The 82,263-nt window shown below is 59.8% G+C and carries 71 protein-coding genes and 4 pseudogenes (1 of these 75 cut by a window edge); 35 read left to right on the top strand and 40 right to left on the bottom strand.

What is annotated here, in order from left to right; translation table 11 throughout:
- Positions 1-324: 324 nt before the first annotated feature.
- From KGA82_RS01870 to KGA82_RS01850, 5 genes are all read right to left on the bottom strand, one after another.
- On the bottom strand, positions 325-1,728 hold the full coding sequence (locus tag KGA82_RS01870; protein WP_223449468.1) for a heavy metal sensor histidine kinase: 1,404 nt from the start codon (positions 1,726-1,728) through the stop codon (positions 325-327).
- A complete protein-coding gene (locus KGA82_RS01865) occupies positions 1,725-2,396 on the bottom strand; it encodes a heavy metal response regulator transcription factor (protein ID WP_008043704.1) in 672 nt (223 codons plus the stop codon). The genes KGA82_RS01870 and KGA82_RS01865 overlap by 4 nt, the downstream gene beginning before the upstream one ends.
- Positions 2,397-2,436: 40 nt before the next feature.
- Positions 2,437-2,694, bottom strand: a complete 258-nt coding sequence (locus tag KGA82_RS01860) for a DUF2790 domain-containing protein (RefSeq protein WP_223449467.1) — start codon at positions 2,692-2,694, stop codon at positions 2,437-2,439.
- Positions 2,695-2,817: 123 nt separating this feature from the next.
- The gene (locus KGA82_RS01855; RefSeq protein ID WP_008043703.1) at positions 2,818-3,588 is read right to left on the bottom strand and encodes an alpha/beta hydrolase; all 771 of its coding nucleotides are present in this window, start codon (positions 3,586-3,588) and stop codon (positions 2,818-2,820) included.
- Positions 3,589-3,819: 231 nt separating this feature from the next.
- Positions 3,820-4,722, bottom strand: coding sequence for a LysR family transcriptional regulator (locus KGA82_RS01850; RefSeq protein WP_223449466.1), 903 nt, complete (start codon positions 4,720-4,722; stop codon positions 3,820-3,822).
- Between the two features lie 143 nt (positions 4,723-4,865).
- Between KGA82_RS01850 and KGA82_RS01845 the strand changes: the two genes are divergently transcribed.
- From KGA82_RS01845 to KGA82_RS01820, 6 genes are all read left to right on the top strand, one after another.
- The gene (locus tag KGA82_RS01845; RefSeq protein ID WP_223449465.1) at positions 4,866-6,167 is read left to right on the top strand and encodes an NAD(P)/FAD-dependent oxidoreductase; all 1,302 of its coding nucleotides are present in this window, start codon (positions 4,866-4,868) and stop codon (positions 6,165-6,167) included.
- A 51-nt stretch (positions 6,168-6,218) separates the two neighbouring features.
- Positions 6,219-7,307 carry a polyamine ABC transporter substrate-binding protein gene (locus tag KGA82_RS01840; RefSeq protein ID WP_223449464.1) on the top strand — a complete coding sequence of 363 codons (1,089 nt, stop codon included), beginning with the start codon at positions 6,219-6,221 and terminating at the stop codon, positions 7,305-7,307.
- A 315-nt stretch (positions 7,308-7,622) separates the two neighbouring features.
- Positions 7,623-8,594 carry a Bug family tripartite tricarboxylate transporter substrate binding protein gene (locus KGA82_RS01835; protein ID WP_223449463.1) on the top strand — a complete coding sequence of 324 codons (972 nt, stop codon included), beginning with the start codon at positions 7,623-7,625 and terminating at the stop codon, positions 8,592-8,594.
- Entirely contained in the window at positions 8,591-9,085 is a 495-nt protein-coding gene (locus tag KGA82_RS01830; protein WP_223449462.1) for a tripartite tricarboxylate transporter TctB family protein, read from the top strand. The genes KGA82_RS01835 and KGA82_RS01830 overlap by 4 nt, the downstream gene beginning before the upstream one ends.
- A 24-nt stretch (positions 9,086-9,109) precedes the next feature.
- Positions 9,110-10,618 (top strand): tripartite tricarboxylate transporter permease, encoded by a 1,509-nt coding sequence (locus KGA82_RS01825; protein ID WP_008032438.1) that lies wholly within the window; start codon positions 9,110-9,112, stop codon positions 10,616-10,618.
- 336 nt (positions 10,619-10,954) lie between these two features.
- Positions 10,955-11,953, top strand: coding sequence for a bile acid:sodium symporter family protein (locus tag KGA82_RS01820; protein ID WP_008032437.1), 999 nt, complete (start codon positions 10,955-10,957; stop codon positions 11,951-11,953).
- 19 nt (positions 11,954-11,972) lie between these two features.
- Here the strand turns inward: KGA82_RS01820 and KGA82_RS01815 are convergent, their stop codons facing one another.
- Together KGA82_RS01815 and KGA82_RS01810 are read right to left on the bottom strand one after the other, a co-directional pair.
- The gene (locus KGA82_RS01815; protein ID WP_223449469.1) at positions 11,973-13,538 is read right to left on the bottom strand and encodes an aldehyde dehydrogenase (NADP(+)); all 1,566 of its coding nucleotides are present in this window, start codon (positions 13,536-13,538) and stop codon (positions 11,973-11,975) included.
- A gap of 6 nt (positions 13,539-13,544) precedes the next feature.
- On the bottom strand, positions 13,545-14,174 hold the full coding sequence (locus KGA82_RS01810; RefSeq protein WP_223414151.1) for an isochorismatase family cysteine hydrolase: 630 nt from the start codon (positions 14,172-14,174) through the stop codon (positions 13,545-13,547).
- A gap of 100 nt (positions 14,175-14,274) precedes the next feature.
- On the opposite strand from KGA82_RS01810, the gene KGA82_RS01805 reads away from it, so the two are divergent.
- Positions 14,275-14,781 carry a winged helix-turn-helix transcriptional regulator gene (locus KGA82_RS01805; protein ID WP_223449461.1) on the top strand — a complete coding sequence of 169 codons (507 nt, stop codon included), beginning with the start codon at positions 14,275-14,277 and terminating at the stop codon, positions 14,779-14,781.
- 47 nt (positions 14,782-14,828) lie between these two features.
- On the opposite strand, the gene KGA82_RS01800 is transcribed toward KGA82_RS01805, so the two are convergent.
- The 6 genes from KGA82_RS01800 to KGA82_RS01775 all read right to left on the bottom strand — a co-directional run bounded on the left by KGA82_RS01800 (position 14,829) and on the right by KGA82_RS01775 (position 20,493).
- On the bottom strand, positions 14,829-15,998 hold the full coding sequence (locus KGA82_RS01800; protein ID WP_223449460.1) for a M20 aminoacylase family protein: 1,170 nt from the start codon (positions 15,996-15,998) through the stop codon (positions 14,829-14,831).
- A 25-nt stretch (positions 15,999-16,023) separates the two neighbouring features.
- The gene (locus KGA82_RS01795; protein ID WP_223449459.1) at positions 16,024-17,256 is read right to left on the bottom strand and encodes a diaminopropionate ammonia-lyase; all 1,233 of its coding nucleotides are present in this window, start codon (positions 17,254-17,256) and stop codon (positions 16,024-16,026) included.
- A 59-nt stretch (positions 17,257-17,315) separates the two neighbouring features.
- Complete coding sequence (locus KGA82_RS01790; protein ID WP_008032422.1) at positions 17,316-18,092, bottom strand: amino acid ABC transporter ATP-binding protein; 777 nt, start codon at positions 18,090-18,092, stop codon at positions 17,316-17,318.
- The gene (locus tag KGA82_RS01785; RefSeq protein WP_192229076.1) at positions 18,085-18,750 is read right to left on the bottom strand and encodes an amino acid ABC transporter permease; all 666 of its coding nucleotides are present in this window, start codon (positions 18,748-18,750) and stop codon (positions 18,085-18,087) included. Before KGA82_RS01785 ends, KGA82_RS01790 begins: the two co-directional genes overlap by 8 nt.
- An 8-nt stretch (positions 18,751-18,758) precedes the next feature.
- On the bottom strand, positions 18,759-19,400 hold the full coding sequence (locus KGA82_RS01780) for an amino acid ABC transporter permease (RefSeq protein ID WP_207286397.1): 642 nt from the start codon (positions 19,398-19,400) through the stop codon (positions 18,759-18,761).
- Positions 19,401-19,515: 115 nt separating this feature from the next.
- The gene (locus KGA82_RS01775; protein ID WP_223414155.1) at positions 19,516-20,493 is read right to left on the bottom strand and encodes a transporter substrate-binding domain-containing protein; all 978 of its coding nucleotides are present in this window, start codon (positions 20,491-20,493) and stop codon (positions 19,516-19,518) included.
- Between the two features lie 261 nt (positions 20,494-20,754).
- On the opposite strand from KGA82_RS01775, the gene KGA82_RS01770 reads away from it, so the two are divergent.
- Positions 20,755-21,219 carry an Lrp/AsnC family transcriptional regulator gene (locus tag KGA82_RS01770; protein WP_008032416.1) on the top strand — a complete coding sequence of 155 codons (465 nt, stop codon included), beginning with the start codon at positions 20,755-20,757 and terminating at the stop codon, positions 21,217-21,219.
- Positions 21,220-21,282: 63 nt separating this feature from the next.
- Here the strand turns inward: KGA82_RS01770 and KGA82_RS01765 are convergent, their stop codons facing one another.
- The 6 genes from KGA82_RS01765 to KGA82_RS01740 form a co-directional block, all read right to left on the bottom strand.
- On the bottom strand, positions 21,283-23,718 hold the full coding sequence (locus KGA82_RS01765; RefSeq protein WP_223449458.1) for a TonB-dependent siderophore receptor: 2,436 nt from the start codon (positions 23,716-23,718) through the stop codon (positions 21,283-21,285).
- A 93-nt stretch (positions 23,719-23,811) separates the two neighbouring features.
- Complete coding sequence (locus KGA82_RS01760) at positions 23,812-24,789, bottom strand: FecR domain-containing protein (protein WP_223449457.1); 978 nt, start codon at positions 24,787-24,789, stop codon at positions 23,812-23,814.
- Complete coding sequence (locus tag KGA82_RS01755) at positions 24,786-25,292, bottom strand: sigma-70 family RNA polymerase sigma factor (RefSeq protein WP_192229080.1); 507 nt, start codon at positions 25,290-25,292, stop codon at positions 24,786-24,788. Before KGA82_RS01755 ends, KGA82_RS01760 begins: the two co-directional genes overlap by 4 nt.
- Before the next feature lie 171 nt (positions 25,293-25,463).
- The gene (locus tag KGA82_RS01750) at positions 25,464-26,138 is read right to left on the bottom strand and encodes a helix-turn-helix transcriptional regulator (protein WP_192229081.1); all 675 of its coding nucleotides are present in this window, start codon (positions 26,136-26,138) and stop codon (positions 25,464-25,466) included.
- 19 nt (positions 26,139-26,157) lie between these two features.
- Positions 26,158-26,787 carry a hypothetical protein gene (locus tag KGA82_RS01745; protein WP_008032407.1) on the bottom strand — a complete coding sequence of 210 codons (630 nt, stop codon included), beginning with the start codon at positions 26,785-26,787 and terminating at the stop codon, positions 26,158-26,160.
- A 208-nt stretch (positions 26,788-26,995) separates the two neighbouring features.
- Positions 26,996-27,427: a nuclear transport factor 2 family protein gene (locus KGA82_RS01740; RefSeq protein ID WP_008032405.1), complete on the bottom strand. Its 432-nt coding sequence runs from the start codon at positions 27,425-27,427 to the stop codon at positions 26,996-26,998.
- Positions 27,428-27,660: 233 nt separating this feature from the next.
- Here KGA82_RS01740 and KGA82_RS01735 point away from each other — a divergent pair.
- Positions 27,661-27,882: pseudogene (locus KGA82_RS01735) on the top strand (hypothetical protein); the annotation flags it as partial.
- 163 nt (positions 27,883-28,045) lie between these two features.
- On the opposite strand, the gene ilvD reads toward KGA82_RS01735, so the two are convergent.
- Positions 28,046-29,728 carry a dihydroxy-acid dehydratase gene (ilvD, locus tag KGA82_RS01730; RefSeq protein ID WP_008042755.1) on the bottom strand — a complete coding sequence of 561 codons (1,683 nt, stop codon included), beginning with the start codon at positions 29,726-29,728 and terminating at the stop codon, positions 28,046-28,048.
- A 385-nt stretch (positions 29,729-30,113) separates the two neighbouring features.
- On the opposite strand from ilvD, the gene mqo reads away from it, so the two are divergent.
- Positions 30,114-31,760: a malate dehydrogenase (quinone) gene (mqo, locus tag KGA82_RS01725; protein WP_207286405.1), complete on the top strand. Its 1,647-nt coding sequence runs from the start codon at positions 30,114-30,116 to the stop codon at positions 31,758-31,760.
- Between the two features lie 169 nt (positions 31,761-31,929).
- Positions 31,930-32,745, top strand: a complete 816-nt coding sequence (gene dapF, locus KGA82_RS01720) for a diaminopimelate epimerase (RefSeq protein WP_223449456.1) — start codon at positions 31,930-31,932, stop codon at positions 32,743-32,745.
- A 65-nt stretch (positions 32,746-32,810) separates the two neighbouring features.
- Here the strand turns inward: dapF and KGA82_RS01715 are convergent, their stop codons facing one another.
- The 3 genes from KGA82_RS01715 to KGA82_RS01705 all read right to left on the bottom strand — a co-directional run bounded on the left by KGA82_RS01715 (position 32,811) and on the right by KGA82_RS01705 (position 35,260).
- Entirely contained in the window at positions 32,811-33,434 is a 624-nt protein-coding gene (locus KGA82_RS01715) for a hypothetical protein (protein WP_223449455.1), read from the bottom strand.
- A gap of 523 nt (positions 33,435-33,957) precedes the next feature.
- Positions 33,958-34,353: a hypothetical protein gene (locus KGA82_RS01710; protein ID WP_223449454.1), complete on the bottom strand. Its 396-nt coding sequence runs from the start codon at positions 34,351-34,353 to the stop codon at positions 33,958-33,960.
- Between the two features lie 4 nt (positions 34,354-34,357).
- Entirely contained in the window at positions 34,358-35,260 is a 903-nt protein-coding gene (locus KGA82_RS01705; RefSeq protein ID WP_223449453.1) for a hypothetical protein, read from the bottom strand.
- Positions 35,261-35,764: 504 nt separating this feature from the next.
- Between KGA82_RS01705 and KGA82_RS01700 the strand changes: the two genes are divergently transcribed.
- From KGA82_RS01700 to msrA, 3 genes are all read left to right on the top strand, one after another.
- On the top strand, positions 35,765-36,055 hold the full coding sequence (locus tag KGA82_RS01700; RefSeq protein ID WP_207286411.1) for a DUF6124 family protein: 291 nt from the start codon (positions 35,765-35,767) through the stop codon (positions 36,053-36,055).
- A 194-nt stretch (positions 36,056-36,249) separates the two neighbouring features.
- Entirely contained in the window at positions 36,250-36,615 is a 366-nt protein-coding gene (locus KGA82_RS01695; protein WP_223449452.1) for a hypothetical protein, read from the top strand.
- Between the two features lie 114 nt (positions 36,616-36,729).
- A complete protein-coding gene (msrA, locus tag KGA82_RS01690; RefSeq protein WP_008042771.1) occupies positions 36,730-37,236 on the top strand; it encodes a peptide-methionine (S)-S-oxide reductase MsrA in 507 nt (168 codons plus the stop codon).
- A gap of 56 nt (positions 37,237-37,292) precedes the next feature.
- On the opposite strand, the pseudogene KGA82_RS01685 reads toward msrA, so the two are convergent.
- Positions 37,293-38,684: pseudogene (locus KGA82_RS01685) on the bottom strand (DHA2 family efflux MFS transporter permease subunit).
- Positions 38,685-38,808: 124 nt separating this feature from the next.
- Positions 38,809-39,657 carry a type 1 glutamine amidotransferase domain-containing protein gene (locus KGA82_RS01680; RefSeq protein WP_223449451.1) on the bottom strand — a complete coding sequence of 283 codons (849 nt, stop codon included), beginning with the start codon at positions 39,655-39,657 and terminating at the stop codon, positions 38,809-38,811.
- A gap of 121 nt (positions 39,658-39,778) precedes the next feature.
- Here KGA82_RS01680 and KGA82_RS01675 point away from each other — a divergent pair, with 121 nt between their 5' ends.
- A complete protein-coding gene (locus KGA82_RS01675) occupies positions 39,779-40,705 on the top strand; it encodes a LysR family transcriptional regulator (protein ID WP_223449450.1) in 927 nt (308 codons plus the stop codon).
- A gap of 1,091 nt (positions 40,706-41,796) precedes the next feature.
- Here KGA82_RS01675 and katG read toward each other — a convergent pair.
- Entirely contained in the window at positions 41,797-44,049 is a 2,253-nt protein-coding gene (katG, locus tag KGA82_RS01670) for a catalase/peroxidase HPI (protein ID WP_223449449.1), read from the bottom strand.
- Positions 44,050-44,471: 422 nt separating this feature from the next.
- On the opposite strand from katG, the gene KGA82_RS01665 reads away from it, so the two are divergent.
- From KGA82_RS01665 to KGA82_RS01655, 4 genes and pseudogenes are all read left to right on the top strand, one after another.
- Entirely contained in the window at positions 44,472-45,599 is a 1,128-nt protein-coding gene (locus tag KGA82_RS01665) for a sensor domain-containing diguanylate cyclase (protein WP_008042064.1), read from the top strand.
- A 159-nt stretch (positions 45,600-45,758) separates the two neighbouring features.
- Positions 45,759-46,886 (top strand): annotated as a pseudogene (locus KGA82_RS29420) (cache domain-containing protein); the annotation flags it as partial.
- Between the two features lie 324 nt (positions 46,887-47,210).
- Positions 47,211-47,747, top strand: a pseudogene (locus KGA82_RS29415) (methyl-accepting chemotaxis protein); the annotation flags it as partial.
- 187 nt (positions 47,748-47,934) lie between these two features.
- A complete protein-coding gene (locus KGA82_RS01655) occupies positions 47,935-49,422 on the top strand; it encodes a xylulokinase (RefSeq protein ID WP_317851267.1) in 1,488 nt (495 codons plus the stop codon).
- Here KGA82_RS01655 and KGA82_RS01650 read toward each other — a convergent pair.
- Entirely contained in the window at positions 49,379-50,362 is a 984-nt protein-coding gene (locus KGA82_RS01650; RefSeq protein WP_263290607.1) for a LysR family transcriptional regulator, read from the bottom strand. The two genes, KGA82_RS01655 and KGA82_RS01650, sit on opposite strands and share 44 nt — an antisense overlap.
- 289 nt (positions 50,363-50,651) lie before the next feature.
- On the opposite strand from KGA82_RS01650, the gene KGA82_RS01645 reads away from it, so the two are divergent.
- The 8 genes from KGA82_RS01645 to KGA82_RS01610 all read left to right on the top strand — a co-directional run bounded on the left by KGA82_RS01645 (position 50,652) and on the right by KGA82_RS01610 (position 58,797).
- Positions 50,652-51,167: a flavin reductase family protein gene (locus KGA82_RS01645; protein ID WP_223437779.1), complete on the top strand. Its 516-nt coding sequence runs from the start codon at positions 50,652-50,654 to the stop codon at positions 51,165-51,167.
- 56 nt (positions 51,168-51,223) lie between these two features.
- The gene (locus KGA82_RS01640; RefSeq protein ID WP_008033226.1) at positions 51,224-52,210 is read left to right on the top strand and encodes an ABC transporter permease; all 987 of its coding nucleotides are present in this window, start codon (positions 51,224-51,226) and stop codon (positions 52,208-52,210) included.
- A gap of 46 nt (positions 52,211-52,256) precedes the next feature.
- A complete protein-coding gene (locus tag KGA82_RS01635) occupies positions 52,257-53,207 on the top strand; it encodes a sugar ABC transporter substrate-binding protein (RefSeq protein WP_192228388.1) in 951 nt (316 codons plus the stop codon).
- A gap of 22 nt (positions 53,208-53,229) precedes the next feature.
- Entirely contained in the window at positions 53,230-54,729 is a 1,500-nt protein-coding gene (locus KGA82_RS01630; RefSeq protein ID WP_008033229.1) for a sugar ABC transporter ATP-binding protein, read from the top strand.
- Between the two features lie 28 nt (positions 54,730-54,757).
- Positions 54,758-55,555, top strand: coding sequence for an SDR family NAD(P)-dependent oxidoreductase (locus KGA82_RS01625; protein ID WP_192228386.1), 798 nt, complete (start codon positions 54,758-54,760; stop codon positions 55,553-55,555).
- 184 nt (positions 55,556-55,739) lie between these two features.
- Positions 55,740-56,843, top strand: a complete 1,104-nt coding sequence (locus KGA82_RS01620) for an LLM class flavin-dependent oxidoreductase (RefSeq protein ID WP_223449446.1) — start codon at positions 55,740-55,742, stop codon at positions 56,841-56,843.
- Between the two features lie 82 nt (positions 56,844-56,925).
- Positions 56,926-57,813: a transketolase gene (locus KGA82_RS01615; RefSeq protein WP_008042088.1), complete on the top strand. Its 888-nt coding sequence runs from the start codon at positions 56,926-56,928 to the stop codon at positions 57,811-57,813.
- 3 nt (positions 57,814-57,816) lie between these two features.
- Positions 57,817-58,797 (top strand): transketolase family protein, encoded by a 981-nt coding sequence (locus KGA82_RS01610; RefSeq protein WP_192228383.1) that lies wholly within the window; start codon positions 57,817-57,819, stop codon positions 58,795-58,797.
- A 1,304-nt stretch (positions 58,798-60,101) separates the two neighbouring features.
- Here the strand turns inward: KGA82_RS01610 and KGA82_RS01605 are convergent.
- Complete coding sequence (locus tag KGA82_RS01605; RefSeq protein WP_008035828.1) at positions 60,102-61,007, bottom strand: NAD-dependent epimerase/dehydratase family protein; 906 nt, start codon at positions 61,005-61,007, stop codon at positions 60,102-60,104.
- Positions 61,008-61,157: 150 nt separating this feature from the next.
- Between KGA82_RS01605 and KGA82_RS01600 the strand changes: the two genes are divergently transcribed.
- Together KGA82_RS01600 and KGA82_RS01595 are read left to right on the top strand one after the other, a co-directional pair.
- Positions 61,158-62,081, top strand: a complete 924-nt coding sequence (locus KGA82_RS01600; protein WP_008043103.1) for a LysR family transcriptional regulator — start codon at positions 61,158-61,160, stop codon at positions 62,079-62,081.
- A 117-nt stretch (positions 62,082-62,198) separates the two neighbouring features.
- Positions 62,199-62,981 (top strand): SDR family NAD(P)-dependent oxidoreductase, encoded by a 783-nt coding sequence (locus KGA82_RS01595; RefSeq protein ID WP_008043101.1) that lies wholly within the window; start codon positions 62,199-62,201, stop codon positions 62,979-62,981.
- Positions 62,982-63,010: 29 nt separating this feature from the next.
- Here KGA82_RS01595 and KGA82_RS01590 read toward each other — a convergent pair whose 3' ends face one another.
- From KGA82_RS01590 to KGA82_RS01540, 11 genes are all read right to left on the bottom strand, one after another.
- Positions 63,011-64,318: an OprD family porin gene (locus KGA82_RS01590; protein ID WP_223449445.1), complete on the bottom strand. Its 1,308-nt coding sequence runs from the start codon at positions 64,316-64,318 to the stop codon at positions 63,011-63,013.
- Positions 64,319-64,398: 80 nt separating this feature from the next.
- A complete protein-coding gene (locus tag KGA82_RS01585; RefSeq protein WP_223449444.1) occupies positions 64,399-64,971 on the bottom strand; it encodes a PPC domain-containing DNA-binding protein in 573 nt (190 codons plus the stop codon).
- Positions 64,972-65,096: 125 nt separating this feature from the next.
- Positions 65,097-66,674, bottom strand: coding sequence for an aldehyde dehydrogenase (NADP(+)) (locus KGA82_RS01580; RefSeq protein ID WP_223449443.1), 1,578 nt, complete (start codon positions 66,672-66,674; stop codon positions 65,097-65,099).
- Positions 66,675-66,705: 31 nt separating this feature from the next.
- On the bottom strand, positions 66,706-67,665 hold the full coding sequence (locus KGA82_RS01575) for an amidohydrolase family protein (protein WP_223449442.1): 960 nt from the start codon (positions 67,663-67,665) through the stop codon (positions 66,706-66,708).
- The gene (locus KGA82_RS01570) at positions 67,658-68,617 is read right to left on the bottom strand and encodes an amidohydrolase family protein (RefSeq protein WP_192228377.1); all 960 of its coding nucleotides are present in this window, start codon (positions 68,615-68,617) and stop codon (positions 67,658-67,660) included. Before KGA82_RS01570 ends, KGA82_RS01575 begins: the two co-directional genes overlap by 8 nt.
- A gap of 15 nt (positions 68,618-68,632) precedes the next feature.
- The gene (locus KGA82_RS01565; protein WP_008033805.1) at positions 68,633-69,091 is read right to left on the bottom strand and encodes a thioesterase family protein; all 459 of its coding nucleotides are present in this window, start codon (positions 69,089-69,091) and stop codon (positions 68,633-68,635) included.
- Between the two features lie 40 nt (positions 69,092-69,131).
- Positions 69,132-71,030, bottom strand: coding sequence for a TRAP transporter large permease subunit (locus KGA82_RS01560; RefSeq protein WP_008033807.1), 1,899 nt, complete (start codon positions 71,028-71,030; stop codon positions 69,132-69,134).
- Positions 71,031-71,045: 15 nt separating this feature from the next.
- Complete coding sequence (locus KGA82_RS01555) at positions 71,046-72,089, bottom strand: TRAP transporter substrate-binding protein (protein ID WP_008033809.1); 1,044 nt, start codon at positions 72,087-72,089, stop codon at positions 71,046-71,048.
- Positions 72,090-72,258: 169 nt separating this feature from the next.
- A complete protein-coding gene (locus KGA82_RS01550; RefSeq protein ID WP_008033811.1) occupies positions 72,259-73,467 on the bottom strand; it encodes a CaiB/BaiF CoA transferase family protein in 1,209 nt (402 codons plus the stop codon).
- 1 nt (position 73,468) lies between these two features.
- Positions 73,469-74,248 (bottom strand): enoyl-CoA hydratase-related protein, encoded by a 780-nt coding sequence (locus KGA82_RS01545; RefSeq protein WP_207284619.1) that lies wholly within the window; start codon positions 74,246-74,248, stop codon positions 73,469-73,471.
- 84 nt (positions 74,249-74,332) lie between these two features.
- A complete protein-coding gene (locus tag KGA82_RS01540; RefSeq protein ID WP_223449441.1) occupies positions 74,333-75,472 on the bottom strand; it encodes an iron-containing alcohol dehydrogenase in 1,140 nt (379 codons plus the stop codon).
- Between the two features lie 175 nt (positions 75,473-75,647).
- Here KGA82_RS01540 and KGA82_RS01535 point away from each other — a divergent pair, with 175 nt between their 5' ends.
- Positions 75,648-76,571, top strand: coding sequence for a LysR family transcriptional regulator (locus KGA82_RS01535; RefSeq protein ID WP_008033815.1), 924 nt, complete (start codon positions 75,648-75,650; stop codon positions 76,569-76,571).
- 247 nt (positions 76,572-76,818) lie between these two features.
- Complete coding sequence (locus KGA82_RS01530; protein ID WP_223449440.1) at positions 76,819-78,165, top strand: PQQ-dependent sugar dehydrogenase; 1,347 nt, start codon at positions 76,819-76,821, stop codon at positions 78,163-78,165.
- Between the two features lie 50 nt (positions 78,166-78,215).
- Here KGA82_RS01530 and KGA82_RS01525 read toward each other — a convergent pair whose 3' ends face one another.
- Entirely contained in the window at positions 78,216-78,725 is a 510-nt protein-coding gene (locus KGA82_RS01525; protein ID WP_223449439.1) for an Lrp/AsnC family transcriptional regulator, read from the bottom strand.
- A 200-nt stretch (positions 78,726-78,925) separates the two neighbouring features.
- Between KGA82_RS01525 and KGA82_RS01520 the strand changes: the two genes are divergently transcribed.
- From KGA82_RS01520 to mdeB, 4 genes are all read left to right on the top strand, one after another.
- A complete protein-coding gene (locus KGA82_RS01520; protein ID WP_008045265.1) occupies positions 78,926-79,942 on the top strand; it encodes a 1-aminocyclopropane-1-carboxylate deaminase in 1,017 nt (338 codons plus the stop codon).
- 384 nt (positions 79,943-80,326) lie between these two features.
- On the top strand, positions 80,327-80,776 hold the full coding sequence (locus KGA82_RS01515; RefSeq protein WP_223449438.1) for a transketolase: 450 nt from the start codon (positions 80,327-80,329) through the stop codon (positions 80,774-80,776).
- A gap of 52 nt (positions 80,777-80,828) precedes the next feature.
- Positions 80,829-81,248: a hypothetical protein gene (locus KGA82_RS01510; RefSeq protein ID WP_223449437.1), complete on the top strand. Its 420-nt coding sequence runs from the start codon at positions 80,829-80,831 to the stop codon at positions 81,246-81,248.
- A protein-coding gene (mdeB, locus tag KGA82_RS01505) for an alpha-ketoglutarate dehydrogenase (RefSeq protein ID WP_223449436.1) crosses the window boundary here: on the top strand, positions 81,245-82,263 show its 5' portion. Its footprint extends 1,681 nt past the window's final position; the window shows 1,019 of its 2,700 coding nt (coding positions 1-1,019); the start codon lies at positions 81,245-81,247; its stop codon lies off the right edge, out of view. The genes KGA82_RS01510 and mdeB overlap by 4 nt, the downstream gene beginning before the upstream one ends.

Genomic DNA, 82,263 nt, shown 5'->3' with positions numbered 1-82,263 from the left:
TCACCACTCATCAGGCCGAGCGTTAGCTCGCCTTCCGCTTTTGATCTGAGCGCCCCCTCGAGAGGCCGAGTGGAGGTTCTGCGCAGTGGGCAACCCGGCATGGATGCCGGGTTAGCCGCCCCCGGCCATGGATGGCCGATGGCGGCGGGCCCACGGAGCAGGACCGGAGCGAGGGCATGCCGAGCCTTAGCGAGGCACCGAACGAAAGGGGCAAGAGCCCTTGGTTACTTGGGGCTCTTCCAAGTGACTCGCCGTAAGGGCGAAACCAATAGCCGCCGTTACCAAAAAAACGGATATTCACACCAACCGCGAAAACACCAAGCCTCACTCACCCACCCGCCGCCCCGGAAAAAACAACTCAAAACACGTCACCCCCTCACTGCTGCTGACACTGTAAGCCCCGTTATGCAACTGCATGATCGTCGCCACGATCGACAGCCCCAAGCCATTGGAATGAGCCGAACGCTCGCGGGATTCGTCAACCCGGTAAAAGCGCTCGAACAGCCGGGGCAGGTGCTCGGCAGGGATGGTCTGGCCAACGTTACGCACGACCACCCGGATCCCCTCAGCCGAAGGTATGGCGCGAATGACCAGCTCAGAATGCGCCGCGCCATATTTGATGGCATTGGCGCACAGGTTGGCCAACGCACGGCGCAGCAGCATCGGCTCAGCCCAGATCACGCCGCTGCCCTGGGCATCGATGCTGATCCCGACATCCGCCGCCAGCCCTTCAAAATAGTCGGCCATACGTTCCATTTCGTCAGCGGCATCCAGCTCCTGGCGTTGGCTCAGGGCACTGGCCGGGTCGGTACGCGCCAGAAACAGCATGTTGTCGAGCATCCGCGCCAGACGCTCAAGCTCTTCGACGTTGGAGGCGAGCAGTTGCTGATAGGCCTCGACGCTACGGTTCTGCTGCAACGCAACCTGGGTTTCGCCGAGCAGGTTGTTGATCGGCGTGCGCAATTCATGGGCCATGTCGGTCGAGACCTGACCCAGTTGCACGAAGCCCTTGCCCAAACGGTCGAGCATTGCATTGAGCGCGTCGATCATCGGCAGCAGCTCCCGTGGCGCGCCCTGACCATCGAGGCGCTCGGTGAGGTTGCCGACACCAATGCCGTGGGCATGCCGGGCCAGGCGTCGCACGGGCAGCAGGCCGCGATGCACCAGCAGATAGCCGGACAGCGCCAGCAGAATCGCCGCCACGCTGGCGAACAGGTACACGTTGAGGCGGTAGCGGGCGAGCACGGCGGTGCGCTCGGTCATCAGGCGTCCGGTGACCACCTGCAAGCTGCCCATATCGTCGGATTCGATGGTCGCCGCGACGGCCGCGAAAGGGACGCCGTCCACGCCGGGATAGTGCTGCACATCGGCCAGACTCAACGGATGGTCCATCGACACCGGTGCCAGCGATGGCAAGGCGAGGTTGCCGGGATTGACCACCAGCAGCGGTTTTTGTCCGGCGGCGCCAATGGTCAGCAGGGCTTCGCGATTGCCCAGCATGTTCTGGAACAGCGCCGGTTTGGTCCTGATCAGCTCCAGCGTATTGCTGTCGTTGAGGAAGGTGCGCAGTTGATCGATGCGGTTCACCAGGGCCGCGTCGTCGCGGCGGATCAGCTCGCGCTCCAGGTCGCGGTACAGCGCCACGCCCAACAGGGTCAGCGAGACAAACGCGAGCAGGGCAAACACCAGCGCCAAGCGCAGTGTCAGGGAATGGCGAAGGCGACTCATGCCTGGGTGTCGAAGCGGTAGCCGATACCGCGCACGCTGTGGATCAGCTTGAGCTGGAACGGGTCATCGATTTTCAGGCGCAAGCGACGCACGGCGACGTCGACGACGTTGGTGTCACTGTCGAAATTCATGTCCCAGACCCGTGACGCGATCATCGAGCGCGACAAGACCTGGCCTTGATGCGTGGCAAACAAATGCAGCAGGGCGAATTCCTTGTTGGTCAGGGTGATCTTCACGCCAGCGCGGGTGATGCGGCGCTTGAGCACGTCGATCTGCAGGTCGTCCACCTGCAGCTGTTCTTCTTCGCGGGTGGGACCACGGCGGGTCAGGGTGCGCAGGCGCGCCACCAGTTCGGCGAAGGAAAAAGGCTTGATCAGGTAATCGTCGGCGCCCAGTTCCAGGCCCTTGATGCGGTCGGCGATGTCATCCCGCGCGGTGAGAAACAACACCGGTGTGTCGGCTTCCTTGCGCAAGCGGCGCAGAACCTCCCAGCCATCCATTTTCGGCATCATCACGTCCAGCACGATGACATCGAAATCGTGCTCCAGAGCCAGGTGCAGGCCATCGATGCCGTCCCGCGCCAGACTGACGGAGTAACCGAGTTCCTGCAGGCCGTTGAGCAGGTAATTGCCTGCCTTGGGTTCGTCTTCGACTACCAGGATATTCATGGGGGTTGTGCCTCAGCCAATTGGCGCCAGTGTAGCCGGATCAATGATCGTTGGTGCAGCCCGTACCGTTGACCTGGTAATCGAGGACGTGCTCGCGACCCTGGTGGTCGAGGTAGTCGAGTCGCGCAGGGATCACGCCGCATTGTTGCGAGATGTCGGTACTGGCGAGGACTTTGGCGACGTCCATGTGCACGAAAAAACCGGTCTTGTCGTAGATCACCGGCGCAGTGGTCTGCGTATCGGCAAACGCCGAGCCGGTGGCGAGGAGGGCGGCGAAACCGAGGATTAACATTTTCATGAGGTGTCTCTCTATTCAGGTTGGCTGCCGGGAATGGCCTGACAGTGAGTTCAGGTTAACCAGGCGATCCGGACAGCCGACCAACAGTTCAATGACAAAGTTGTAATGAAACCGGGCCTGGCGTTATGGCTGGCGGCCGGAGGCTTCGAGGATCAGGTCGGCGATTTCTTTGGAGTGGGAAACCAGCGACAAATGGCTCGACGGCAGCTCGATGGTGGTCGCGCCCATGCGTTTGGCGAGGAAGCGTTCGAGGTCCGGGTTGATGGTCTGGTCGAGGCTGGAGACCGCGTACCACGACGGTTTGCTGTGCCAGGCGGCTGCGGTGGTGCGATCAGTGAACAGGGTTTTGGCAATCGGTTGCTGCACGGCGAACAGTTGCATCGCCTTGTCGTGGGGCACGTCGCTGGCGAAATATTTGAGGAAGGCATCCTGTTTCAGGCTGACGAAACCGTCGTGTTCTTCGGTGCCGGCACGCACGGGCATGGTCGGGTATTTGGCTGACAGGGCGACGAAATCTTCCCCGGCGTCCGGGGCGCGGGCCGCGACGTATACCAGCGAGCTGACCTTTGGGTTCACCCCGGCCTCACTGACCACGGTGCCGGCGTAGGAGTGGCCGACCAACACCGTCGGGCCGTCCTGTTGGTTGAGTACACGCTGGGTGGCGGCGACGTCATCGGCGACCGAGGTCAACGGGTTTTGAACGGCGGTGACGTGCAATCCGGCGGCCTGTAACCGCGAAATCACGTCCGCCCAACTTGAGCCATCAGCCCATGAGCCGTGTACCAGCACGACGTTGTCGGCCTTGACCGGCGCGATGTCGCCGGCCATGGCGGAGCCGGTGCCGAGCATCAGCAGGCTGGCGGCGATCAGGCAGAGTTTGTTCAATGGTTTCATGGTATCGACCCTTGTCATCATCAGTGGGAGGCGTCACCCGGTGTGGGTGACTGACGACGCCACTTTAGGAAGCGAGGGTGCTGGCTACGCTGACAACTCGATGACAAGTTTGTAATGCACGGCCATTGGGTTTTGCGGTGATCTTGCGGCCGCCATCGCCGGCAAGGATTCGGTACAAACGCCGCGAACCTGTAGGAACCGGCTTGCTGGCGATGGGGCCGGTGGGAGCACCTAACGCTGAAGGTCTTGCCTGTCCGCCTGCTGCGCAAACCATTGCAGAACCATCGCGCAAGCCGGATGAGCAACAGCTGAAGGTTGCAGATTCAACGCGTAAATTCCACGTGTTGCCAACGGCCGGCCAAACGGGATAACCAGCACCCCTCGCTCTATCGACTCTCCTGCCAGCGTCATATCCGTCATCGCCACCCCCAATCCTCGTGCCGCCGCGTCCAGCGCCAGTTCATCGAGGTTGAAGGGGATGTGCCGGTAATCATCCAGCGATTTACCGCCATTGGCTGACAACCACTGAGCCCAATCATTGCGGTCCGCCGAGCGATGCAACAGCGGGAAACTCACCAGGTCTTCCACCGCTGCCAATGGCCGCGTCGAGGTGCCCAGCCCGGGCGCGCACACCGGCACCAACGCTTCCTTGAACAGGGTCAGGCTATCCGGGTCAGCGGACGGCTCGGGCAGATAGAGAATGTACGCATCACTGTCGATGGCCGGCTCCACCACTTCTGTCGCCACGGTCTCGATCGACAGCGAAACCTGCGGATGACTTCGATAAAACTCGCTCAACTTCGGCAACAACCAGCGAACCGCCAGCGACACATGCATGCGAATGCGGAAGGGCCGTTCCTGTGGCGAGAGGCGGTCCTCCAGGGTTTTCAGTTGCGCCAGGATATTTCGTGCGGTTGCCAACACCTGTTCGCCTTCCGGCGTCAGTCGCACATGGCGGCTGTTCCGCGCAAACATCGGCACGCCGAAGTGGCTTTCCAATAGCTGAATCTTTCGGCTCACCGCACTTTGGGTCAGGCACAGCCTGGCGGCCGCTTGGGTGAAGCTGCCCGAGTCGGAGACTTCCACCAGCGCCTGCAAGGCCTGGAGCGAAGGAATGTGGCGAATTTTATCCATGCGTTTTCTGAATGGCTCGATGATTTTATAACGTTGGTTGTATCACTACAGGCCTTATAGATTCTAGCTCTGGCGAGCGTTTTCCGGAAACGTCCATGCGATTACAGCATGCGCTCGCAGAATGACAGTCAATGAGGTGAGGCATGACCAATGAATGTGGCTGGATTGCGCAGGCGGGAAGTTCAGCCGCTCGCGGTCCTCTCAAAGGCACGGTAAAAGCCGACTGGCTGATTATCGGTGCCGGTATCACCGGGCTGAGTGCCGCGCACTCGCTCGCGCAATTGCACCCTCAGGCGCGGATCGTGATCGTCGATCGGCAACGCGCGGCGCAGGGCGCTTCGGCGCGCAACTCAGGCTTCGTCGTAGGTCACGAACACCCGACCAGGGACGAGTTGATCGGCAACCACGGGTTCGCCGGTTATGAAGTGGACACCGCGATTTCACGGGCTGCCAGCGACGAAGTGCGCCAACGCATCGCCCGTCACGGTATCGAATGCGACTTCAGGGATTGCGGTTACTTCTTCGCGGTCAGCGACCCAGGCAAGTTGACCGATGTCGAAGGCAAACTGGCGACGCTACGCGCCGTCGGCGCTTCTGCTGAGTTTCTGCAAGGTGAGCAACTGAGCGAAAAACTCGGCACCCGGCACTACCAGGCCGCGATCTGGTGCGGTCAGGGCAACGCGCTGCTGCAACCGGCGAAATACGTGAAGGGCTTGCTGGATGCACTGCCGGACAACGTGACCGTGTTCGAGAACACCGACATCACCGGCCTGGAGCGTCTGGGCAAAGGGCGAATTCGCGCCAATGGCATCGCTGGCAGTATCGAGGCGCCGCAAGTCCTGGTGTGCCTGAACGCGTTCATTCCCCGGTCGGGCATAGAGGACAGCGGAACCTTCCCGATGGAACTCAGCGCCAGCCTTACCCGGCCGCTCAGCGATGAAGAGTTCCAGTCCATCGGCGCCGTCGAACCGTGGGGCGTGCTCTCCACCCGGCCGCTCGGCGCCACGGTGCGCCTGACCCCGGACCGTCGCGTGATGATCCGCAACACTGCGGAGTACCGCTCCCGTGACCTGACCGACAGCGAACTGCTGCATCGGCGCAAACACCATGTGCTCGGCTTGCAACGGCGTTTTCCGTTTTTGGGCGAGCAGGACATCCAGTACACCTGGACCGGACATTTGAGCGCCTCGCGCACCGGGCAACCCTATTTCGGCAAGGTCGAAGAGGGTGTGTTTGCGGTGGCCGGCTGCAATGGTTCGGGTGTCGCGCGCGGCACGCTGTGGGGGCGATTGCTCGCCGAAATGGCCTCGGGCACCTGCTCGCCGATCCTCGAATCGGTCATGCGCAGGGCGCAACCGGGCTGGCTGCCGCCAAAGCCCTTGCTCGATATCGGTGCCATGCTTCGCATGCGCGTGGAGGCGATCAGGGCCAGAACAGAAATCTAGAAACCCCGGCGATCAAAAAACAACAAAAGCTCATCAATAAGGTGATTGAACATGCGCGCGAACACAATTCCCCTGATGGTTGTACTGACCACGTTGTCGGCCGCCACGTACGCCGACGAAGTCGTCAATATTTCCAACTGGAACGGCTACATCGCCGACGACACCCTGACCAGCTTCACCCAGGCAACCGGGATCAAGGCGACTTACGATATCCACGACAGCAACGAAGTGCTGGAATCGAAGCTGATGACCGGCAACACCGGCTACGACGTAGTCAGCCCTTCGAACCATTTCCTGTCGCGCCTGATCAAGGCCGGGGCCATTCAGAAACTCGACCGGAGCCAACTGCCGAACTGGAAAAACCTGGACCCGGCGCTGATGAAAAAACTCGAAGTGAACGACCCGGGCAACCAGTACGGCTACCCATACATGTGGGGCACGGCGGGGATCGGTTACAACGTCGAGAAGATCAAGGCGATCTTCGGCAACACCGATGTCACCCATTCCTGGAAGCTGTTTTTTGAAGAAGAAAACATCAAGAAACTCAGCCAGTGCGGCGTGGCGATCATCGATAACCCGACGCAAATCCTGCCAATCACCCTGAATTACCTGGGCCTGCCGCCCCATAGCCACGAGCCGGCGGACTACAAGAAAGCCGAGCAGGCGCTGCTGAAAATCAGGCCGTACGTGCAGTACTTCCATGCGTCCAAGTACATCAGTGACCTGGCGAACGGCAATGTCTGCGCGGTGATCGGCTTCAACGGCGACATCGTTCAGGCGGCCGCCAGCGCCAAGGAAGCCAACAACGGCATCGACATCGCTTACTCGATTCCTGACGAAGGCTCGACTCTGTGGTTCGACATGGTGGTCATGCCCAAAAGCGCGCCGCACGAGAAAAACGGCTACGCCTACATGAACTACCTGCTGACGCCGCAAGTCATTGCCAACATCAGCAACAGCATCCACTACGCCAACCCCAACCTCACTGCGGATCAATATGTGACCCCGGCCGTGAAGCAGGACCTGGCGATCTACCCGCCGAAGAGCGTGCTGGACAAGCTGTTTACCGTCGAGGAACTGCCGGCGGCGATTGCGCGGTTGAGCACGCGTCTGTGGACCAAGCTGAAAACCAATACCTGAGGTTGATTGCCCCTTCCTTGACTGTGCGAGTCAGGGAAGGGGCGGTATCAGCGGGTCAATCCCGGTCAATGGCGCTCAAAAGTCATCCAGCAATCCTGCAACTGCTCCCACCGCGACGGCCACCATTTTGAGTCCGTGCAACGCGCCGCGCATCCATGCAGGCGTCTTCCTGAAATGAACTGATTCACTGTTGTATGCCGCCATTCCAACCATGGCCTACGCTTATCCCGAGATGGCTGTTCAACGATCCGGATTTATGTCCGGACCGACGTTCAGCCGGCGCCCCATAAAAACAAAAGTCCCGGGAGAAAACGCATGTTCGCATCGTTACGTCGATCCACCCTTTGCCTCGCGGTTGTCGTCACTGCCGCTGTGCTCACAACGCCTGCCTTTGCGCTGGAAACCGTCAAGTTCATGGCCCCAGGTTCGGTGGGTGGCGGTTATGACCAGACCGCACGCGTGCTGGGCAAAGCCTTGGTTGAAGCCAATGTGGCCAAATCCGTCACCTTCGAAAACAAGGGCGGCGCGGGGGGCACGCTGGGGCTGGCGCAGTTTGCCAACAGCACCAAGGGCGATCCGGATGCGCTGCTTGTGATGGGCGCGATCATGGTTGCTGGCATTGAGCAGAACAACCCGCAGATTACCTTGAAGGATGTGACGCCGATTGCCCGGCTGTTTACCGAATACAACGTGATTGCGGTGCGCAAGGAATCCGAATTCAAAACCCTGGACGACTTGCTGAAAGCCTTCAAGGAAAAACCGACCAGCATTGCCTGGGGCGGGGGTTCCAAGGGCTCGATCGATCACATCGGCATTGCGGAACTGGCCGCGAAAATGGGCGTCCCGGTCAACAAGGTCAATTACGTCGCTTTCGCCGGCGGAGGTGAAGTGGTTGCCCAGGCCTTGGGCGGGCAGATCAAAGTCATCACCGGCGGTTATGCCGAACTTGGCCAATACATCAGGAGCGATCAGTTCCGTGTACTCGCCATCGGCGCACCGGAGCGCGTTGCAGGCATCGACGCCCCGACGCTTAAAGAAAGCGGGTATGACGTGATCATCGGCAACTGGCGTGGTGTTTACGGTGCCGCGGGCCTCACGCCAGAGCAGCGCAAGGAAGTCACCGACGCCGTGGTGGCAGCCGCCAACAGCAAAGTCTGGAAAGACAACATCGAAACCAACAAATGGTCACCCAACATCCTCACCGGTGACGAGTTCGGCAAATTCGTCGATGCGGAGCACGTGCGGCTGCGGGCAATGCTGGTGGAAGTGGGGCTGGTCAAGCCATGAGTCAATCGCGTGCAATCGTGCCGGTGCAACTGGCGATTGGCATCGGTGTGCTCGCCATCAGCGCCATGCTGGGCTACGGCGCCTTTCTGTTTCCCGAGGAGATGGGGTTCGTCATCCTGGGGGCGTACGTCTATCCCTACGCCGTGGCGGTATTCCTCGCGGGCGTGGGGGTGGTTCTGTGCTTTCAAGCCGTCACCGGCGGTTTTCGCGAACTGGCCGATCACGATGACGAATCCGCCAAAGTGGTGCCTGGCGGCAAAGCGGGGGTGGCCTGGGTGACGGGGGGGCTGCTAGGCGTTGCCGTGCTTATCAATCTCATTGGCTTTGTCCTGTCGGCCGCGCTGTTGTTCGCCTGTTCGGCGCGGGGTTTCGGCAGTCGTCATCCGCTGCGCGATCTCGCCATCGGCATTGCCCTGACGCTCCCGATTTACTGGCTGTTCAATGCAGGGCTGGGGGTTTCCCTTCCGCCGCTTGTCAACGCCTGGATCTGATTCAGGCCGCAGGAGATCAACAGGGTGGATATTCTCGCAAGCCTGGCAATGGGGTTTTCCTCGGCCCTGACGCCGATCAATCTGATGTGGGGGTTCATTGGTTGCCTGCTCGGCACCGCCATCGGCGTCTTGCCGGGCATCGGGCCGGCGCTGACCGTGGCGCTGTTGCTGCCCATTACCGCGAAGGTCGATCCCACCGGCGCGCTGATCATGTTCGCCGGCATCTACTACGGCGCTCAGTTCGGCGGCTCCACGACCTCCATTTTGCTCAATACCCCAGGGGAATCGTCTTCCATGGTCACGGCCCTGGAAGGCAACCTCATGGCCCGCAATGGCCGAGCGGGCCCGGCCTTGGCCACGGCGGCCATCGGGTCCTTTGTGGCAGGCACTGTCGCCACGGTTCTGCTGACCTTGTTTGCGCCCATTGTGGCGAAACTGGCACTGAAGTTCGGGCCTGCGGAGTATTTCGCGATTCTGGTGCTGTCGTTCACGACGGTGTCTGCGGTGCTCGGGGCGTCAATGTTGCGCGGCTTTGCATCCCTGGGGATTGGCTTGACCATCGGTTTGATCGGGCTGGACTCGACCTCGGGTATCGCTCGTTACACCCTAGGCGTCCCGGAGCTGGTCGATGGCATCGAAGTCGTGCTGGTCGCGGTCGGGTTGTTTGCGGTGGGCGAGGCGCTGTACAGCTTGCTGTATCAGAAAGAAGAGGCCTCCGGTCGACACCGCATGTCCTCGTTGTGGATGACGCGCGCCGACTGGAAGCGCTCGGTTCCGGCCTGGCTGCGAGGGACACTGATCGGTTTTCCCTTCGGTTCGATTCCGGCCGGTGGTGCGGAGATCCCGACGTTCCTGTCCTATTCGACCGAGCGCAAACTCAGCAAGTATCCGAAAGAATTTGCCGCCAACAAAGGCGAGGGCGCCATCGAGGGCGTCGCCGGCCCTGAAGCGGCGAACAACGCAAGCGCCACCGGTTCGTTGGTGCCGTTGCTGACGCTTGGTATCCCGACTTCCGCCACGGCAGCCATCCTGTTGGCGGCGTTCCAGAACTACAACCTGCAACCGGGGCCGCTGCTGTTTGAAACCTCGGGTGCACTGGTCTGGACCCTGGTGGCCTCGCTGTACATCGGCAACGTCATCCTGCTGGTGCTGAACCTGCCGTTGGTGGGCCTCTGGGTCAAACTCCTGCAAATCCCCCGGCCTTATCTGAATGCCGGGATCCTGGTGTTCGCCACCATCGGCGTGTATGGCATGCGCCACTCATCTTTCGACCTGTTGCTGATGCTGGCGATCGGGTGGGGCGGGGTGTTGATGCGGCGGTTCGACTTCCCCGTCGCGCCGGTGATCGTGGGCATGCTGCTGGGGCCGATGGCAGAGAAACAGCTGCGTAACGCGTTGTCGATCAGCGAGGGCGACTGGACGGTGTTTCTGACACAGCCAATCTCAGCTGCGTTTCTGGCGTTGACGTTACTGGTGCTGGTGGTGCCGCATTTGCTGCATGCCAGGGGTATCAAGTTGCATGAGGATGATTGAGCGTGTGCGGTGGCGACCTGATTCTGCGGATGTACTCGTTCCCCTGTAGGAGCCGGCTTGCTGCGGGCGGCGTTCCGACGATGGCGGTGGGTCAGTCAACTATTTATTGACTGGACGGACGCCTTCGCCAGCAAGCCGGCTCCTACAGTTGATTTGTGTCATGGTCGAGTACCGCGTCCGCATGAAGTTACTCGCCCCCCGTTGTTTTTGCTGATGAATACATTCGCATCAACGTTATGTCCGTTAGGCGACATCTACTGGCTTGTTAGCGTTAGTCGGTAATCGGCAGGCGCGTTAGAGTCGACCCACGCCCCTCGCCACCACCGGATAATACCGATGACTCGCCCCCGTTTTTTACCCGACAACTTCACCCTGACCCTGATCGGCGTGGTGATTCTTGCCAGCCTGCTGCCCGCCAGCGGTCAGGTCGCGGTCGGTTTTGGCTGGCTGACCAACATCGCCATTGCCCTGCTGTTTTTCCTGCACGGCGCCAAACTGTCGCGTGAATCGATCATCGCCGGGGCTGGCCACTGGCGCCTGCATTTGCTGGTGTTCAGCCTGACGTTTGTCCTGTTCCCCTTGCTTGGGCTGGCGCTCAAACCCTTACTGTCGCCGATGATCGGCGCCGACCTGTACATGGGCATGCTTTACCTTTGTGCGTTGCCCGCTACGGTGCAGTCAGCGATTGCGTTCACGTCCCTGGCGCGCGGAAATATTCCGGCGGCGATTTGCAGTGCGGCGGCCTCCAGCCTGTTCGGGATTTTCCTCACGCCGTTGCTGGTGACCTTACTGCTGAATGTGCACGGCGAAGGCGGCTCGACGCTCGATGCAATTCTGAAGATCAGCGTGCAACTGCTGCTGCCGTTCATTGCCGGGCAGATCGCTCGACGCTGGATCGGCGCCTGGGTTGCGCGCAACAAGAGCTGGCTGAAATTCGTCGATCAGGGCTCAATCCTGTTGGTGGTTTACGGCGCGTTCAGCGAGGCGGTGATCGAAGGGATCTGGCATCAGATACCGCTCTGGGAACTGGCCGGACTGGTGGTCGCTTGCTGCATTTTGCTGGCGTTGGTCTTGCTGGCGTCCACCGTGCTGGGCAAGGCGTTCGGCTTCAATCAGGAAGACCGCATCACCATCCTGTTCTGTGGTTCGAAGAAGAGCCTGGCCACCGGCGTGCCGATGGCCCAGGTCCTGTTCGCCGGCAGCACCATGGGTGTGTTGATCCTGCCGTTGATGCTGTTCCACCAGATTCAACTGATGGTCTGCGCCGTGTTGGCGCAGCGCTATGCCAATCGCAAGGAAACCATCCCTGAACTCATGGCTCAGGTTGATCCTTGATCTCCGGTCTGGCTGACAACTATTGCCCGTCGACGAGGCGAGGCAGCCCCAACGGGTTGAAATCACGCAATACCTCAGGCAACAGCGCGTCCGGAAAACCCTGGTAAGCCACCGGCCGCAGGAAGCGTTCGATCGACGTCATGCCCACCGAGGTGAAGCGACTGTCCGAGGTCGCCGGAAACGGACCGCCGTGAACAGTGGCGTGCGTCACCTCTTGCGGATGGGCGAAGGCGTTGACGACGATGCGTCCGGTCCTGCGCTCCAGCACCGGCAACAAGCGCCGGGCCAGTGGCAAGTCAGTTGTTTCGAGGTGCAGGGCGGCGCTGAGTTGGCCTTTGAGCGAGCGGGCAATGGCGAGCAGTTCAGCCTCGTCCTCGACGGTCACCAGCAGCGCCGATGGTCCGAAGACTTCCTGCGACAGCGCGGCTTCCTCGAGGAAACGTTGGCCGGTGACCTCCAGCAACGCCGATTGGCCGTCAACGTCGGCGCTGGCGGCCGTGCCTTCGGCGATGCGCTGCGCACCGGCGTTTTCCATCGCGGTGAGACCGTTCAGGTAAGACGCATGGATCCCCGGCGTCAGCATCGTGCGGGCTGCAGCCTCACTGACGCGCTGCACCATGGCGGCGCGCAGCGCTTCGAGCCCAGCGCCTTTGATCGCGATCAGCAGAGCGGGCCTGAGGCAGGCTTGCCCGACATTGACCAGCATGCGCTCGATAAAGCCATCGCCGATCTGCGCGCCGCGCTCGGCCAGGGCAGCGGGCAGGATGAACGTGGGGTTGATGCTGGTCATTTCGGTAAACACCGGGATGGGATCGGGCCGCAGCTGCGCACGCCGATACAGCGCCATGCCGCCTTGTTCCGAACCGGTAAACGTCACGGCTTTAATCAAAGGATGATCGACCAGCGCTTCGCCGATGGTGTTGCCGCTGCCGCGTACCATCGAGAAGACCCCCTCGTGCAACCCGTGCTCCTGCACGGCCTTCTGGATGGCCCGTGCCTGGATTTCCGAAGCACCCGGATGGGCGTTGTGCGCTTTGAGGATGACGGTCGCGCCGGCGGCCAATGCTGAAGCGGTGTCGCCACCGGCCACGGAATAGGCGATCGGAAAGTTGCTCGCACCGAAAATGGCCACGGGGCCGATGGCCATTTTCTGCAGGCGATGGTCCATGCGCGGGCGAGGTTGACGATCAGGTTGTGCCGGATCGATGGCAAGTTGCAGGAAGCGGCCTTTGCGCACGACTTCCGCGAACTGACGGAACTGGACGGCGGCTCTGCTCGCTTCGCCCTCAAGCTGAGCTTCTGGCAGACCCGTTTCGAGCGCGGCCCGTGCCGCCAGCTCCTTGCGGGTGGCCTCAAGATTGTCGGCAATGCTCTCGAGAAACGCCGCGCGCCGAGCGAGCGACGTATGGCTGTAACTGTCGAACGCTTCGTCGGCGAGCGTTGCTGCCTGGTGGACTTGCGCGACGCCGCCGAGGGCAAAATCCGGTTCGATCAGCGTGTTGGTCGCGGGGTTGAGCGCTTTCATCGTTCCTTCGGTGGCCGCGACATCGTGGGTCCCGATGATCAGGTTTCCTGTCAGTTTCATCATCGGTTATTCCTGCCCTGCGAGGGCGGCGACGAGTTCGTCCGTGGTCACAATCGAATGGGCAAACGTGGGGCCGTTCAGCTCGTGGGCGGCGTGCATCATTTCCGGGCGGAAGGCGGCGGTCGCATCGCGCACCAGGGTGACGTGGTAACCCATTTCCGATGCATAACGAGCGGTCGCTTCGATGCAGGTGTTGGCCAGCAGACCGACGATGATCACGTGGGTGATGCCTTTTTGCTTGAGGCGAAAATCCAGGTCGGTGTTGGCGAAACCGCTCGAACCCCAATGCTCCTGCACGACGATGTCACCGTCCTTCGGCGCAAAATCCGGATGCCATTCGCCGCCCCATTCCCCGCGAGCAAAGTGGTGCATGTGCATGATCTTGCACTGGGTCGGCGTTGGATGGTCCCAGCCTTCGTAGTCACCGTGTTCCCAGCGATGGTGCGGTACGATGACGACCGGAATGTCGAGGGCGCGAACCGTGCGGTCTAGCGTGCGCAGGTTGTCGAGCAGGCCGACTTGCTCGGCGATCGGCTTGATCAGGGGAAAGACCTTGCCGCCTTCCGAGAGGAAGTCGTTGTACGGATCGACCAGCAGATAGGCGGTCCTGTTGAGCGGATAAAGGGCGTTCGACATGACGATGTTCTCCACAAAAGTTGAGTGACCGGTGCCGGGGACTTGCCTGGGCATCTTGTTGATATGATAATCATAGTTACAGCGAAAGAGGCAAGCCCGTATGTCGACCAACATTGCTGCTCCCGACACTCTATGCCCGATTGCGCGGGCCGAGACAGTCGTGGGCGACCGCTGGACCGTGCTGGTCCTGCGTGAGTTGTTCATGGGAAGTCATCGATATGACGAGATCCAGGCGCAGACCGGCGGCACTCCGCAAATGGTCGCTACACGCCTGAAAAACCTGGAAGCCGACGGCCTGGTAGAACGCCGTCTCTACAACGAACGGCCACCGCGCTACGAGTATCACCTCACCGCGAAAGGGCAGGCCTTCTACTCGGTGGTGTTGGCACTGCGCGCCTGGGGCGAAACCTGGTGCAAGTCGCCGGAAGAGGGTTTGGCGGTGGTGTACACCCACAAAAACTGTGGCGAGCCCGCCGGGTTAGGGCCGCTGTGCGCCCATTGCGGTGAGCTGTTGCGCCGCGAAGAGTTGATCAGTGAGCAGAGCGCGGCGTACCGCGCAGAGAGGCAGGCGCGGCGTGAGGCGTTCAAGGGCAGTCGAAGCGCGTAGCCACCCGACAGAAAAAGCAGCACGTTGTCGTGCTGCTCTATGGCGGGTTATCCCGCAGCGAGCGCTGTACGGGCAACTTCGGCGAAATAGTGCGCCCCCGTGGCCAGCACATTGTCGTTGAAGTCATACCTGGCATTGTGAAGCGGAGTCCCCCCTTCATCCGCTGTGTCGCCGTTGCCGATAAACACGAAATTGCCGGGTACGACCTGCAGGAACGCGCCGAAATCCTCTGAAATCATCATCGGCTGGATGTCCGCATTCACCCGGTCCGGGCCAACAATTCGGGTCGCCGCCGCGACAGCGATGGGGGTGCACTTTTCCCAGTTAACGGTGGGTGCGAATTCATGGGTGTATTCGAACTCGCACGATGCGCCGTGGAGCCTGCAAATGCCTTCGCAGATTTCTCGCATGCGCCTTTCCAGCATGGCCTGGACTTCGGGCGCGTAGCTGCGCGTGTCGCCCTTGATGACGACGTGGGTTGGAATCGCATTGCGGATGCCATCGGTGATGAACTCTGTGCAGGAAATCACGGCCGGAACGCTCGGGTCGAGGTTGCGGGAAATCACCGTTTGCAGGGCCAGCACCACCTCGGAAGCGATGACGATCGGGTCAACCCCCATGTGCGGTCGTGCCGCGTGCGTGCCTTGGCCCTTGATCCGGATAACGAAGTTGTCCTCACTGGCCATGATCCCTCCAGAGCGCGTCGCGATTGTGCCGGCGGGCAATCCCGGCATGTTATGAGCGCCGTAGATGGCATCCACCGGGAAGCGATCAAACAGGCCATCAGCGATCATCGCTTTGGCGCCACAGCCGTGTTCTTCGGCGGGCTGGAAAATGAAGCGTACCGTTCCGTTGAAATCACGAGTGGTGGTCAGCAGCCTGGCGGCGCCGAGGATCATGGACATGTGGCCGTCATGACCGCAGGCATGCATTTTTCCTGCGGTTACCGAGGCGTGATGCCGCCCCGGAGCATCTTCGTGAATGTGCAGTGCATCCATGTCGGCCCGAAGCCCCACCACCGCCGGACTGTCTCCGACCTTCAAACTGGCGACCAGGCCTGTGCCGCCAATGCCCCGATGCACCTCAAGGCCCATCGACGCGAGCGCATCAGCCACGTAGTCGGAGGTGTGGATTTCTTCGAAACCGACTTCTGGATGTTGATGGAGGTGGTGACGCCAGCTGACCAGCTGCGCTTGAAACTCGTGGTCGTCGATCACTGCATGGGCTCCTGCGTTCTGTTGATCACACATTTTTTTGTAGCTGCCATTGGTGTTGACGGGCAGTGATCGCTTCCGCGGATTCACCCACCAGACGCTCGTAGACCGACGGGGCCGTCGCACCCTCGGTACTGATGATGAGCACTCGGGAGTCTCGGTCGATGCCGACTGTTCTGGCTGTTGCCGAATCGCGTAGCAGGATTTGAAGCGCTGCCAGACCGGCCACCGCCGACTCACCGGCCACCACGGGAATGTCGGTCGGACTGCCGTGAGCCAGCTGCTGCATGGCAGACACGGCGTCGTCGTCGCTGATGGTCATAAAGAAATCTACGCACGGTTCGAGGAATCGCCAGGCGAGGGGAGAGGTTTCGCCGCAGGCCAGGCCCGCCATGACCGAGTCAACCGAGCCTGTTGCTTTGGCGGGCAAGCCCTGAATCGCACTTTGGTACAGGCAATCCGCTTGCCGGGGTTCGACCATGACGAAGACGGGACGCTGTTCCTGGTAAATTTCCCAGAGGTAACTGCTGATGCCCGCTGCCATTCCTCCCACCCCCCCTTGCAGGAACACGTGGGTGAAAGGGCAGGTCGCCTGGGCCTTGCCCGTGGTTTGCTCAATCAACTCGGCGGCGATGGTGCCGTAGCCTTGCATCACGTCGCGAGGGACGATCTCGTAGCCCTCATACGAGGTGTCCGACACCACGGGCCAACCGTTTTGCTCTGCCACGGTTGCGGTATGTTCCACCGACTCGTCGTAGTTACCTTCAACCCGGATGATGCGGGCGCCATACGCGGCAATGGCCGCCTCGCGCTCCGTGCTCACGTTGGCATGCAAAACAATGACGCATTGGCAGCCGACGGTTTGTGCCGCAGCCGCCAGGGCTCGCCCGTGATTGCCGTCAGTGGCACTGATGACCGTGAAATCATGCAGGCGCTGCCGATATTGGCCGGTGATGAGCCCTTTGGGATCAAAGGATTCATGGGGCATCAGCCGCAGAATCAGCCTGATCAGCGCGATCGGTGCGCCGAGTGCCTTGAAGCTGCCCAGGGGTGAACGTGTCGATTCGTCCTTGACCCAGAACCCGGCCACGCCGAGTTCTTCAGCCATGCCCGGAAGCTCCCACAGCGGTGTCGCCGTTTGGTTCAGGTGTTCCCAACTCGATAGCCAGTCTCGTGACTCATGGGCCGCGTCGACACTCATGATGTCCTGAAGGTGTTTTGGGTAGGTGCTGCGAGAGGCGCGTGGGTTAGCGAAAAACATAGCGGTTCCTTGTAACGCTGGAGAAAAGGCGTGCGCGTTTTGGCGAGTTTCAGGGGCAGTCATGCCGTGGTCGTTCTGTAACGCCCCAAAAATTGCCGAACGCGTTCACTGTCTGAGTTGGTAAAGAATTTTTCCGGTGCCGCTCTTTCAATGATCTGTCCTTTTTCAATGAACACGACCTCGTTGGAGACGGCGCGGGCAAATTCCATTTCATGGGTCACGATGACCATCGTGAAACCGTCTTCGGCCAGTGAACGCATCACCGCCAGGACTTCCCCGACCAGTTCTGGATCGAGCGCAGACGTTGGCTCATCGAACAAGATGACTTGCGGGTTCATCGCCAAGGCTCGCGCAATGGCAACCCGCTGCCGTTGGCCTCCTGACAGCGACCAGGGATAAGCATCGTGCTTGTGCGACAGGCCGACTTTCTCCAGCAGCGCAACCGCCTGATCATTGGCCTCTTTGCGACTGACACCCATGACGTGAATGGGCGCCTCGGTGACATTCTGAAGCACCGTCAGATGGGGCCAGAGATTGAAGCTCTGGAACACCATGGCGGTTCTTGCGCGCATCGCCGCCAGTTCGCGATTGGACATGGCTTTGCCGCCGCCACTTTTAACGCCCATGCGATCACCGCCGATGTAGATTTCACCGGTATCAGGCACTTCCAGCCAGTTGATGCAACGCAACATGGTGGATTTGCCTGAGCCGGAAGAGCCCAGAATGCTGACAGTCTGTCCTCGCTCGACCTTGAGGTTGATGCCGCGAAGCACCTCAATGCCGGCGAAGTGTTTATGCAGGTCGCGGATTTCAACGACCGGGGCGGACTTATTCATGGACCAATCCTCTTTTCTGCGCTCGGCGACCCAGGCGACGAAGTAATGCCTCAACCAACAGGGTGATGGACCAATACAGTGCGATCACGAATATGAAGGGCGGCAACGGAACAAAATATTTGGCTTGTACAGCAGAGGCCGCAGCCGTCAGATCCATCAAAGTGATGATCGACAGGAAGGCGGTGTCCTTCAGCAGGCAGACGAGTTGGTTGCCAAAGAGCGGCCCGGAACGCATCACCATTTGCGGGAGGAGAATCCTCCAGTACATGTTTGAGTTGACGAAGCCGTGGGCATAGGCCGCTTCCGCCTGGCCTGCGGGCAGCGCGGTTCTCGCCGCCCGCAGGATCTCGGCGAAATAGGCACCGTGATACGTAATCAGGGCAATGAAACCCGCCGACCATACATCCAGGCTGATACCCAGGTTGGGAAGCCCGTAGTAAAGGAGGTACAGGAAGATCAGGAAGGGCAGCATTCGCATCAGGTCCAGCGCCCAGCGAACAAGCCGTCGAAACAGGTTGTCCTGTCCTTCCAGCAGGAAAGCGATAACGCAGGCCAACATAAATGAGCAGGCAGACGACACGCCAAAGAGTATGAGTGTGTTCTGCAGCCCGGCCGCGAACACGTCCAGGTTGTCCCACAGCATTTCAATTCCGTTCATGGGAGCCCCTACATGGCCAGGCGCTTGGCGCGCGAGTCTGCAATTCTCTGGAAGCGGACAAGTCCACCGATGATCACGATGTAAAGCAGGCCCGCCGCGAGGATGGGAGGAAGCGGATCGTAAGTGACGGCAGCGATCCGATTCGTCACGCGCGTCAGGTCCACAATGCCGATCATGGCGATCGCGGGACTGCTTTTGACCAACAGGGACATTTCGTTCACAAGCCCGGGAAGGCTGGTGGTCAACATCTGCGGGAGCATGATGCGGCGAAGTGTCAGCCCCGTGGTCATGCCGGCGGCTTTTGCCGCTTCCAGTTGTTCGCGCGAGAAACTGGTCAGGGCGCTGCGCCAGATCTCGGCGTTGAACGCCGTGGTGTTGAGGGTCATGGCCGCAATGGCCACCACCCGGGCGTCGACTTCCCAGCCGATGGAGGGCGCAATCACAAACAGAAACAGCACCAGCGTGACCATCGGTGTTGCTCTGATCAAACTGACATAGACAGCGAGGGCCTGGCTCAAGACCGGGATTTTTGCCGCCCGCAACATGGCAACAACCAGCCCCAGAATGATGCCAAGCACGATAGAAATGCCGGACACCCAAATGGTCGTCCAGGCCGCGTACACAAGCGTGATCCAGTCACTGCTTTGCATTGAAAACATCCTTCGAACAAGTCTTTTGGCCGTCGGCTACCTGCCGGGTCAAAAGAACGATCTACTGACCTGACCATCGCTGACACTTCTTGCGCCAACGATGGCGGCTCTCAGGTTATTTCGCGGTCAGTTGAGTGAACTGTGGCGCAGAAGTAATCGGCTCGCGGGGCAGGTCATCGAACGATTGTCCGAGCCATTTTTTCTGCAGCTCGGCGAGCTTGCCGGTGTCACGCAAGTGGTTCACAAAACCACTCAGGTAATCGAGCAGTTCCTTGTTGCCCTTGGCCACTGGCCAGGCGATGTAGCCCATGCTTGAAGTGGCCTCGCCAACGGCAAACACCTGTGGACGTTCCTTCACCAGCATGTTGGCGGGCACGATCGAGTTCACAACGTAGTCGAGCCGGTGGTTCGCCAGGTCGGCATACGCCTCCGGGTAGGATTGGTACTGCACGATCTTGCCAATGGAACCGCCGGAGGCTTTGAGCTTTGCATCCAGCTGCGTCAATCGGGCCAGTTGCGCACCACCGGCCTGCACGCCGACGATCAACCCGGAAAGGTCCGAGACGCTTTTGATGCGGTCATCGTTTGCGCGCTTGATGTAATGCGAGACCTCAGGGGCGACCGGTGCCACGAAGTCAAAGGCGCCCAGGCGCTCCTCCGTAACACCTGCGCCAGTGATGGCGGCGTCGTACTTCCCGGAGGTGATACCCGCCAGCAGGCCGGTCCAGGGCATGATGTCCTGATTCACTTTGAATTGAGCGTACTTGCGCAGCTCCGCGATAACGTCCTTATGGAATCCTTCGGACTCACCGTCCTTTATAAATTCGAAAGGGTAATAACTGTCTTCGGTTGCAACGTTAAGTGTGCCGCGAGTGTTTATCTCTGCCAGGCTGGCTGCACTCGCTGCGCCGGTAATGCCGAGGCTGAAGATAAGACTGGCTGCGCCAACGATAAGAAAACGACCGGCCTTTGAAATGATACGGCGGTCAACTCGACTTTCTTGAGCACTGTTCATCGTGAAACTCCCATCGGTTAAGTGGTGGGGCAGTACCAAACTAAAAGCTGCGATTGGGGGTGAGATGGCGTTAGTCATGCTTTCTCCGTTTTTATTGTTTTCGGCGGGTGGGAGCGCAGCCCTTGCCTGACAAGCAGGTGGGATAAAACGATGCTAATGCTCAGGGGGCGCACGATTGCTCGAAAATCGCGGCGTCAAACGCACCATCGTTGCGTTTTCAGCATTTTGTTGCTCCGCGCTCAGGCCAGGTGCGTTGGTACAAGGGTTTGTGCGCAACGAATGAGCGTCCAGGTGCCTTTTCTGCTGTAATGGCTGGGCCCCAGGTGAAGGAGTTCCCCTATGCAGCTAGATGCCTATGACCGCAAAATTCTCAACTTCCTTCAGGAAAACAACCGGATTTCCCAGCGGGAACTGGCTGAGGGCGTGAACCTGTCTCCCTCGGCAGTCAATAGAAGAATCGCCGCCCTCGAAGCGGCGGGAGTGATCAGATATAACGTGAGTATTGTCGACCCGGCAGCGGTCGGCCGACCGATTACCGTTATCGTCGAAGTTAAACTAGAGAATGAAAGACTTGATTTGCTGGATGAGATAAAGCGGCGCTTTGTGAGTTGTCCGCAAGTTCAGCAGGTTTATTATGTGACGGGGGATTTTGACTTTTTGCTGGTGTTGAATGTACGAGACATGAGTGAGTACGAACAATTAACCAGGGAGTTGTTTTTCTTCGGAAACATCAAGCAGTTCAAAACGTTTGTCGCGATGCAGAATAATAAAAGAACGTTTGCGATACCCTTGGAAATTGAATGACCCTGAAACGGCCCTCCCTGCGACAGCAGTCGGAAGGAGGGCGTTGATGGTCGAACGGTGGTGTTAGAACTCCGGCGTGTATTTCACGCTGAACATCACGTTGCGTGGTTCACCGTAGTTGTTGTTGCCATTGATCTGGTTGTAGGCCGCCGTGTAGTAAGTCTTGTCGAACAGGTTGTTGGCGTTCATCGCCAGCTCGATCTCCGAGGAGAGCTGGTAGCCGACACGGGCATTCCAGACGGTGTAGCCCGGTACGTTGACGACGTGGTCGTAACCCAGCGTATGGCTTTGGGTCGTGAAGCCCAGGCCGGTACTCACACGGCTCCAGTCGCCACCCAACTGGTAGTTGCCCCAGACGCGCAGCATGTGTTTCGGCGTCCACCAGCTGAAGACTTTGCCTTCGTTGTCCGGGTCCTTGAGGTACTTGGTGGTGTTGTAGGTATAACCGGCAAACAGTTGCAGACCGTCCAGCACTTCGCCGCTGATTTCGGCGTCGAGCCCCTGGCTGCGTACTTTGCCGGATGCCTTCGAGCAGTACCAACCGTCGCAGTTTTGCCCACCCTCCATATCGAGCGTGGCGCGGTTTTCCTGGTCGTAACGGAACAACGCCAGGGACGTGTTGACCCGACCCTCCATCAGCTCGCCCTTGAGACCCAACTCGTAGTTCGTACCGATGATCGGTTTGACTACCGAGCCGCTTGTAGTGCGTTCGGTTTGCGGTGTGAACACGTTGGTGTAGCTGGTATAGATCGCCCATTCGCGGCTCAAGTCATAGACGATACCGGCGAAGGGGGTGACTTCACCGTTTTCGTTGCTGGTGCTTTCAGGATCGGCGGTAATGCTGGTCGCGTCCTGGCGCCACGCTTGATAGCTGTAGTCGTACCAACTGACCCGTGAGCCGAGCACGAGGGTCAGCGGATCAATCGGCTTGACCCGCCAGCTGCCGTAGAGGCCTTTTTGGCGGATGTCATATTTGCTCGGTGTCCCACGGCCACCGGGGCTATTGAGCAAACCGTCGTAGCTGATTTCGGGACGGTTGTGATCAATGTCGAAGATGGTGTCGGCGCTGTTATTGAAGGTTCGGGCGAATTTGTCGTCTGACGTGTATTTGGAATAGTTGCCGCCCACCATGATTTCCTGCTGCATGGACAAGGCTTCGAATTTGCCGTTGAGGTTCATGTCCAGAGCAACTTTGGTGGAGTCCATGTCCGTCACGAAGTCAGCGTACTGCACGCCGCTGCCATCGGCATTGATGCCGTTGCCACTGGATTGCACCCGTTGGTTTTTCGCTTTATTGGTTTCAGTCATGCGCACGGCGCCGACCTTGAAGGCCCAATCGTCGTTGAAACGGTGTTCCAGGTCGGTGTAGAGCGTGGTGACATCGATGTCCGAATGGTTCCACTTCGCCCCGGTGTACGTGCTGCGCGGCAGGTCGATGGGCTTACCGCCGGCGTAGCGGGGGAAGCCGCGCACGTTCGAGCGCGATTCGCCGTCGGACTGGCTGACTGCCAGGCCCAGGGTGGTGTCTTCACGCAGGTCGAAGTCCAGCGCGCCGTACAGCGAGGTGGTCTTGTACCATTCGGAATCGACGAACGAGTGGCTGTCGTCCTGGTCGGCAATGAAGCGCCCGCGCACGGTGCCGGCCTGGTTCAGCGGCCCGCCGGCGTCCAGTTGCAGACCGTAGTGGTCCCATGAGCCGGCCTTGCCGGTGAGGGTCACTATCGGTGCGGCCTGGCCGCGTTTGCGTACCAGGTTGACCGCGCCGCCAGGGCTGCCGGTGCCTTGCAGCAGGCCGGACGCGCCACGTAGCACTTCCATGCGATCGAAGAAAATCAGGTCCTGCGTGGCCCAGTTGCCCAGCGAGTAATAGTTGCGCGGAATCGGCACGCCGTCGTACTGCCAGTCATCGATCTGGAAACCGCGCGAGCTCAGGATCAGGCCTCTGCCGACGCCTTGGGCGCCGACCAGGCCGGTGGTCTTGTTGGCCGCGTCCTTGAGATCGACGATGTCCTGATCGTCCATTTGCTTGCGGGTCATCACCGTGACCGACTGCGGGATTTCCTTGAGGGTGTGGGTGCCTTTGCCGATGGTCACCGCCCGCGCAGCGTAGGAGCCTGAGCCTTCGGTGGTGGCGTCGGTGCTGCGTTCGACGATGTTGGTCACGCCCAACTGCAACGCTGCGCTGTTGTCCGGGGCTGGCTCTACGCTGAAGTTACCTTGCCCGGTCACTCGCAATTGCAGGCCGCTGCCCGCCAGCGCCTTTTGCATCGCCTGTTCCGCAGGCATCTGGCCGACCACCGCCGGCGCTTGTTTGCCCTGCACCAGCGAAGGCTCCAATGAAACGATATGGCCACTCTGGCTGGCGATGGCATTCAGCGTGCTGGCGAGTGGGCCGGCCGGCAGGTTGAACATCAGGTCTTGCGCCTGCGACAGGGCAGGGCTCGCCAGGGTTGCCAGGGCGACAGCGGCGGAAAGGGCATGGGGCCACGGGTTGAACACAGCGTTCTCCTGAAAATGTGGAAGTGTCAGGAGATAGGTGGGACGAGAAATGAAAACCGGACACGAATGAGAGTTATTTTCAAAAAAAATTGATCAGCGCGACTCTTTTGCACGTATCAGCGTCAACCATGGGCTGTAGCGATCCACGCGAATCGGCAAGGTTTCCGCCAGGGCCGTGAACACCCGATCCGGATCGTTCAACGGGAATACGCCCTGGACGCGCAAACCGCGAACCTCGGGAGCCACGCGGACAAAACCCCGGCTGTACGGGCGCAGCGCATCGACGACGTGTTCCAGGGGATCGTCCAGCACGTTCAATCGCCCGCTGAGCCAATCGGCGCGATGACGCTGATCGCCGGCCACCGGTGCAATGTTCCCTGCATACAGCAAGGCCGATTGACCTTCCTGCAGGTCAAGCGTCGTGCCGTCGAACAGACGGGCTTCGATGGAGTGCTGCAGCACCACAACGCGAGTCGCATCTTGTTCCTGAGCCACCAGAAAGCGGGTGCCCAATGCCCGTATTTCACCTTGAGCGGTGCGCACCCGCAGCGGACGCTGGGGGTCGGCCGCCACCTGAATCACCAGCTCGCCGTGGCGCAGAATCACCAGCCTTTGTTTGTCATCGAAGCGCAGGTCCACCGCGCTGTTCGCGTTCAGACTCAGGCGGCTGCCGTCGGCCAGCGTGAAGTCCTGACGCTGGCCACGGCCGGTGTGCAGATCCGCCAGCAGCGAGTCACCCAGCGGGCTGCGAATGCCGAGCCACGCGCCGCCGCCCAGCAGGCCCAGGCCCGCGATCACGCGGAGCGCATCGCGGCGTGAACCATGAGGCTGCAACAGCAGTTGCCGTGCTTCGTTGGCTTGACCGGGCAGGCGCCGATCCAGAGCACGAATCGTGTTGAAGGAACCGCCAAGGCGTTCCTGCAAGGTGGCCCAGGCCCGGGCATGTGCGGGGTCCATCGCCAGCCATGCGTTGAACCGTTCTTGTAGTGCGGCATCGGGCTTGCCGGCACGAAGGCTCACCATCCAGTCGATGGCCTGTTCGCTGACCGGGTCAAGGCGCGGCGTGCTCATGGCGCCAGCTCGCTCAGGTAGCACTGACGCAATGCCTGTTTCATGTAGCGGCTGACCGTGCGTTCCGAAAGCCCCATTTTGTGGGCAATCGCCACGTAGCTCAGACCGTCCAGCTGGCTGTAGAGGAACGTGGCTTTGACGACCAGTGGCAAGCCGTCGAGCGCCCGGTCGATCGCGACCAGGGCTTCGATCAGTTGCAACTGTTCTTCAGGGGAGGGGGCGAACGCCTCGGGCAGCGTGGACAGGCGTTCGAGGTAGGCCAGTTCCAGCTTGCGCCGGCGATGACGGTCAAAGATCAGTCGTCGGGCAATGGTCGACAGGTACGCGCGAGGTTGTTCGATGCTGTCGGGGTCTACCCGGGCCACCAGCATCTGGCAAAACGTATCGGCGGCGGTGTCCTCAGCGTCCGCGTGATTGCGCAGGCGCCGCTGGATATGCTGCAGCAGCCAGCGATGATGGTCGCTGAAAAAGAAGCCCAGCTTGCTGGTCGGAGGAACTTGCACCGGTTGGCTTTCCAGATGTTAGTGTGAATCGTTCTCAATACTACCTTTGAGAGGATCGCCACTGCAATCTCTGACTTCGCCGGATGCCATTCGGCCAACGCTGCCTCGACCTGAATAGGGGGGGGCGGCGAGGTGTACGCGTCTTGCGATCCGGGCGATGTCGAAGACGGCTCAATCATCAACCGGATCTGTTTGCTCAGAAGGCCGCACTTTATCGGGCTCGGCGGCCGTTTCTGTGTTTGGTCGAAGCTTGAACCGGCAGACGTTACCGCCGCGCACCATGCATTCCGTGTGATCGACTTCTGCGCCGCCCAGCGTGCCGATCAAGGCCAGGTCCAGTTCACAGACCACCGGATGGGCCTCTGCGAGTCGGTGAAAAACGCAGTTGTGCGCGACGATTTCCGGGTCACCGCTGGAGCGAAAGAACACCTCTGATTGGTATCCCGCCTGGTTCATGTGTTGCACGATCCTGGCTTCGTCGACCACCTGCGATTCACGATCCAGCGCCAGTTTTCGGCCCATGCTGCGCATCAGCGTGGCCAGCGCTTCGGGACCGATGATGCCGGCCACTTCATCGATCAGCACACTCGCCAGCATTTGATACTGGCGAGGAAACTGCTCCTTGGCATGGTCGGTGAGCCGGTACAGTTGCTCTGGACGTCGGCCCGTCGGCCGGGTTTCGCCCCGCAACACCAGGCCGTCACGCTCAAGCGCTGCCAGATGCTGGCGAATCGCAGTGCGCGTGACGGCCAGTTGTTCGGCCAACTCGTCAATGCTCATGCCGCTCGCATGGTGCAGCAGCGCATTGAGCAGGTCTTGCTGTGTCCGGCCCAGTCCTTCCAGCATGGTGTGTCCTCGCCCGACGTCAGAACTTGTCCGGGAACTGCTTGACCAGTGCCGCCGTCAGCGCATCGGCCAGCGCCAGGATATGGCCGCGCATCATGTGCCAGGTCCGCGCTTCGCCCGCGTAATCGTGTGCGGCGAGTTCATCGATCTGCGCGACATGATGACCCCCGTGAGCACCGAGCATGGCAACCAGCGTGGCTTCAGGCAAGTTGGGGTTGGCTTTGGCCAGGAACGCGGCAATCGCCTTGGCATTGCTGGTCAGGTCCGCGACTGCGGCTTGCTTGCCTTTGCTGTCTTTGGCGACCGTTGCATCGCTGTAGTGCTTCACCGCGCCCCAGTGGCCGGCCAGCAATTTGAGCAACTGATCGGCAGCGGGCTGACCGTAGAGCGGGGCGATGCTATTGGCGATTTTGGTTGCGTTGTCGACCACCTGATCAGCGGCGACTTTGGCTTGCTGCTTGTCGGCAGCCTGATTGGCGATGGCGTAATTTCTGATCCAGAACACATGTTCGACCCACAGGTCGCGCAAGGCCAGGCGCGTGGTCAATGCAACGCTATCTGGCGCAGCCGTTGAGGCGGGCGGCGTCTGACTCCAGACCGGTTGAGCACAGAACGCCAACAGCATTAAAGCCAGGATCTTGATATTCATGACGGCACCCTCGGGAAGTGGGATTGTTCGACAATATCAATTTAAGCATAAAAATATGTTTTTATCGGGCCGACGCCCCGCGCACAGATCAACGGTCATTGTAGGAGCGAGCCCGCTCGCGATGAACGTCAACGATGACGCAGTTTGCCTGAATCAACGCGGCGCTTATGGGGCCATCGCGAGCGGGCTCGCTCCTACACAACCCAAATCAGAACTTGAACGCCTGACGCCCGACCAGCAGCCAGTGGCCTTTCTGTTTCTGCCAGATCTGGAAGTTCTCGATTTCGGTCGGAATCACTTCAGTGCCTTTCAGCGCCTGTGCCGAGAAATGGTTGCGAACCAACGCCACGTCACCGGAGAGGGTGATGGTCTGGTTTTGCATTTCGAGGGTCTTGAAAGCGCTTCGACCGGTTTCGATGTCGGCGATGTATTCCTGCTTGTTCTGGATTTTCCCGCTGGAATGCCCGTAGGTCAGGTTTTCGGCGGTCAGAGCGTTCAGTTCGGAAATGTTCTTTTTCAGCATGGCCTGGGTCAGGTGGTCGACAGCCTGGGCCACGTCTTTTTCAGCGGCGGACGGGGCGGCCGCGACATAGCCACTGAACAGGCACAGAAATCCAACCAGCAATTTCGCTTTTTTCATGGGTATTTCCTTGTTGTTGTGGGTGATCGAGTGATGAACATAAAGATCATTCATCAGTCGTCGTACAACCTATCATGCACTGAGAAAAAAACGAACATGGCCAGGGGGAATTACCGCATGTCGTAAAAACCCGCGTGAACGCAAACAGCCCTTCAATTGCGCTGTGACGCAGTCGATAACCTGTTCAGAAGCCATGCGCGAATGGCCGCACGCACTGACAGGAGACCCACAGCGTGTCGATAAAATTACGCTTGCTCTTGCTGATCGGCACCGGCCTGCTCACGGCCGTGATCATGAGCCTGGTCAGTTACCTGGGAAATTCGCAAATGGCAGCCGCAGTGAATGACAACGAGGTCAGCATGACCGCGCTGCGCAATCACCTCGAAGCCGACATGATGCATGACGCGTTACGCGCGTATGTACTGTCAGCGCTGGCGGGGAAATTGTCGCAGTCGGTGGATCGGTTTCGGCTGTGATATCCATTCATCATTGATGTTGCCAGACCGGGCCCCATCGCGAGCAGGCTCGCTCCCACATTGATTGCGTCAACGCGAAGATCAACTGTGGGAGCGAGCCTGCTCGCGATGGCAATCACTCAAACGAGGCAGAATCAAAGCATTAAAGGTATTTATCGGTGACGGCACCCTCGGAGGCGCTGGACACCGTCTTCGCATACTTCGCCAACACCCCGCGTTTGTACCGGGATTCCGGCCGCACCCAGCGGGTTTTGCGCTCGGCCAGTTCGGCATCGGAAACGCCGACCGTGATCTGCCGGGTTTCGGCATCGATGGTGATTTTGTCGCCGTCTTCGATCAACGCAATCGGCCCGCCATCAAACGCTTCCGGCGTGATATGCCCCACCACAAAACCATGGGAACCCCCTGAAAAGCGGCCATCGGTAATCAACGCAACATCCTTGCCCAACCCCTTGCCCATAACCGCCGACGTCGGCGAGAGCATTTCGCGCATGCCCGGGCCGCCCTTAGGCCCTTCGTAGCGAATCACGATCACGTCACCCGCTTTCACTTCGCCATTGAGAATCCCGGCCAGCGCACCTTCTTCGCCGTGGTAGACCCGCGCCGTACCTTCAAAGCGCAAACCTTCCTTGCCCGTGATCTTGGCCACCGCGCCGGTGGGCGAGAGGTTGCCGCGCAGCACCACCAGGTGCGAGTCCTTTTTCACCGGCTGGTCGAAGGGCAGAATCACGTCCTGGCCTTCCGGATAGTCCGCCACGTTTTCGAGGTTTTCCGCGAGGGTCTTGCCGGTCACCGTCATCGCATCGCCATGCAGCATGCCGGCCGCGAGCATGCGCTTCATCAGCGGTTGAATGCCGCCGATGGCGACCAGTTCGCTCATCATGTATTTGCCACTGGGGCGCAGGTCGGCCACCACCGGCGAGACCTTGCCCAGCTCGACGAAATCATCCAGCGTCAACTCGACATCCACGGCATGCGCCATGGCCAACAGATGCAGCACCGCGTTGGTCGAGCCGGCGAGGGCGATGACCACGCGGATCGCATTTTCGAAGGCTTTGCGGGTCATGATGTCGCGAGGTTTGAGGTCCAGCTTCAACAACTCCATGACCTGCTGGCCGGCGCGGAAACTGTCCGAGGCCTTGTCGCTGCCGACGGCATCCTGAGAGCTGGAACCGGGCAGGCTCATGCCCAGCGCTTCAATGGCCGAGGCCATGGTGTTGGCCGTGTACATCCCGCCGCAGGAACCGGGGCCGGGAATCGCCACTTCCTCGATCTGCTTGACCTGGATTTCGTTGATGTCGCCACGCGCATTCTGGCCCACGGCTTCGAACACGGAAATGATGTCGGTGTGGCCGGCGCCGGGCCGAATCGTCCCGCCATAGACGAAGATGGAAGGGCGGTTCAGCCGCGCCATGCCGATCAGGCAGCCCGGCATGTTCTTGTCGCAACCGCCCACGGTCACCAGGCCGTCGAAGCCTTCGCAACCGGCCACGACCTCGATGGAATCGGCAATCACCTCGCGTGACACCAGCGAATACTTCATGCCTTCCGTGCCGTTGGCGATGCCGTCGGAAATGGTGATGGTGTTGAAAATGACGCCCTTGGCCCCGGCGGCATTCGCGCCTTTCTCCGCCTCGACCGCCAGCTTGTCGATGTGCATGTTGCACGGCGTGACCATCGCCCACGTCGAGGCGATGCCGATCTGCGGTTTCTTGAAGTCCTCGTCGGTGAATCCCACGGCACGCAGCATCGAGCGACCGGGCGCACGCTCCACGCCATCGACCACTTGAGAGGAATATTTGCGCAGATCGTTTTTATCGCTCATGACTGCTCCTCACCGGTTCATCGAAAAAACAGGTTGAGTATAGTGGCCCCGGCGCGCGTGTTCGGACTATCAGGTCGGGAACAGACGCGCGGGTTTGCTCCGGCGTGATATTCTTCACCTCAACTTGGTTTGACCTATTCAGTTTGCGTGTCCTCGAGACGCGCCAACAGAATCACTGTCGCTCAAGTAGCTGAAGCCAATAAAGATAAAAAGTCAGTTCAGTAGGGACATATAAACTGAGGTCGATGGATCACGTCGGCCTTGTGTGCCCACCCTCCGGATCTCATGTGCGAGCCCCCACGACATTTGCCTGAATGCCGTGTGAAACAAGGGTTTCGTCGTGAGGATGGAAGGGCGGATGACGTTTTATCAAAGGTGCTACAAGATGTTTAAGAAAATGAACACGGCCCTGCTGGGGCTGGCTTTGTCGATGGGGATCACGTCCGCTCACGCGGAAGAGGCAAAGAAAGTCGATGTGCTGCTGATCGGCGGCGGCATCATGAGCGCGACCCTCGGTGTATGGCTCAATGAGCTGGAACCTGGCACCTCGATGGAAATGATCGAGCGCCTCGACGGCGTCGCCCTGGAAAGCTCCAACGGCTGGAACAACGCCGGTACCGGTCACTCCGCCCTGGCCGAGTTGAACTACACCCCGGAAGACGACAAGGGCAATGTCTCGATCCCGAAAGCCGTTGAAATCAACGAAGCGTTCCAGATCTCCCGTCAGTTCTGGGCCTGGCAGGTTCAGCAAGGCGTGCTGAAAAACCCGCGTTCGTTCATCAACTCCACACCGCACATGAGCTTTGTGTGGGGCGATGACAACATCAAGTTCCTGAAAAAGCGCTACGAAGCCCTGCAAGCGAGCCCGCTGTTCGCCGGCATGCAGTACTCGGAAGACCCGGCGCAGATCGCCAAGTGGGTTCCGCTGATGATGGAAGGGCGCGACCCGAACCAGAAAATCGCGGCCACCTGGTCCCCGATCGGCACCGACGTGAACTTCGGCGAAATCACCCGCCAGTTCGTTGCGCACCTGCAAACCACCCCGAAATTCGACTTGAAACTGTCTAGCGAAGTGCAAGACATCACCAAGAACGAAGACGGCACCTGGCGCGTCAGCTACAAAAACCTGAAAGACGGCAGCAAGTCCGAAACCGACGCCAAGTTCGTGTTCATCGGCGCGGGCGGCGGTGCCCTGCACCTGCTGCAGAAGTCCGGCATTCCTGAAGCCAAGGAATACGCAGGCTTCCCGGTCGGCGGCTCGTTCCTCGTCACCGAAAACCCGACCATCGCCGAGCAACACCTGGCCAAGGCCTACGGCAAAGCCTCCGTTGGCGCACCGCCGATGTCGGTTCCGCACCTGGACACCCGTGTCCTGGACGGCAAGCGCGTGATCCTGTTTGGCCCATTCGCGACCTTCAGCACCAAGTTCCTCAAAGAAGGCTCGTACCTGGACCTGCTGACCACCACCACCACGCACAACGTGTGGCCAATGACCAAGGTCGGCATCAAGGAATACCCGCTGGTCGAGTACCTTGCCGGTCAGCTGATGCTGTCTGACGAAGACCGCCTCAACGCCCTGAAAGAATACTTCCCGAACGCCAAGGCTGAAGACTGGCGCCTGTGGCAAGCCGGCCAGCGCGTGCAAATCATCAAGCGTGATGAAGCCGCCGGTGGCGTGCTGAAACTGGGCACCGAAATCGTTGCTTCCGCTGACGGCACCATCGCCGGCCTGCTGGGCGCATCGCCAGGTGCCTCGACCGCTGCGCCGATCATGCTGACCGTGCTGCAGAAAGTGTTCAAGGACAAGGTCGCTTCGCCGGCCTGGCAGGAAAAACTGCACCAGATCGTGCCAAGCTACGGCACGCAGCTGAATGGCAGTCCTGAGAAGGTTGCACAAGAGTGGGCTTACACCGCCAAGGTCCTGCAACTGACCCCGCCACCGGCGATCGGTCAAGTAGCGGCCCCGGCAGCTGCCCCGGCTGAAGCGCCAAAAGCGCCGAAGGCTAACGCTGCAACTGATATGGCTCTGTAACCAGACGCCCAGTCAAAAAGCCCACTGCACCGGTGACGGTCAGTGGGCTTTTTTGTGTCTGGAATTCGGGGCTGGCGGGTAGCTTTCGCTTACCCTCACACAACTTGCAAAAGCACTGGGAATGGGGCTAGATCGCCTGCAAACGGCCATTCACCACAGGGATCTGTCTATGCCGCTGAGTTTCCACAAGATGCACGCCAATGGCGACGACTTCGTGGTCGTGGACGCGCGAAACTCGGCCAATCCAGTGACAAGCGCCCTGGCTCGGCGAATGGGGGATCGCCACCGCGGCATCGGTTTCAATCAACTCGCCGTGGTGCTCGATTGCGAAGACGCCGATGCGCGATTGATGTTCTGGAATACCGATGGCTCCACGCTGGATGTGTGTGGCAGCGCAACGCGGGGTGCTGCGGACAGGCTGATGCGCGAATCGAATTCGACGTCGATAACGCTTCGGACCAACCGGGGGTTGCTCACTTGCCAACGAACCTCCAACGGCAACATTTCCGTCAGCATGGGGCCGCCGCTGTTCGGCTGGTCGGATGTTCCCCTGGCTCAGGAAATGGATACGACGGTTCTGCCCCTTGATGGCGGCCCGGCGGCGTGCAGCATGGGCAATCCGCACTGCACCTACTTTGTGGATGACCTGACGGCGATTGATATTGCGGCCATCGGACCCACCCTTGAAACCCATCCGCTGTTTCCGCTCAGGACGAATGTGCATTTCGTCCAGATAGTTGACCGTAAGCATATTCGGCTGCGCATTTGGGAGCGTTGGGGCGGTATTCCGCTGGGTTCAGGTTCGTGCTCTTGTGGTGCTGCGGTTAACGGGATTCGTAGGGGGTTGTTGGACGATACCGTTGAGGTTGAATGTGATGGCGGGAGTGTTACGGTTCAATGGGATGGTGTGGGGCCGGTCTTTTTGATTGGGCCGGTTGAGGCAGTTTTTTCGGGGACAATCGCGGAAGGCTTGTTAAAAGATTGATGGCTGTTTTGTCGTGATAAACGTAGGAGTCCGATTGGACTCCAGAGCAGACCTGAGTGGACCACTCACTCCTCGTCGTACATTAGCTCCAAGGCCTTGATCCACTCGTCCGTAGCTTCAAATCTTGCGTAATACGCCTGTCTTTCTGAGTCACTCAGCTGAGTGAAAAAGGGAAGGAAATAGTTGTCGTTGTAGTAGCCCTGTGCGCCTTGCATATGGCCTCCCCACCAGGAAGGGTTGTAACCCTCAAATGCTACCCATGGAGGCGGTACGGAGAATTTTTCACGAGCGATGACATCCAAAAAATCAGCGCTATTGGTGACAAGTCGTACAGTCACCGCGTTGAATTCTCTGGAGGATGTGAAAAATATTAAATGTTCGTTTTTTAGGGCGTTTGAGTATTTTTTGACGAGTAGATCGTTGAAGGTTTTTTTAGTTGTGTAATTAAAGTTTGATTCAATGAATGCAAGAAAGTTAAGAGTGTCTTTTTGGTCGATTAAGAATGAGCTGTAATAGGCTGGAATGCCTACTTCTTCCAAAGAGGTGACTCTCAGGAAACTGGGTTGGAAGCTTTCACTGATTAATAATGGTTTGACGAAAATCGATTGCAGCTCTGGTATTGAGTAACCGGCGATCTGCTCTTTCGGCTCTTGCTTTATGAAGGCTTTGATGCGGCTAAAAATGCTCATTATATATCTCGGTCCTGTAAATGCTCGGCAAGCCAGCTAGCTCAAAAATAACCAGCAGTGCCGAATATTATGCCTCCCACCTCACCACTAATGATTGCTCCATGACCTGTTTCAATGCCAAATTCGGCACCTGCAATGACGCCGATTTTCGCTCCTGCGATCTAATACTGCTAGTGATATGACTCTGTAACTAGAAACCTGTTGAAAAGCCCACTGGATCGGTGACGGTCGAGTGGGCTTTTTTGTGTCTGTGGTTTAGTAGTTGCGGGGGGAGGAGGACTGGAACCCATAGCGTCGCTGGTGGAGGACGGCTATCGGCCAGAGGAGGACGGTCAACACAGAAATGTGAGGGCACGTCTTGCTCTCATCTAGATATAGCGCAGTAGAAATCATCTAGCTGAATACGCCAAGGCTGATCTGTTTCACTCGGAAAATCGTATGCAGTGACTTAACCTGCACTCGTTCTGACCTTTCGGAGGTATGCCAGTCGGCGAGGCTTTAGTTCTAAATGAGTAAATTTCGTTCAAGTCTCGCCCACCATAAGTTTATAAAACACATTCGAAACAGCAGTTGTTTGAACTATGTCCGCAAATGCAGATTCTATCTCATCCGCTCCTGCGCATACATAATTAGCAGAGGCGGAATCAATAATAACAGGGTAGCCTTGCTCTCGATCTGAAACAACCGTCGCTATCTTCTCCCCTTTCTTTGGATCAGACGCAGAAATAGCATAAACAAGGTAAACTAAATTTCCGATTATAGCTTCCCTATGACTACTTGACGGATCGAAAGCTAATTTTACAGTCCGATCTGTACCGATAAAAACCATTTCTGAAATATGCGTAAGTTTTTCGTCGATTTCGCGTTTATTTCTTCCCGCTTTCTTGGCGGCTTCTAATCCGGCTGCAAGTGCGCTCATGAAGTCAGTCATAATATCTAGTTACCCTCCCATAAATAGGTAAATGATCAAAATTTTTAAAAAAGACGTTGCCCAGGTACTCGTCATCGTGATAGCTAAAGACTGTAGTTAATTCTTCATCAAGATGCCAAGGCGTGTGCCCCATAAAGGCTGAGGAAACAATTATTTGGTCAAAAGTAAACCACTTTGTAACATGTGAGCTAGCTTTGTAGTAATAAGTCCCATGGCAAGGAGATAATTTTCCATTGCGACTGTAGGGTTGGACACCGCCTAGGCTGCGCCAAAATGGGTTATAAAGAATAAATGGTTTTTCGATAACTACACGTCTATCCCTGGTGGCGACCAATTTATCATAAATAGGCTTATCGAAAGGTTCATCGTTATAATCGCCCATCAAAATTACTTTCGCATCAAAGCCTTCTTCTTTGAAAACGGTATCTATATCTGCTCTTAAAGCGTAGCCAAGCTCATCACGACCAAGATCTGGACGAGATAGCCTACTAGGCCAATGAGATACGTAAAAATAAAATCGTTCCTCACTACCTACAATCCTAAACTCCAGCCTAGCTGCGACCCTTAAGTTTCCAGAGTAATGAGGGTGAACAATATTTTTACTCTCGATAAGCTCTAGTTTGTTTGCGCGATAAAAAACGGCAATATCGAAAATTATTCTACCTTCTTTTCCGGTTATACTTACGGAGGCGAAACCTGCTCTTAAGAAAGATTGACCTAGCGCTAGCACGAATGAATCTGAAACTTCTCCAAACGCTACCAAGTCAAGTTCTAGCAGCTCTTCTAGATGGCAAAACAAGAACCATGGGCGAAGGGTAGTGGAAATATCGGGTTCTTTCGCAGATGCAACTGGCGGCTTAAGGCCGACATTCCACCAAGCGAATGTTATATTCATCGAAACTTCCCTAATATGTCATCAGTCCGTGTTGCTGCACCATACTGTACTACACCCCCTCAGGTGACAAAATCAATTTTCATCTTCCACAAGACTAGCGAGCCAGCGAAATGTATGAGGAAAGCAAACAGTCATGACTTGATCACACCTTGGGCCTAAGCTGCACCAGCGTCAAGCGCGGCTACCGCTACCCTTCTGCTGTCGTGAGACGAATGTCCATGTAGCCTATCAGGCTTGTGCACGACGCTGTTTTTATAGAGGACATCCCGAGCCAACCGTTCAGAGGAAAAGGGGACAGATTTATTTATTCGCGCTCACAGAAAGTTTGCTTCGACCGAAAGCAACCCCTACAGATTCGGCGCCTAACTCCATCGAAATTTCCTACAACCTATTAGGCTTGCACCTAGGAAGCAACCTTACTAACCTCCCTCTGCCGCTGCCAATACAGCGACCGGGTGTGGTAGCCCGACTTTCTCATAGGAGCCCAGTTCATTGGAGTTCCAAATGCTCGACGAAAACGTTAACCCATCCGAAACTTCCGAATCCCCACCCCGCAAACCCGCCGAGGCCGAGCGCCGGGCAAACCCTATCTTCGCCGTCGTCCCCACCGCAAGCACTGAAACCCTCCTGGTTCACGCCTGCGAAACACTCGCTTCTGCAAGCGTTATGGCCAGTGAGCTGGCGTTCATACTCGAAGGCCCCAAATGCAATTTGGCACTGGGCATTCAGCAAATGATTGCGTTAGCGGAATTGACGGTGAATCGGGTGCTGGATCAGGTTGACCCGCAGGAGTAGGCGAGGGCGTTGATATAACGTGATGTGCCAACAGAAGCTCTGCCCCATTTAGTCGGGGCAGGGCTTTTTTTGTTTTTGGATTGAAGCCACAGCATCAGAGATCGCCAACCCAGTGCCTTCATCACTCGGAAAAGAATGAGTTAGGATCATCAAAGCCTAAAAACGGAACCTCTCAACCCAAGGACGCGACATTCATGGAAACCCCCTTTTCTCAAACCAGCGAGCGTTTGAACAATCGCCGATTTACCGTCGCGAATAACGCTCAAGGGCTGTCCGGTGCAGGCACCGTGTTTCACTACCACGTCGAGGGGAATGCCATTTCGAGCACTTACCAGGGCGGACGGATACGCATCGGTCATCAAGTCGGGCGTGTGACAGGCCCCGATACGATTGAGCTGCTTTTTCAGTGTTTGACGGCGGATGGCGAGATGCTTGCCGGTTGGTCTCGTGGCACGGTGGGCGTTGATCACGAAGGGCGTACCACTCTGGCCTTCGTTTGGGGTTGGTTGTCGGGCGCGACGGGTGGTGGGGAGTCGAGCTACGTCGAGCTTACGGCGTAGCGGTTAAGGTTTATGATCATTGCGTCGACACCCGTGCGGCAGTCGCTCCGACTCGTTCAACAGTCCGATCCGTAATCAATAACGCGCCACTTTCATTGAGGAGAATGACCGTTCATGACGACGCAAACCGAAACCGCCATCCTGGCCGGTGGTTGCTTCTGGGGTATGCAGGATTTGCTGCGACGTTACCCCGGTGTGCTATCCACACGGGTGGGTTACTCGGGAGGCGATGTGCCGAACGCGACTTATCGCAACCACGGCAATCACGCGGAAGCCATCGAGATCGTGTTCGATCCGCAACAAATCAGCTATCGCCAGATTCTCGAGTTCTTTTTCCAGATTCATGATCCGACCACCCAAAATCGCCAAGGCAACGATGTCGGCGCGAGCTACCGATCTGCGTTGTTCTACCTCAGCGATGAGCAGAAAGAGGTTGCCGAAGACACCGTGGCCGATGTCGAAGCTTCCGGCCTTTGGCCCGGCAAGGTGGTCACTGAAATCACCCCGGCCGGGCCGTTTTGGGAAGCGGAACCGGAACACCAGGATTACCTCGAACGGCTTCCCGACGGTTATACCTGCCACTTCATCCGACCCAACTGGAAATTGCCCAAACGCGGGTAATCAAGTACAGGGGCGGCTCGAATGAGCCGTCTCTGTTCAGCCGCTTTGAGGCAGGTTCAAACACGCTTCAACACACTGTCCCCCGCATCCTTGGGCAACCTGATCACATCAACCAACGCCAACAATCCCTACACCGCCACACCCACAAACGCCACTCGAAAGTCAGCCACCTGCGCCTGCAACTCATGGCCTTGCACCGACATCGACGCTCGCAACAACAACGCGGCAACCGTCACCCCCAACCCCATGGCCAGTTGAAAGAACATGCTGAATAACGCCGACGCTTCGCTCATCCGCGCCTTGGGTACGTCGGCAAAGCCGATGGAGTTGTAGCAGGTGAATTGCATGGATCGCGACAAGCCGCCGGCAAATAGCACGGCGGTAATCACGGCGAAGGGTGTCTGTGGGGTGAAGAAGGCACAGGCGACAATCGAGATGACGCCGATGACACCGTTGACAAGCAGGACTTGGCGGAAGCCATAACGCTGCATGATTGCCGTGGTGAACGGCTTCATCGCCAGGTTGCCGGCGAACACCGCGAGCACCAGCAGGCCAGCGTCGACGGGCGATAAGCCGAAGCCGACCTGGAACAGCAGCGGCAGCAAAAACGGCAAGGCGCTGATGGCCAGGCGAAAGAGTGATCCGCCGAAGAGGCTGACCCGGAAGGTGTTGATGGACACGGTTCCGAGCGGCAATAGCGGGTGGGTGTGATGTCGGCAGTGGTGCACGGCCCATGCGGCGAGGATCATGCCGGCGATCACTAGCGCGAGTCCTGAGTACATGGCGTTGCCGTGTTGGCTGCCCAGCCATTCCAGGCCGCCCAGCAGCGAGGCGCAGGCGCCGGCCAACAGGGCGAAGCCTTTGCCGTCGAACGGGCGTACGTTGTCTTCTCGTCCTTCGGGCACGAGCCACAGTGCGGCAAATAGCGCCAATGCACCGAGCGGCAGGTTGACGTAAAAGATCCAGGGCCATGACGCGTGGGTGACGATCAGGCCGCCCACGATTGGCCCGAGAATGGGCGCTACCAGGCCGGGCCAGGTAATCACCGCGATCATTTTCACCAGGTCTTTTTTGTCGGTGTTGCGCAGCACGGCCAGGCGTCCCACCGGCACCATCAACGCGCCGCCGATGCCTTGGAGTACGCGGGCGAAAACGAACATTTCGATGTTCTGGCTGAGCCCGCACAGGAGCGAGGCGAGGGTGAAGACGACGATTGCGCCGGCAAACACTTTTCGCGCACCAAAGCGGTCGGCGATCCAGCTGGACAGCGGGATGAAGATCGCCACGGCAAGAATGTAGGCAGTGATGCCGATGTTCATGTCGACCGGCGTAATGCCGAATGCGCTGGCCATGGTGGGCAGCGCGGTGGCGATAACCGTCGCGTCGAGGTTTTCCATGAAAAAGGTCACCGCCACCACCAGCGCGATCAGCCGGGTTTGCAGGCGCAGGCCAGACTCGGCTGTGACACTTGAATCTGGCGTGGCGGGTGACTTCACCGATGTGATCCTTTTTCGAGGCCATTCAAACAAAAAACAACGCCACGAGTTTTACCATTCCGGGACCACTCAGTCTCTAGCTCCGAGGCTTGAGACGCTCGACGATTGCCTTGCCCACGTCCAGCGCGGAACCTGGGTTTTGGCCGGTCACCAGTTCGCGGTCGATGACGACGTTGGAGGTCCACGGCGAGGTGTTGCTGCGATAGACGCCGCCCGCTTGTTCCAGCGCCGTTTGCGGATAGAACTTCATCGCGCCGCCATTCAACAAGCCCTTGGCCAATTCCTCTTCCTGATTGCTGATGACGGTGAATTTGTAGCCGGCGTAGGTCCAGCCTTTGATGGAGGCTTTGCCAGCGGTTTCGAGTTGTCGGGTGAACGCGACGGGATCGGCCAGGGTCGACAGCAGGGCAATCGGGCCGTGGCAGACGAGGGCGGTGGTCTTGCCGTTGTCATGGAAGTTGTTCAGCAGTTTTCCCAGCGCGGCGCTGTGCAGCAGGTCTTGCATCGGCGCGTGGCCGCCGGGGACGTAGACGGCATCGAAATGCTCGTAGCCGATCTGTTCGACCCGCGCCAGGCTGATGACCGGCGACTCGCCTTTTGAAGTGACTTTTAGCTGATCCAACAACGCCTTGTGCGCCTGTAAGGCCGCCACGTCATTGTTGAAATACATCTTGTCGTTGGACGATTGGTCCAGTGTCGGTGCCTTGCCGGTCGGGGTGGCGAAGGTGACGGAATGCCCGGCATCGAGCAGCAGTTTCACCGGTTGCATCAGTTCGTTCAGGTAGAAACCGGTGGCGAATACCTTCTGGTCCTTGAGGTCGAGGTGATCGGAATCGGACAGCACGATCAGGACATTGCTGGCCTGTGCGTTGAAGGCAGCCGCGGAAATGGTCATGGCGAGGGCGAGTCGGGCGATGGGGCGCATGGGAGCTTCCGAACAGTGAGGTGATCGATCGGCGGTCGCCGGATCGTTGATTCACTATATTCATGCCTGTGTGGGCGATAAACTCGCTGCGAAGGAAAGCACTTGTTCTTTGGAGGTAAGAGTGACCCGTCGATTCGATTATCTCGCGGACGTTGAAGTGTTCGTCACCGTGGTGGAAAAGGGCTCGTTGAGCGCCGGGGCGGTGTTTCTGGCGACCACGCCGTCGGTGGTCAGCCGGGCGATTTCGCGCCTGGAAGCGCGCCTCGGCGTCCAGCTGTTGCGGCGCACGACCCGGCGTCTGAGCCTGACCGAGGCGGGCCTGCTTTACCTTGAACAATCCCGCGCGGCGTTCGGGTTGATCGATGATGCCGAGCGGACGATCCAGGGGCAGGAAGGCGAGTTGACCGGGCGTGTGCGACTGAGTGTGCCGACGACCTACGGGCATTACCGGTTGCCGCCATTGCTGTGCCGTTTTACCCGGCAGTACCCGCAGGTGCGCATCGAGTTGAGCATCAGCAATCGCAATGTGGACCTGGTGGCGGAAGGGTATGACCTGGCGATTCGTCTCGGGCAATTGCCGGACAGCGGCCTGATCGGGCGCAAGCTGGAGGACGCGGGTTTGTGCCTGGTCGCCGCGCCGGACTACCTGAAACGTGCCGGCACACCGCGCAGTGTCGACGAACTGGCGGCGCATGCCTGCCTGCCGTTTGTGATGCCCAGCAGTGGCCGCGTCGGGCCTTGGCTGTTTCGCGAAGAGGGGGTTGATCGGGAGTGGATACCCGAGGCGAATGTGCAGGTGTCCGACGACGTGCTGGGCATTGTGTCCCTGGCCGAGCACGGCATGGGAATCTGCCAGAGCTACGATTTCATCGTCCGCGAGCGCATTCAAAGTGGACGCCTGGTGCCGCTGCTTGAACAGTCGGGCGGACGCTCCCGACCGTTCTCGGTGATCTATCCGCCCCATCGCCAATTGTCAGCGACCGCGCGGGCCTTGATCGACTTCCTCACCCGGGAAGTGGCCGAGCCAGTCAGCGAGCCGTCCCGGTAGGTTTCAGCGTACTTGATGCACCGCAGCGCCCGGATCGCCAGCAAGCCGGCTCCTACAGGTTTTGCGTAAACCCTCAATCCCAAACACCCCGCAATTTGTAGGAGCCGGCTTGCCGGCGATGGCGATCTCGCGGACGCCATCGCCAGCAAGCCGGGCTCCTACAGGTTTTGCGTGAACCCTCAATCCCGAACACACCCACAATTTGTAGGAGCCGGCTTGCCGGCGATGGCGATCTCACGGACGCCATCGCCAGCAAGCCGGGCTCCTACAGGTTTTGCGTAACCCCTCAATCCCGAACACCCCCACAATTTGTAGGAGCCGGCTTGCTGGCGATAGCAATCTCACGGACGCCATCGCCAGCAAGCCGGGCTCCTACAGGTTTTGCGTGAACCCTCAATCCCGAACACACCCACAATTTGTAGGAGCCGGCTTGCTGGCGATAGCAATCTCACGGACGCCATCGCCGGCAAGCCGGGCTCCTACAGGTTTTGCGTGAACCCTCAATCCCGAACACACCCACAATTTGTAGGAGCCGGCTTGCTGGCGAAGGCGATCTCACGGACGCCATCGCCAGCAAGCTGGCTCCTACAGGTTTTGCGTGAACCCTCAATCCCGAACACACCCACAATTTGTAGGAGCCGGCTTGCTGGCGATGGCGATCTCACGGACGCCATCGCCGGCAAGCTGGCTCCTACAGGTTGGGTGGTGTCTCGCCCGGGGCGATTTTGTTCTGATCCGTATTTTTCTGCGCTATCTGCATCTGTCATGTACCCGGCCTGCGCCCCACAATGACCGCACGGTCCGCAGTCGCGGTAGCCACTGAACCGCAAACTCATCATGTAGGAGGCCCCATGCCCAAGATGGCCATTTTTCTGGGTGGATTTCTGCTGTTAACCATTTTGATCGGTGCCTTGGCCACGATCTCTCCGACCTGATTCCTTCCTTCAATGCGCAATAAGCACAACGCCTCCACTTGGGAGGCGTTGTTGTTTCAGCGGTACCGTTTATTTACAAGAGTCCGTCGATGAACCCTGAGACTTGCCGGCGATGGCGTCATCACGGCCACCACCGCATCGCCAGCAATCCGGCTCCTACAGGTCAAAACGATCCAGGTTCATCACCTTCGTCCACGCCGCTACGAAGTCTTTGACGAATTTCTCCTTCGCATCACTGCTGGCATACAGCTCGGCCAAGGCCCGCAGTTGCGCATTCGAGCCGAAGACCAGATCGACCCGCGTCCCGGTCCATTTCACTTGGCCGGTTTTGCGATCGCGCCCTTCGAACTCCTGATTGGCGTCCGACACCGGCTTCCATTCCACCCCCATGTCCAGCAGGTTTTTGAAGAAGTCGTTGGTCAACGCCTCCGGTTGCTGGGTGAACACGCCATGTCGGGTTTGTCCGACGTTGGTGTTCAACACCCGCAAGCCGCCCACGAGCACAGTCATTTCCGGTGCGCTGAGGGTCAGTTGTTGCGCCTTGTCGATCAACAGGTGTTCGGCCGACACGCGGTAGCGGGTTTTCAGGTAGTTGCGGAAACCATCGGCAATAGGTTCGAGGAAGCCGAAGGATTCGACGTCCGTCTGCTCTTGCGAGGCGTCCGTCCGTCCCGGTGTGAACGGCACCGTCACGCTGTGACCGGCATTTTTTGCGGCTTGTTCGACACCGGCGCTGCCGGCCAGCACGATCAGGTCCGCCAGCGAGATTTTCTTGCCGCTGTTGTTGAACTCACGCTGAATGCTTTCCAGTTTCGCCAGCACGCTCGCCAGTTGTTCGGGCTGGTTGGCTTGCCAGGATTTCTGTGGCGCCAGTCGCAGGCGTCCACCGTTGGCGCCGCCACGTTTGTCGGAGCCACGGAAGCTCGACGCCGCCGCCCAGGCCGTTGATACCAGCTGCGAGACGCTCACGCCAGAGGCGAGGATTTTGCTCTTGAGTGCTGCGACGTCACTGTCATTGACCAAGGCATGGTCGACCGGCGGAATCGGGTCTTGCCACAACAGTTCTTCCTTGGGCATTTCCGGGCCGAGGTAGCGCGAGAGCGGGCCCATGTCGCGGTGGATCAGCTTGAACCAGGCGCGGGCGAAGGCATCGGCCAACTGATCCGGATTGGCCAGGAAGCGCCGGGCAATCGGTTCATAGATCGGGTCTAAGCGCAGCGCCAGGTCCGAGGTGAGCATGGTCGGGTTGCGGCGCTTGGACGGGTCGTGTGCATCCGGAATGGTGCCGGCCCCAGCGCCGTTTTTAGCCACCCACTGGTTCGCGCCTGCCGGGCTTTTGCTCAATTCCCACTCGAAGCCGAACAGGTTTTCCAGGTAGTTGTTGCTCCACCGGGTAGGCGTGGTGGTCCAAGTCACTTCCAGCCCGCTGGTGATGGTGTCCGGGCCTTTACCGGTGCCGAAGCTGTTTTTCCAGCCAAGGCCCTGGGCTTCGAGACCGGCGGCTTCCGGCTCGGCACCGACGTTGTCGGCAGGGCCGGCGCCGTGGGTTTTACCGAAGGCGTGGCCGCCGGCGATCAGGGCCACGGTTTCTTCGTCGTTCATGGCCATGCGGCCGAACGTTTCGCGGATGTCCAGGGCCGAAGCGACGGGATCGGGATTGCCTTCCGGACCTTCCGGGTTCACATAGATCAGGCCCATCTGCACGGCGGCCAGTGGGTTTTCCAGATTGCGCCCCTCATCGGTACGGCTGTCTTCATTTCTCCCGGGCTCGGCCACCAGTGGAACATCGCCGGGTGCTTGCACGGGTTTTTGCGCTTTGTCGTAGCGAACGTCGCCGCCCAGCCATTTGTTTTCCGAGCCCCAATAAACGTCTTCATCGGGTTCCCAGACGTCTGCGCGGCCACCGGAAAAACCAAAGGTCTTGAAGCCCATCGACTCCAGCGCGACGTTACCGGTGAGGACGATCAGGTCGGCCCAGGAAATGTTGTTGCCATACTTTTGCTTGATCGGCCACAGCAGCCGGCGCGCCTTGTCGAGGCTGACGTTGTCCGGCCAGCTGTTGAGCGGGGCAAAGCGTTGCTGACCGGAACCGGCACCGCCACGACCGTCACCGGTGCGGTACGTGCCAGCGGCGTGCCAGGCCATGCGAATGAACAGCGGCCCATAGTGACCGAAGTCTGCTGGCCACCAGTCTTGTGAGTCGGTCATCAGTGCAGTCAGGTCGCGCTTGACCGCCGCAAAGTCGAGTTTTTTGAACGCTTCGGCGTAGTTGAAGCCCTCGTCCATGGGGTCTGACAGGGACGAGTGCTGGTGCAGGATCTTCAGATTCAGTTGGTTCGGCCACCAGTCACGGTTGGTGGTGCCACCGCCTGCGGCATGATTGAACGGGCATTTCGATTCGTTTGCCATGTGCGAGCTACCTTTGGTCGTGTTCATCCGGCTATCGGGCCCGGGGCGGGCGTTAAATAGCAACGAGCGGAATCAAGGACATAGGCTGCAGGGCCAGCAGTTGGATCAACTGATTGTGGTGACCACACGGGAATTCTGAACAGCGGCAATCAGGTTGCCAGCGCGGTGGCCCACGGGTGGCCTAGTCAAGCTTCGGGCTCATTCCTGTCTCCTTTTCAGCGCTAATCCGGCCGGCTTATGGCGCCAGCGCAGACTAAGGTTAGACCTGAGTCGGGAAGTCAGCTAATAGGGCGAGTGTTGGGGCGTGATAGACGTACTCTTTCAATCTGGCGCCCGGAAACATTTCAAGGCCTCGGTTGTTTGCGCTACTGGCTGGGTGCCACAATACTTCTTTGACGAAGCATCATGATCAGGCGGATCAAATGGAAGGACTCGGACCCCGGTATGACCCGGATGCTTTGATAGCAGCGCAGGTACGCACTGATCGCCTGCACCAGTTGTTCCATCAGTCGGTGACGGCGATTCCGGGCAGTGTCCTGGCGGCGATCATGCTGTGCCTGCTGTGTTGGGAGCGCTTCGATCACCACGTCATTTTTTGGTGGATGGGCATTCTGACGGCGTCGACCTCATTGCGCGTCTCGATGTTCATCGCCTATTTCCGCAGCGACAAAAGTACACGCACACCTGAGCAATGGGAGTGGAAATACTGGAGCACGCTGGTGTTATCTGCCGGTATCTGGGGTGCAGGCGCGCTGGCATTGATGCCCCCGGACGATATTCTGGCCCAGTCACTGGTCATGCTTTTTACCGTCGGGATGTCGGTCAGTGCGGTGTCCTGCTATTCGGCCTACCGATACATGACGCTGGTGTCCATTGGCCTGGTGTTGTTGCCGTGCACGATATGGCTGTTGTTCCAGCCGTCAGCGATGCAAGTCGGCATGGCACTGGCGGTGCTGGTGTTCGCCTCATTCGTGGCCAGCGCTACCCGCAAACTCTCCGATGCGGTGGAAACCGCCTTTCGATTGACCCGTGAAATGGAACAGGCGCACCGCATTTCCAATCTTGCCGCGCAGACCGATGAACTCACCGGCCTGAGGAATCGCCGGGCTTTTTTCGAGCACGCCCAGCAGTTGCACAGTTACTGCAAAAACAATCAGCTGCCGCTGTGCGCGGTGATGCTGGATATGGATCACTTCAAACACATCAACGACACCTATGGCCATCAGGTCGGGGACCAGGTGCTGAGTCAGATGGGCCTGGTCATCAGCACCTCGTTTCGTGAAACGGATGTCTACGGCAGGCTTGGAGGAGAGGAGTTCGCCATTCTGCTCCCGGACACCTCGATTGAAGAGACCCTGAACATTGCCGAGCAACTCATCCGCTCGATTGCCGAATTGATGACCGGGCCGGTGCATTGCATAACGGCCAGCCTCGGTGTCGCGTCGATGGACGCCTCCGACCTTGATTTGCACAGCTTGATGAACAACGCCGATAAAGCCCTGTATCGAGCCAAGGCCCGTGGCCGAAACCAGATCGCCGTTTCCGAGTGATGCCGTGCAAGGCTTGTGACCTCGCGGTCATTCAAGTTGCACCGGCAGAGCGCGCTTCTATATAGTGGCAAAATAATATCAACTATAAATAATTTGCCAGCAGGGCTGCATTCACACCGTTGGGCGCTCCGTGCTGGTTGACGAATCGCGCACTTGAGAATGTCCATGCCTAATCGCTCTCTGCACTTCAAGCTGTTCTGGACGGCCCTGATCGGGACCGTCGTCGTCATGGCGCTGCTGTTGGGCTCCATCGCCTATATCGCTTATGGCTCCTCCGTCAAAGAAACCGCCGCGCTGGTCGACACGGTCGTCAAGGCCAATGCCAAGGAAGTGGAAGTCGAACTGGGTGTCGGTTTTACCGTCGCCGAATCGCTGGCCAGTGTCGCAACGGCCATGCAGCAACAGCACGTTGATCGCAAGACCGCCGATGCCGTGACCCGCCAACTGTTTGAAGCCAATCCGCAACTTTTGGGCCTGGGGCAGTATTGGGAAACCAACGCCTTCGATGGCAAGGACAGCGAATTCGCCAACCAGCCGAATCACGACGCCACCGGCCGTTACCTGACCTACTGGAACCGTGCGAGTGGCTCGGTGAAGTCGGAAGCGCTCAGCGGTTATGCCCCGGAAAATGCCGATAACCAATACTACTATCAGCCGCTGCACAGCCGTCAGCCGTGGGCTTCCGAACCGTTTGCCTACAGCACGGGCAGCGGCCAGAAAGTCATGATGGTGTCGATCATGGCGCCGCTGTTGCAGGGCGGCAAAGCCCTGGGTGTGGCGGGTGTCGATATCCCGCTTGAAAGCATCAATCGGCAACTGGCGAAAATCGATGCCTACAAAGGTTATGGCGCTCTGGTTTCGAGCAACGGCCTGTACGCCAGCCACCCTGATGCGAAGCGTTTGAGCCAGCCGGCCGACGATTTGCCGACGGCTGCCAAAGAGGCGATCAAGGCCGGTCAGCCGTATGACTTCCAGCGCGATGGCTGGGGTTATGTGCTGCAACCGGTGCGCATCGGCAAAGCACCGAACACCTGGGCGCTGATGGTGGCGTACCCGCTGGCCGAAGCCATGGCGGGCATCAATCAGTTCCTCTGGACCGCGGTCGTCATCGGCCTGGTGGCGCTGTTGGCATTGGCCATCGTGCTCTGGCATTTGCTGGCGTGGCACATTCGTCCGCTGTCCGGCCTGACGGTCGGCATCCAGGCCTGGGGCGGCGAATTGGGCCTGCGATTTGAACAACGCAGCGGCGATGAAACCGGCAAACTGGCGGGCGCGTTCAACCAGTTTATCCAGCGTCTGGGGGATCTGGTGGGGTCGATTCGCCACAGCAGCGGCGCCCTGATGCAGATCTCCAATCACCTGGGCGATACCACTCAGGCCGTTGCCGACCGGGCGACGTCGCAGCACACCGCAACCGAAGAAATGGCCAGCGGCGTCACCGCGCTGGCGCACTCGGTCACCGAGATGTCGCAGCAAGCCGAAGACGTGGAGCAACTGGCGCGCAACACCGAAGAGCTGACCAAGCATATCTCCGGCGATATGAACCAGACCCTGGCCGGGATCACCCACATCGACCAGACCATGGACGACGTTGCCGGCACTGTGGGCGACCTGGAAAAACGCTCGCAGCAGATTGCCGGGATCATCGCGGTGATTCGCAGCATCGCCGACCAGACCAACCTCCTGGCCTTGAACGCTGCAATCGAAGCCGCACGGGCAGGGGAGCAGGGACGCGGATTCGCCGTGGTGGCGGACGAAGTGCGGCAACTGGCAGAACGCACCAGCCGCTCGACCGGTGAAATCGGCGAGATGATCGGCGCCATCGGTTCTGATGTGCGCAACACCGTTGCCAACGTCCAGCAAGTTGGCGAAGCGGTGCGCCTGGGCGTGGTGCAACTGACCACCTCGGCACAAGGTGTCGATCAGATTCGCCAGCATGCCCAGGACATTCTGACGCGCATCAGCGAAGTGGCGCGCCAGACCCAAAGCCAGGCCGCGACCGGTGAGCAATTATCCGTCGCCATCCAGGGTGTCAGCCGGATCTCCGAGCAGAACGATCACGCGATCCGCAGCCTGCTCGATCAGTCGCTGCAATTGCGCGATCAGGCCGGCTCGTTGAACCAGCAACTGACGCAATTCAAGGATTGAGAACTGCCTGCAGGAGGCGGCGGCGAAATCTTGCGTCGTCGCCGCTGGCCACCGGCGCTCAGGCTTTTTCGCACGGACAGTGGCAGTTAATGCGCAGGGTGTTTGATGACAGTATTCTGTCTGCATAACAATCACCGCTGAATTGTGCGAGCGCCAACCCTTGAAGAGTCGAGCATTGCTGGTTGGGGTGGACATGGGCACCTCAAGCACTCGAGTCGTTGTCATGGACGAAAACGGCCGCAACCTGGGCGCCGCCAGTCGGCCCACACGTTTGTTGAATCCTGCGCGTCAGGTGTTCGAACAGAACCCTGACGAACTGTATGCCTCGGTCCTGCTGGCGATAAAGGATGCCTTGAGTCAGTCCGACTTCCAGCTCGCGGACGTTAGCGGCCTGGCGATTTGCGGACAGATGGCCGGGATTTCCACCATCGGCCGGGACTGGGAGGCGACCACGCCTTATGACTCGTGGCTGGATCTGCGTTGCGCCAGTCAGGTCCCGCGACTGAAGACCTGCGAGCCACAGATCATCCAATGCTCGGGTGGCCCGGTGAGTGCCAATCACGCGGCGAAATGGCTGTATTGGCGCGAGGAGCAACCACACACCTATCGCAAGATCAGCAAGATCATCATGCCGGCCGCGTATGTCGCGGGGCGCATGGCCGACTTGAACAGCGATGCCGCGTTCATGGATTACACCTACCTGGGCTTCAACAGTTTTGCCGACAGCCAGGCGATGCAATGGAACACTTCGCTCATTGAGGCATTCGGCCTTGAGGCCGACCGGCTGCCCATGCTGGTAAAACCCTGGGATCGCATCGGCTCGGTCGGCCCCAGTGCGTCGAGCGTTTGCGGACTGTTGGCCGGCACGCCGATTTATGCCGGCTGTGGGGATATCGCCGCCTCGTTGCTGGGCACCAGGGCCTTCACGCCGGGGCAACTGTTCGACATTGCCGGCACCGGTTCAGTGTTGGCGACGTTGCTCGACCACTATGCGATCGACTCGCAGTACAACACCCTCGCCACGTTCCGGCATTGCATCCCCGAGCTGTTTTATTCGATGGCCTACGTCGGTGGGGCCGGCATCAGCCTCAATCGGTTCGGTCTCGATAGCGTCGAATGCCAACAGCTCGAACAGCGGGCCGCCGCGCCGTTGGCCGAGCGCAATAAATTATTGTTCTTGCCCCATCTCGGCGGGCGCCATGCGCCGTTCGATGCCTCGCTGGCCGGAGCCTTCGTCGGTCTCGACTGGACCCACGACCGCAGCGACCAATACCGGGCGATGCTGGAGTCGATTGCCTACGAATACGCGCGTTTTCTCGGGTGCATGAAGGACATGCAGATCGTTGTCGATCCGGTTGATGTATTCAGTCTGGGTGGCGGGTCCGGCAGCCAGCTGTTTAACCAGATCAAGGCCGATGTGCTGGGCCTGCCTTATCGCAAACCCCCAGCCGCCGAGTACGGTGTGCTCGGCGCAGCCATGTTGGCAGGGCACGGTGCCGGGGTGTTCGCAGATTTGCAGCAGACCGCTACTGATTGGCCGAGTCCGGACGAAACCCTGACCTTGCCCGACGTTTCAAAACAGGCGTTCTATGCCGGCATGCGCAAGGCCTATGAGCGGATGCTGACAAACCTCAAGCCGGTATTTGCCGATCTGCAGGCGGTTTCGCTTCCCTGAGCACGATGGCGTCGGGCGTCGGGCTCAGAATGTGTCGCGACGCGGTGTCGAGGTGCTTGAAGTACTGAACGGCAAACTCGACAAAAGATCTGACCCGTGGCGGCAACTTCTTCCCGCCTTCGGTGAGCAAATGGAACCCCGTGGTGGGGCATTGATAGTCTTCCAGCAGCGGTACCAGCCGCTTGGCCTGAATGTCCTCCGCCACCTCCCAGACCGACTTCCAGATAATTCCCAAGCCTTGAACCGCCCACTGGCGCAGGGTAAAGCCGTCATTGGCCAGCCGGTTGCCCTTGACCTGAATCGTGGTCGGCCCGCCCTTGCTCATGAACTTCCAGCGATCCAGTGCAAAGTCGGCACGCAGTTGCACCAGGCAGTTGTGTTGATGCAGGTCTTCGGGGTGCAGGGGAGTGCCGTGTTGTTCAAGGTACTGCGGCGAACAGCAGACCATTTGCCGGTCCACACCCAGGCTGCGGGCGATCAGCGAGCTGTCCGGCAGGTCGCCGAAACGGATCGCGATGTCCGAGCCGGACTCGACGAAGTCCAGTATCCGGTCAGTGAAAAACAGGCGGATGCTGACATGCGGGTTTTCGCGGATAAACGCATCGACCAATTGGCTGACCCACTGCCGACCCAGGTCGGTCGGGCAGGTCAGGCCGATGGTGCCCAGCAGATCGCTGTGACCGTTTTTGATGACGCTGTCGAGCGCATCAACCTGTTCGAGAATTTTCAGGGCGTTTTCAAACAGCAACTGCCCTTCGGCGGTGGGGCTCAGGCTGCGGGTGTTGCGCTTGAGCAAGCGCAAACCATAGAACTCCTCCATCGCCTTGAGCCGGCCACTCATGGCCGCTGGCGACAGGCCCATTTGTCGTCCGGCGGTTGAAAGTGACCCGGTCTGCACGACCAGGCGAAACATTCGCATGTCCTGTAATCGATCAACCATGGCAGTTCGTCTCGCGGAAGTTTCTTGTTAGTTGTTCATGAAGTATCGGCCGATTATTCAGTTAAAGCCATATTGTCGGCGGCGTTGACAAGTACGGCCATAAACATGAGAGCCCCTTGGGGCGGGCGTTTCAGGGCACTTGTGAAGGTAATTCAAATGAGTTTGTTGTTGGCTTCACCTTTCGGAATAGTTGAAAAGTCAATTTTTTAAAAGTGAATAGAAAATGCTGGGTGATTGTTAATAATGAATGCCTGCGCTTGATGAGTCACAATAAGAAGAGGGTTTATGTATGCGTGTTCAATATCAAGAGGCCGCCCCAGCGATTGATCTGGCCGGCCAATTCAAATTGGCGATGGGTCGCTTCGCCTCCTCCATAACCCTGATCACCACACTCGATGATGACGGCCACCCCCATGGTCTGGCGGCCACCGCTTTTTCTTCGGTGTCGATGGACCCCGCGTCGGCGCTGATTTGCATCAACAGAAGCGCCAGCGCCTCACCCGTGATCAAACGCTCCGGGCTGTTCTGCGTGAACATGCTGCAAAACAACCACGAACCGATCTGCAAGATTTTCAGCCAGCCGGACCTGCGCGAGCAGCGCTTTGTTGCGGGCGAGTGGCAGACCGGCATGCACGGCATTCGTTACCTGGTCGACGCGCAGGCTGCGATCTTTTGCGAAGTGGTGCAGGAGATCGAACACGGCACGCACACCATATTTATCGGCAACGTCATTGATGTGATTACGCAACCTCTGGAAGAGCCGCTTCTGTATATGGGCGGGCGTTACAGGGAACTTGGGATTTAAACAGTCGTTGTGTCTTGCTCGGTCTTATAACAATTAGATAAGAAGTGGATGTGGGTATGAATAATCAGTTGCTGGTGAAATCAAGACTGTCCGGGTCCATTCCCAAGTGGATCGGACTGGACACCAATGTCGCAGGCCCGATGATCGGCCTTTTATTGTTATGCACGGTATTAACAGTCTTCACCGATAGTTTTCTGACGTTGAGTAACCTGCTCAACGTACTGGATCAAGTCACCGTGCTCGGCATCATGGCGCTGGGCATGACGCTGGTGATTCTCATCGGCGGTATCGACCTGTCCGTGGGCGCGGTGCTCGCGGTGGCGATCATGGTCATGAGCTGGCTCGAACAGGTGCTCGGCTTGCCGATGTGGGTCGCCATGCTCGGTGCGATCGCTGCCGGTGCGGCGTGTGGTTCAACCACGGCGTTGATGGTGGTCAGGGCAGGGTTGCCGTCTTTCATTGCGACGCTGGCAATGATGTCCATCGCTCGCGGGCTGGCCTACATGGTTACTGACGGCGCGCAAGTCAGCGGTTTTCCGGAGTGGTTCAGCAACCTCTCGGTGATTCGCTACGGCGGTGTGCTGTCGCTGACCGTGACCTGCTTCATCGTGCTGGCCCTGGTGTTCTGGTTCGTTCTCAAGTTCACCGTCCCCGGCCGCAGCCTGTACGCCATCGGCGGCAGCAGCAAGGTGGCCAAGCTCGCCGGCATCCGCGTCAAGGGCTACACCAGTGCCGTCTACATCATCTCGGGCATTTGCGCCGCGCTGGGCGGAATCATCATGACCTCGCGCCTGGACACAGCCGGAGCGGGCGCCGGTGTCGGTTATGAGCTGGATGTGATCGCGGCGGTGGTCATCGGTGGCGGCAGCCTCAAGGGCGGCGCCGGCAGCGTGGTCGGCACGATTGTCGGCGTACTGATCATCGGCGTTTTGCGCAACGGCTTGAACCTGGCCGGCATCTCTCCCTTCGTCCAGCAAGTGGTCATCGGCGCGGTGATTGCCTTCGCGGTGATGCTCGATCTGCTCAAGCGCAAAGCTGACTGAACCCCTGTGGTCGAACCGTCCAACACACAATAAAAAGGATAAAGACATGAACCTCCACGCATTTTCGCGGCGCTTTCTGTGGCTGCCGCTGTTGACCTGCATGATGTCGGCAGGCGTTCACGCCGAGAGTAAACCGGCGGAACAGATCACTGTCGGGATGTCGATCCCGAGCCTGCAATGGGTGTTCTACCTGATGGTCCGTGACGGCGTCATGGAACAGGCCAAGACCCTGGGTATCAAGAACGTTCTGGTGGCCGACGCACAGGCCGATCCCGCCCGGCAGGTCAGCCAGATTCAGGACATGTTGAGCAAGGGCATCGATGTGCTGCTCTATACCGCCACGGGCAGCGCGGCGTCGGCCGTGCCGGTGCGGCTGGCGCGCCAGCAGGGTGTGCCGGTGATCTGCATCGACAATTTCCCGAAGAACGTCGAATGCGATGCCTACATCTCCACCGATAACCTGGCGGCAGCGGGTGAGCTGGCCCGGCAGATGATCGCGCTGACCGGGGGCAAGGCTGAAATCGGCCTGCTCCAGGGCACCTTGGGCGACTCGACGGAAGTGGCTCGGGCCAAGGGCCTGAACGCGGTGCTGTCCCAGGCGCCGGAGATGAAAATCGTCGACCAGAAACCTACCGACTGGCTACAGGACAACGGCTTCAAAGTTGCCCAGGACATGCTGCAGAAGAACCCGAAGATCAACGTCTTCATCGGCCGTTCCGATGCCCCGGCGCTCGGTGCCGCGCAGGCGGTCAAAGTCGCCAACATCGATCACAAGGTCTGGGTGTTCGGCTACGACGGTTTGCCGTCGGCGCTGGAAGCCATCCGCGACGGCAAGCTGGACATGACCATCACCCAGCAAGCGGTGGAAATGGGCCGTACAGCCTTGCGCACTGCGGTGAATCTGCAACAAGGCAAACCGGTCGAGAAGACCCAGCTGCTGCCGGCCTTCGTCACCACCCGGGAAAACGTCGCGGCTTTCCTTGAGCAACATCCTTGAGATCGGCGAAGGAGGGCACGTCATGAAAGCGATCACCAGCGATCAGGCGCCGCTGTTCAGCGCCTGCAACATCGGAAAATCCTTCAACTCGGTCAAGGTGCTGGAGGACATCAGTCTCGATATCGGTTACGGGGAAGTGGTGGCGCTGCTGGGGGAAAACGGTGCGGGCAAATCGACCTTTTCCTCCATCGTCGCCGGAGCGCTGACGCCGTCCAAAGGCACGATGTTCCTCGCCGGCCAGCCCTATGCACCGACCGGTCCGGGGGCGGCGATTGCCCTGGGGATCAACATGATTCATCAGGAGATCCATCTGCTGCCTGACCTGAGCGTGGCCGAGAACGTTTTCCTCGGCCATCTACCGACCCGGGACGGGATCATCGACCGCAAGCACATGTACCGCGAGACAGAAAAACAGCTGCGTCGCCTGGGCCTCGATATCTCGCCGGACACCCCTGTGCGCCAGTTGAAAATCGCTGCGCAGCAACTGGTGGAGATTGCCCGGGCACTGACGTTCAATTCGCGGCTGCTGATCCTCGACGAACCGACGGCGGCGCTGGGCAAGGAAGAGACCGACCTGTTGTTCAGACAGATCGAGGAGTTGAAGAAAGAGGGCGTTTCTTTCATCTACATCAGCCATCGGATGGAGGAGATTGCCAGGATCGCCGACAAGGTGGTGGTCATGCGCGATGGCCACCTCATTGCTCGCCACGAAACCGGAGCGGCCGATGTCAGCGTTCTGGTGTCGCAGATGGTCGGGCGTTCGATCGAGCGCTTGTTTCCGCAGCTGCCAGCGCCTCGCGAAGAGGTGGTGTTGAATGTCGAACAGCTGTCGGACAAGGCCGGGCGCTTCCACGACATTTCGTTTTCGGTGAAGGCCGGCGAAGTCTTCGGCATCGCGGGCATCGTCGGCGCCGGCCGCACGGAGCTGGTTCAGGCGATTGCCGGGTTGAGTGCGGTGAATCACGGCAAGGTGATGCTGGGTGACCGGCACCTGCCGGCCAACAACGTGCTGGCGGCGATCCGTGCCGGCGTGGTGTTGATTCCCGAGGACCGCAAGTCCGAAGGTGTGGTGCTGAGCCAGACCATTGCCGAAAACCTTGCCTACTGCAATCTCGACAGCCTGAGCTCCTGCGGCGTCATGGCCAATCAGCGGGTACTGGCGTTTGCCCAGGAGCGCATTGCGACACTGGGGATCAAGGGCCTGGCGGAACAGATGCTCGACAAGTTGTCGGGCGGCAATCAGCAGAAAGTGGTCATCGCAAAATGGATCGCGCGCAACCCGAAAGTGATCATTCTCGATGAGCCGACCCGGGGCATCGACATGGGCGCGCGAGCGGCGATTTACGAGTTGATCATCGAACTGTCGAAGACCGGCGTGTCGGTGATTGTAGTGAGCTCTGACCTTGAAGAAGTCATCGGTTTGTCCCATCGGGTGATGGTCATGGCGCGCGGTTGTTCCCAAGGGATTTTGCACCGACCGCAGATCGCGCCCGACACCATCATGACCCTGGCCACCGCTTGATAACGGGCTGTCACTGAGGAGTTCCATCATGTCTACCCCGTATCAACCGCTACCTTACCGGCCCTTTGCCGAGTTGCTCGACTTGCGCGGTAAAACCGCCGTCGTCACCGGCGGTGGCAGTGGCATCGGGTTCGCCATCAGCCAACGGCTGGCCGAAGCCGGGGCCAACGTGCTGATCGGCAGCCTGGCGCCGGAGCGTTGCCATGAACTGATCGAAGCCGGTTTTGCCGTTTCGTTCCTGGCCACCGACGTCTGTCGTCCCGCTGACATCCAGGGCCTGGCAGACACCGCCATCGAGCGTTACGGCCGCCTCGATATCTGGATCAACAACGCGGGTGTTTATCCGCTCAAGGCCGTTGACGACATTGATCCGGGTTTCTGGGATGAACTCCACGCCATCAATACGCGTGCGGTGTTTCTGGGGGCGCAGGCCGCTCAACGGCAGATGCGCAAGCAGGCGAGTGCCGGGGCGATCGTCAATCTGTCGTCGATTTGCGGTCACCGACCGATGGCCAATCACTGCACCTACGACGCGTCAAAAGGCGCTGTGCTGGCGATGACGCGAAGCCTGGCCAAGGACCTGAGCGCCTTCAACATTCGCGTCAACTCGGTATCCCCCGGGCTGACGGCAACGCCAGGCAATCTGGAGCCGGAGCTGCTGGCGCAACACCGACAGAACAACGTGTTGAACAACATTGCACTGGGGCGGCCGGCAGAGCCCTTCGAGATCGCCAATGCGGTGCTGTTTCTGGTGTCGCCGCTGGCCTCCTACGTGACGGGTATCGATCTGTTGGTGGACGGCGGCTGGTTGCTGCACGGCAGTTGAAGAGGCGCGGCTGATTGCGCTTGCTCAAGCCGATCGCCGCGAAAAATTGAACGCATCCCTTGAACGTTGCGACTTGCAGCGCCGGCACTGGCACGCCTGCAAAACGAGCGCACGTCCTGAAAGCGGTGTGCTGCGCATAGAAATCAAGCAGCGCACCGATCACTGAAAACAGCAGGAGAACGACATGAAACTTGCCATGTTCATGCAGCCCCTTCATCACAAGGGCTGGGATTATCACGAGATGTACGACCAAGATATTGCCTGCGCCGTCCACGCCGACGCCGTCGGTTTTGATGAGCTTTGGGTCGGCGAGCACACCTCGCAACGCACGGAGCCGGTGACCAATGCCCTGCAATTCATGTCCGCCCTGATTCCGCTGACCCGGCGCATGAAGTTGTGCACCGGGGTGCTGAACCTGCCGCATCATTTTCCGGCGCGGATTGCCGCCGACGCCGCGATGTTCGATCACATGTCCAAGGGCCGTTTCATCATGGGCATCGGCCCGGGTGGCCTGGCCTCGGATTTCGAGGTGTTCGGCAGCAACGGCAAGGACCGTGGGCAGATGATGGTCGAATGCTACGAGATGATCCGCGCCATCTGGAGCTCAAGCGCCCCTTACGAGTTTTCCTCGGAGCACTTCCAGGTCAGCCTCAAGGGTTCGGTGAATCACGAGCTGGAAATCGGCTACATGCCGACGCCGTTCCAGAAGCCGTTCCCACGGGTTGCAACCACGGCCATGAGCCCGTTTTCCGGAACGGCGAAACTGGCCGGGGCCAAAGACTGGGACCTGATGTCGGCCAACTTCAACCCGACGGCGACCGTGGCCTCGCATTGGCTGGCTTACTGCCAGGGCGCCGAAAGTGCCGGGATCAAGGCCGATGCGAACAACTGGCGCGTGGCCCGTTCGGTGTTCGTCGCCGACTCCCAGGCCCAGGCCGAAGACTACCTGGCGCAAGAGAGCTGCACCCTGCGCCGTTACTTCGATTACATGATCGATAACCTGTCTTCCAACAACTACACCAAGATCTTCAAGACCCGCCCCGACATGACCGACGCGGAAGTGACGGTCGATCACTGCATCAAGGAAATGGTGATTTACGGCGACGTGAATTCCGTGACCGAACAACTGGTCGCGTTCAGTGAGCAGACCGGGCCATTCGGCACCTTGATGACCGCCTTCCACGAGTGGGATGACGAAGCACTGTGGCGGCGCTCGATGGAGCTGACGGCGCAGCAGGTCATGCCCCGTCTGAACGACTACATGACACCGCGTTTGAAAGCGCAGTAATCGCCTTGTCGCGATTGCGTGCGTGTGTACGGCCACGTCCCGGATGTGGCCGCAACTTTGGTAATGCGCCTGGACACTACACATGACTGATTTGACAAGACAGGACCTGCGCGAAGGTGATCGCGCGTTCGAACTGACCGCCACTGAACTGGCTCGCCTGCGGGAAAAAGCCCAGTTCATTCGCCTGGAAACCATCCGGCTGATCGAGATCGCCAAGGTCGGTCACTACACCTCGGTTTTTTCCGCCGCCGAGTTGTTCGCCGCGCTGTATTACGACGTGATGGACCTGCGGTTTGGCGAACCGAAATGGCCTGATCGCGATCGCTTCATGATGGGCAAGGGGCATGCGGCGGTCGGCCTGTTTCCGGTGCTGGTGGAGTGGGGCTTCTTTGCGAAAGAGATCCTCGATAACTACACGCGCCTCGGCAACCCGCTGGGCGATCACCCCGACATGCGCAAAGTGCCGGGCGTGGATTTCTCCTCCGGTTCCATCGGGCACGCCTTGTCCGGCGGCCTGGGCATGGCATTGGCCGGGCGCATGCTCGGCAAGTCGTTCACCACCTACGTGATGCTCGGCGACGGTGAAATGCAGGAAGGGCAGGTCTGGGAAGCGGCTCTGGGAGCGGCTCACCATAAAGTCCACAACCTGGTGGCGATCATCGACCGTAACGGCTACCAGCTCGACGGCAATGTCGACGACGTCATCGGCATCGAACCGCTGGCGGACAAATGGATCGCCTTCGGTTGGGAAACCCACGTGGTCGACGGGCATGACCTGGCGGCGGTCACCCGTCTGTTGCGTCGCCTCAAGGCCGATACCACTCGCACGCAGCCGGTCTGCATCATCGCCAACACGGTGAAAGGCAAGGGCGTTTCCTACATGGAAACCGAGCCCGGCTGGCACCTCGGTTATCTCGATCCGGAAGATGCGCAACGTGCTATCGACGAAATCAAAAGCAAGGTGATTTAACTCATGAATACCGCACCTCTGTCGAACAACTCCTGGCAGTACCGGGAACTGAACAGCCAGACACCCAGCTTGAATGCCTTGTCCGATGCACTGATCGAACTGGTCGAGCAGGGCGAGCCGATTGTCGCCGGCACCGCTGACTTGCAGTACTCCAACGGCCTGTCGAAATTCGCGCAGCTGCACCCGGAGCGCTTCGTGCAGTTCGGGATTTCCGAGCAAAACATGGTGTCGGCGGCAGCCGGCATGGCGGCGGTGGGCATGAAGCCGTTTGTGGCGACGTTTGCCTCGTTTCTGCCGTTGCTGTGCTGCGAGCAGATCCGTATGGACGTGGCGTACTCCGCGTTGCCGGTACGTTTGATCGGTCACCATGCGGGGATTTCCCTGGGCTTTTATGGCACTTCGCACCACGCCACTGAAGACCTGGCGATCATGCGTTCGATTGCCGACATCACAGTGGTCGCCCCGGCGGACGGCAATCAGCTCAAGGCGGCCATTCTGGCGTCGGCCAACTACCCGCAACCGATCTATTTCCGCATTCAGCGCGGGCGTGATCCGGTGGTGTATGACACCGTTCCGGACTTTGTCTTCGGCAAAGCCACTGTGCACTTGACGGGCGATGAACTGACGATCATTGCCACCGGCTCCACGGTTCACCCGGCCCTTGAAGCGGCTCGGGCGTTGAATGCTGCGGGGCGTTCGGTGGGGGTGATCGACATGACGACCATCAAGCCGCTGGACCGTGAGGCGGTGCTGACTGCGGCGCGCAATAGCCGGGCGATTCTGACGGTGGAAGAGCACAACATCATCGGCGGGTTGGGTGGGGCGGTGTGTGAGGTGATTGCGGAGGAGGGCGTTGGGGTCAAAGTGCGGCGGCATGGCATTTACGACGAGTACAGCCTGATTGCGCCGCCGACTCATCTTTACCGGCATTACCGGCTTGATGCGGCCGGGATTGAAAGTGTGGCGCTGGAAGTGCTGGGTTGATTGCGGTTTTTTGCTGACTGATTGAGGCGGCTTATGGTGAGGTCGCCTACAGTTTTTTCCCTTTGGGCGTTATGGGCCTGTACGTGTGACCGGGGTGTTCATTGACGAGCGCGCTGGTTGCACGTTTTTTTTTGGCTTGGTGTTTGTGTACATATCCGTTTTTGCGGTAACGGCCGCTAATGGTTTCGCTTTTACAGCGAGTCACTTGGAAGAGCCCCAAGTAACCAAGGGCTTTTGCCCCTTTCGTTCGGTGGCTCGCTAAGGCTCGCCATGCCCTCGCTCCGGTCCTGCTCCGTGGGCCCGCCGCGATCGGCCATCCCTGGCCGTGCGCGGCTAACCCGGCATCCATGCCGGGTTGCCCACTGCGCAGAACCTGCGCTCGGCCTCTCGAGGGGGCGTGTACCTCAAGATCAAAAGCGGAAGGCGAGCTAACGCTCGGCCTGATGAGTGGTGAAAATCAAAAGCACACTCGATTCCCTGTAGGAGCGAGGCTTGCCCGCGAAAAACGACCGGACAACGCGTTCATTCAGACAGCCCGCGTTATCGTTGACGTCCATCGCCAGCAAGCTGGCTCCTACAAGGGGGAATGCGTATGCGTTTGGATAAATACGATCAACTGTAGGAGCCGGCTTGCCGGCGATAGCGTCTGTCCAGCCAATACATACGTTGACTGATCCACCGCTATCGCCAGCAAGCCGGCTCCTACAGGAAATCCGTAACGTGCGCGCCTTTCGAGGGGGGACGATTACGGCAACAGCAATGCGAGGTGGCCTGCCAGCCGATCTGGCTCTTCAACCGTACGTACACTCCCGTACTGTGGTGGCCACACTAATTTCGGACATTTACGCGTTCCCCCTGTAGGAGCCGGCTTGCTGGCGATAGCGTCTGTCCTGCCGATTCATACGTTGGCTGACCCACCGCTATCGCCAGCAAGCCGGCTCCTACAGGGAATCGCGTTTGCTTTCGCTTCTCACCACTCATCAGGCCGAGCGTTAGCTCGCCTTCAGCTTTTGATCTGAGCGCCCCCTCGAGAGGCCGAGTGGAGGTTCTGCGCAGTGGGCAACCCGGCAAGGATGCCGGGTTAGCCGCCCCCGGCCATGGATGGCCGATGGCGGCGGGCCCACGGAGCAGGACCGGAGCGAGGGTATGCCGAGCCTTAGCGAGGCACCGAACGAAAGGGGCAAGAGCGCTTGGTTACTTGGCGCTCTTCCAAGTGACTCGCCGTAAGGGCGAAACCACCAGCCGCCGTTACCGAAGAAACGGATATATACACAACTAAAAGCATCACAACATAAAGCGAACAATCACCACTGCACACCGCTAGTCTCGATCCACTGCTGAATCGACTCCCGCTTCGGCGCCCAGCCCAGCAACACACGAGCATTGACCGCACGCACACGGCTATTCGAACCAATGGCAAAACGCGCCCAATCCCCCAGCTCAGCAATCGCCTCATCCGCCGGCCAGCTCTGAATCGCCCCGCCAAAACCCAACGACTTGCTGATCGACGTCGCAATCTCGATAAACGAAGCCTCGCCATTCTCGGCAAAGAACAACGAAGCAGAAGGCGCCTTCTCGATAGCCAGACGATACAACTCCGCCAGGTCCTCGATGTGCACGTTGGACCAGCGATGCACCCCGGCCCCCATATAAGCTCCCGCGCCATACTTGCGCGATTGAGCGAACAGTTTCGGCAGTTGATCGCTTTTCGCCGGCACGCCCAACGTCTCGCCATAAATCATGGTCGGGCAGAACACGATGCTGCGAATACCCAGCTCAACGCCGGCATTACGCACCAGCTGATTGATCTCGACCCGGTCCTTGCGGATGTCCATCGGTGTGAACGGCGTTTCATCGGTGAAGATATCCGGGCGTTCATAGGCGCCACGAGCATCATCACCGACCACGCTCGAACCGGAGGTGTGCAGCAGCACTTTTCCGCTGCCGCTCAGGGCGCTGATAAACGTTTCCACCGAAGCACGATGGTCGGAGTTGGCGGCGTTGACCACTGCGTCGGCAGCGCGCGCCTGTTCGCTGAGAATATAAGCGTCATCGAGGGTGCCGAGTACCGGGGTGATGCCCAGTGCCTGCAACGCTGCGCGGTGTTCAGGGTTACGCACCAGGCCGCTGACTTCATGGCCCGCATCCACCAGGTATTTGGCCACGGAACCGCCGATGTAACCGGTCACGCCGGTAACGAAAATTTTCAATGGATTATCTCCCTTGCATCTTTGAGTTATGCCCGGCCTCGCATTAAATGGAAGGCGCAGGTATTCCTGGTCAAGGAATCCGGTCACGATACGATCCACTCCGTATATGAGCTAGACTGCTGGAACTACAAGTATCTGTGAATCAAGTTCATGCTAACGATCAAAGACATCAACCGCTCCGGCGAGATGGAAGTGTTCACCCGGGTCGTCAACGCAGGCACATTCTCTGAAGCCGCACGACGCCTGGACATGTCGCCCTCGGCGGTCAGCAAACTGATTGCGCGACTTGAGGCGCGCTTGGGTGCGCGCTTGTTGCATCGTTCGACGCGGCGTCTGGAACTCACGGCGGAAGGCGAGCGGTTCAACAACGAATGCCTGCGGATTCTTGAACTGATCGATTCCGCCGAGCGAGATATCGCCAACGTGACCCGGCCCAGCGGGCTGATTCAGGTCAACGCCAACTTGCCGTTCGGTCTGCATTGCCTGTTGCCGCTGCTGCCGGATTTTCTTGCGGCCTACCCGGACATCACGCTGAACGTCGAGCTGACCGACACCGTGGTGGACTTGCTGGAGCGCCGCGCGGACGTCGCGATCCGCACCGGCCCGATGAGAGAGTCGAGCCTGGTCCAGCGCCGTTTGGGTGAAAGCCGCAAGATCACCGTGGCCTCACCGGGTTACCTCGCCCGCTGGGGGCAGCCGAAAACCCTGGAGGAGTTGCAGCGGCATAACCGCCTCAGTTTTGGTTTTCATCGCCATTCCCAGGCCTGGGTTTTTCGCGGCGCTGACGGTCAACGCATCGAGATCGAGCCCAAGGGCAATGTCCTGCTCAGTGACGGCGAGAGCATGCGTCAGTCGGCGCTGGCCGGATTGGGGATTGCCCGGCTGGCGAATTTCCACATCAGCGCCGACATCGAAGCGGGGCGTCTGGTACCGGTGCTGGAGGCATTCGACAGTGGTGAAACCGAGGCGATTCACGCCGTGTTCATCGGCCCGGGACAGCAATTGCCCCATCGCGTACGGGTGTTCATTGATTTCCTGCTGGAGCGAATCGGGCCGCAGTTGACCTCGCCCTGATTGCAACACAACCCCGCGGTTTCGGTTTTTTGCTGAATCAGTCTTCAGCAACCCTTGAAAGTCTTCACGCCAGGCCTGGGGCATGATTGTCCGTATAACAACAAACCAGGGCTGTTCATGGACTATCAACTGACTGGAAAAACCGCGCTGATCACCGGCGGCGCGACGGGGATCGGCAAGGCCATCGCCCAGCGTTTCATCCTTGAAGGCGCCAACGTGGTCATCAGCGGGCTGTTGGCGGAAGAGGTCGACGCAGCCGTCGCAGAACTGGGTGAACGCAGCAAAGGCCTGGTGGCAGACTTGACCCAGGAAGGCGCGGCGGAACGTCTGGTGGCCTTGGCCCTTGAGTCCGGGCCGATCGATTTCCTGATCAACAATGTCGGCATCTTCGAGGTCCGGGACTTTTTCGAAACGGACGACGCCCAGTGGTTTCATTACTTCAACGTCAATGTCATGAGCGGTGTGCGCATGACGCGGCTGGTCATGAAGCAGATGCTCGAACGCGGGCACGGTTCGATTGTGTTTATCAGCAGTGAATCCGCGGTCAAGCCACAGCCGTGGATGGTTCATTACGGTGCGATGAAAACCTGCCTGCTGGGGATTTCCAGAGCGTTGGCCGAACTCACCAAAGGCACCGCCGTGCGGGTCAACTCGATCCTGCCGGGGCCGACCTACACCGAGGCGGTCAAGCGTTACCACCGCGAAATCGCTGCCGAGAAAGGCATCACCCCGCAGCAGGTGGTCCACGATTACTTTGACGATACCGAACCGACGTCGTTGATCCGGCGCATGATCGAGCCTGAAGAAGTGGCCTGCAGCGTGCTGCACCTGGCGGCGTCACCGGCGCTCAATGGCATGGCCATGCGCGTCGAGGGCGGCACCATTCGCTCGATTCTATAAGGGGTCGCATCCCTGCGAACCGGTACACGTTAAAGCAGCGGAATGCTGTAGCTCACGATCAAACGGTTCTGATCCTGATCACGGCTCGCTTCGCTGTTGGACTTGCCGTTGCGCCAGCCAAACCCGACACCTTTGAGCGCGCCGGATTGAATCGTGTAGTCCAGGCCGAAATCCCGTTCCCATTCCTTTTGGGTGTCGCCGGTGACGGTCTTGATGTTATCGCCGCGGAGGTAGATGACCGAAGCCTTCAAACCGGGCACACCCACACCGGCAAAGTCATACGCATACTGACCGAAAGACGTGCGTTCGCCCGCACGGGTGAAGGTCTGGATCAGGCGATCGGTGTACAGGTAGAGGCTGGCGCCGCCGGCACCTTTATCGGGCAGGTTGCCCTGGCTGAGCTGGGTGAAGTTGCTGCCGCTGGAGACGCTTTGATAACCGGCGGTGAGTGCATGGGCACCGACGGTGTAGATCAGTGCGGCGCTCCAGGTCCGGTTGTCGATTTCGCCATCGGCGCCTTCGGTGTAGCCGCTGATTCGGTAGCCTGACGTGCCTGAGCTGTTAGCGCCCGACGAATCGGTCTTGAAGTAGCGCAGGTCGGTTTTCAGCGATTGATTGTCCGAGATCGCCAGCGTGTGCAACAGGCCGAAAAACTGCTGGGTGTAATAGTTATCGAGGTTGGCGTAGTAATACTGGGCGGTCAGGTCCTTGGTGATTTTCCAGTCGCCGCCAGCGAAGTCGAAGGCGTTGCTTTCACGGGTGCCGCCGGTGGCCGCCAGGCCTGTCCGGTCGCTTGAGCCACGGCCCGTTGCATGTTCGATGCGGCCACCCGTGAGGGTCAGGTCCTTGAACTCGCTTGAAGTGATCTGGCCGCCGTCGAATGTCTGTGGCAGCAGGCGCCCGTCGTTGGACACCAGGATCGGCAGTTTCGGCATCAGCGTGCCCAGGCGCAGCTCGGTTTTCGAGACCTTGACCTTGCCGGTCAACCCCAGCCGGCTCCATTCATCGACCGCGCTGTTGTCGCTGTCCGACGGAATCATGCTGCTGCCGACGTGGCGTCCTTTGCCGCTGTCCAGCGTGATCCCCATCAGCCCGAGCGCATCGACACCAAAGCCGACCATGCCGTCGGTGTAACCCGACTTGAAGTCGAGCATGAAACCCTGCGCCCATTCCTCGGTTTTCGACGGCGCGGCCGGGCCGTCGCGGTTGTCGTTGTTGAAGTAGAAATTCCTCATCCCCAGGGTTGCCTTGCTGTCACTCAGGAAGTCGGCGTGGGCCTGGGTGCTCAGTGCAATGGCGCCCAGCGCCAGGGTTACAACGGTGTTCTTGTTGCTCATGTAAATCGCCCCTTTTTTTTGTAGTTTTTGAATTCAGGAGGGTGGCTCCCGCCGTGACAGGCGGGAGCGTGATGCCTGGATCAGATACCCAGCACGTTGGCGCCGATGCATGGGTCAATGCCGCGCTCAAGGCGACGCTGGTGAACGATCACGGTGATTTCCATCGAGCCGGTGGTGACTTCGAAGTCGAGGATGTGGCCGCCATACGCCTGGAACGTGGCGTCACCGGCCACGCCGTGCATATGGATCGAAGGCTGTTCGTTTTTCCAGGCGACCGAGCCGGTGATGCTCGCCATCTCGACACCGTTCAAGAGCTTGGCGTCGAAGTCCTTCTTGTCCTTGTTCCAGAAACCGAACTTGACGTTGCCGAAGCCGATACCGGTGATGGACGCGCTGGGGATCTTCTCGGCGATGGCCAGTTTGGTCAGCTCCTTGAACGCGTTGTCGCCCGTGCGCAGGACCATGAGGTAACCGGTGGGGGTTTTGGTGTAGCGCGGTGTGGCTTCAGTGGGGCATTGCATGGGCGCGGTCGTCGCGGTGGGAGTGGTTTCGGCAAAGGCCAATTGAGCACCTGCAATGTTGATCATCACGGCGGCGGACACGGCCAACATCAATTTGCACAGGCGTTGTTTCTGGTGACGTTGAACTTGCATGAGACTTCCTCTGTTTTTGTTGTTGTGTGGGTGTTGCGGTTTTCTGGACGAGCGAATCCGACGCCTGTAGTTCAACAGGCGCGGAAGTTGTCGCTAAACGTGGTTGTTAGTTGAAGCCGTGTGACTTACAGCGCATCGCGGCTGCTGACGCCGTCAACCAGTCGGGCGATGTCCAGCGGGTTGCTGTTTTTCAGGGCCTCCGGCAACAGGCTGTCGGGGCAATTCTGGTAACACACCGGCCGCAGGAAACGATCGATCGCCAAGGTTCCGACCGAGGTGCCGCGCGCATCCGACGTCGCCGGGTAAGGGCCGCCATGCACCATGGCGTCGCAGACTTCCACGCCAGTGGGATAACCGTTGAACAGCACGCGCCCGACTTTCTGTTCCAGCAGGGCCAGTACATCGCCGAGGGTATCGAGCTCCGAATCCTCGGTAATCAGCGTGGCGGTCAACTGCCCGCGCAAACCGTGCAATGCCTGCATCAATTCGCTGTGGTCGGCGACTTCAACGACGAGGGTGGTCGGGCCGAACACTTCTTCCTGAAGCAGCTCATCGCCATTGATCAGCAGGCTCGCATCGGCCTTGAACACTTGCGGCCGCGCCTGATTGCCCTGTTGCTCGCTGCCGGCCAGGTGCGTAATGCCGGGGTGAGCGCGCAGGTTGTCGAGGCCATGGCAATAGCTTTTCAAGGCGCCGGCGTTGAGCATCGTTTGCGCCGGTTGTTCGCTCATCAATCCGGTAAAACGTTCGAGGAATGCCGTGAATTCCGCCGAACGAATGCCCAGCACCAAACCGGGGTTGGTGCAGAACTGGCCCGCACCCAACACCACGGAAGCGCTCAGCTCGGCGGCGATTTTTTCACCGCGTGCCTTGAGTGCTTCGGGCATCAGCAACACCGGGTTGATGCTGCTCATCTCGGCGAACACCGGGATCGGCTGAGGGCGCGCCGCCGCCATGTCACACAAGGCGCGACCGCCACGCAACGAACCGGTGAAGCCGACCGCCTGAATGGCCGGATGCTTGACCAGCGCCTCACCGACGCTGCCGTAGAGCAGGTTGAACACGCCTGCGGGCATTCCGGTTTTGCGCGCTGCACGGGTGATCGCATCGGCGACGTAATCGGCAGTTGCCATGTGGCCGCTGTGGGCCTTGAACACCACCGGGCAACCGGCGGCGAGGGCGGAAGCGGTGTCGCCGCCGGCAGTGGAGAAGGCCAGCGGAAAGTTGCTGGCGCCGAACACGGCGACCGGACCGAGCCCGGTGCGGTACTGACGCAGGTCGGGACGCGGCAGTGGCTGACGGCCCGGCAGGGCACGGTCGATGCGCGCACCGTAGAAATCACCCCGACGCAGCATCGTGGCGAACAGGCGCATCTGGCCGCTGGTGCGTGCCCGTTCACCTTGAATGCGCCCGGCGGGCAGGGCGGTTTCCTGGCACACCAGGGCGATGAACGTGTCATCCAGCGCATCCAGTTCTGCGGCGATGGCATCGAGGAACCCGGCGCGGCGGGCGGCCGACAGGTTACGGAAAGTCGGGTACGCCGTGGCCGCGGCTTCTGCAGCGGCATTCACTTCCTCGGTTGTCGCCTGATGGAAGCGATAGGGCAGTGCTTCGCCAGTGCTGGCATCGTGGCTTTGCAGGGTGTGCGTGCCGTTGGCCGAGCGCGTGCCGGCGATGTAGTTGTGGCCTGAAACTTCAAACATGTTGGACTCCTGATGAGCTGTTCAAATCGGGTCAAGCGAGCCGGTAGATGCGTCGGGCGTTGTCATGAAACAGCGCAAGCCGATCTTCGAGAGAGCGGTCCCGGACAATGGTTTTGAAACCGTCGAACACTTCGCTGAGGCTGTTCACTACGCCATCGACCGGGTAATTGCTGGCAAACGCGCAGCGGCTGACGTCGAAAATCGATATCGCGTCGTTCACCACCACGCGGTTCAACTCGACCGGCCACGCCTGGCCGGGAATGCAGATGCCGGAAATCTTCAGCACGACGTTCGGCTCCTTTGCCAGCAGGGCGAGGTTTTCACGCCAGCCGGCCAGACCTTCTTCGGAGCGGTCGGCGGGCAGTGCGGTGTGATTGACCACGATGGACACGTCGGGAAAATCCCGGGCCAGCTCGGCGGCTTCCGGTAGATGCCACCATGGCGCCTGCAATTCGAAGTGCAGGCCGTTTTCGGCCAGTTGTGCGTATCCCTCGCGCCAGCGCGGATCGCGCATCGAACCGGGGGCGATAAAATCTTCGCGCCAGGCCTCACGGCTGGTCACTGTCGGTTTGTGGCGTATGCCGCGCACCAGCGGGTGATCGCCGTACAGGCGCAGCAGATCAAAAGCGTCTTCACGATCCAGCCAGGCCTTCGCGACCATGGCGCCCAGGGTGGACTCGGTTTTCGCCAGCGATTCGACAAACCGCACTTCATCGGCCGGTGTCGCCGGGTCCCACTCACCTTCGATCACGACCGTTTGCACGACGTGATGGCGGCCGGTCAGCCGGTGATAGTCGGCCGGCAGGAAATTGCGGCAGATCGACGAGTAATCGCCATAACGAAACGGTCGCAACGGGCGGTCGTTCAGCCACGGGTAGTAATGGTTTTCGATATCGAAATAGTGTTGATGCGCGTCGACGATGGGCAAATCCGCATCGTCGCCGCTGGCCAGAAAACGTGCGCGCCAGTCGATGGCCGACAGGTTATCCATGCTGCTCCTCCAATCGATAAAAGCGTCGAGCGTTGCCGGCGAACACCGCTTCCTGCACCGCACGCCCCATGGGGGCGAGCATCGCGGCCATGCCATCGGCAATCGTGTCGTAGGAAGCGCGCAGCCCGGCCACCGGAAAATTGCTGGCAAACATGCAGCGCTCGGGGCCGAAGATTTCCAGCGCGGTCAGGACCACAATCCGGTTGTCGTCATAATTCCAGGGCGAATCTTTAAGCCCGAACTCCGACAGCTTGATGTGCACGTTCGGCTGCAAGGCCAACGCTTCCAGGCCTTTGCGCCAGCGCGCCATGCCTTGTGGGCTGCGGTCCCAGGCGAAACCGGTGTGGTTGAGCGCAATGCGGATCTGCGGAAACATCGCCGCCACTTCCGCCGCTTCGACCAGGTGCCACGGCGGCACCCGCAGGTCCCACGACAGATCGTGCTCGGCCAGCCGCGAAAAGCCTTCCAGCCAGTTCGGGTCCTGCATGGTGCCCTTGGCCCCGGCCACCGACACGTCCGGCGATGCCGAGGTCACCGGTTTCGAACGGATGCCTTTCACCAGCGGCCTGGCGGCTTGAGCGGCGAGAATCTCTGCACTGTCTTCGCGATCGAACCAGGCATGGGCAACGATGGCATTCGGGAAGCCGTAACGGGCGTTCACTTGTTCCAGCCAGCGTGTCTCGGCGACTTGCTCATCGCGTGCACGCTCGGCCTCGACGTGCACCGTGCCGACCAAGCGTTGATTTTCGGTCAGGGCGAGGAACTGTTCCGGCAGGAAATCACGGCACAGGCTGTGATAGTCGCCGAGGAAGAATTCCTCGTGATACTCGTCCTGCAACCACGGATAGCGCCCGTTGCCCAAGTCCCACAAATGGTGATGGGCATCGACGACCGGCAGCGCATCCCCGGCCGCCAGGTTCGGCATGCCGTTGCGTTCGTGAAGGGTGATCATGACGGCGACCCTGACTCAGCGCGACGCGGAGAATTGCGAAGGGCTGAGCACGCCGTCTTCGACGTCGCCGGCGGCCGCCGCCTCGGCTTTGGCCTGGACGCGGCTGCGCAGTTTGGCGACGTTCACCACCACGCGGGTATGCGCCGCTGTCGCCACCAGCTCGACGTCATCGCGCACCTCGACATTGAAGGTGACGCTGCGACCTTCAATGCGAGTGACCGTGGCGACAATGTTCACCGACATGCCCAGCAGCGTGGCGCCGACGTGACGGATATCGACCGCCGCCCCCACGGTGTTTTCACCCTCGTCGAGGAAGGTCAGCAGGTAATCGAGGCAAGTCTGTTCAATGTCGTCGACCAGGCGCGGCGTGGCATAGATGCGCAAGTCTTCGCCCAGAAACGAAATGGTGCGTTGTTTGTCGACGATCAGTGGGCGCTCGGTGGCGGAACCTGGGTGCAGAGTGGAGAAATTCATACAAAACCTCGTGTTTGAGTGCTGACAGTCAAAGGTTGATTCAGGCAGACGGCAGGAAACCGATGGAAATCCACGGCACGGCGATCAGCACCGCCAGCGCGACGACCAGGGCGCCGAGATACGGCCAGACCCGGCGCATGGCGCCACTTGGGTCGACCTTGGCGATGGCACACGCGGCGTAGAAACCGACGCCGAATGGCGGGGCGAACAAGCCCAGGCCCATGGCGAAGATCGCGACCATGGCGTAATGCACGTCGTTGATGCCCATGGCTTTGGCAATCGGGAACAGCAGCGGGCCGAACAGCACGATGGCCGGGATGCCTTCCAGGAAACTGCCGAGCAGGATGAACGCCACGGCGGAGATGATCAGGAAGCCCATCGCGCCCCCCGGAACGGTCGCCATCACTTGCGCCAACTGGTGCGAAAAGCCCGACTGGGTCAGCGCCCAGGCCATGGCGGTGGCGCTGCCGATGATGATCAGGATCGCGCCGGACAACGACGCGGTGCTGACCAGAATCGGGTACAAGCGGCGCCAGTCGAAGCAGCGGTAGCACAGCAGACCGACGATGAAGGTGTAAGCCACGCCGATGGCGGCGACTTCGGTCGCGGTGGCGACGCCTTCGACCACCGCAGTGCGGATCACGAAGGGCAGGGCCAGCGCAGGGATCGCGAGCAGCAGCGAGTGGCCGATTTCCTTGCCTGAGGCGCGTTTGCCGGTGGAGGCCTCACCTTTGCGGTTCTTCCACCAGATGACGGCTGCCATCGCAATTGCGCCCACTACCGCCGGCATGAAACCGCCGGTGAACAGTGCGGAAATCGACACACCGGTCACCGAACCGATGGTGATCAGCACCAGGCTCGGCGGAATGGTTTCCGACATCGCCCCGGAAGCGTTAAGCATCGCCACCAGTTCGTTTTCGTCCTCGCCGCGCTTCTTCATTTCCGGAAACAGCGCCGGGGCGATGGCTGCCATGTCGGCCGCTTTCGAGCCGGAAATACCGGAGATCAGGTAAATGGCGCCGATCAGCACATACGACAAACCGCCGCGCACATGGCCGATCAGCGAGCACAGGAAACGAATCATCGCCCGCGCCATGCCCATGGCTTCGATCAGTGCACCCAAAAACACGAACAGCGGGATGGCCAGCAGGATCAGGCTCGCCATGCCTTCGTCCATCCGCCCGACCACCAGCGTGAGTGGTGTGCTGGTCATGGTCGACAGGTACGCCACCGTGGCCAGGCCGAACGCGACCATGATGGGGACGCCGATGACGATCATCGCCATCACGCCGACCATGAAGAAGATCACCAGGTTCCAGTTGCCCATCAGCAACATCGAGCCTTCGGCCACCCACAACAACGCGCCGAGGGATGCGAGCATCGCCACCGAGACCGAGAAATCGATCAACCGTGCGCTGGTCAACAGCCGGGCGACGCAGGTCATCAACATCAGGCTCAGGCCGACGGCGATGGCGGACACACGAAAGGCGTTGGGGATTTCGAGGGCGGCGGTGGTGATGATCCACTCGTCGCTGACGTACTCCCAGGCCGGGGTAAACAGCAGCCCGATGAAGGTGATGACGATCACCGCGCCCAGGGTGTCGATGAACGCCCGTTTTTCCACGGGCAGCCGCGAGATGAACGAGGTCAGCCGCATGTGCTCGCCGCGTCGCATCGCCACCACCGAGCCGAGCATCGCCAGCCACAGGAACAGCAGCGAAGCCAGTTCGTCGCCCCAGACAATCGGCTGGTTGAGCACATAACGCGAGAACACGTTGCAGAACAGCAGCGTGACTTCGATGACCACCAGCAACGCCGCGCTGCCCTCGGTCAGCCAGCGCAGACCGGTGTCCAGCGCGCGGCCGAGACGAAATGTGGTTTGGTGTGGGCTGAGTCCTTCAGCGGGAGCAACATCCGTCATTGGCAGTTCATTTTTCATGACTTTGTCTCCGGCTTAGGACAGTTGACCCGCGTATTGCTCAAGCAAGCTCCAGGCTTCCGGGCCGTACTTATCCTTCCATTGGGTGTAGAAGCCTTTCGATTGCAGGTCTGTCCTGAACAATGTGCGGTCGACTTTGTTGAAGGTGATGCCGTGGGCGGTCAGCGACGGCTCCAGGCTGGAGTTGAGGTCGATCACCTGTTGGCGCTGAACCAGCGCGGCGGCGTTGATCTGCCGGGAGACGATTTCCTGCACGTCCGCCGGCAGTTTCGGGAAGGTCTTGCCCGAAGCGACGATCCAGAAACCGCCCCAGATGTGGTCAGTCATCGAGCAATATTTCTGCACTTCATAGAAGCGTGCAGACTCGACCACCACCAGCGGGTTTTCCTGGCCGTCGACCACTTTGGTCTGCAAGGCCGAGTAGGTTTCGTTGATGCTGATGCCGGTCGGCGACGCGCCCAGGGCGCTGAACATCGACGTCCACAGCGGGCTGACCAAGACGCGCAGTTTGAAGCCGGCGAGGTCTTGCGGCGTGTTGATCGGCCGCGTCGAACTGGTGATCTGGCGGAAGCCGTTGTTCCAGACTTTTTCCATCGGAATCAGGCCGACCTTCTCGGTCTTGGCGCGTACGTACTCGCCCAGCTTGCCGTCCAGCGCGGCCCAGACACTGTCGTAGTCCTTGAACGCAAACGGCATGCTTTCAATCGACATGGCCGGCACCAGCGTCGAGAGAATTGCACCCGGCAGTGGAATGAAATCGATTGCCCCGGCGCGCACCTGGGACAGCATGTCGGTGTCGCCGCCCATGGCGCCGTTGGCGTACACCTGCAAGTCCACTGCGCCGTTGGTTTCGGCCTTGATCGCCAGCGAGGCGGCCTTCATCTGTTGGTTCAGCGGATGGGTGTCGGGCAGGCTGCTGGTGTAGCGCAGCACGATGGGTTTGGTCGCGGCGAAGACGCTGGAAGGCAGCAGGTTGGCGGCGAAAGCACCACCCACGGTGACGCCGGCAGACACTAGAAAGGATCGGCGGCTGACGGACTCGGTCAAGATACGGCTCATGATGTTCACCTATTGTTTTTGTTGTAGTTGTTCTAAAAAGCAACGCGAACGCTGCTCCTTGTGGGAGCGAGCCTGCTCGCGATGGACCTGAGGGCGCCGCGTTTATCCAGCCAAAAACGCGTTTTCGTTAACGTCCATCGCGAGCAGGCTCGCTCCCACACAGTTCGGTTCAGGAGGCGAGTGCGACCACCGCCTGGGTGCGAATCAACTCGTCGATTTCGTTTTCCGCATACCCGCTTTCCTTCAGCACTTCGCGGGTGTGCTCGCCGAGCAGCGGTGCAGGGCGGCTGGTCGGTGGCGCGGCGTTGTCCATGTCGGAGAAGTGAATCGGCAAGCCCATGCCGCGCACCCGGCCTTCGGTCGGGTGTTCAGTCTCGACGACCATGCCGCGTGCCTTGGTTTGCGGGTGGGCCAGCGCGGCGGCGATGTCGAGGACCGGCCCGGCAGGCAGGCCGAGGCTGTCGAACAACACCATCCATTCATCCGTGGTGCGTGCGACCAGCACTTCGTTGAGGATTTCCACCAGCGCCAGGCGATGCTCCATGCGCAAGGCGTTGCTGGCGAAACGTGGGTCGGCTTTCAATTGCGGAACGGCCAGCGCCTCGACCAGTCGCTCGTAGTTGGCCTGGTTGGCGGCGCCGATGTTGATCCAGCCGTCCGCCGTGCGGAACACTTGATACGGCGCGCTGGTGGAGTTCGCCGAACCCATTTTCGGCAGGATGGTGCCGTCGGCGAAATACGCCGCTGCTGGCCAGTACATTTGTTGCAGGCCGGCTTCGAACAGCGAGGTGTCGACCATCTGCCCAAGGCCGGTTTTCTGTTTCGCGGCATACGCGGCGCAGATGCCGAGGGCGGCGAGGATGCCGGAGTTGATGTCGGCCACCGGCGAACCGGCCTTGACCGGCTCACGCCCGGCTTCGCCGGTCATGCTCATCATGCCGCTCATGCCCTGGGCGATCAGGTCGAAACCGCCTTTTTCGCCGAACGGCCCGCTGCGGCCGTAACCGGAAATCGCGCAGTAGATCAGCCCGGGGTTGAGGGTTTTCAGGGTTTCGTAACCGAGGCCGAATTTTTCCATGGTGCCGGCGCGGTAGTTTTCCGTGACCACGTCGGCGTCCATCAACAGGCGGCGCAGAACGTCGCGGCCGCCCTCGGTTTTAAGGTTCAGGCCGATCCCGCGCTTGTTGCGGTTGACCACCATGAACGAAGCGGATTCACCGCTGGCCATGATCGGCGAGAAGCGGCGCGAATCATCACCGTCCGGGACTTTCTCGACCTTCACCACGTCAGCGCCCATGTCGGCCAGCATCATGCCGCACACCGGGCCGGACATGATGTGAGCCAGTTCAACCACGCGCATTCCTGTCAGCGGTCCCATGTTATTTGCCCTCGAATTGTGGTTTGGCTTTGGCGATGAACGCGTTCAGGCCGATCTGAAAATCGTCGGTGTCGTAGCAGGAGTAACTGCTGTCGATCTGCTCGACGGTGGGGGCGATGCCCGCTTCCAGTTGCCGTGCCGCCTGGCGATGCCAGCGGGCGACGAGCGGGGCGCCATTGATGATGCGTTTGGCGGTGGCGAGGGTTTCGGATTCGACTTCGGCATCCGGTACGACGCGGGTCACGAGGTTTTTCACGTAGGCGTCGTTGGCGTCGAGAATGCGGCCTTCAAGGAGAATCTCCAGGGTCGTCGAGCGTCCCGCCAGCGCCACCAGCCCGGCCATTTCGTCATAGGACATGACCAGCCCGAGCTTGCCGACCGGCGCGCCGAAGCGGCTGGATGTGCCACAGATGCGCAGGTCGCAGAGCGCGGCAATTTCCAGACCGCCGCCGACGCACACGCCGTGGATCATCGCGATCACCGGGTGCGGGCAGTCGACAACCGCGCGCATCGCCGCTGAAGTGACTTCGGCATAGTGTCGGGCTTGCGCCTGGTTGGCGCGCACGCTCGGAAATTCGCCGACATCGGCGCCGGCGGCAAAGGCCTGTTCGCCCGCACCGCGCAACACCACGCAGCGCACGCTGAGGTCGGCGGACAATTCGGTCATGACATCACCCAGGTCTTGCCACATGGACAGGGTCAGGGCGTTCATCTTTCCCGGATGACTGAGGGTGACGATGGCAATGGCGTCTTGCCGTTCGATAAGGACGGTGGGCTTCATGATTGTTCCGCTGCCGTCGATGCTCGGGGGGTGAGATCGACGGCGCGGTTGCCTCCTGATTTATTGTTGTTGGGCAGCGGCTGCTTACAGCGATTGTTCGAGCATCGACAGGTAGTCCGCCGAGGATGCTTCGCGCGGATTGGTCTTGTGGCTGTGATCGTGCAACGCGCCCTCGACGATGCCGGCGAACAGGCTTTCATCGACGCCGATCTGGCTCAGGCGGGTCGGCAGGCCCAGGCGTTTGGTCATGTCTTCGATGGCTGCGCCGATGTTCGCGTCGGCCTCAAGGCCCATGGCATGGCGCAGTCGTTCCAGTTTGCGCTCGTCACGGACAGTCGGGGCGTTGGCGTTGAAGTGCACGACCGCCGGTAGAAAAATCGCGTTCAAAGTGCCGTGGTGCAGTTTCGGATTGATGCCGCCCAAGGCGTGGGAAAGGCTGTGCACGCAGCCCAGTCCTTTCTGGAAGGCCAGCGCGCCTTGCATGGACGCGCTCATCATGTTCATCCGTGCTTCGCGATCACCGGGTTCGGCGGTCGCGCGTTCGATGTGTTCCCAGGCACGCCACAGGCCGTCGAGGGCGATGCCGTCTGCGGCGGGGTTGAAGGCCGGGGCCATGAACGTTTCGATGCAATGCGCGATAGCGTCCATGCCGGTGGCGGCGGTGAGCATGGGCGGCAGACCGAGGGTCAACTCCGGATCGCAGATGGCCACGCGAGGCACGACATAGGGGGAGATAACGCCGACCTTGCGACCATCGTCGAGGATCAGGATGGCGCCGCGACCCACCTCGCTGCCGGTGCCGGCCGTGGTCGGAACTGCAATCAGCGGCGCGGTGGCCGAGGTGATGCGATCCAGTCCGCCTTCAATCACCGCGAAGCTTTGCAGAGGACCGTCGTGGGTGGCGCAGACCGCGACGCCTTTGGCCAGATCGATCGATGAACCGCCACCGACGGCGATGATGCCGTTGCACTCGCCGAGGTGGTATTGGGCCACGGCTTCACGCACGGCGTGTTCATTCGGGTTGGACGGGGTGGCGTCGAAGATTGTCGGTGCGCGGTCACCACCGAGGGCAGCGATGACTTTGTCGACGATGCCGGCATTGCGCACGCCGACGTCGGTGACGATCAGCGGACGGGTGATGCCGGCGCGCTCGGCTTCGGCGGCCAGGTGCTGCAGGCTGTCGTAGCCGAACTGGATTTTGGTGACGTAATTGATGAGTGACATGATTCACCACAAGTTATACAGGATTGTTATTGTTGCAACCGGTCTGGGGCAGGAGGGCTTTCGCGCTCTGGTCAAACCCATTGCATTGCCTGGCTGTGGGGTGGACTATAGGGCCGTCTTGGCCAGCCTCGATACTGACAACTTTCGATACCTCTATAACTTTTAGTTAACCCTGATGACGCCCTCACTGAACTCGATCATGTCCCGCCTGCACGTCAAGCAGCTCCGTTTGCTGATCGCCCTGGATGAGCACGGCTCGTTGCTGGGCGCGGCCAAACAGGTCGCGCTGACCCAGCCCGGCGCGAGCAAGGCGCTGCAAGAAATTGAAACCACTTTCGGCACTGCGCTGTTCACCCGCACTAACCGCGGGCTTGAGCCGAACGACGCCGGGCGTTCGGTCATCCGGTACGCGCGGTTGATCCAGACTGACCTTGCGCACCTGCGCGAAGAGATCATCGGCATCATGAGCGGCGAGGGCGGACGCGTGTCGGTCGGCACCATCATGGGCGCCGTGCCGCTGCTGACCACGGCGATCAGCCGGGTGATTGCCGACAACCCGAAGCTGTCCATCGAGATTGTCGAGGACACCAGCGCCGCACTGCTCAGCCAGCTCGATGCCGGGCGCCTGGACCTGGCGATCTGCCGTACCACCATCAGCACCACCCCCTACTTGTATGAGAGCTCGACCTTCGTCGAGGAAACCCTGGCGGTGATCGCCAGCACCCAGCATCCGTTCGCCTATGCCCGCCAGTTGTCGTTGAAAGACCTGGTGGATTACCGCTGGGTCGTCTATCGCGCCAACATGCCGATGCGCCTGCTGCTGGAGCGGGAGTTTCATGAGGCCGACCTGCGTTTCCCGGTGCATTTGCTGGAAACCACCTCGGCCTTCGCCACTCTGTCGCTGCTCCAGGAAAACCCGACTCTCGTCGCACTGGTGTCGACCGACGTAGCGAAGTTCTGCTCCGGCTACGGCTTCACCACCACGCTGCCGCTGCCGATCACCTCACGCAGCGAACCCTATGAACTGGTGTCGCGCAAAGGCGTCCCGGACTCGCCGGCGGCCAGGCTGCTGCGCGAGGCGCTGCTGAATCCCGCCTGATTGCTGGCGATGACGGCCTCGCAATCGATACAAATCCTACGGGCCCCATCGCCGGCAAGCCGACTCCAACAGAGGGTTGTGTTGTTATGGGTGATAGTGCCCGGCATTGGACGTCTGCATTCGTGCGATTCAGGCAAAATTGATTTGTGACAGGCGCGGTGTTTGAAACGAATCGGCGCCGCGATACTCGACGGGATTTTGCCTTTCCCTAAATTGGCCCACGGATGGCCATTGCGAGGTTCGAACCATGACTGTCTCCCGCCGACTGGCGCTCTTGATGACCGCTGCCGCGTTGCTCACCGCGTGTGGTGAATCTTCCAAACTGCCGCCGCAGGCCAGTGTCGGCCCGAGCCCGCAGTTGCCTGAGCCCACGACCACGCTGATCCCGACGTTGAAGGTGTCCAAGGCCATTGGCTGGGCCGGCAGCGACAAGCCGAAAGCGCCCGCCGGTTTCACGGTGACGGCCCTGGCCGAAAACCTCGACCACCCGCGCTGGATCTACAGATTGCCCAATGGCGATCTGTTGGTCGCCGAAAGCAATCACCCGCCGATGCCTGAAGGCGCCACTGAGGGTGGCAGCGGTCCGCTGGCCTGGGCGCGGCGCACCGCCATGGGTTTTGTGATGGGCCGTGTCGGCGCCGATGCGCCCAGCGCCAATCGAATCACCTTGCTGCGCGATGCCGACGGTGACGGTCACGCTGAACTGCGCACGGTGTTCATGAGCGGACTGACGTCACCCTTCGGCATGGCGTTGGTGGGCAACGAGCTGTTCATCGCCAACGCCGACGCCCTGGTCAAGGTGCCTTACAGCGAGGGGCAAACCGAGATCACGGCGACGCCGGTGAAAGTCACCGATCTGCCTGCCGGTATCAATCACCACTGGACCAAGAACGTGCTCGCCAACCCTGAGGGCACCAAGCTGTATGTCACCGTGGGCTCCAACAGCAACGTTGGCGAAAACGGTCTGGAGGCCGAAGAAGGGCGCGCGGCCATCTGGGAAGTTGACGTTAAAAGCGCAGACAAGCGTCTGTTTGCCAGCGGTCTGCGCAACCCCAACGGCCTGGCCTGGAAACCCGGTTCGAGCCAGTTGTGGACCGTGGTCAATGAGCGCGATGAAATCGGCAGCGACCTGGTGCCGGATTACCTGACGTCGGTAAAAGACGGCGCGTTCTACGGCTGGCCATGGAGTTACTACGGCAACCACGTCGACACCCGGGTTGAGCCGCCGCACCCGGACAAGGTGGCCCAGGCCATCGCCCCGGATTACGCGTTGGGCACCCACGTCGCACCGCTGGGCCTGGCGTTCTCTGACTCGCGCAGCATGCCCAGCGCTTTCGCCAATGGCGTGTTCATTGGCGAACACGGCTCGTGGAACCGCAATCCGCAGGCCGGCTACAAGGTGGTGTTCATCCCGTTCAGCGACGGCAAGCCTTCAGGTTTGCCGGTGGATTTTCTCACCGGTTTCCTCAATGCCGAAGGCGAGGCGCAAGGGCGTCCGGTGGGCGTAGCGCTTGATCAGAGCGGTGCGCTGCTGGTGGCGGACGATGTTGGCAACAAGGTGTGGCGCGTGGCTGTGGCCAAACCGGGTCAATAAAGCAGGATAGGGCCCGGTCACCGCGCAAGTTGCGCGGCTGACACGGGCCATCAAAGAGGTATCTGCGGCGTCGAGACCACTTGGCGCAAGCCCATGAACGAACGAATCTGTCGTACGCCGGGCAGGTACAACAATTGCTCCGCGTGCAGGCGGTTGAAACTGTTGCTGTCCTTGGTGCGCAACAACATGAAGTAGTCGAATTCCCCCGTCACCACATGGCATTCCATGCAGCCGGAAACCTTTTGCGCCGCCGCTTCGAAGGCAGCGAAGGATTCAGGCGTCGAGCGGTCCAGCACCACGCCGATCAACACCACCATGCCCGCATCCAGCGCGTCATTGTCCAGCAACGCGACGATGCCCTTGATCAAACCGACCTGCTTGAGGCGCTCGACGCGGCGCAAACACGCCGGTGCACTCAGCTTCACCTTCTCGGCAAGCGCCACATTGGAGATGGAAGCGTCGCGTTGCAGCGCCTTGAGAATGGCGCGGTCGGTCCGGTCCAGCGGGTGCGGCTCCGGGCTGTGTGTGCCGGTTTTCTTGTGAGTATTTGTTGCGTTCATATGGATTTCTACGCAATAAAAAGTTGTTGGAAGTTATATGTGGAGATTTATGTTTCTTTAATGCATTGAAACTTGCAACACATATTTTTGGCTTTGTTCTTAATATTGAACTCATCGAAGCCCCTCTGAAAGAACCTGGAATGCAGCCTGTTTGCCTTTCGGTCTGGCGCTTGGATATCCAATAATCAAGGAGCAGAGTCATGAACCTGAATCGTTTCAAACGCTATCCGTTGACCTTCGGTCCTTCGCCCATCACTCCCTTGAAACGCCTCAGCGAACACCTGGGCGGCAAAGTCGAGCTGTATGCCAAGCGTGAAGACTGCAACAGTGGCCTGGCCTTCGGCGGCAACAAGACTCGCAAGCTCGAATACCTGATTCCCGAGGCCATCGAGCAGGGCTGCGACACCCTCGTGTCCATCGGCGGGATCCAGTCGAACCAGACCCGCCAGGTCGCCGCCGTTGCCGCACACCTGGGCATGAAGTGCGTGCTGGTCCAGGAAAACTGGGTGAACTACTCCGATGCCGTGTATGACCGCGTTGGCAACATCGAGATGTCTCGCATCATGGGCGCGGATGTACGACTGGACGCCGCCGGGTTCGACATCGGTATCCGGCCCAGCTGGGAAAAGGCGATGAACGATGTGGTGGAGCGCGGCGGCAAACCGTTTCCGATCCCGGCGGGCTGTTCCGAACATCCGTATGGCGGTCTCGGCTTCGTCGGTTTCGCCGAGGAAGTCCGCCAGCAGGAAAAAGAACTCGGCTTCAAGTTCGATTACATCGTGGTCTGCTCGGTGACCGGCAGCACCCAGGCGGGCATGGTGGTCGGGTTTGCCGCCGACGGCCGTTCGAAGAATGTCATCGGTATCGACGCTTCGGCCAAACCGGAAAAAACCAAGGCACAGATCCTGCGTATCGCCCGGCACACCGCTGAATTGGTGGAGCTGGGGCGCGAAATCACCGAAGAAGATGTGGTGCTCGACACACGGTTCGCCTATCCGGAATACGGTTTGCCCAACGACGGCACGCTGGAAGCCATCCGCCTGTGCGGCCGACTTGAAGGCGTGCTGACCGACCCGGTGTACGAAGGGAAATCCATGCACGGGATGATCGAAATGGTTCGCCGTGGCGAGTTCCCTGAAGGCTCGAAAGTGCTTTACGCACACTTGGGCGGGGTGCCTGCGCTGAATGCCTACAGCTTCCTGTTCCGTAACGGCTGATCACAAACCTGTAGGAACCGGCTTGCCGGCGATGGCGGCCTTGAGATCGATGCAAAACCAACGGGCCCCATCGCCAGCAAGCCGGCTCCTACAGTGGATTGTGTTGTTCACATTGTCGTGTCTGTCACCAAACCCTTGTAGGAGCCGGCTTGCCGGCGATGGCGGCCTTGAAATCGATGCAAAACCAACGGGCCTCATCGCCGGCAAGCCGGCTCCTACAGTGGATTGTGTTGTTCACATTTTCGTGTCTGTCACCGACCCCTTGTAGGAGCCGGCTTGCCGGCGATGGCGGCCTTGAGATCGATGCAAAACCAACGGGCCTCATCGCCGGCAAGCCGGCTCCTACAGGAAAGGGGACAACGTTCAATCGCCGGGAGTAGCGCCATGCATGCGATATCGCAATCCGCCGTCTGGATCAAGGAACCCTCGGCGGATGCCGGGGTGGTCATCGTGACCAGTGCCGCGTTGCCCAAATACATGATCGACAAGCTGCACGTGGCCATCGACGACTGGGATCAGGTGGCTTACCTGGCCGTCAAGCAATCCAGGGCGTTGATGCTCGACTGGTTACGGGTCGGGTCCAGCCCCGAGCAAGCGTGTGATGCCCGCCAATTGCTGCGCGGCGTGTGCAAAAGCAGTTTTTTACTGGACGTCGAAGTCGGCACGGTGCCGGGCCTGACCTGGCTGGGATCCGTCTGCGGTCACTCGCTGCGCGTCGTCGACCTGGGAACCGTCGCCTCAACCCATGCAGCGATGGATCGACAGGTGGAAGCCGTTTTGTTGGCGACCCGGAGTCTGGCGAAAAGCGTGCTGCAGGAGCGCTACGTTATTTAGCGGATGTCTTCGCCCGCTCAATCAAACACACACAATAAGAAAGGCAACGCCTATGAGCCGATCTGCCGACCGTCGTAATAACGCCAGGAAATGGATGCGCGAGCCCTCAAGTGGCACGCGCATTGTGGTGATCACTGCTGGACTGGGCAGTGAACATCTAGAGTTGATTCACCACAGTTTCAGTTGCTTTGAAAACATTGCACTGATGCAGGTCGATGTCGCGCCGATGAGCGCAGGAATGTTTGAAGCGCACACATCCACCTGTGATTACTGCCTTGTCGTGGCTGGCGAGCTGGATAAGCGCTTTTTACGCGATTTGCCCAAGCGCAGAATCAATATTTACCCGATAGCCCGGGATGCCCGGACCGAGCGCTCCGTCATCGAAGCGGTCGAGCAGGTCAAAAGCCTGGCCCGAGCAAACCCTCCACCGCGCATTGATAACGAATCAGCCTTTTGCAGGAGATGCCCATGAACCCGTCCGATCTTCATGCCCAGTTACCCGGCCAGACCACGGAAGATGCCGAGGAAATCGCTGAGTGGCGCGATGCCTTGCTATCGGTCATCGCCCATGGCGGTGCCGGGCAGGCCCGGCAGATCATGGACATGCTGGTGACGCTGGCCAGCACCTGCGAGATGAATTGGCGACCCCGTCACGGCACGCCCTACATCAATACCATCAGCGTTGAGCAGCAGCCGGTGTTCCCGGGGGATCTGGCGCTCGAAGAACGCCTGGCCTCGATCATGCGCTGGAACGCGTTGGTCATGGTGGCGAGGGCCAACCAGGCCTACGGGGAACTCGGCGGCCACATCGCCAGCTACGCGAGCGCCGCCGATTTGTTTGAGGTGGGCTTCAACCACTTCTTCAGGGCGCGCACTGAAACCAGCGGCGGCGATCTGGTGTTCTACCAGCCGCACTCGGCGCCGGGCGTTTATGCACGGGCTTTTCTGGAAGGCCGCCTCGAAGAGAAGGACTTGCAGCATTACCGGCAAGAGATCGGCGCACGCGCCAATGGCGCCCGGGGGCTGTCGAGTTATCCGCATCCGTGGTTGATGCCGGACTTCTGGCAGTTCCCGACCGGCTCGATGGGCATCGGTCCGATCAGCTCGATCTACCAGGCGCGTTTCATGCGTTACCTGGAACACCGTGGCCTGCAAGACACCGCCGGGCGCACCGTTTGGGGGGTGTTCGGCGACGGTGAAATGGATGAGCCGGAAAGCATGTCGGCCCTGACGCTGGCGGCACGCGAAGGGCTGGATAATCTGGTGTGGGTGGTCAACTGCAACCTTCAGCGTCTGGACGGTCCGGTGCGGGGCAACGGTCGCATCATCGACGAGCTGGAGGCGCTGTTCGGTGGGGCCGGCTGGAACGTCATCAAACTGGTCTGGGGCTCTGACTGGGACGGACTGTTTGCCCGGGATCACGACGGCGCGCTGGTCAAGGCCCTGTCCGCCACGGTCGATGGCCAGTTCCAGACGTTCGCCGCCAA

Origin of the sequence: Pseudomonas sp. BF-RE-22, assembly GCF_019956155.1 — a bacterium.
Lineage (GTDB): Bacteria > Pseudomonadota > Gammaproteobacteria > Pseudomonadales > Pseudomonadaceae > Aquipseudomonas > Aquipseudomonas migulae.
The sequence above is the reverse complement of the archived record's forward strand: the minus strand, read 5'-3'. Positions and strand labels throughout refer to the sequence as shown.

Coding starts and splice junctions, on each gene's coding strand:
- KGA82_RS01530 (WP_223449440.1), top strand. CDS start 76,819: ATGACTGTCTCCCGCCGACTGGCGCTCTTGATGACCGCTGCCGCGTTG.
- KGA82_RS01760 (WP_223449457.1), bottom strand. CDS start 24,789: ATGAGCACGCCGCGCCTTGACCCGGTCAGCGAACAGGCCATCGACTGG.
- KGA82_RS01715 (WP_223449455.1), bottom strand. CDS start 33,434: ATGAGCATTTTTAGCCGCATCAAAGCCTTCATAAAGCAAGAGCCGAAA.
- KGA82_RS01665 (WP_008042064.1), top strand. CDS start 44,472: ATGGAAGGACTCGGACCCCGGTATGACCCGGATGCTTTGATAGCAGCG.
- KGA82_RS01650 (WP_263290607.1), bottom strand. CDS start 50,362: ATGGTTGATCGATTACAGGACATGCGAATGTTTCGCCTGGTCGTGCAG.
- KGA82_RS01770 (WP_008032416.1), top strand. CDS start 20,755: ATGCAGCTAGATGCCTATGACCGCAAAATTCTCAACTTCCTTCAGGAA.
- KGA82_RS01630 (WP_008033229.1), top strand. CDS start 53,230: ATGAAAGCGATCACCAGCGATCAGGCGCCGCTGTTCAGCGCCTGCAAC.
- KGA82_RS01695 (WP_223449452.1), top strand. CDS start 36,250: ATGGAAACCCCCTTTTCTCAAACCAGCGAGCGTTTGAACAATCGCCGA.
- KGA82_RS01575 (WP_223449442.1), bottom strand. CDS start 67,665: ATGGATAACCTGTCGGCCATCGACTGGCGCGCACGTTTTCTGGCCAGC.
- KGA82_RS01645 (WP_223437779.1), top strand. CDS start 50,652: ATGCGTGTTCAATATCAAGAGGCCGCCCCAGCGATTGATCTGGCCGGC.
- KGA82_RS01550 (WP_008033811.1), bottom strand. CDS start 73,467: ATGGGACCGCTGACAGGAATGCGCGTGGTTGAACTGGCTCACATCATG.
- KGA82_RS01525 (WP_223449439.1), bottom strand. CDS start 78,725: ATGAACGCAACAAATACTCACAAGAAAACCGGCACACACAGCCCGGAG.
- KGA82_RS01595 (WP_008043101.1), top strand. CDS start 62,199: ATGGACTATCAACTGACTGGAAAAACCGCGCTGATCACCGGCGGCGCG.
- katG (WP_223449449.1), bottom strand. CDS start 44,049: ATGGCAAACGAATCGAAATGCCCGTTCAATCATGCCGCAGGCGGTGGC.
- KGA82_RS01850 (WP_223449466.1), bottom strand. CDS start 4,722: ATGGATAAAATTCGCCACATTCCTTCGCTCCAGGCCTTGCAGGCGCTG.
- KGA82_RS01635 (WP_192228388.1), top strand. CDS start 52,257: ATGAACCTCCACGCATTTTCGCGGCGCTTTCTGTGGCTGCCGCTGTTG.
- KGA82_RS01570 (WP_192228377.1), bottom strand. CDS start 68,617: ATGATCACCCTTCACGAACGCAACGGCATGCCGAACCTGGCGGCCGGG.
- KGA82_RS01810 (WP_223414151.1), bottom strand. CDS start 14,174: ATGTCGAACGCCCTTTATCCGCTCAACAGGACCGCCTATCTGCTGGTC.
- KGA82_RS01545 (WP_207284619.1), bottom strand. CDS start 74,248: ATGAAGCCCACCGTCCTTATCGAACGGCAAGACGCCATTGCCATCGTC.
- KGA82_RS01625 (WP_192228386.1), top strand. CDS start 54,758: ATGTCTACCCCGTATCAACCGCTACCTTACCGGCCCTTTGCCGAGTTG.
- KGA82_RS01830 (WP_223449462.1), top strand. CDS start 8,591: ATGAGTCAATCGCGTGCAATCGTGCCGGTGCAACTGGCGATTGGCATC.
- KGA82_RS01855 (WP_008043703.1), bottom strand. CDS start 3,588: ATGAAACCATTGAACAAACTCTGCCTGATCGCCGCCAGCCTGCTGATG.
- KGA82_RS01610 (WP_192228383.1), top strand. CDS start 57,817: ATGAATACCGCACCTCTGTCGAACAACTCCTGGCAGTACCGGGAACTG.
- KGA82_RS01590 (WP_223449445.1), bottom strand. CDS start 64,318: ATGAGCAACAAGAACACCGTTGTAACCCTGGCGCTGGGCGCCATTGCA.
- KGA82_RS01580 (WP_223449443.1), bottom strand. CDS start 66,674: ATGTTTGAAGTTTCAGGCCACAACTACATCGCCGGCACGCGCTCGGCC.
- KGA82_RS01640 (WP_008033226.1), top strand. CDS start 51,224: ATGAATAATCAGTTGCTGGTGAAATCAAGACTGTCCGGGTCCATTCCC.
- KGA82_RS01600 (WP_008043103.1), top strand. CDS start 61,158: ATGCTAACGATCAAAGACATCAACCGCTCCGGCGAGATGGAAGTGTTC.
- msrA (WP_008042771.1), top strand. CDS start 36,730: ATGACGACGCAAACCGAAACCGCCATCCTGGCCGGTGGTTGCTTCTGG.
- KGA82_RS01510 (WP_223449437.1), top strand. CDS start 80,829: ATGAGCCGATCTGCCGACCGTCGTAATAACGCCAGGAAATGGATGCGC.
- KGA82_RS01710 (WP_223449454.1), bottom strand. CDS start 34,353: ATGAGCGCACTTGCAGCCGGATTAGAAGCCGCCAAGAAAGCGGGAAGA.
- KGA82_RS01620 (WP_223449446.1), top strand. CDS start 55,740: ATGAAACTTGCCATGTTCATGCAGCCCCTTCATCACAAGGGCTGGGAT.
- ilvD (WP_008042755.1), bottom strand. CDS start 29,728: ATGAGCGATAAAAACGATCTGCGCAAATATTCCTCTCAAGTGGTCGAT.
- dapF (WP_223449456.1), top strand. CDS start 31,930: ATGCCGCTGAGTTTCCACAAGATGCACGCCAATGGCGACGACTTCGTG.
- KGA82_RS01815 (WP_223449469.1), bottom strand. CDS start 13,538: ATGAAACTGACAGGAAACCTGATCATCGGGACCCACGATGTCGCGGCC.
- mqo (WP_207286405.1), top strand. CDS start 30,114: ATGTTTAAGAAAATGAACACGGCCCTGCTGGGGCTGGCTTTGTCGATG.
- KGA82_RS01820 (WP_008032437.1), top strand. CDS start 10,955: ATGACTCGCCCCCGTTTTTTACCCGACAACTTCACCCTGACCCTGATC.
- KGA82_RS01540 (WP_223449441.1), bottom strand. CDS start 75,472: ATGTCACTCATCAATTACGTCACCAAAATCCAGTTCGGCTACGACAGC.
- KGA82_RS01745 (WP_008032407.1), bottom strand. CDS start 26,787: ATGAATATCAAGATCCTGGCTTTAATGCTGTTGGCGTTCTGTGCTCAA.
- KGA82_RS01790 (WP_008032422.1), bottom strand. CDS start 18,092: ATGAATAAGTCCGCCCCGGTCGTTGAAATCCGCGACCTGCATAAACAC.
- KGA82_RS01795 (WP_223449459.1), bottom strand. CDS start 17,256: ATGTTTTTCGCTAACCCACGCGCCTCTCGCAGCACCTACCCAAAACAC.
- KGA82_RS01780 (WP_207286397.1), bottom strand. CDS start 19,400: ATGCAAAGCAGTGACTGGATCACGCTTGTGTACGCGGCCTGGACGACC.
- KGA82_RS01805 (WP_223449461.1), top strand. CDS start 14,275: ATGTCGACCAACATTGCTGCTCCCGACACTCTATGCCCGATTGCGCGG.
- KGA82_RS01700 (WP_207286411.1), top strand. CDS start 35,765: ATGCTCGACGAAAACGTTAACCCATCCGAAACTTCCGAATCCCCACCC.
- KGA82_RS01870 (WP_223449468.1), bottom strand. CDS start 1,728: ATGAGTCGCCTTCGCCATTCCCTGACACTGCGCTTGGCGCTGGTGTTT.
- KGA82_RS01680 (WP_223449451.1), bottom strand. CDS start 39,657: ATGCGCCCCATCGCCCGACTCGCCCTCGCCATGACCATTTCCGCGGCT.
- KGA82_RS01775 (WP_223414155.1), bottom strand. CDS start 20,493: ATGACTAACGCCATCTCACCCCCAATCGCAGCTTTTAGTTTGGTACTG.
- KGA82_RS01750 (WP_192229081.1), bottom strand. CDS start 26,138: ATGCTGGAAGGACTGGGCCGGACACAGCAAGACCTGCTCAATGCGCTG.
- KGA82_RS01615 (WP_008042088.1), top strand. CDS start 56,926: ATGACTGATTTGACAAGACAGGACCTGCGCGAAGGTGATCGCGCGTTC.
- KGA82_RS01535 (WP_008033815.1), top strand. CDS start 75,648: ATGACGCCCTCACTGAACTCGATCATGTCCCGCCTGCACGTCAAGCAG.
- KGA82_RS01740 (WP_008032405.1), bottom strand. CDS start 27,427: ATGAAAAAAGCGAAATTGCTGGTTGGATTTCTGTGCCTGTTCAGTGGC.
- KGA82_RS01520 (WP_008045265.1), top strand. CDS start 78,926: ATGAACCTGAATCGTTTCAAACGCTATCCGTTGACCTTCGGTCCTTCG.
- KGA82_RS01845 (WP_223449465.1), top strand. CDS start 4,866: ATGACCAATGAATGTGGCTGGATTGCGCAGGCGGGAAGTTCAGCCGCT.
- KGA82_RS01840 (WP_223449464.1), top strand. CDS start 6,219: ATGCGCGCGAACACAATTCCCCTGATGGTTGTACTGACCACGTTGTCG.
- KGA82_RS01555 (WP_008033809.1), bottom strand. CDS start 72,089: ATGAGCCGTATCTTGACCGAGTCCGTCAGCCGCCGATCCTTTCTAGTG.
- KGA82_RS01585 (WP_223449444.1), bottom strand. CDS start 64,971: ATGCAAGTTCAACGTCACCAGAAACAACGCCTGTGCAAATTGATGTTG.
- KGA82_RS01560 (WP_008033807.1), bottom strand. CDS start 71,030: ATGAAAAATGAACTGCCAATGACGGATGTTGCTCCCGCTGAAGGACTC.
- KGA82_RS01705 (WP_223449453.1), bottom strand. CDS start 35,260: ATGAATATAACATTCGCTTGGTGGAATGTCGGCCTTAAGCCGCCAGTT.
- KGA82_RS01835 (WP_223449463.1), top strand. CDS start 7,623: ATGTTCGCATCGTTACGTCGATCCACCCTTTGCCTCGCGGTTGTCGTC.
- KGA82_RS01785 (WP_192229076.1), bottom strand. CDS start 18,750: ATGAACGGAATTGAAATGCTGTGGGACAACCTGGACGTGTTCGCGGCC.
- KGA82_RS01865 (WP_008043704.1), bottom strand. CDS start 2,396: ATGAATATCCTGGTAGTCGAAGACGAACCCAAGGCAGGCAATTACCTG.
- KGA82_RS01515 (WP_223449438.1), top strand. CDS start 80,327: ATGCATGCGATATCGCAATCCGCCGTCTGGATCAAGGAACCCTCGGCG.
- KGA82_RS01860 (WP_223449467.1), bottom strand. CDS start 2,694: ATGAAAATGTTAATCCTCGGTTTCGCCGCCCTCCTCGCCACCGGCTCG.
- KGA82_RS01565 (WP_008033805.1), bottom strand. CDS start 69,091: ATGAATTTCTCCACTCTGCACCCAGGTTCCGCCACCGAGCGCCCACTG.